The sequence below is a fragment of the Streptomyces sp. NPDC028991 genome, from assembly GCF_055564775.1.
In genome coordinates this window covers 169,761-282,205 of sequence record NZ_JBVHVP010000001.1, presented here as the reverse complement: position 1 = coordinate 282,205, position 112,445 = coordinate 169,761, and the positions used below count along the sequence as shown (strand labels likewise).

Annotated in this window: 102 protein-coding genes, 4 tRNA genes and 1 pseudogene (1 of these 107 only partly in view); 59 read left to right on the top strand and 48 right to left on the bottom strand. The window is 71.8% G+C overall.

All coding sequences use genetic code 11. From position 1 onward, the window contains the following. Together ACZ4V1_RS01255 and ACZ4V1_RS01250 are read right to left on the bottom strand one after the other, a co-directional pair. On the bottom strand, positions 1-2,286 hold the 5' portion of the coding sequence (locus ACZ4V1_RS01255) for an ABC transporter ATP-binding protein (RefSeq protein WP_468327871.1). Its footprint begins 1,455 nt before the window's first position; the window shows 2,286 of its 3,741 coding nt (coding positions 1-2,286); its start codon is at positions 2,284-2,286; its stop codon lies off the left edge, out of view. Between the two features lie 89 nt (positions 2,287-2,375). Further along, the gene (locus ACZ4V1_RS01250; RefSeq protein ID WP_468327869.1) at positions 2,376-3,365 is read right to left on the bottom strand and encodes an esterase-like activity of phytase family protein; all 990 of its coding nucleotides are present in this window, start codon (positions 3,363-3,365) and stop codon (positions 2,376-2,378) included. Between the two features lie 90 nt (positions 3,366-3,455). Between ACZ4V1_RS01250 and ACZ4V1_RS01245 the strand changes: the two genes are divergently transcribed. After that, positions 3,456-3,827 (top strand): hypothetical protein, encoded by a 372-nt coding sequence (locus ACZ4V1_RS01245; RefSeq protein WP_468327867.1) that lies wholly within the window; start codon positions 3,456-3,458, stop codon positions 3,825-3,827. A 12-nt stretch (positions 3,828-3,839) separates the two neighbouring features. Here the strand turns inward: ACZ4V1_RS01245 and ACZ4V1_RS01240 are convergent, their stop codons facing one another. Together ACZ4V1_RS01240 and ACZ4V1_RS01235 are read right to left on the bottom strand one after the other, a co-directional pair. After that, the gene (locus ACZ4V1_RS01240) at positions 3,840-4,109 is read right to left on the bottom strand and encodes a hypothetical protein (RefSeq protein ID WP_468328897.1); all 270 of its coding nucleotides are present in this window, start codon (positions 4,107-4,109) and stop codon (positions 3,840-3,842) included. An 8-nt stretch (positions 4,110-4,117) separates the two neighbouring features. Then, positions 4,118-4,459, bottom strand: a complete 342-nt coding sequence (locus ACZ4V1_RS01235; protein WP_468327865.1) for a hypothetical protein — start codon at positions 4,457-4,459, stop codon at positions 4,118-4,120. Positions 4,460-4,621: 162 nt separating this feature from the next. Here ACZ4V1_RS01235 and ACZ4V1_RS01230 point away from each other — a divergent pair, with 162 nt between their 5' ends. The 5 genes from ACZ4V1_RS01230 to ACZ4V1_RS01210 all read left to right on the top strand — a co-directional run bounded on the left by ACZ4V1_RS01230 (position 4,622) and on the right by ACZ4V1_RS01210 (position 9,337). Beyond that, positions 4,622-5,416: a helix-turn-helix domain-containing protein gene (locus ACZ4V1_RS01230; RefSeq protein WP_468327863.1), complete on the top strand. Its 795-nt coding sequence runs from the start codon at positions 4,622-4,624 to the stop codon at positions 5,414-5,416. After that, positions 5,409-5,636 (top strand): DUF397 domain-containing protein, encoded by a 228-nt coding sequence (locus ACZ4V1_RS01225; protein ID WP_468327861.1) that lies wholly within the window; start codon positions 5,409-5,411, stop codon positions 5,634-5,636. The genes ACZ4V1_RS01230 and ACZ4V1_RS01225 overlap by 8 nt, the downstream gene beginning before the upstream one ends. A gap of 159 nt (positions 5,637-5,795) precedes the next feature. Next, a complete protein-coding gene (locus tag ACZ4V1_RS01220) occupies positions 5,796-6,017 on the top strand; it encodes a hypothetical protein (RefSeq protein WP_468327859.1) in 222 nt (73 codons plus the stop codon). Between the two features lie 78 nt (positions 6,018-6,095). Beyond that, positions 6,096-8,366, top strand: coding sequence for an ArnT family glycosyltransferase (locus ACZ4V1_RS01215; RefSeq protein WP_468327857.1), 2,271 nt, complete (start codon positions 6,096-6,098; stop codon positions 8,364-8,366). Positions 8,367-8,515: 149 nt separating this feature from the next. Continuing rightward, positions 8,516-9,337 (top strand): endonuclease I family protein, encoded by an 822-nt coding sequence (locus ACZ4V1_RS01210; RefSeq protein ID WP_468327855.1) that lies wholly within the window; start codon positions 8,516-8,518, stop codon positions 9,335-9,337. A gap of 4 nt (positions 9,338-9,341) precedes the next feature. Here ACZ4V1_RS01210 and ACZ4V1_RS01205 read toward each other — a convergent pair whose 3' ends face one another. From ACZ4V1_RS01205 to ACZ4V1_RS01195, 3 genes are read right to left on the bottom strand one after another with little or no spacing between them, the layout of a single operon-like run. Next, positions 9,342-11,027 (bottom strand): thiamine pyrophosphate-binding protein, encoded by a 1,686-nt coding sequence (locus ACZ4V1_RS01205; RefSeq protein ID WP_468327853.1) that lies wholly within the window; start codon positions 11,025-11,027, stop codon positions 9,342-9,344. Beyond that, positions 11,024-12,013, bottom strand: a complete 990-nt coding sequence (gene speB, locus ACZ4V1_RS01200; RefSeq protein WP_468327851.1) for an agmatinase — start codon at positions 12,011-12,013, stop codon at positions 11,024-11,026. Before speB ends, ACZ4V1_RS01205 begins: the two co-directional genes overlap by 4 nt. A gap of 52 nt (positions 12,014-12,065) precedes the next feature. Further along, positions 12,066-13,553 carry a sodium:solute symporter family protein gene (locus tag ACZ4V1_RS01195; RefSeq protein WP_468327849.1) on the bottom strand — a complete coding sequence of 496 codons (1,488 nt, stop codon included), beginning with the start codon at positions 13,551-13,553 and terminating at the stop codon, positions 12,066-12,068. A gap of 192 nt (positions 13,554-13,745) precedes the next feature. Here ACZ4V1_RS01195 and ACZ4V1_RS01190 point away from each other — a divergent pair, with 192 nt between their 5' ends. Further along, positions 13,746-15,314: a PucR family transcriptional regulator gene (locus ACZ4V1_RS01190; RefSeq protein ID WP_468327847.1), complete on the top strand. Its 1,569-nt coding sequence runs from the start codon at positions 13,746-13,748 to the stop codon at positions 15,312-15,314. Between the two features lie 61 nt (positions 15,315-15,375). After that, a complete protein-coding gene (locus ACZ4V1_RS01185) occupies positions 15,376-16,164 on the top strand; it encodes a phosphatase (RefSeq protein ID WP_468327845.1) in 789 nt (262 codons plus the stop codon). Positions 16,165-16,200: 36 nt separating this feature from the next. On the opposite strand, the gene ACZ4V1_RS01180 is transcribed toward ACZ4V1_RS01185, so the two are convergent. The 4 genes from ACZ4V1_RS01180 to ACZ4V1_RS01165 form a co-directional block, all read right to left on the bottom strand. Continuing rightward, positions 16,201-17,184, bottom strand: coding sequence for a cation diffusion facilitator family transporter (locus ACZ4V1_RS01180; RefSeq protein WP_468327843.1), 984 nt, complete (start codon positions 17,182-17,184; stop codon positions 16,201-16,203). A gap of 5 nt (positions 17,185-17,189) precedes the next feature. Continuing rightward, on the bottom strand, positions 17,190-18,062 hold the full coding sequence (locus ACZ4V1_RS01175; RefSeq protein ID WP_468327841.1) for an acyl-CoA thioesterase: 873 nt from the start codon (positions 18,060-18,062) through the stop codon (positions 17,190-17,192). Positions 18,063-18,102: 40 nt separating this feature from the next. Next, positions 18,103-19,260: an acyl-CoA dehydrogenase family protein gene (locus ACZ4V1_RS01170; protein WP_468327839.1), complete on the bottom strand. Its 1,158-nt coding sequence runs from the start codon at positions 19,258-19,260 to the stop codon at positions 18,103-18,105. 124 nt (positions 19,261-19,384) lie between these two features. Continuing rightward, entirely contained in the window at positions 19,385-19,984 is a 600-nt protein-coding gene (locus ACZ4V1_RS01165; protein WP_468327837.1) for an SACE_7040 family transcriptional regulator, read from the bottom strand. 96 nt (positions 19,985-20,080) lie between these two features. Between ACZ4V1_RS01165 and ACZ4V1_RS01160 the strand changes: the two genes are divergently transcribed. Genes ACZ4V1_RS01160 through ACZ4V1_RS01145 form a run of 4 tightly spaced genes read left to right on the top strand, consistent with a single transcriptional unit; the run spans position 20,081 to position 25,827 of the window. Beyond that, the gene (locus tag ACZ4V1_RS01160) at positions 20,081-21,697 is read left to right on the top strand and encodes a carboxyl transferase domain-containing protein (protein WP_468327835.1); all 1,617 of its coding nucleotides are present in this window, start codon (positions 20,081-20,083) and stop codon (positions 21,695-21,697) included. Between the two features lie 37 nt (positions 21,698-21,734). Next, the gene (locus tag ACZ4V1_RS01155) at positions 21,735-23,681 is read left to right on the top strand and encodes an acetyl/propionyl/methylcrotonyl-CoA carboxylase subunit alpha (RefSeq protein ID WP_468328894.1); all 1,947 of its coding nucleotides are present in this window, start codon (positions 21,735-21,737) and stop codon (positions 23,679-23,681) included. Next, positions 23,678-24,661, top strand: a complete 984-nt coding sequence (locus tag ACZ4V1_RS01150) for a hydroxymethylglutaryl-CoA lyase (RefSeq protein WP_468327833.1) — start codon at positions 23,678-23,680, stop codon at positions 24,659-24,661. Before ACZ4V1_RS01155 ends, ACZ4V1_RS01150 begins: the two co-directional genes overlap by 4 nt. Before the next feature lie 5 nt (positions 24,662-24,666). Beyond that, entirely contained in the window at positions 24,667-25,827 is a 1,161-nt protein-coding gene (locus ACZ4V1_RS01145; RefSeq protein WP_468327831.1) for an acyl-CoA dehydrogenase family protein, read from the top strand. Positions 25,828-25,892: 65 nt separating this feature from the next. Here the strand turns inward: ACZ4V1_RS01145 and ACZ4V1_RS01140 are convergent, their stop codons facing one another. After that, the gene (locus tag ACZ4V1_RS01140) at positions 25,893-26,288 is read right to left on the bottom strand and encodes an ATP-binding cassette domain-containing protein (protein WP_468327829.1); all 396 of its coding nucleotides are present in this window, start codon (positions 26,286-26,288) and stop codon (positions 25,893-25,895) included. 438 nt (positions 26,289-26,726) lie between these two features. Between ACZ4V1_RS01140 and ACZ4V1_RS01135 the strand changes: the two genes are divergently transcribed. The 6 genes from ACZ4V1_RS01135 (at position 26,727) to ACZ4V1_RS01110 (ending at position 33,901) form a co-directional block, all read left to right on the top strand. Then, a complete protein-coding gene (locus ACZ4V1_RS01135) occupies positions 26,727-27,773 on the top strand; it encodes an ABC transporter substrate-binding protein (RefSeq protein ID WP_468327827.1) in 1,047 nt (348 codons plus the stop codon). 34 nt (positions 27,774-27,807) lie between these two features. Continuing rightward, positions 27,808-28,668: a siderophore-interacting protein gene (locus ACZ4V1_RS01130; RefSeq protein WP_468327825.1), complete on the top strand. Its 861-nt coding sequence runs from the start codon at positions 27,808-27,810 to the stop codon at positions 28,666-28,668. Between the two features lie 179 nt (positions 28,669-28,847). Continuing rightward, a complete protein-coding gene (desA, locus tag ACZ4V1_RS01125; RefSeq protein ID WP_468327823.1) occupies positions 28,848-30,290 on the top strand; it encodes a lysine decarboxylase DesA in 1,443 nt (480 codons plus the stop codon). Further along, positions 30,274-31,578 carry a lysine N(6)-hydroxylase/L-ornithine N(5)-oxygenase family protein gene (locus ACZ4V1_RS01120; protein WP_468327821.1) on the top strand — a complete coding sequence of 435 codons (1,305 nt, stop codon included), beginning with the start codon at positions 30,274-30,276 and terminating at the stop codon, positions 31,576-31,578. Before desA ends, ACZ4V1_RS01120 begins: the two co-directional genes overlap by 17 nt. Continuing rightward, positions 31,575-32,132, top strand: coding sequence for a GNAT family N-acetyltransferase (locus tag ACZ4V1_RS01115; RefSeq protein WP_468327819.1), 558 nt, complete (start codon positions 31,575-31,577; stop codon positions 32,130-32,132). The genes ACZ4V1_RS01120 and ACZ4V1_RS01115 overlap by 4 nt, the downstream gene beginning before the upstream one ends. Beyond that, entirely contained in the window at positions 32,129-33,901 is a 1,773-nt protein-coding gene (locus tag ACZ4V1_RS01110) for an IucA/IucC family protein (protein ID WP_468327817.1), read from the top strand. Before ACZ4V1_RS01115 ends, ACZ4V1_RS01110 begins: the two co-directional genes overlap by 4 nt. A gap of 102 nt (positions 33,902-34,003) precedes the next feature. On the opposite strand, the gene ACZ4V1_RS01105 is transcribed toward ACZ4V1_RS01110, so the two are convergent. Then, the gene (locus tag ACZ4V1_RS01105) at positions 34,004-35,614 is read right to left on the bottom strand and encodes a beta-N-acetylhexosaminidase (RefSeq protein WP_468327815.1); all 1,611 of its coding nucleotides are present in this window, start codon (positions 35,612-35,614) and stop codon (positions 34,004-34,006) included. A gap of 88 nt (positions 35,615-35,702) precedes the next feature. Here ACZ4V1_RS01105 and ACZ4V1_RS01100 point away from each other — a divergent pair, with 88 nt between their 5' ends. From ACZ4V1_RS01100 to glmS, 3 genes are all read left to right on the top strand, one after another. Continuing rightward, positions 35,703-36,593 carry a DUF4429 domain-containing protein gene (locus ACZ4V1_RS01100; protein ID WP_468327813.1) on the top strand — a complete coding sequence of 297 codons (891 nt, stop codon included), beginning with the start codon at positions 35,703-35,705 and terminating at the stop codon, positions 36,591-36,593. Between the two features lie 89 nt (positions 36,594-36,682). Continuing rightward, the gene (locus ACZ4V1_RS01095) at positions 36,683-36,940 is read left to right on the top strand and encodes a hypothetical protein (RefSeq protein ID WP_055417062.1); all 258 of its coding nucleotides are present in this window, start codon (positions 36,683-36,685) and stop codon (positions 36,938-36,940) included. 33 nt (positions 36,941-36,973) lie between these two features. Continuing rightward, the gene (gene glmS / locus ACZ4V1_RS01090) at positions 36,974-38,791 is read left to right on the top strand and encodes a glutamine--fructose-6-phosphate transaminase (isomerizing) (RefSeq protein WP_468327811.1); all 1,818 of its coding nucleotides are present in this window, start codon (positions 36,974-36,976) and stop codon (positions 38,789-38,791) included. 171 nt (positions 38,792-38,962) lie between these two features. On the opposite strand, the gene ACZ4V1_RS01085 is transcribed toward glmS, so the two are convergent. Together ACZ4V1_RS01085 and ACZ4V1_RS01080 are read right to left on the bottom strand one after the other, a co-directional pair. Next, on the bottom strand, positions 38,963-39,535 hold the full coding sequence (locus tag ACZ4V1_RS01085; protein WP_468327809.1) for a GPR1/FUN34/YaaH family transporter: 573 nt from the start codon (positions 39,533-39,535) through the stop codon (positions 38,963-38,965). Between the two features lie 141 nt (positions 39,536-39,676). Beyond that, the gene (locus ACZ4V1_RS01080) at positions 39,677-40,204 is read right to left on the bottom strand and encodes a universal stress protein (protein ID WP_468327807.1); all 528 of its coding nucleotides are present in this window, start codon (positions 40,202-40,204) and stop codon (positions 39,677-39,679) included. Positions 40,205-40,498: 294 nt separating this feature from the next. On the opposite strand from ACZ4V1_RS01080, the gene ACZ4V1_RS01075 reads away from it, so the two are divergent. The 4 genes from ACZ4V1_RS01075 (at position 40,499) to ACZ4V1_RS01060 (ending at position 43,423) form a co-directional block, all read left to right on the top strand. Beyond that, on the top strand, positions 40,499-40,888 hold the full coding sequence (locus ACZ4V1_RS01075) for a hypothetical protein (protein WP_468327805.1): 390 nt from the start codon (positions 40,499-40,501) through the stop codon (positions 40,886-40,888). A 387-nt stretch (positions 40,889-41,275) separates the two neighbouring features. Continuing rightward, complete coding sequence (locus ACZ4V1_RS01070; RefSeq protein ID WP_468327803.1) at positions 41,276-42,463, top strand: helix-turn-helix domain-containing protein; 1,188 nt, start codon at positions 41,276-41,278, stop codon at positions 42,461-42,463. 197 nt (positions 42,464-42,660) lie between these two features. Beyond that, on the top strand, positions 42,661-43,263 hold the full coding sequence (gene orn, locus ACZ4V1_RS01065; RefSeq protein ID WP_468327801.1) for an oligoribonuclease: 603 nt from the start codon (positions 42,661-42,663) through the stop codon (positions 43,261-43,263). Between the two features lie 87 nt (positions 43,264-43,350). Beyond that, positions 43,351-43,423, top strand: a tRNA-His gene (locus ACZ4V1_RS01060). Positions 43,424-43,810: 387 nt separating this feature from the next. Here ACZ4V1_RS01060 and ACZ4V1_RS01055 read toward each other — a convergent pair. Then, complete coding sequence (locus tag ACZ4V1_RS01055) at positions 43,811-44,866, bottom strand: LacI family DNA-binding transcriptional regulator (RefSeq protein ID WP_468327799.1); 1,056 nt, start codon at positions 44,864-44,866, stop codon at positions 43,811-43,813. 364 nt (positions 44,867-45,230) lie between these two features. Here ACZ4V1_RS01055 and ACZ4V1_RS01050 point away from each other — a divergent pair, with 364 nt between their 5' ends. The 4 genes from ACZ4V1_RS01050 (at position 45,231) to ACZ4V1_RS01035 (ending at position 50,047) form a co-directional block, all read left to right on the top strand. Next, positions 45,231-46,556 carry an ABC transporter substrate-binding protein gene (locus tag ACZ4V1_RS01050; protein ID WP_468327797.1) on the top strand — a complete coding sequence of 442 codons (1,326 nt, stop codon included), beginning with the start codon at positions 45,231-45,233 and terminating at the stop codon, positions 46,554-46,556. A 5-nt stretch (positions 46,557-46,561) separates the two neighbouring features. Next, positions 46,562-47,572, top strand: coding sequence for a carbohydrate ABC transporter permease (locus tag ACZ4V1_RS01045; protein ID WP_468328891.1), 1,011 nt, complete (start codon positions 46,562-46,564; stop codon positions 47,570-47,572). 12 nt (positions 47,573-47,584) lie between these two features. Continuing rightward, positions 47,585-48,493 (top strand): carbohydrate ABC transporter permease, encoded by a 909-nt coding sequence (locus tag ACZ4V1_RS01040; RefSeq protein ID WP_468327795.1) that lies wholly within the window; start codon positions 47,585-47,587, stop codon positions 48,491-48,493. Positions 48,494-48,604: 111 nt separating this feature from the next. Further along, positions 48,605-50,047: a GH1 family beta-glucosidase gene (locus ACZ4V1_RS01035; protein WP_468327793.1), complete on the top strand. Its 1,443-nt coding sequence runs from the start codon at positions 48,605-48,607 to the stop codon at positions 50,045-50,047. A 349-nt stretch (positions 50,048-50,396) separates the two neighbouring features. Here ACZ4V1_RS01035 and ACZ4V1_RS01030 read toward each other — a convergent pair whose 3' ends face one another. Both ACZ4V1_RS01030 and ACZ4V1_RS01025 read right to left on the bottom strand, forming a co-directional pair. Then, on the bottom strand, positions 50,397-51,806 hold the full coding sequence (locus ACZ4V1_RS01030; protein WP_468327791.1) for a sensor histidine kinase: 1,410 nt from the start codon (positions 51,804-51,806) through the stop codon (positions 50,397-50,399). Then, a complete protein-coding gene (locus tag ACZ4V1_RS01025; RefSeq protein WP_468327789.1) occupies positions 51,803-52,567 on the bottom strand; it encodes a response regulator transcription factor in 765 nt (254 codons plus the stop codon). Before ACZ4V1_RS01025 ends, ACZ4V1_RS01030 begins: the two co-directional genes overlap by 4 nt. Before the next feature lie 163 nt (positions 52,568-52,730). Here ACZ4V1_RS01025 and ACZ4V1_RS01020 point away from each other — a divergent pair, with 163 nt between their 5' ends. Then, on the top strand, positions 52,731-53,291 hold the full coding sequence (locus tag ACZ4V1_RS01020) for a hypothetical protein (protein WP_468327787.1): 561 nt from the start codon (positions 52,731-52,733) through the stop codon (positions 53,289-53,291). A 1-nt stretch (position 53,292) separates the two neighbouring features. Here ACZ4V1_RS01020 and ACZ4V1_RS01015 read toward each other — a convergent pair whose 3' ends face one another. Together ACZ4V1_RS01015 and ACZ4V1_RS01010 are read right to left on the bottom strand one after the other, a co-directional pair. Then, positions 53,293-54,162 (bottom strand): spermidine synthase, encoded by an 870-nt coding sequence (locus tag ACZ4V1_RS01015; protein ID WP_468327785.1) that lies wholly within the window; start codon positions 54,160-54,162, stop codon positions 53,293-53,295. A gap of 161 nt (positions 54,163-54,323) precedes the next feature. Then, complete coding sequence (locus ACZ4V1_RS01010) at positions 54,324-54,707, bottom strand: hypothetical protein (RefSeq protein ID WP_468327783.1); 384 nt, start codon at positions 54,705-54,707, stop codon at positions 54,324-54,326. 298 nt (positions 54,708-55,005) lie between these two features. Between ACZ4V1_RS01010 and ACZ4V1_RS01005 the strand changes: the two genes are divergently transcribed. Next, positions 55,006-56,436: a hypothetical protein gene (locus ACZ4V1_RS01005; protein ID WP_468327781.1), complete on the top strand. Its 1,431-nt coding sequence runs from the start codon at positions 55,006-55,008 to the stop codon at positions 56,434-56,436. A gap of 199 nt (positions 56,437-56,635) precedes the next feature. Here ACZ4V1_RS01005 and ACZ4V1_RS01000 read toward each other — a convergent pair whose 3' ends face one another. Continuing rightward, the gene (locus ACZ4V1_RS01000; protein ID WP_468327779.1) at positions 56,636-57,232 is read right to left on the bottom strand and encodes a histidine phosphatase family protein; all 597 of its coding nucleotides are present in this window, start codon (positions 57,230-57,232) and stop codon (positions 56,636-56,638) included. A 196-nt stretch (positions 57,233-57,428) separates the two neighbouring features. Between ACZ4V1_RS01000 and ACZ4V1_RS00995 the strand changes: the two genes are divergently transcribed. The 9 genes and pseudogenes from ACZ4V1_RS00995 to ACZ4V1_RS00955 all read left to right on the top strand — a co-directional run bounded on the left by ACZ4V1_RS00995 (position 57,429) and on the right by ACZ4V1_RS00955 (position 65,488). Next, positions 57,429-58,382: a phosphatase PAP2 family protein gene (locus tag ACZ4V1_RS00995; RefSeq protein ID WP_468327777.1), complete on the top strand. Its 954-nt coding sequence runs from the start codon at positions 57,429-57,431 to the stop codon at positions 58,380-58,382. Next, a complete protein-coding gene (locus ACZ4V1_RS00990; RefSeq protein ID WP_468327775.1) occupies positions 58,279-59,487 on the top strand; it encodes a hypothetical protein in 1,209 nt (402 codons plus the stop codon). Before ACZ4V1_RS00995 ends, ACZ4V1_RS00990 begins: the two co-directional genes overlap by 104 nt. Beyond that, on the top strand, positions 59,478-61,082 hold the full coding sequence (locus ACZ4V1_RS00985) for a hypothetical protein (protein WP_468327773.1): 1,605 nt from the start codon (positions 59,478-59,480) through the stop codon (positions 61,080-61,082). Before ACZ4V1_RS00990 ends, ACZ4V1_RS00985 begins: the two co-directional genes overlap by 10 nt. Further along, the gene (locus ACZ4V1_RS00980; RefSeq protein ID WP_468327771.1) at positions 61,079-62,440 is read left to right on the top strand and encodes an AAA domain-containing protein; all 1,362 of its coding nucleotides are present in this window, start codon (positions 61,079-61,081) and stop codon (positions 62,438-62,440) included. Before ACZ4V1_RS00985 ends, ACZ4V1_RS00980 begins: the two co-directional genes overlap by 4 nt. Before the next feature lie 156 nt (positions 62,441-62,596). Beyond that, the gene (locus tag ACZ4V1_RS00975; protein ID WP_468327769.1) at positions 62,597-62,806 is read left to right on the top strand and encodes a hypothetical protein; all 210 of its coding nucleotides are present in this window, start codon (positions 62,597-62,599) and stop codon (positions 62,804-62,806) included. Next, positions 62,790-63,311 carry a DUF6879 family protein gene (locus ACZ4V1_RS00970; protein ID WP_468327767.1) on the top strand — a complete coding sequence of 174 codons (522 nt, stop codon included), beginning with the start codon at positions 62,790-62,792 and terminating at the stop codon, positions 63,309-63,311. The genes ACZ4V1_RS00975 and ACZ4V1_RS00970 overlap by 17 nt, the downstream gene beginning before the upstream one ends. Next, positions 63,308-64,138 (top strand): helix-turn-helix domain-containing protein, encoded by an 831-nt coding sequence (locus tag ACZ4V1_RS00965; RefSeq protein WP_468327765.1) that lies wholly within the window; start codon positions 63,308-63,310, stop codon positions 64,136-64,138. Before ACZ4V1_RS00970 ends, ACZ4V1_RS00965 begins: the two co-directional genes overlap by 4 nt. A gap of 556 nt (positions 64,139-64,694) precedes the next feature. Then, positions 64,695-64,919, top strand: coding sequence for a DUF397 domain-containing protein (locus ACZ4V1_RS00960; protein WP_468327763.1), 225 nt, complete (start codon positions 64,695-64,697; stop codon positions 64,917-64,919). A gap of 83 nt (positions 64,920-65,002) precedes the next feature. After that, positions 65,003-65,488: pseudogene (locus tag ACZ4V1_RS00955) on the top strand (hypothetical protein). Positions 65,489-65,835: 347 nt separating this feature from the next. Here the strand turns inward: ACZ4V1_RS00955 and ACZ4V1_RS00950 are convergent. Further along, positions 65,836-66,267, bottom strand: a complete 432-nt coding sequence (locus tag ACZ4V1_RS00950) for an ATP-binding protein (RefSeq protein WP_468327761.1) — start codon at positions 66,265-66,267, stop codon at positions 65,836-65,838. Between the two features lie 219 nt (positions 66,268-66,486). Between ACZ4V1_RS00950 and ACZ4V1_RS00945 the strand changes: the two genes are divergently transcribed. The 3 genes from ACZ4V1_RS00945 (at position 66,487) to ACZ4V1_RS00935 (ending at position 68,711) form a co-directional block, all read left to right on the top strand. After that, positions 66,487-67,338 carry a helix-turn-helix domain-containing protein gene (locus tag ACZ4V1_RS00945; RefSeq protein ID WP_468328888.1) on the top strand — a complete coding sequence of 284 codons (852 nt, stop codon included), beginning with the start codon at positions 66,487-66,489 and terminating at the stop codon, positions 67,336-67,338. 8 nt (positions 67,339-67,346) lie between these two features. Continuing rightward, the gene (locus ACZ4V1_RS00940) at positions 67,347-67,541 is read left to right on the top strand and encodes a DUF397 domain-containing protein (protein ID WP_468327759.1); all 195 of its coding nucleotides are present in this window, start codon (positions 67,347-67,349) and stop codon (positions 67,539-67,541) included. Positions 67,542-67,610: 69 nt separating this feature from the next. After that, positions 67,611-68,711: an LLM class flavin-dependent oxidoreductase gene (locus ACZ4V1_RS00935; protein ID WP_468327757.1), complete on the top strand. Its 1,101-nt coding sequence runs from the start codon at positions 67,611-67,613 to the stop codon at positions 68,709-68,711. Here ACZ4V1_RS00935 and ACZ4V1_RS00930 read toward each other — a convergent pair. Beyond that, entirely contained in the window at positions 68,687-70,582 is a 1,896-nt protein-coding gene (locus ACZ4V1_RS00930) for a putative bifunctional diguanylate cyclase/phosphodiesterase (protein WP_468327755.1), read from the bottom strand. The two genes, ACZ4V1_RS00935 and ACZ4V1_RS00930, sit on opposite strands and share 25 nt — an antisense overlap. 302 nt (positions 70,583-70,884) lie before the next feature. Here ACZ4V1_RS00930 and ACZ4V1_RS00925 point away from each other — a divergent pair, with 302 nt between their 5' ends. Then, complete coding sequence (locus ACZ4V1_RS00925) at positions 70,885-72,243, top strand: M6 family metalloprotease domain-containing protein (protein WP_468327753.1); 1,359 nt, start codon at positions 70,885-70,887, stop codon at positions 72,241-72,243. A gap of 74 nt (positions 72,244-72,317) precedes the next feature. Here ACZ4V1_RS00925 and ACZ4V1_RS00920 read toward each other — a convergent pair. The 6 genes from ACZ4V1_RS00920 to ACZ4V1_RS00895 all read right to left on the bottom strand — a co-directional run bounded on the left by ACZ4V1_RS00920 (position 72,318) and on the right by ACZ4V1_RS00895 (position 77,382). Continuing rightward, positions 72,318-72,391: transfer RNA gene (locus ACZ4V1_RS00920), tRNA-Lys, on the bottom strand. Beyond that, positions 72,382-72,990 (bottom strand): bifunctional DNA primase/polymerase, encoded by a 609-nt coding sequence (locus ACZ4V1_RS00915; protein WP_468327751.1) that lies wholly within the window; start codon positions 72,988-72,990, stop codon positions 72,382-72,384. The genes ACZ4V1_RS00920 and ACZ4V1_RS00915 overlap by 10 nt, the downstream gene beginning before the upstream one ends. 112 nt (positions 72,991-73,102) lie before the next feature. Beyond that, positions 73,103-73,462: a hypothetical protein gene (locus ACZ4V1_RS00910; RefSeq protein WP_468327749.1), complete on the bottom strand. Its 360-nt coding sequence runs from the start codon at positions 73,460-73,462 to the stop codon at positions 73,103-73,105. Between the two features lie 166 nt (positions 73,463-73,628). Next, entirely contained in the window at positions 73,629-75,197 is a 1,569-nt protein-coding gene (locus ACZ4V1_RS00905) for a pectate lyase family protein (RefSeq protein ID WP_468327747.1), read from the bottom strand. Positions 75,198-75,787: 590 nt separating this feature from the next. Next, positions 75,788-76,519, bottom strand: a complete 732-nt coding sequence (locus ACZ4V1_RS00900) for a maleate cis-trans isomerase family protein (protein ID WP_468327745.1) — start codon at positions 76,517-76,519, stop codon at positions 75,788-75,790. Beyond that, the gene (locus ACZ4V1_RS00895; protein WP_468327743.1) at positions 76,516-77,382 is read right to left on the bottom strand and encodes a maleate cis-trans isomerase family protein; all 867 of its coding nucleotides are present in this window, start codon (positions 77,380-77,382) and stop codon (positions 76,516-76,518) included. The genes ACZ4V1_RS00900 and ACZ4V1_RS00895 overlap by 4 nt, the downstream gene beginning before the upstream one ends. A 188-nt stretch (positions 77,383-77,570) precedes the next feature. Between ACZ4V1_RS00895 and ACZ4V1_RS00890 the strand changes: the two genes are divergently transcribed. Both ACZ4V1_RS00890 and ACZ4V1_RS00885 read left to right on the top strand, forming a co-directional pair. Then, on the top strand, positions 77,571-78,518 hold the full coding sequence (locus ACZ4V1_RS00890) for a D-2-hydroxyacid dehydrogenase (protein WP_468327741.1): 948 nt from the start codon (positions 77,571-77,573) through the stop codon (positions 78,516-78,518). Positions 78,519-78,545: 27 nt separating this feature from the next. Next, entirely contained in the window at positions 78,546-79,940 is a 1,395-nt protein-coding gene (locus ACZ4V1_RS00885) for an amidase (protein WP_468327739.1), read from the top strand. A gap of 165 nt (positions 79,941-80,105) precedes the next feature. Here the strand turns inward: ACZ4V1_RS00885 and ACZ4V1_RS00880 are convergent, their stop codons facing one another. Beyond that, entirely contained in the window at positions 80,106-80,600 is a 495-nt protein-coding gene (locus ACZ4V1_RS00880) for a DUF3830 family protein (RefSeq protein WP_468327737.1), read from the bottom strand. 107 nt (positions 80,601-80,707) lie between these two features. Here ACZ4V1_RS00880 and ehuB point away from each other — a divergent pair, with 107 nt between their 5' ends. The 6 genes from ehuB (at position 80,708) to ACZ4V1_RS00850 (ending at position 84,963) form a co-directional block, all read left to right on the top strand. Next, positions 80,708-81,637 (top strand): ectoine/hydroxyectoine ABC transporter substrate-binding protein EhuB, encoded by a 930-nt coding sequence (ehuB, locus tag ACZ4V1_RS00875; RefSeq protein ID WP_468327735.1) that lies wholly within the window; start codon positions 80,708-80,710, stop codon positions 81,635-81,637. Then, positions 81,634-82,347: an ectoine/hydroxyectoine ABC transporter permease subunit EhuC gene (ehuC, locus tag ACZ4V1_RS00870; RefSeq protein WP_468327733.1), complete on the top strand. Its 714-nt coding sequence runs from the start codon at positions 81,634-81,636 to the stop codon at positions 82,345-82,347. Before ehuB ends, ehuC begins: the two co-directional genes overlap by 4 nt. Beyond that, entirely contained in the window at positions 82,347-82,997 is a 651-nt protein-coding gene (gene ehuD, locus ACZ4V1_RS00865; RefSeq protein ID WP_468327731.1) for an ectoine/hydroxyectoine ABC transporter permease subunit EhuD, read from the top strand. Before ehuC ends, ehuD begins: the two co-directional genes overlap by 1 nt. Next, positions 82,987-83,772: an ectoine/hydroxyectoine ABC transporter ATP-binding protein EhuA gene (gene ehuA, locus ACZ4V1_RS00860; protein WP_468327729.1), complete on the top strand. Its 786-nt coding sequence runs from the start codon at positions 82,987-82,989 to the stop codon at positions 83,770-83,772. The genes ehuD and ehuA overlap by 11 nt, the downstream gene beginning before the upstream one ends. Before the next feature lie 262 nt (positions 83,773-84,034). Continuing rightward, positions 84,035-84,793 carry an IclR family transcriptional regulator gene (locus tag ACZ4V1_RS00855; protein ID WP_468327727.1) on the top strand — a complete coding sequence of 253 codons (759 nt, stop codon included), beginning with the start codon at positions 84,035-84,037 and terminating at the stop codon, positions 84,791-84,793. A gap of 96 nt (positions 84,794-84,889) precedes the next feature. Then, positions 84,890-84,963, top strand: a tRNA-Lys gene (locus tag ACZ4V1_RS00850). A gap of 61 nt (positions 84,964-85,024) precedes the next feature. Here ACZ4V1_RS00850 and ACZ4V1_RS00845 read toward each other — a convergent pair. The 3 genes from ACZ4V1_RS00845 to ACZ4V1_RS00835 form a co-directional block, all read right to left on the bottom strand. Then, positions 85,025-85,630, bottom strand: a complete 606-nt coding sequence (locus ACZ4V1_RS00845; protein WP_468327726.1) for a lytic polysaccharide monooxygenase auxiliary activity family 9 protein — start codon at positions 85,628-85,630, stop codon at positions 85,025-85,027. Positions 85,631-85,746: 116 nt separating this feature from the next. Then, entirely contained in the window at positions 85,747-86,901 is a 1,155-nt protein-coding gene (locus ACZ4V1_RS00840; protein ID WP_468327724.1) for an SPFH domain-containing protein, read from the bottom strand. 72 nt (positions 86,902-86,973) lie between these two features. Then, entirely contained in the window at positions 86,974-88,284 is a 1,311-nt protein-coding gene (locus ACZ4V1_RS00835; protein WP_468327722.1) for a peptidoglycan-binding protein, read from the bottom strand. 208 nt (positions 88,285-88,492) lie between these two features. Between ACZ4V1_RS00835 and ACZ4V1_RS00830 the strand changes: the two genes are divergently transcribed. From ACZ4V1_RS00830 to glxA, 3 genes are all read left to right on the top strand, one after another. After that, positions 88,493-88,566: transfer RNA gene (locus tag ACZ4V1_RS00830), tRNA-Lys, on the top strand. 282 nt (positions 88,567-88,848) lie between these two features. Next, positions 88,849-90,855 (top strand): glycosyltransferase family 2 protein, encoded by a 2,007-nt coding sequence (locus ACZ4V1_RS00825; protein WP_468327720.1) that lies wholly within the window; start codon positions 88,849-88,851, stop codon positions 90,853-90,855. Further along, positions 90,852-92,789: a radical copper oxidase GlxA gene (gene glxA / locus ACZ4V1_RS00820; protein ID WP_468327719.1), complete on the top strand. Its 1,938-nt coding sequence runs from the start codon at positions 90,852-90,854 to the stop codon at positions 92,787-92,789. Before ACZ4V1_RS00825 ends, glxA begins: the two co-directional genes overlap by 4 nt. A 100-nt stretch (positions 92,790-92,889) precedes the next feature. Here the strand turns inward: glxA and ACZ4V1_RS00815 are convergent, their stop codons facing one another. The 12 genes from ACZ4V1_RS00815 to ACZ4V1_RS00760 form a co-directional block, all read right to left on the bottom strand. After that, a complete protein-coding gene (locus tag ACZ4V1_RS00815; protein WP_468327718.1) occupies positions 92,890-93,921 on the bottom strand; it encodes a glycoside hydrolase family 6 protein in 1,032 nt (343 codons plus the stop codon). An 89-nt stretch (positions 93,922-94,010) separates the two neighbouring features. Further along, on the bottom strand, positions 94,011-94,682 hold the full coding sequence (locus ACZ4V1_RS00810; protein WP_468327717.1) for a class F sortase: 672 nt from the start codon (positions 94,680-94,682) through the stop codon (positions 94,011-94,013). Between the two features lie 6 nt (positions 94,683-94,688). After that, a complete protein-coding gene (locus ACZ4V1_RS00805; protein WP_468327716.1) occupies positions 94,689-95,261 on the bottom strand; it encodes a hypothetical protein in 573 nt (190 codons plus the stop codon). 121 nt (positions 95,262-95,382) lie between these two features. Next, positions 95,383-96,162 (bottom strand): HAD-IIA family hydrolase, encoded by a 780-nt coding sequence (locus ACZ4V1_RS00800; RefSeq protein WP_468327715.1) that lies wholly within the window; start codon positions 96,160-96,162, stop codon positions 95,383-95,385. A 277-nt stretch (positions 96,163-96,439) separates the two neighbouring features. Further along, positions 96,440-97,492 (bottom strand): 2-aminoethylphosphonate ABC transporter substrate-binding protein, encoded by a 1,053-nt coding sequence (locus tag ACZ4V1_RS00795; RefSeq protein WP_468327713.1) that lies wholly within the window; start codon positions 97,490-97,492, stop codon positions 96,440-96,442. Between the two features lie 52 nt (positions 97,493-97,544). After that, positions 97,545-98,342 carry an ABC transporter permease gene (locus ACZ4V1_RS00790; protein ID WP_468327711.1) on the bottom strand — a complete coding sequence of 266 codons (798 nt, stop codon included), beginning with the start codon at positions 98,340-98,342 and terminating at the stop codon, positions 97,545-97,547. After that, a complete protein-coding gene (locus ACZ4V1_RS00785) occupies positions 98,329-99,198 on the bottom strand; it encodes a 2-aminoethylphosphonate ABC transporter permease subunit (RefSeq protein WP_468327709.1) in 870 nt (289 codons plus the stop codon). Before ACZ4V1_RS00785 ends, ACZ4V1_RS00790 begins: the two co-directional genes overlap by 14 nt. After that, positions 99,191-100,309, bottom strand: coding sequence for an ABC transporter ATP-binding protein (locus ACZ4V1_RS00780; protein WP_468327707.1), 1,119 nt, complete (start codon positions 100,307-100,309; stop codon positions 99,191-99,193). Before ACZ4V1_RS00780 ends, ACZ4V1_RS00785 begins: the two co-directional genes overlap by 8 nt. Then, a complete protein-coding gene (locus ACZ4V1_RS00775) occupies positions 100,309-101,061 on the bottom strand; it encodes a phosphonatase-like hydrolase (RefSeq protein WP_468327705.1) in 753 nt (250 codons plus the stop codon). The genes ACZ4V1_RS00780 and ACZ4V1_RS00775 overlap by 1 nt, the downstream gene beginning before the upstream one ends. Positions 101,062-101,066: 5 nt before the next feature. Further along, positions 101,067-102,191 (bottom strand): TIGR03364 family FAD-dependent oxidoreductase, encoded by a 1,125-nt coding sequence (locus ACZ4V1_RS00770; RefSeq protein ID WP_468327703.1) that lies wholly within the window; start codon positions 102,189-102,191, stop codon positions 101,067-101,069. A gap of 142 nt (positions 102,192-102,333) precedes the next feature. Next, the gene (locus ACZ4V1_RS00765; RefSeq protein WP_468327701.1) at positions 102,334-103,089 is read right to left on the bottom strand and encodes a GntR family transcriptional regulator; all 756 of its coding nucleotides are present in this window, start codon (positions 103,087-103,089) and stop codon (positions 102,334-102,336) included. A gap of 341 nt (positions 103,090-103,430) precedes the next feature. Next, on the bottom strand, positions 103,431-104,255 hold the full coding sequence (locus ACZ4V1_RS00760; RefSeq protein WP_468327699.1) for a hypothetical protein: 825 nt from the start codon (positions 104,253-104,255) through the stop codon (positions 103,431-103,433). Positions 104,256-104,539: 284 nt separating this feature from the next. Here ACZ4V1_RS00760 and ACZ4V1_RS00755 point away from each other — a divergent pair, with 284 nt between their 5' ends. Beyond that, on the top strand, positions 104,540-106,099 hold the full coding sequence (locus tag ACZ4V1_RS00755; protein WP_468327697.1) for a PQQ-dependent sugar dehydrogenase: 1,560 nt from the start codon (positions 104,540-104,542) through the stop codon (positions 106,097-106,099). Between the two features lie 169 nt (positions 106,100-106,268). On the opposite strand, the gene ACZ4V1_RS00750 is transcribed toward ACZ4V1_RS00755, so the two are convergent. Beyond that, complete coding sequence (locus ACZ4V1_RS00750) at positions 106,269-107,624, bottom strand: ROK family transcriptional regulator (RefSeq protein WP_468328885.1); 1,356 nt, start codon at positions 107,622-107,624, stop codon at positions 106,269-106,271. Positions 107,625-107,734: 110 nt separating this feature from the next. Here ACZ4V1_RS00750 and ACZ4V1_RS00745 point away from each other — a divergent pair, with 110 nt between their 5' ends. The 3 genes from ACZ4V1_RS00745 to ACZ4V1_RS00735 all read left to right on the top strand — a co-directional run bounded on the left by ACZ4V1_RS00745 (position 107,735) and on the right by ACZ4V1_RS00735 (position 110,337). Beyond that, positions 107,735-108,838, top strand: a complete 1,104-nt coding sequence (locus tag ACZ4V1_RS00745; protein WP_468327695.1) for a Gfo/Idh/MocA family oxidoreductase — start codon at positions 107,735-107,737, stop codon at positions 108,836-108,838. Continuing rightward, the gene (locus ACZ4V1_RS00740) at positions 108,835-109,317 is read left to right on the top strand and encodes a heme-degrading domain-containing protein (protein ID WP_468327693.1); all 483 of its coding nucleotides are present in this window, start codon (positions 108,835-108,837) and stop codon (positions 109,315-109,317) included. The genes ACZ4V1_RS00745 and ACZ4V1_RS00740 overlap by 4 nt, the downstream gene beginning before the upstream one ends. Before the next feature lie 144 nt (positions 109,318-109,461). Beyond that, entirely contained in the window at positions 109,462-110,337 is an 876-nt protein-coding gene (locus tag ACZ4V1_RS00735) for an LLM class F420-dependent oxidoreductase (protein ID WP_468327691.1), read from the top strand. Between the two features lie 249 nt (positions 110,338-110,586). On the opposite strand, the gene ACZ4V1_RS00730 is transcribed toward ACZ4V1_RS00735, so the two are convergent. Both ACZ4V1_RS00730 and ACZ4V1_RS00725 read right to left on the bottom strand, forming a co-directional pair. Beyond that, positions 110,587-111,444 carry a fumarylacetoacetate hydrolase family protein gene (locus ACZ4V1_RS00730; RefSeq protein WP_468327689.1) on the bottom strand — a complete coding sequence of 286 codons (858 nt, stop codon included), beginning with the start codon at positions 111,442-111,444 and terminating at the stop codon, positions 110,587-110,589. A gap of 172 nt (positions 111,445-111,616) precedes the next feature. Continuing rightward, positions 111,617-112,387, bottom strand: coding sequence for a YidC/Oxa1 family membrane protein insertase (locus ACZ4V1_RS00725; RefSeq protein ID WP_468327687.1), 771 nt, complete (start codon positions 112,385-112,387; stop codon positions 111,617-111,619). Positions 112,388-112,445 lie beyond the last annotated feature (58 nt).

Here is a 112,445-nt window from a genome sequence, read left to right as displayed (position 1 = left end):
GCCGAGCCGCTGGAGCTGGGCGAATATCTTCAGCCGGAGCGAGTACAGGATCCGCTCCCCAGTCCGGCCGGTCATGCGGATCTCGCCGGTCTGCGCCGTCCACTGGGCGAGCACCGCGAGCAGCCCCAGCAGCGAGGCCGCCCAGACGGCGCCGAGGGCGGTCTGGGTGACGCCCTCGTCGATGCCGTGCCGGATCAGCACCGGCAGCAGCAGGCCCATGCCGGCGTCCACGGCGACCAGGGCGAGGCTGATCAGCAACGGTGTCCGGAAGCCGCGCAGCAGGCGGCGCAGGCCGTACGACTCCTCCGGCTGCACGGCCCGCGCCTCGTCGACGTCCGGGGTCCCGTCGGCCGGGGGCAGCGCGTCGACCTGGGCGAGCAGCTCCGGGGTGGCCGGGGTGCCGGCGAGGGCGGTGTCCTTGGGCGCGCGGTCACCGGTCCACAGCCGTGGCGTGACCCCGCGCTCGGCGTCGAACTCGGCGTCCAGCTCGTCCCGTACGGAGGTGTCCTCGGCGGGCGCGGCGGGCCGGGCGTGTCCCGGTGACACCCCGCCCAGCTCGTCGGGGTCGGTCAGCAGGCGCCGGTAGAGGGCGGAGCGTTCCTGGAGCTCCTCGTGGGTGCCGAGGTCGGCGAGGCGGCCGCGGTCGAGGACGGCGATGCGGTCGGCGAGGCCGAGGGTGGAGCGGCGGTGCGCGATGAGGAGTGTGGTCCGGCCCCGCATGACCTGCTTCAGCGCCTCGTGGATCTCGTGCTCGACGCGGGCGTCCACGGCGGACGTGGCGTCGTCGAGGACCAGCAGCCGGGGGTCGGTGAGGATCGCGCGGGCGAGTGCCACGCGCTGGCGCTGCCCGCCGGAGAGGGTCAGGCCGTGCTCGCCGACGGTGGTGTCGTAGCCGTCGGGCAGCTCGGTGATGAACCGGTGCGCCTGTGCGGCCCGGGCCGCGGCCTCGATCTCCTCGTCGGTGGCGTCCGGACGGCCGTACGCGATGTTGGCGCGCACGGTGTCCGAGAAGAGGAAGGAGTCCTCGGGCACGAGCCCGATGGCGGCCCGCAGTGAGTCGAGGGTCAGCTCCCGCACGTCGTGGCCGCCGATGAGGACGGCCCCGCGCGTCACGTCGTAGAAGCGCGGCAGGAGCAGGGAGACCGTGGACTTGCCGGAACCGGAGGAGCCGACCACGGCGAGGGTCTCGCCCGCGCGGATCTCGAAGGAGAGCCCGTCGAGGACGGGCCGGCTCGTCCCGGACTCCGAGGCGTAGCCGAAGGCGACGTCGTCGAACTCGACGGTCGCGGGCGCGTCGGTGGGCAGCTGCCTGGTGCCGTCCTCGATGCCGGGCTCGGTGTCGATCAGCTCCAGGACGCGCTCGGTGCCGGCGCGGGCCTGCTGGCCGACGGTGAGGACCATGGCGAGCATCCGGACCGGGCCGACGAGCTGGGCGAGGTAGGTGGAGAAGGCGACGAAGGTGCCGAGCGTGATGTTCCCGCGTACGGCCAGCCAGCCGCCGAGGGCGAGCATCGCGACCTGGCCGAGCGCGGGGACGGCCTGGAGGGCGGGCGTGTAGGTGGCGTTGAGCCTGATCGTCCGCAGCCGCCCGGCGAAGAGCCTGCGCCCGACTTCCCTGAGCTTGCCGGTCTCCTGGTCCTCCTGTCCGAAGCCCTTCACCACGCGTACGCCGCTCACCGAGCCGTCGACCACTCCGGCGACGGCGGCGGCCTGGGCCTGGGCGTACCAGGTGGCGGGGTGCAGGCGGGTGCGGCTGCGGCGGGCGATGAACCACAGCGCGGGCGCCACGGCGAGTGCGACCAGAGTGAGCGGCGGGGACAGCCACGCCATGATCACCAGGGAGATCAGGAAGAGCAGGACGTTCCCGATGGTCATCGGGAGCATGAACAGCAGGCTCTGGATCAGCTGGAGGTCGCTGGTCGCCCGACCGACGACCTGCCCCGTGGACAGCTCGTCCTGCCGCTGCCCGTCGAGCCGGGTGATCGTTCCGAACATGTCGGTGCGCAGGTCGTGCTGGACGTCGAGGGCGAGCCGGCCGCCGTAGTAGCGGCGGATGTAGGTGAGGACGTAGACGATGACCGCGGCGCCGATCAGGAGGCCGGCCCAGACGGCCATGTCCCTGGTCTTGTCGCCGATCACGTCGTCGATGATCACCTTGGTGATCAACGGGACCAGGGCCATGACGGCCATGCCGCCCAGCGAGGCACCGAGGGCGAGGACGACGTCCTTGGGATAGCGCCAGGCGTAAGCCGCCAGTCGTCGTGCCCATCCCCGTTGCGCGTCCACGCCGTGCCCTCCGGTCGGTCGTCCTGCTCACCTGATCTACCGCAAGGCACCAACACGGGCGAGCGGGGATTTCATCCCGCCGCGCTGATTCAGGCGCGGACCCTCAGCCGCAGGAATCGGGTCGTCTGCACGTCGTTCTGGTTGTCGTCGCTGACGAGGAGGACGTTCAGGCGGCCCCCGGTACGGCCGGTGACGGTCATGCCCTCGAAGTTGTCGAGGAGCGGGTTGGGCTGGGGCTGCCTGGCGGTGGCGCCGCGGGAGGGGCAGTCGGCGAGGTCGGCGAGGAGGGTCTTGCCGAGCGTCCCGCCGCGCCGGTCGGCCAGGTGGAGGCGGACGGTGTTGCCGACGCCGGAGGTGAAGCCGCGCTCCAGGACCAGGAGGCGTCCGTCCGGGGTCGCGGCGACCTCGGAGACGCCCAGCCCGGTGTCGGTCCGGTACGTGTACTGGGCGCCGAGCCGGAAGCCGCCGTGGCCTGTCCGCCGCCAGGTCTGGAAGCGGACCAGGTCGGCGGGGTCACCGGCGAGCGGGTACTCCATGGAGGCGATCAGGGTCCGGCCGCCGGGCAGGAGCGTGAGCCCCTCGAAGCTGCCGTTCACCCGGGCGCGGCCCGCGGGGGCGGTGCGGAGGGCGTCCGGTACGGGGAGGCGGTCGAGGATCTCGCCCGTGCGGGAGTAGCGGCGGATGGAGGGCTCGGTCTCGGAGGAGACGAGGTACGTGCCGTCGCGGTCGACGACCAGCCCTTCGGCGTCGAGGGGCGCGCCGCTCTCGTCGGCGAGCGGGATCACGCCTCGCGGCTTCAGGGTCCGCGCGTCCAGCCGGAACAGGGCGGACCGGTCGGAGAGAGCGGCGACGGACTTGCGCCGGTCGCGGGCGAGGGCGGAGAGGTTGCCGACATAGGTGCCGTCGTACGTCGTCTTGTCGAGGGCGTCGGAGAAACCGGTGAGGGAGACGGCGGGCGAGCAGTCGTTCCCCGGTGGCCTCTCGTGTGCGGTGGCCGGTCCGGCGGCGGTCAGGCAGCCGGCCGCCGCGAGACCCGCGGTGAGGGTGGCGAGGGCGGTACGGAGGGTTCTCGGGCGCATGCGCGTCACCCTAGGGCGCGGGGGTGGCCGGAAGTTGGCCGCTTTCCGAAGGGTGGGATGCGGGGACGTTCCGATGGCAAGTAATGATCCATGCCAGAGCAGAAGGAAAGCGGCCAGCGGCTGGCCGGGCGCCTGTACGCGACGCTGCGGGTACTGAGGTTCCTCGCGGTTCCCGGCAGCCCCAAGCCGACCGTCCAGGACGAGTTCAAGGACAAGGACAGTCCCGGCCAACGGATTCACGCCCTGAGACTGGACCCCTTCGGAGTTCTGGTGACCGCTGTCCAGAAGGGCCGGCACACCACGGCGATCGGCGAGGTGTTCCGCGCGATACCGGCCGTGGTGCCGGCGAAGGAGGGCGCCCTCTCGGACAACTTGGGCACGTGGGGACTGGCGGAGTTCAACGCGGGGCACCGCGCGCAGGTCGCCGCGCTCAGAGAGGATCTGCCCGACCTGCTGGGGTGACGGCGACCGGGTTCACCGCGGTCGCGTGCCCCGGCTTTCCGCGATGCGGTGGACATCGGTGAGCGCTTCGCGCATCCGGGTCAGGAGGAAGCGGAGCTGCTCAGGCGTCGCCCGTCCGTCGGCGAGCAGGTCGGCGGCATGGTCCAGCAGGTCCTCCGCCATGTCCAGTTGGGTGGTCTCGACGACATCGGCGATCCGGGACACCGGTCCGCGGCCGTCGGTCAGCAGGTAGCAGGGCTTGCCCTCGGAACCCGTCCAGGGCAGCAGCCGGGCCCGGCGCATGCCGTCGTTCACCGGGCCACCTCGACGCCGTGGATCGCACGCGGACCGAGGTCGATGCCGTGCACCGCGAACCGGAGCGCCCTGCGGCGGGCCTGTTGCCGCCCGGCCTCCGCACCTCGCTCGTGGGCCCGCAGGCAGGGGCGTACGAGCGCGTTGTCCTCGCCGCGCAGGGCGGGCATGCCGGTGCGGCGTGTGGTGACCTCCGCGGTGGGCGGGGGTGCGGCGGGCGAGGGTGCGGCGGGCGCCGTTGCCGGGGGGCGTCGTCGGCGCCGGCGGCCCGGGCCCGGCAACAGCAGGTCGAGCAGCGGAAGCAGGGGCAGCGCGGCGAGGCGGGCGATACGGTGACGCATGTCGTCGACTCCGTTGTGGTCGGTGGCCATGCCCCCGGACCGGTGCGACGGTCGCGGGGGTCTCGCTTTGTGTAGCGATACGCGTACAGAGTGAGACGGCCGGAGCTAGGCTCGCCAGGGGTGCGGATGTGACAGCGCCTTTGTCACACGGGAGTCGAACGAATGAGCAGCATCTACGGGGACTGGCTCAGGCAACAGCGTGAGGGCGCCGACCTGACGCAGCAGCAGCTGGCCGACATGGCCATCATGACGCGGTCGCACATCGCCCATATCGAGGCGGGACGGCGGGTGCCGTCGAAGGAGGACGCGCGGCGGTTGGACACGGCCCTGAACACGGGGAACGTGCTGAGCAGCTTCCTTCCGGAGGAGGAGGCCGCGGTCGCGGACTACTTCGAGGCGGCGCGGCTGCTGGAGCAACAGGCTGTGATGATCAGGGAGTTCGCGCTGTCGTTCGTCCCGGGCATCCTCCAGACGGAGGGGTACGCGCGTGCGGTTCTGAGCACCCCGTTCCCTCGCGTGGACGATGAGGAGCGTGACAGACGCCTTGTCACACGGCTTGAGCGCGCGAAGGTCCTCGACGACCCCGTCACGCCCGTAGTGTGGGCGCTACTCGACGAAGCAGTGCTTCGTCGGCGGATCGGTGGGCCGGGCGTCATGGCAGGACAGCTCGGCCACCTCGTGCACCTCGCGGAAATCGGCCGGATCCAGGTGCATGTGCTGCCGTTCGCGCTGGGCACCCACCCGCTGTTGAGCAACATGCTCACACTGATGTGGTTCGAGGACCAGCCGCCCGTGGCGTACGCCGAAGGTCTGCACATGGGCATGCTGCACGACACCCCGTCCGTGGTTCAGGAGCTGCAGCATCGCTACGATCTCGCCTTGGGCAACGCCCTGCCACTCAAGGAAACGCTGGCTCTACTCAAGGCAACGGCAAGGGACTGCGAACGCCATGACTGACCGCACCATACGCAACGCTGCGGCGCTGGGGGGCTGGCGCAGGTCCTCTCACAGCAATGATCAGGGTGGCAGTTGCCTGGAAGTGGTGGACGACTACCCCGTTGGCATACCCGTGCGGGATTCGAAGGTGCCGGACGGGCCGGCGGTGGTCTTCTCGGCGGTCGGCTGGACGTCGTTCATCACCGCCCTCCAGAAAGCCCCCTCTACCTCAAAAGCGTGAACACCCCACCCCGATCTGTCATCCACTCGCTCATCCGAGCGCCCAAAGGGAGTCGTCCGCGTCGTCCGACGCCACCCGACGACGGCGGCCGTCGCCCGCACCTCCCCCACGGCGATCCCCCGCGCGCACACAGCGACCGACGGGCCCCTGGTGCGGGTGGTGACGGAACACGTCAGCGATCTGCTGCATCCCCTCGTACCGCACGGCGGAGTGTGGCGAGACGCCGCGCTGCACTCCAGGCCCTGGAAAATCCTGTGGATCGCCCGCCCGGCCGCCCTCTGCCCCGAGGCCGTCGGCGACCAGGAGCGGGAGGACACCCTGGACGGGGCCTTCGCCGAGTTGCTGCGAGACCTGCTCGCCCCGTGGGCCGCCCCTGAGTGATCCTCTCCGCACGGGATTCACCGCCTGTCCCCAGTCGGAGCACAGCCGGCGCACATCGGCCGTGGACACGGTGGCGTGGTGACATCTGCCACCGCTCAACTGCACGCGGCCACCGAGCCGCCCCTACCGTCCCCCACACCCAGCGCGCCCCGATGGTCGCTGCCCGTCCTGCCGGCGATCCTCGCCCTGGCGGCGGGCCTGTACTCCTGGAACCTGTCCGGGGCGGGCCTGAACAGCTTCTACAGCGCCGCCGTGCTCAGCGGCACCGAGAGCTGGAAGGCGTGGTTCTTCGGCTCGCTGGACGCGGGGAACTTCCTGACCGTCGACAAGCCGCCCTTCGCCCTGATGGTCATGGGCCTGTCGTGCCGCCTGTTCGGATACGGGACCTGGCAGATGATGCTGCCGCTGATCGTGGCCGCACTGGCGACGGTCTGGATCCTGCACGCCTCCGTGAAGCGGGTCTGGGGGCACGGCGCGGCGGCGGTCGCCGCGCTGGTGCTGGCACTGACCCCGATCACGGTGGCCATCAACCGGGACAACAACCCCGACACGCTGCTGGTGTTCCTCATGGTGGGCGGGGCCGCCCTGGGCCTGCGCGCGGTCCGGGACGGGCGGCTGCCGCCCCTGCTGGGCGCGGCGGCCTGCTTCGGACTGGCGTTCAACACGAAGATGCTCCAGGGCTACATCGCGCTGCCCGCCGTCTTCGTCGTGTACGTGTACGCCACGGACCTCGGCTGGGCGAAGCGGATCAGGAACCTGGTGCTCGCCGCCGTCGCCCTGGCCGTCGCCAGCTTCTGGTGGGCGGCGGCGGTGTCCCTGGTGCCGTCCTCCGAGCGGCCGTACATCGGCGGTTCGACGGACGGCACCGCCTGGGACCTGATCACGGGCTACAACGGCCTCGGCCGCATCTTCGGCGGCGACGGCAGCATGGGCGGGGGCGGGGGCGGGGGCGGTGGAGGCGGCGGGGGCTTCTCGGGCGCCGCGGGCATCGGGCGGATGTTCAACGACGTCCTCGGTGGCCAGATCTCCTGGCTGCTCCCCTTCGCGGGCATCGCGCTCGTCGGCGGCCTGTCGCTGTGCGGCCGGGCGCCCCGCACCGACCTCACGCGCGCGGCACTGGTGCTGTGGGGCGGCTGGACGGCCCTGCACTACGTGACCTTCAGCATGGCCGAGGGCACCATGCACCCGTACTACACGACCGCGCTCGCACCGGGCATCGCGGCGTTGTGCGGAGGCGGCGGTGCCATGCTGCTGCGCGCCTTCCGGACCGACCGGCGGTGGGCGTGGGTGCTGCCCCTCGCCCTCGGTGTCACCGGGGTCTGGGCGATCGTGCTCCTGCGTCGCGCTTCCGGCTGGAACACCTGGCTGTGGCCGACGGTCGCGGTGATCATGTCGCTGGCCATCGCGGGACTGCTCGTCTTCCGTTCGGGGCGCCGGGTACGGCTGCTGGCGGTGTCCGTTGCGGCGGCCGTCGCCGCCGGGGTCGCGGGTCCGGCGGCGTACGCCTGGTCGGTGCCGTCCGGTTCGGGCGGCGGCATGGGCGGCACCAACCCGACCGCCGGACCGTCGACGGGCGGCGGCATGGGCGGCCCCGGCGAAGGAGGCGGGGGCGCTGAGGGCAGCGCGGGCCAGGGGCCCGGCGGTCAGCCGCCGGGCGGCCGGAACGGCCCGGCCGACGGCGCCATCCCCGGCGGAAGCGACGAGGCCCCCGACGGCACCGGGGCAGCGGACGGCGCACCCCCGGACGGCGGCACGGACGACGGCAACACGGACGCCAACGGCACCAACGGCACCAACGGCACCAACGGCGGCGGCAACAGCGCCATCGGTGACTCGGAGACGGACGGCGGCACGAGCGGCGGCGAGCAGCCGGGCGGTGCCGGCGGCTTCGGCGCGGCCGGCGGAGGCATGGGCGGCGGCGGCATGGGCGGCGCGAACAGTGAACTGGTCGCCTACCTCAAGAAGCATCAGGACGGAGCCAGGTGGCTCCTCGCGGTGCCGAGTTCGCAGAGCGCCGCACAGATCATCCTCGGCAGCGGCGAACCGGTCATCTCCATGTGGGGCTGGTCCGGCAGCGACAACGCCATGACCCTGACCCGGCTCAAGGAGCTGGTGAAGAACGGTGAGTTGCACTACGTCCAGGTCGGCGGCGGAGGCATGGGCGGCGGCAGGGACGGCGGCTCCGGGGTCAGCTCCGAAGTGACCGAGTGGGTCCGGGAGCACGGCACGGCCGTCGAGGAGAGCGCGTACTCCGACGCGTCCTCGTCCGACGCCTCCGACGCCGATTCCGACGCGCAGACGGAGAGCACGTCGACTGTCTACCGGATGGATCCCTCCGACGTGGACTGACCCCCACCCACCCGGCACGGCGGCCCTCGACCATCGCGGTCGGGGGCCGCCGTCACGCAATCGCCACCCTCCGTACACCCCAGCTACAACATGTCCATGTCACGCTCGTCGCACCGCTCCACTCCACCCGCGTAGATCGGACACCCCTCATGCTCGCGATACGCATACGGCGCCGGAAAGCGGTGGCCCTCGCCACGGCCGCCGTCCTCGCCGGGCTCGCCGCCCCCTCGCTGACCGCGACCACGGCCACGGCGACCACCACGCCCACCACGCCGGCCTCGAACTACGACGAGACGTACTACAGGGACGCGATCGGCAAGACCGGTACCAGCCTCAAGTCGTCCCTCCACACGATCATCAGCGACCAGACCAAGCTCTCGTACTCGGCGGTCTGGGACGCGCTGAAGAACACCGACCAGGACCCGGCCGACAGCGGCAACGTGATCCTGCTCTACTCGGGCCTCTCCCGCAGCAAGTCGTTGAACGGCGGCGACACCGGCGACTGGAACCGCGAGCACGTGTGGGCCAAGTCCCACGGCGACTTCGGCACCTCGACCGGGCCCGGCACGGACATTCACCACCTGCGTCCCGAGGACGTCCGGGTCAACGGCGTCCGGGGCAACAAGGACTTCGACAACGGCGGCAGCGGCTTCACCGACAGCGGCGGCAGCCTCACCGACTCCGACTCCTTCGAGCCCCGCGACGCCGTCAAGGGCGACGTGGCCCGCATGATCTTCTACATGGCGGTCCGCTACGAGGGCGGCGACGGCTGGGCCGACCTGGAGGTCAACGGCAGCGTCGACAACGGCAGCAGCCCGTACATCGGCAAGCTCTCCGTACTGAAGGCGTGGAACGACGAGGACCCGCCGGACGCCTTCGAGGAGCGCCGCAACCAGGTCGTCTACGACTCCTACCAGCACAACCGCAACCCGTTCGTCGACCACCCGGAGTGGGTCGAGGCGATCTGGTAGGCCGTCAGCCCAGGTGCGTCGGCGCGAACATCCGCAGTACGGCGGGGAGGACGACCACCGACGGCCCCGGCGCCGCGAGCGCCTTCGCCAGGTCCGCCTCCAGGGTCTCCGGAGAGGTACGCACTCCGGGGACCCCGAACGACTCGGCCAGGGCCACGTAGTCGGGGCGGGTCAGTTCCGTCGCCGTCGGCTGCCCGAAGGCGTCCGTCATGTACTCGCGCAGGATGCCGTAGCCGCCGTCGTCGACGATCAGCCAGGTGACGTTCAGGTCGTACTGGCGGGCGGTGGCCAGTTCGGCGATGGAGTACAGGGCGCCGCCGTCGCCGGACACCGCCAGCACCGGGTGGGTGGGGTCGGCCGCAGCGGCTCCCAGGGCCGCCGGGAAGCCGTAGCCGAGGCCGCCCGCGCCCTGGGCCGAGTGCATGGTGTTGGGGGCCTTGGCGTCGAAGGCCGACCACGCCCAGTAGGCCAGGATGGTCATGTCCCAGAAGGACGGGGCGCCGGCCGGGAGGGCCTTGCGGACGGCCGCCAGCACGTCCTGCTCCAGGGTGAGCTCCTGGGCCGCGATGCGTTCGCGGACCTTGTCCAGGACCGCGCGTACGCGTTCCGGTGCGGCGGGGTCGGTGCGCTCGTCCACCGTCTCCAGCAGGGCCTGGAGCGCGAGGCGGGCGTCGGCGTGGATGCCGAGGGCGGGGTGGTTGGACTCCAGTTTGCCGATGTCGGCCTCGATCTGGATCACCCGGCCGCGCGGCTTGAACGTGTGGTAGTTCGAGGAGAGTTCACCGAGGCCCGAGCCGACGACCAGCAGTACGTCGGCGTCCTGAAGGAAGTCCGTCGTGTGACGGTCCTCCAGCCAGGACTGGAGGGAGAGGGGGTGCGTCCACGGGAACGCGCCCTTGCCGCCGAAGGTCGTGACGACGGGGGCCTGGAGCCGCTCCGCCAGCTGCCGCAGCTTCTTCGACGCGTCCGCCCGTACGACTCCGCCGCCCGCGATGACCGCGGGGCGTTCCGCGCGCGAGAGCAGGTCGGCCGCCACCGCCGTCAGCTCGGGGCGCGGGGGCAGCTCCTCGGGAAAGGCGTCACCGCCCGTCACCACCGGGATCGACGTCTCGGCCAGGAGGACGTCCTGGGGGATCTCCACCCACACCGGTCCGTGCGGAGCGGTCAGTGCCGACGTCCACGCCTCCGCGATGGCGGACGGGATCTGGGACTGGGTGCGGACCGTGTGGACGGACTTCACCACGCCCCGGAAGGACGCCGCCTGGTCCGGGAGTTCGTGCAGATAGCCGTGGCGGCCACCGCCCAGGCCCGCCGTCGGGACCTGGCTGCTGATCGCCAGTACCGGGGCGGAGGCGGCCCGTGCCTCCTGGAGGGCGGCCAGAGAGGTGAGGGCCCCCGGGCCGGTGGACAGGAGCAGCGGGGCCGCCTCGCCGGTGATCCGGCCGTACGCGTCCGCCGCGAAACCGGCGTTGTTCTCCACCCGCAGGCCGATGTAGCGCAGGTCCGAGCGGCGCAGCGCGTCGAACATGCCGAGGGCGTGCTGGCCGGGCAGGCCGAAGACGGTGGTCGCGCCGAGCCCGGCCAGGGTCTCCACGACCAGGTCTCCGCCGTTGCGGCCGGGGGGAGGGTTCAGCGCGGCCTCCGTCTGGGCGGCGGTCGGACGGAGTACCAGGTCGTGGTCGTGGGTCACTTGTTCTCGGTCTCCTGGTCCGTCGCGCGCGCCTGGGCGATCTGGCGGCTCATGATGGTGGTCAGTTCGTAGGCGGTGTGGGACGCCGCCACCGACGTGATCTCCGCGTGGTCGTACGCGGGAGCCACCTCGACGACGTCGGCCGACACCAGGTTGCAGGATGCCAGGCCGCGCAGGATCTCCAGCAGCTCGCGGGAGGTCATGCCACCGGCCTCGGGAGTGCCCGTGCCGGGGGCGTGGGCGGGGTCCAGGCAGTCGATGTCGATGGAGATGTAGAGGGGCCGGTCGCCGATGCGCCGGCGGAGCTGGTCGGCGACCTCGTCGGCACCGCGGCGGTAGACGTCGGCGGAGGTGACGATGCCGAAGCCCATCTTCTCGTCGTCGGTGAGGTCCTGCTTGCCGTACAGGGGTCCGCGGGTGCCCACGTGGGACAGCGCCGACGTGTCGAGGATGCCCTCCTCCACCGCCCGCCGGAACGGGGTGCCGTGCGTGTACTCGGCGCCGAAGTAGGTGTCCCAGGTGTCGAGGTGGGCGTCGAAGTGGAGCAGGGCGACCGGGCCGTGCTTCTTGGCGACCGAACGCAGCAGCGGGAGGGCGATGGTGTGGTCGCCGCCCAGGGTCATCAGGCGGGCGCCGGTGCCGAGGAGGTCGTCGGCGGCGGCCTCGACGGTCTCGACGGCCTCGTTGATGTTGAAGGGGTTGACCGCTATGTCGCCGCCGTCCGCGACCTGGGCGAGGGCGAAGGGGGAGGCGTCCTGGGCCGGGTTGTAGGGGCGCAGCAGGCGGGAGGCCTCGCGGATGGCGTTGCCGCCGAAGCGGGCTCCCGGCCGGTAGGAGACGCCCGAGTCGAACGGCACGCCGACCACGGCGACGTCGGCGGTACCGACCTCGTCGAGGCGGGGCAGCCGGGCGAAGGTCGCGGGGCCCGCGTACCGGGGGACGCGGGAGGAGTCGACGGGGCCGCGGGGCGTCTCGTTGCTGCTCATGTACTGCCTTCCTTCTTACGCTTCGTCGCGTATGTACTACTGCGGTCCGACTCTACTGGTGAGCCGGGACCGCCGGTTCGGGCTGGGGTTCGGGGGCCCGGCCGGCGAGGCGTTCGCGCCAGGCGGTGAGGATCGCCTCGTCGGTGGGGCGGGTCGCCAGGGAGACGGCGACGTAGACGGCGAGGGAGGCGAGCAGGCCGTAGTAGACGGGCTGGTTGGCGAGGATGCCGTAGGCCGCCATCAGGCCGACGACCGCGAGGCCGCCGACGGCGACGGCGGCGAGGGCGCCCTGTGCGGTACCGCGCTTCCACAGCAGCCCGCCGAGGATGGGGACGAGGAGGCCGCCGACGAGGAGGTTGTAGGCCACGGTGAGGGCCTCGACGACGTCGTTGAGGGCGATGGCGGTGCCGATCACGGCGAGGCCCATGACGAGGATGAAGAGGCGGTTGCCCTTCACCTCGTCGTGCGCACCGCCGTGTACCCCGCCGTCCTCGCCCTCCGTCTTGCGCAGCACGCCGCGCAGCCGGGACCAGATGTCGTTGTTGGCGACGGTGGCGCAGGCGATGAGGGCGCCGGAGGACGTGGACATCACGGCGGCCAGGGCGGCGGCCAGCACCAGTCCGCGTACACCCATGGGCAGCTCGTCCTTGACGATGGTGGCGAAGGCGTCGTCGGGGCTGCCGAGGTTCGGGTAGAGCACCTTGGCCGCCGTGCCGATGACCGCGCCGGCGACGGCGTAGACGAGGCAGTAGGTGCCGGCGATGGTCCCGCCCCACTTCGCGGTGCGGTCGCTGCCCGCGGTGAAGACGCGCTGCCAGATGTCCTGACCGATGAGCATGCCGAAGGTGTAGATCAGCACGTAGGTGAAGATGGTCTCGCCGCCGACGCCCAGCGGATCGAAGTACGAGGTCGGCAGCTGCGCCTTCATCTCGCCGAAGCCGCCGGCCTTGACGACCGCGATGGGCAGCAGCAGGAGCAGCACGCCGATGGTCTTCACCACGAACTGCACCATGTCGGTGAGCGTGATGGACCACATGCCGCCGAGCGTCGAGTAGGCGACGACGATCGTGCCGCCGAGGATGATCGCGAGGGTGCGGTTCACGTCGAAGAGGACGTCGAAGATCGTGGCGTAGGCGATGGTGGAGGTGACGGCCAGCATCAGGGTGTACGCCCACATGACGACGCCGGAGATGACGCCCGCCCTGCCGCCGTAGCGCAGGTCGAGCATCTCGGAGACGGTGTAGACCTTCAGGCGGGCGATGCGCGCGGAGAAGAAGACGGAGAGGGCGAGCAGGCCGAGGCCGATGGTGACGACCATCCAGGCGCCGGAGAGTCCGTATTGGTAGCCGAGGCCGACGCCGCCGATGGTGGACGCGCCGCCGAGGACGATCGCCGCCATGGTGCCGGAGTACATCGCGGGCCCGAGCCGGCGTCCGGCGACGAGGAACTCGCTCTTGGACCTGGCGCGGCGCATGCCCCACCAGCCCATGGCCAGCATGCCGGCGAGATAGACGACGATCACTATGTAGTCGACGGCCATAAGGGGCCCTCCTTCGCGCACTCTCGGTGGCGTGTCGTGCGATGGGTTCGTCCGGTGGGATTTCTCCGGTGGCGCCTCGCGGGGACATCCGCCCGTACCCGCGGCCGCCGGTCTGGATTCCGGTCCGGGTTGACACTAGGTGGCTGAAAAGCGGCTGCGAAGTGTACGTTTCATCCATTCCGGAACGCTTCGATGGAGGAAACGTCCACCATGCAGGAATCGGCCGTTCCGCCCATGCCTCCGACACCCCCGGTGTCCCTCGCGGCCCTGCTGTCCCGTGAGGACCTGGCCCTGCGGCAGCTCGCCGGGCCCCCGGCCGCGGAGGTGACGGTCCACTGGGCGCACACCTCGGAGATGTCCGACCCCTTTCCGTACCTGCTGGGTGGCGAGCTGCTGCTGACGGCGGGCGTGCACATCCCCGCCGACGCTGCGGGCTCGCGGCCGTACTTCGAGGACTACGTGTCCCGGATCGTGGCGGCGGGCGGCGCCGCGCTCGGCTTCGGGGTGGCGCCGGTGCACGACACCGTGCCGGGGGCGCTGGTCGCGGCCTGCGAGGCGTACCGGCTGCCGCTGGTGGAGGTGCCGCCGAGGACGACGTTCTCGGGCGTGGCCCGCGCGGTGTGGCAGTTGATGGCGCAGGCACGGCTGGCCGAACTGCGCCGGGTCTCCGAGGCCCAGCAGGGTCTGGCCGCCGCGGCCTCACGTCCGGATCCGGTGCCCTCCGTGCTGCGTCGGCTGGCCACCCGGCTCGACGGGCGGGCGGTGCTGTACGGGCCGGAGGGCGCGGAGATCGCGGCGGCGGGGCGGGAGCCCGCGAGCGAGGTGCGGCGGGCGCTGGCGGAGCTGGCCCGGTTCGTCACCGGCCACGCCTCCGCCACCGCGACGGACACGGTCGCCGGCACCCGTCTCGCCGCGTACGCCCTCGGCACCGGGCAGGGCTTCGTCCTCGGGGTCGCCGCCCCGCACCGGGAAGCCGGGGACCACACCATCGCGTCGGTCGCCGCCGTGCTGCTCTCCCTCCTCACCGGCGAGCACCAGAGCGGCACGGGCGCGGCCCGCTCCTCGGCACTCGTACGGCTGCTGCTGGGCGCCCGCCCGGAGGAGGCCGCGCCCCTGCTCGGCGGCGGGGACGGCGAGGGCGCCGCCCGCTGGCACGTCGTCCACGCCCACCCGGACGCGGGCACCCCCGACCCGGTCTCCGCCTCGGCCCTGGGCGCGGTCCTCGGCTCCCCGCTGGTCGACTCGGCCGGGGACGTCGTACGGGTACTCGTCCCGGCCTCCCCCAAGCCGCCGCCCGACGCCCGGGAAACGGGGGGCGCGCCGGCGCCCTCACCCGGCCCGGGGACCGGGGCGGGTCCGGGACCGCAGGCCGGGTGGACGCTCGGGGTCAGCGCTCCCGCCGGCCCCGCCGAGTGGCCGGCCGCCGATGCCCAGGCGGCCCGCGCGCTGGCCCGGGCCAGGGCCACCCGGGTGCCGCTGGTCCGGCACGGCGCGCGGCTCGCGCTGGCCGACCTCGTGCCGGACGGCGAGGCCGAGGCGCACGCGCGTGCGCTGCTCGCGCCGGTCGCGGCCGTCCCGGCGCTCACCGAGACGCTGCGCACCTGGCTCTCCCTGCACGGCAGTTGGGACCGCACCGCCGTCGCCCTGTCCGTGCACCGCAACACCGTCCGGCAGCGCATCGCCCGCTGCGCGGCCCTGCTGGACACCGACCTCGACGACCCCGACGTACGGATGGAGTTGTGGTTCGCGCTGCGAAGGTGACCCACGTCCCAGCGTGCGATATGGCGGCGACGCCGACTGGCGGCTGCCTCACAATGGAGCCATGCCGATACCCGGGACACCCAGCCGCGCCGAACTCGCCGAACACCTCGTCAGAACGCGTATCGCGGGCGACGTCGCCACGCCCCGCGAGAACAACCTCTCCCACTACCGGAAACTGGCCAACGGTGACCGGGGCTTCTGGCTCGGCCTCGAGCTGGGCGACCGCTGGAGTGACGAGCAGGACGTGCTCGCGGTGATGGCGGAGCGGGTCGGCGTCAACGACGACCCGGAATACCGGTACGGCCAGGACACCATCGACCCCGAGCTGACCGTGGCCGCGCTGGAACGCATGGCCGGGCGGCTGCGCAAGGCCGCCGACGGCGGGCAGCGGGTGCTGTTCGCGACCGGCCACCCGGGCGGCCTGCTCGACGTGCACCGCGCCACGGCCGACGCGCTGCGCACCGCCGGATGCGAGATCGTCGTGATCCCGGAAGGGCTGACGACGGAGGAGGGATACGTCCAGCAGTTCGCGGACGTGGCGGTGCTGGAGCACGGTGCCTCGCTGTGGCACACCCATTCCGGTGAACCGATGAAGGCGATCCTCACCGGTCTGGAGCGCGCGGGCCGCCCGCTGCCCGACCTGGTCGTCGCCGACCACGGCTGGGCCGGTTACGCCGGTCAGCACGGCGTCGACTCCGTCGGCTACGCGGACTGCAACGACCCGGCGCTCTTCCTCGCCGAGTCCGAGGGCACCCTCCAGGTCGCGGTGCCGCTGGACGACCACGTGGTCAGCCCCCGCTACTACGACCCGATGACGGCGTACCTGCTGACGGAGGCGGGGCTGAGGTAGTCCTCTCCCACCGGTCCCGTTTGCCCCGCCGGGCCGTCACGGCCACGGGTTCAGTCCCTCCGAGCGGCGCTGCGCGAACCCGGGCGTCGGGTCCAGGTAGACCCGGCGCACCACCGGGAACTCCTCCCGCAGCCGCTGCTCGGCCCGCTCGCACGCCCACTCGATCTGCGCCGCCGTCGCCACGTCCCGGAAGTCGACCTTGGCGGCGACCAGCACCTCCCGCGGGCCCTGCACGAGGGTGACCAGCTCCAGTACGGCCTCGATGTGCTCGACGGCCACCAGTTCCGCCCGGATCCGGTCCCGCACGGTGCGGGGCAGCGGGCGGCCGATGAGGAACTCGGCGTTGGAGCGGCCCAGCACCCAGGCGACGTACAGCAGCAGGGCGCCGATGCAGAGCGAGGCGACGCCGTCCCAGACGCCGGAGCCGGTGAGCTGTCCGCCGAGCAGTCCGCCCGCGGCCAGCAGCAGGCCGGCGAGGGCGGCGGAGTCCTCCATGACGACGGCCTTCACCGCGGTGTCGGGGGTGCGGCGCAGATAGCGGCCGAAGGGCACCCTGTAGTGGCGGGCCTCGCCGCGCGCCTGCTTCAGGCCGGTGCGCAGGGAGTAGCCCTCCAGGAGGAAGGCGACGGCCAGGACGACGTACGCCACCAGCGGGTCGCCGGGTTCCTCCGCGTGGGTGAGGGCGTGGACGCCGTCGTAGAGGGCGAAGACCGCGCCGCCGACGAAGGTGGCGACGGCGGCGAGCAGGGCCCAGATGTAGCGTTCGGGGCCGTGGCCGAGGGGGTGGTCCTCGTCGGCGGGGCGGGTGCTGCGTCTGAGTGAGGTCAGCAGCAGGACCTCGGTGACGGTGTCGGCGACCGAGTGCGCGGCCTCCGACAGCATCGCGCTGGACCCGCTGAGCACGCCGGCCACCGCCTTGGCGACGGCGATGCCCAGATTGGCGAGGGCGGCGACGATCACCGTGAAGGTGCTGTCGCCGCCGCCCGTCGTGTCCCGTGCTTCCCGTGCAGGTTCCGCCATGCCCCTCAGTGTTCCCGAGGGACGCGGACCACGCCTTCCTGGATGACCGAGATGGCGAGCCGCCCGTCCTCGGTGTGGATGCGGGCCTGGCCGAGTCCCCGGCCGCCGGACGCGGACGGCGACTGCTGGTCGTACAGGAGCCACTCGTCGGCACGGAAGGGCCGGTGGAACCACATCGCGTGGTCCAGCGAGGCCCCGACGACGTCACCGACGGCCCAGCCGCCGCGGCCGTGCGCGAGCAGGACCGAGTCGAGGAGGGTCATGTCGGAGACGTAGGTGGCGAGGACGACGTGCAGGAGGGGGTCGTCCGCGAGCTTGCCGTTGGTGCGGAACCACACCTGGGAGTGCGGCTCGCGCGGGGTGCCGAAGTCGCCGAAGGGCGGGTCGTCGACGTAGCGCAGGTCGACGGCGGCGCGGGCCTCGAGGAAGCGTTCGACGGTGTCGGCGGGCAGGTGCGGGTAGCTCCGGAGCCGCTCCTCACCGGTGGGGAGCGTCGCCGGGTCCGGCGCGGCCGGCATGGGGGCCTGGTGGTCGAGGCCCTCCTCGTACGTCTGGAAGGACGCCGACAGGGTGAAGATCGGCTTGCCGTGCTGGACGGCGACCACGCGGCGGGTGGTGAAGGAGCGGCCGTCGCGCAGCCGGTCGACGTTGTAGACGATGGGGGCGCCGGGGTCGCCGGGACGCAGGAAGTACGCGTGCAGGGAGTGCGCGTGCCGCTCCTCGGGGACCGTGCGGCCGGCCGCGACCAGCGCCTGGGCGGCCACCTGCCCGCCGAAGACCCGGGGGACGACGGCGGAGCGGGAGCGGCCGCGGTAGATGTCCTCCTCGATCCGCTCGAGGTCGAGCAGGTCGAGGAGGGACTGGAGTGCTTCGCTCATGTCCTGGAGACTCTGGAGACTCTGTGGTCCACAGGCCGGTCTACAGGCCCATGTTCTTCGCGATGATCATCTTCATGACCTCGCTGGTGCCGCCGTAGATGCGGTTGACGCGGTTGTCCGCGTACAGGCGGGCGATCGGGTACTCGTTCATGTAGCCGTAGCCGCCGTGCAGCTGGAGGCAGCGGTCGATGACGCGGTGGGCGACCTCGGTGCAGAACAGCTTGGCGCTGGCGGCCTCGGCGGGGGTGAGCTCGCCGGCGTCCAGGGCCTCGGTGGCGCGGTCGGCGACGGCCTCGGCGGCGTCCACCTCGGCCTGGCAGGCGGCCAGCTCGAACTTGGTGTTCTGGAAGTGGGCGACCGGCTTGCCGAAGACGGTGCGGTCCTGCACGTACTGCTTGGCGAACCGGACCGCGGCCTTGGCCTGGGCGTAGGCGCCGAAGGCGATGCCCCAGCGCTCGGAGGCCAGGTTGTGCCCGAGGTAGGAGAAGCCCTTGTTCTCCTCGCCGAGCAGGTCCTCGACGGGCACCTTGACGTCGACGAAGGCCAGCTCGGCGGTGTCGGAGGTACGCAGGCCCAGCTTGTCCAGCTTGCGGCCCACCGAGTAGCCCTCGGACTTGGTGTCCACGGCGAACAGGGAGATGCCGTGGCGGCGGTCCTCGGCCGTGGGCGCGGCGGTGCGGGCGCAGACGATCACCTTGTCGGCGTGCACGCCGCCGGTGATGAAGGTCTTGGCGCCGTTGAGGACGTAGTGGGTGCCGTCCTCGGAGAGCTTGGCGGTGGACTTCATGCCCGCGAGGTCGGAACCGGTGCCCGGCTCCGTCATCGCGATCGCCCACATCTCCTCGCCGCTGACGAACTTCGGCAGGAAGCGCTTCTTCTGCTCGTCGGTGGCCAGCATCTTGATGTACGGCAGGGCGAGCAGCACGTGCACGCCGGAGCCGCCGAACTGCACGCCCGCGCGGGCGGTCTCCTCGTACAGGACGGCCTCGAACTTGTGGCTGTCCATGCCCGCGCCGCCGAACTCCTCCGGCACGTTGATGCCGAAGATGCCCAGCTCGCCGAGCTTGTGGTAGAACTCGCGCGGCGCCTGGCCCGCGGCGAACCACTCGTCGTAGACGGGGACGACCTCGGCCTCGATGAAGGCGCGGATGGTCTCCCGGAACGCCTCGTGGTCCTCGTTGAACACCGTACGGCGCACCGCGCCACCTCCAGGGTACGTATCTAAGCGCTTGCTCAGACTTCACCGTACCGGCGGGTAGGGAGAGGCGTCCAGAGTGGGACGCGGGTAACCCTCGTCACTCCCCCGCCCACGCCGCCCCCCTTCAGCCGGCGGCCACCGCCGCGAACGCCCCGCGCGCCATCCGGTGCAGCAGCGACGCCGTCACCGCGCGGCCCGGCAGGGAGCCGGGGCGGCCCAGGTGCGGCGTGGAGTTCAGCAGGCCGAAGACCGAGTGGACCGCCGAGCGGGCGCTCGGTTCGGGCACCGCCGGGTAGACCTCGCGCACCACCCCGACCCACAGCTCGACGTACTGCCGCTGCAACTGCCGCACCATCTTGCGGTCCGCGTCCCGGAGGCGGTCCAGCTCGCGGTCGTGCAGGGTGATGAGCGGGCGGTCGTCGAGCGCGAAGTCGATGTGCCCCTCGATGAACGAGTCGAGGACCGCCTCGGGGCCGGTCACCCCGTCGGCCTCCGCCAGCCGCCGCTTCGCCCCGGTCAGCAGCGAGTCGCTGATCCCGACCAGCAGTTCGGCGAGCATCGCGTCCTTGCCGGCGAAGTGCCGGTAGAGGCCGGGGCCGCTGATACCGACCGCGGCCCCTATCTCGTCGACGCCGACACCGTGGAAGCCGCGCTCGGCGAAGAGCCGGGCGGCCTCCTTGAGGATCTGCTCGCGGCGGGTGGGGGCGTCGGTTCTCGTGGCCATGGAGTCAATTCTAGACAGGGAGGTTAGCGGTCGTTAACCTGGAGGAAATGCGTTAACGCTCATTAACTGATCGACCATCGGTGAGGGGACCGCAGGATGCACGAGGCACCGGAGCTGACGACGGCGGCAGATCCCGCCTCCGAGGCCTTTCGGGCCAACGAGGAGGCGCACCGCGTCCTCGTTCAGGAGCTGCGCGCCAAGCTCGCGGCGGCCCGGCTCGGCGGCGGGGAGCGGGCGCGGGCCCGGCACACCGCGCGCGGCAAGCTGCTGCCGCGCGACCGCGTGGACACGCTGCTCGATCCGGGTTCGCCGTTCCTGGAGCTGGCGCCGCTCGCGGCCGACGGGCTCTACGACGGACAGGCCCCGGCCGCCGGCGTCATCGCCGGGATCGGGCGGGTCAGCGGCCGGGAGTGTGTGATCGTCGCCAACGACGCCACCGTCAAGGGCGGCACGTACTACCCGATGACGGTGAAGAAGCACCTGCGGGCGCAGGAGGTGGCGCTGGAGAACCGGCTGCCGTGCCTGTACCTCGTCGACTCGGGCGGCGCCTTCCTGCCGATGCAGGACGAGGTCTTCCCGGACCGGGAGCACTTCGGGCGGATCTTCTACAACCAGGCCCGGATGTCCGGCGCCGGCATCCCGCAGATCGCCGCCGTCCTCGGCTCCTGCACGGCGGGCGGCGCGTACGTCCCGGCGATGAGCGACGAGGCGGTGATCGTCCGAGAGCAGGGGACGATCTTCCTCGGCGGCCCGCCGCTGGTGAAGGCGGCCACCGGCGAGGTGGTCACGGCGGAGGAGCTGGGCGGCGGCGAGGTCCACGCGCGGGTGTCCGGCGTCACCGACCACCTGGCCGAGGACGACGCGCACGCGCTGCGCATCGTGCGGCAGATCGTCTCCACGCTGCCCGCGCGCGGGCCGCTCCCCTGGGGCGTGGAACCCGCCGTCGAGCCCAAGGTCGACCCGGAGGGGATGTCCGGTGCGGTGCCGGTCGACTCCCGCACGCCCTACGACGTCCGCGAGATCATCGCGCGCGTGGTGGACGGCTCCCGGTTCGCCGAGTTCAAGTCCGAGTACGGGCAGACCCTCGTCACCGGCTTCGCCCGCATCCACGGCCACCCGGTCGGGATCGTCGCCAACAACGGCATCCTGTTCTCCGAGTCGGCCCAGAAGGGCGCCCACTTCATCGAGCTGTGCGACCAGCGCGGCATCCCGCTGGTGTTCCTGCAGAACATCTCCGGGTTCATGGTCGGCAGGGACTACGAGGCCGGGGGCATCGCCAAGCACGGCGCCAAGATGGTGACGGCGGTGGCGTGCACGCGCGTGCCGAAGCTGACGGTGGTCGTCGGCGGGTCGTACGGCGCGGGGAACTACTCGATGTGCGGGCGGGCGTACTCGCCCCGCTTCCTGTGGATGTGGCCGGGCGCCAAGATCTCCGTCATGGGCGGCGAGCAGGCCGCGTCCGTGCTGGCCACGGTCAAGCGGGACCAGTTGGAGGCCCGCGGGGAGGACTGGCCGGCCGAGGAGGAGGAGTCCTTCAAGGCGCCGATCCGTGCGCAGTACGAGCATCAGGGGAACGCCTACTACGCGACCGCCCGCCTGTGGGACGACGGGGTGATCGAGCCCGCCGACACCCGGCAGGTGCTGGGTCTGGCCCTGACCGCGTGTGCCAACGCGCCACTGGGCGAACCCCGGTTCGGCGTCTTCCGGATGTGAGGAGGGGACTTCGATGGGAAGCGCGATGGGGAGCTTGATGTTCGACACGGTATTGGTGGCCAACCGCGGTGAGATCGCGGTGCGTGTCATCCGGACCCTGCGCTCGATGGGCGTGCGCTCGGTGGCGGTCTTCTCCGACGCCGACGCGGACGCCCGGCACGTGCGGGAGGCCGACGAGGCGGTACGGATCGGCCCGGCGCCGGCGGCGGAGAGCTATCTGTCCGTCGAACGGCTGCTTAAGGCGGCGGCCCGGACGGGCGCGCAGGCCGTCCATCCCGGGTACGGCTTCCTCGCCGAGAACGCCGGTTTCGCGCGGGCCTGCGAGGAGGCGGGGCTGGTCTTCATCGGGCCGTCCGCCGACGCCATCGCCCTGATGGGCGACAAGATCCGCGCCAAGGAGACGGTGCAGGCGGCCGGGGTGCCGGTGGTGCCCGGCTCCAGCGGCAGCGGGCTGACGGACGCGCAGCTCGCCGACGCCGCCCGCGAGATCGGCACGCCGGTGCTGCTGAAACCGTCGGCCGGTGGTGGCGGCAAGGGCATGCGGCTGGTGCGGGACGCCGCCGTGCTCGCCGACGAGATCGCCGCCGCCCGCCGTGAGGCCCGCGCCTCCTTCGGCGACGACACGCTGCTGGTGGAGCGGTGGATCGACCGGCCCCGGCACATCGAGATCCAGGTCCTGGCCGACGGCCACGGCGGCGTCGTGCACCTGGGCGAGCGCGAGTGCTCGCTGCAACGCCGGCACCAGAAGATCATCGAGGAGGCGCCCAGCGTGCTCCTCGACGAGGCGACCCGTGCCGCGATGGGCGAGGCGGCCGTGCAGGCGGCGCGCTCCTGCGGCTACCGGGGCGCGGGCACGGTGGAGTTCATCGTGCCGGGCGAGGACCCCTCCCAGTACTACTTCATGGAGATGAACACCCGGCTCCAGGTCGAGCACCCGGTGACCGAGCTGGTCACGGGAGTGGACCTGGTGGAGTGGCAGCTGCGGGTGGCGGCGGGCGAGCGGCTCGGTCTCGCGCAGGAGGACGTCCGGCTGACCGGCCACGCCGTCGAGGCCCGCCTCTGCGCCGAAGACCCCGCGCGCGGCTTCCTGCCCTCCGGCGGCACGGTGCTGCGGCTGCACGAGCCCGAGGGCGACGGTGTGCGCACCGACTCCGGGCTCAGCGAGGGCGGCGAGGTCGGCAGCCTCTACGACCCGATGCTGTCCAAGGTGATCGCGTACGGCCCCGACCGCGCCACCGCCCTGCGCAGGCTCCGGGCGGCCCTGGCCCGGACGGTGACGCTGGGCGTGCAGACCAACGCCGGGTTCCTGCGCCGGCTGCTCGCCCACCCGGCGGTGGTGGCGGGCGAGCTGGACACCGGGCTGGTGGAGCGCGAGGTCGACGGCCTGGTCTCCACCGGCGTACCGGAGGAGGTGTACGAGGCCGCGGCGGCCGTACGGCTGGACGCGCTGCGTCCGCGCGGGGAGGGCTGGACGGATCCTTTCTCGGTGCCGAGCGGCTGGCGCATGGGCGGCGAGCCGAAGCCGGTCGCCTTCCCGTTCCGGACGACGGGACTTGAACCCGTCACTCACACCCCGCGCGGCACCCACACCGTCACCGAGGACCGGGTGTCGGTGACGTTGGACGGCGTCCGGCACAGCTTCCACCGCGCCGCCGACTGGCTCGGCCGCGACGGCGACGCCTGGCACGTGCGCGACCACGACCCGGTCGCCGCCTCCCTCACGGGCGCCGCCCACGCGGGCGCCGACTCGCTGACCGCGCCCATGCCGGGCACGGTGACGGTGGTGAAGGTCGCCGTCGGCGACGAGGTGGCCGCCGGGCAGAGTCTGCTGGTCGTGGAGGCGATGAAGATGGAGCACGTCATCTCCGCCCCGCACGCGGGCACGGTCGCCGAGCTGGACGTGGCGCCGGGCACGACGGTCGCCATGGACCAGGTGCTGGCGGTCATCGCACCGGTCGAGGACGCGAAGGAGGAGACGCCGTGAACGCCCCTGAGCCGGGCCTGCCGATGGCCGTACCGGCCGAGGGCCTGCCCGCCCGCGTCCGCATCCACGAGGTCGGCGCCCGCGACGGCCTCCAGAACGAGAAGGCGACCGTCCCGGCCCCGGTGAAGGCGGAGTTCATCCGCCGCCTGGCCGCCACGGGCCTGACCACGATCGAGGCGACGAGCTTCGTGCACCCCAAGTGGGTGCCGCAACTGGCGGACGCGGAGGAGCTGTTCCCGGCGATCGCCAACCTGCCGGTCGAGCTGCCCGTCCTGGTGCCGAACGAACGCGGCCTCGACCGCGCGCTCACGCTCGGCGCCCGCCGCGTCGCGGTCTTCGCCAGCGCCACGGAGTCCTTCGCCAAGGCCAATCTCAACCGCACGCTCGACGAGGCGCTGGCCATGTTCGAGCCGGTGGTGGCGCGGGCGAAGGACGCGGACGTCCACGTCCGCGGCTACCTCTCGATGTGCTTCGGCGACCCCTGGGAGGGCCCGGTCCCGGTCCCGCAGGTGGTGAAGGTCTGCCGGGCCCTGCTGGACATGGGCTGCGACGAGCTGAGCCTGGGCGACACGATCGGGGTGGCGACCCCGGGCCACGTGAGCGCCCTGCTCACCGCGCTGACCGAGGCCGGTGTGCCCGTGAGCGCCCTGGGCGTCCACTTCCACGACACCTACGGCCAGGCCCTGTCGAACACCTACGCCGCCCTTCGGCACGGCGTGACGACCGTCGACGCCTCCGCCGGCGGCCTGGGCGGCTGCCCCTACGCGAAGTCGGCCACCGGCAACCTCGCCACCGAAGACCTCGTGTGGATGCTGCGCGGGCTCGGCATCGACACCGGGGTCGACCTCGGCTCTCTCGTCGCCACCAGCGTCTGGATGGCCGCCCACCTGGGCCGGCCCAGCCCGTCCCGCACCGTACGAGCCCTGGCACACCAGGACTCGGCCGCCGACTCCCGCGCCGACTCCCACAAGGAGCAGTGACAGCCATGGACCACAAGCTCTCCCCCGAACTCGAGGACCTCCGTCGCACGGTGGAGGCGTTCGCCCACGACGTCGTGGCTCCCAAGATCGGCGACTTCTACGAGCGGCACGAGTTCCCGTACGAGATCGTCCGGGAGATGGGCCGCATGGGCCTGTTCGGCCTGCCCTTCCCGGAGGAGTACGGCGGCATGGGCGGCGACTACCTCGCCCTCGGCATCGCCCTGGAGGAGCTGGCCCGCGTCGACTCGTCGGTGGCCATCACGCTGGAGGCGGGCGTCTCGCTGGGGGCCATGCCGATCCACCTGTTCGGCACCGAGGAGCAGAAGCGGACGTGGCTGCCCCGCCTGTGCTCGGGCGAGATCCTCGGCGCCTTCGGCCTGACCGAGCCGGACGGCGGCTCGGACGCGGGCGCGACGCGGACGACGGCACGCCTGGACGAGGCGACGAACGAGTGGGTCGTCAACGGCACCAAGTGCTTCATCACCAACTCCGGCACCGACATCACGGGCCTGGTGACGGTCACGGCGGTCACCGGTCGCAAGCCGGACGGCCGGCCCCTGATCTCGGCGATCATCGTCCCGTCCGGCACCCCGGGCTTCACGGTGGCCGCCCCGTACTCGAAGGTCGGCTGGAACGCGTCGGACACGCGTGAGCTGTCCTTCTCCGACGTCCGGGTCCCGGCGGCGAACCTGCTGGGCGAACGGGGCCGCGGCTACGCCCAGTTCCTGCGCATCCTCGACGAGGGGCGCGTCGCCATCGCCGCGCTGGGCACGGGGCTCGCCCAGGGCTGCGTGGACGAGTCGGTCAGGTACGCGAAGGAACGTCACGCCTTCGGCAAGCCGATCGGCGCCAACCAGGCCATTCAGTTCAAGATCGCGGACATGGAGATGAAGGCGCACACGTCCCGGCTGGCGTGGCGGGACGCGGCCTCCCGGCTGGTGACGGGTGAGCCGTTCAAGAAGGAGGCGGCGCTGGCGAAGCTGTACTCGTCGACGGTGGCCGTGGACAACGCCCGCGAGGCCACCCAGATCCACGGCGGCTACGGCTTCATGAACGAGTATCCGGTGGCCCGCATGTGGCGGGACGCGAAGATCCTGGAGATCGGCGAGGGCACCAGCGAGGTCCAGCGGATGCTGATCGCGCGGGAACTGGGCCTCGCCGGCTGATTCCTCCCGGCGCCGCGGGCCGGACACAGCGCACGGCTCACGGCTCACGGCTCACGGCTCACGGCTCACGGCTCACGGCGCGAGAAGGCCTCACCGCCGACGAAGACGGCGGGATGGTTCTCCAGCGTGGTGATGCCGAGCCGCGCGGCCACGCCTTCGCCGATGTGCGCCGTGCGGTGCGGCAGGAGGTGGAAGGACTGGAAGACGAAGCCGATGCGGCGCCCCCGCACCGCGGTCCGGTCCGCGTCGCAGAGGCCGCCGACGTCGATCCCGTCGAGCAGGTACCGCCCGTCGGTCGGGGTGTCCAGCAGCCCGGCGATGTCGAGGAACGTCGACTTGCCCGACCCGGAGGGCCCGGCGACGGTGACGAAGTCCCCGCGGCCGACCGTCAGGTCCGCGGGACGCAGGGCCGCGACGGGCGGCGGCCCCGGGTAGGTCCGGCCGACACCCCGGAACTCCAAGCAGGAGGCGGCCGCCTAGGGCCCGTCCGGCGGATCGGGTCGCGGGAAAGCGACGCCACGTCAGGGCGGGTAAGCGGAGGCCGGCGCGTCCCAGTCGCACGGCGGAGGAGGGCGTCGACGCGGAGCGTCGGCAACCGACGACGATGCCGCGGACGGACGGGCCGGCCCCGCGTCCGCGGCGTGATCCGCCGGGCAGGCCCTGACCGCGACGCGGACAACGCCGCCGCGTGGTGCGGGGCCCATCGACCGTCGGCCGGGGCCCATCGACCGTCGGCCGCGGCGGAGTCGGGCCCCGCATCGCGTCACCGCCGGGACCCCGTGGGCGACTCACGGGCTGCGCTCGGGGAGGACCCCCGTACCTGGACAATCGCTGAGGTTAGGCTAACCTACCTTCGAATTGTCCAACGGTGATCCACCCCGTTCGAAAGCAGCGAACCCATGTCCAAAGCCAGAGCCACCCACCTCACCCGACGCGGCGTTCTCGCCGCGGGCGGCGCGCTCGGCCTCGGTGCCGTGCTCGCGGCGTGCGGTGACGACGACACGAACAGCGGTGGAGCAGGCGCAGACACGGGAGCCGCCAAGTCCGGCCCCTGGTCCTTCAAGGACGACCGCGGCACGACCGTGAAGCTGGACAAGGTCCCGACGAAGATCGTCGCCTTCACCGGTGTCGCCGCCGCCCTCCACGACTACGGCATCGAGGTCAAGGGCGTCTTCGGCCCGACCAAGACGCCGGACGGCAAGGCCGACGTCCAGGCCGGCGACATGGACGTCAGCAAGCTGACGGTCTTCGGCAACAAGTTCGACAGCTTCAACGTCGAGCAGTACGCGGCCTTCCAGCCCGAGGTCCTCCTCACCACGACGTTCGACGACGCCGGCACCCTCTGGTACGTCCCGGAGGCCTCCAAGGACAAGATCGCCAAGCTCGCCCCGAGCGTGGCGATCTCGGTCTACGACCGCCAGCTGCCGAAGCCGCTCCAGCGGATGGCCGAGCTGGCCGAGTCGCTGGGCGCCGACATGAAGGCGACGAAGGTCGTCGAGGCGAAGAAGAGGTTCGAGACCGCCGCCGAGCGGCTGCGCAAGGCCGCCAAGGCCCGCCCGGAGATCAGGGTGCTGGCCGGCTCCGCCGCGCCGGACCTCTTCTACGTCTCCGGCTCGAACTACTCCGTCGACCTGGAGTACTTCAAGGCGCTCGGCGTGAACATCGTGGAGCCCCCGGAGGACGCCAAGAAGGCGACCGGTGGCTGGTTCGAGAGCCTGAGCTGGGAGAACGTCGACAAGTACCCGGCCGACGTCATCATCATGGACGACCGCGCCTCCACCATCCAGCCCGCGGACATCACCGAGGGCACCTGGAAGGCGCTCCCCGCCGTCAAGGCCGGCCAGGTCATCTCCCGCTCCCCCGAGCCGATCCTGTCCTACGACAAGTGCACGCCGCTGCTCGACAACCTGGCCGAGGCGATCGAGAACGCCAAGAAGGTCGGCTGACCTCTCGCCCTCTCCCCTCCTCCCGGAGCTCTTCATGACGACGGCCGTAGCCGCCCCGTTCCGTTTCTTCTCCCTCCAGGTCGTACGGACGAGGCGGCTCGGGCCGTCTCTGACCCGGGTGACCTTCGCCGGACCCGACCTGCGCGCCTTCCACTCCGAAGGGCAGGACCAGTCCCTGTCGCTGTTCCTGCCGCATCCGGGCCAGCCGGAGCCCGCGGTGCCGGTCGAACTAGGCGACGGCTGGTGGCAGGCGTGGCGTGAACTGCCGGACGACGTCCGGGCGGTGATGCGCTCGTACACGCTGCGCGCCCTGCGCCGGGACGCCCTCGGGGACACCGCCGAGATCGACATCGACTTCGTGCTGCACGGCGTCGAATCCGGCGCCGCCCTTCAGGCCGGCCCCGCCTCCCGCTGGGCCGCCGACGCCGCCCCCGGCGACCGGGTCGTCCTGCTCGGCCCGGCGGTGGCCGACAACCGGGCGATCCGCTTCCGGCCGCCGCAGGACACCGACCTGGTGGTGATCTGGGGCGACGAGACCGCCGTACCGGCCGCCTGCGCCATCGTCGAGTCGCTGCCGGCCGGCACCCGCGCACGGGTCTGGCTGGAGGTGCCGCACGCCGATGACGTGCAGGAGCTGGAGACGGCGGCGGACGCCGAGGTCACCTGGCTGGTCAGGGACTCGGCCGGCGGGCCCGAGGCAGCCCTCGCCGCCCTCCGCGCGGCCGGGCTCCCGCCCGCCGAGCGCCCGTACGTGTGGATCGCCGGCGAGTCCGGCTGCGTCAAGCGGCTGCGCCGGCACTTCGTCGGCGAACGCGGCATCGACCGCCGCCGCGTCACCTTCGTCGGCTACTGGCGCCAGGGCCTGACGGAGGAACAACTCCGCGAGCGGGGCTGACGCTCGGCACCCCCTGACCTCAACTGGCCGTCCACGCCGCACCGATGATGCGCGAGTGACGGCAGTCACGCAGAGGCACGGGTTTGACCAGAGGTACTTAGGTTAGGCTAACCTAAGTCGAAGCAAGGGCTCCGCCCTCTCCCGTCCCTCTCGGACCGTCCCCACCGGAGGACCCCCACATGCGCTCGCACCTGCTCAACGACGCCACCGCGGAGCAGTACCGCCGCTCCGTGACCGAAGGAGTCGAGCGGGTGGCCGCCAAAATCGCCACCACCGACCGTCCGTTCACCGGTGTCACGGTCGACGCCCTCTCCCCCCGCATCGACGGGATCGACCTCGACAAGCCGCTGCACGACACGGCCGCGGTCCTCGACGAGCTGGAGGACGTCTACCTGCGCGACGCCGTCTACTTCCACCACCCCCGCTACCTCGCCCACCTCAACTGCCCGGTGGTCATCCCGGCGGTGCTCGGCGAGGCCGTCCTGTCCGCCGTCAACTCCTCTCTGGACACCTGGGACCAGTCGGCCGGCGGCACACTCATCGAGCGGAAACTGATCGACTGGACGACCGCCCGCATCGGCCTCGGCCCGGCGGCCGACGGCGTGTTCACCTCCGGCGGCACGCAGTCCAACCTCCAGGCGCTGCTGCTGGCCCGCGAGGAGGCGAAGACCGAGGACTTCGCCGACCTGCGCGTCTTCGCCTCCGAGGTCAGCCACTTCAGCGTCAAGAAGTCGGCGAAACTGCTCGGCCTCGGCCCCGACGCCGTCGTGTCGATCCCCGTGGACCACGACAAGCGCATGCAGACCGTCGCCCTCGCCCGGGAACTGGAGCGCTGCGCCGAGGACGGCCTCGTCCCCATGGCCGTCGTCGCCACCGGCGGCACCACCGACTTCGGCTCCATCGACCCGCTCCCCGAGATCGCCGCACTGTGCGAGCAGTACGGCGTGTGGATGCACGTGGACGCCGCGTACGGCTGCGGACTGCTCGCCTCCCTGAAGTACCGGGACCGGCTGACCGGGATCGAGCGGGCCGACTCGGTCACCGTGGACTACCACAAGTCCTTCTTCCAGCCGGTGAGTTCGTCGGCCGTGCTGGTCCGGGACGCGGCCACCCTGCGCCACGCCACCTACCACGCGGAGTACCTCAACCCGCGCCGCATGGTGCAGGAACGTATCCCCAACCAGGTGGACAAGTCCCTCCAGACCACCCGCCGCTTCGACGCGCTCAAGCTGTGGATGACGCTGCGCGTGATGGGAGCCGACGGCATCGGCGAGCTCTTCGACGAGGTGTGCGACCTGGCCGCCGAGGGCTGGAAACTGCTCGCCGCCGACCCGCGCTTCGACGTGGTGGTCGAACCGTCGCTGTCCACCCTGGTCTTCCGCTGCATACCGGCGGCCGTCACCGACCCCGCCGAGATCGACCGCGCCAACCTCTACGCCCGCAAGGCCCTGTTCGCCTCCGGCGACGCCGTGGTCGCGGGCACCAAGGTGGCCGGACGCCACTACCTGAAGTTCACCCTGCTCAACCCCGAGACGACCACGGCCGACATCGCCGCCGTCCTCGACCTGATCGCCGGCCACGCCGAGCAGTACCTGGGAGAGTCCCTTGACCGCGCTTCCTGAGACCGCCCCGACGTCCACCACGACGTCCACCACGACGTACGACTTCGTGGGGATCGGCCTCGGCCCCTTCAACCTCGGCCTGGCCTGCCTGACCGAGCCCATCGCCGAGCTGAACGGCGTCTTCCTGGAGTCCAAGCCGGACTTCGAGTGGCACGCCGGCATGTTCCTGGACGGTGCCCACCTCCAGACCCCGTTCATGTCGGACCTGGTCACGCTCGCCGACCCGACGTCCCCGTACTCCTTCCTCAACTACCTGAAGGAGAAGGGCCGGCTGTACTCGTTCTACATCCGGGAGAACTTCTACCCGCTGCGCGTCGAGTACGACGACTACTGCCGCTGGGCCGCGAACAAACTGAGCGGCGTCCGCTTCGGCACGACGGTCACCGAGGTGACGTACGACGAGCGGGACGAGCTGTACGCCGTCGCGACCACGGGCGGCGACACGTACCGCGCCCGCCGCCTGGTCCTCGGCACCGGCACCCCGCCGCACATCCCGGACGCCTGCCGGGGCCTGGCCGGCGACTTCATCCACAACTCCCGCTACGTGCAGCACCGGGCGGAGCTGGTGAAGAAGAAGTCGATCACCCTGGTCGGCAGCGGCCAGTCCGCCGCCGAGATCTACCACGACCTGCTCGGCGAGATCGACGTCCACGGCTACCAGCTCAACTGGGTGACCCGCTCCCCGCGCTTCTTCCCCCTCGAATACACCAAGCTCACGCTGGAGATGACCTCACCGGAGTACGTGGACTACTACCACGCGCTTCCGGAGCCGACCCGCTACCGCCTCACCAGCGAGCAGAAGGGCCTGTTCAAGGGCATCGACGGCGACCTGATCAACGAGATCTTCGACCTGCTCTACCAGAAGAAGCTGGGCGGTCCCGTCCCCACCCGCCTGCTCACCAACTCGGCGCTGACCGACGCCCGGTACGCGGACGGCACGTACACGCTCGGCTTCCGCCAGGAGGAGCAGGGCAAGGACTTCGAGATCGACACCCAGGGCCTGATCCTGGCCACCGGCTACCGGTACGCCGAGCCGGAGTTCCTCAAGCCCGTCCGGGACCGGCTCCGCTACGACTCCCGGGGCAACTTCGACGTCGCCCGCAACTACGCCGTCGATGTCACGGGCGGCGGCGTCTTCCTCCAGAACGCGGGTGTCCACACGCACAGCATCACCAGCCCCGATCTGGGCATGGGTGCCTATCGCAACAGCTACATCGTCCGAGAGCTGCTCGGCACCGAGTACTACCCGGTCGAGAAGTCGATCGCGTTCCAGGAGTTCAGCGCATGAGCACCACCACCCCCACGGCCGCCGGCATCGGCGCGCTCACCCTCCGCCCCCTCGACCCGCTGAAGGACGCCGAGCTGCTGCACGGCTGGGTCACGCACCCCAAGTCCGCGTTCTGGATGATGCAGGACGCGAAGCTGGTGGACGTCGAGCGCGCCTACATGGAGATAGCCGCCGACGAGCACCACCACGCCTACGTCGGCCTGCACGACGGCGTCCCCGCCTTCCTGATGGAGAGGTACGACCCCGCCCACCGCGAGCTGGTCGGCCTCTACGAGCCCGAGCCGGGCGACGTCGGCATGCACTTCCTGGTCGCCCCCACCGACCGGCCCGTGCACGGCTTCACCCGCGCCGTCATCACCGCCGTCATGGCCGAGCTGTTCGCCGACCCGGCGACCGCCCGTGTCGTCGTCGAACCGGACCTCGGCAACAAGGCCGTCCACGCCCTGAACGCGGCCGTCGGATTCGTGCCCGAGCGCGAGATCCAGAAGCCGGAGAAGAAGGCGTTGCTGAGCTTCTGCACCCGCGAGCAGTTCGAGAGGGCGGTGTCCGCATGAGCCTCGCCGACGCCGTCGCCCACCTCTCCCCCGAACGCTGGGACCAGGCCAACCGCCTCCTGATCCGCAAGGCCCTCGCCGAGTTCACGCACGAACGGCTGATCATGCCGGAGCACTCCGCGGGCGACGCGTACGTCGTCCGCGGCGACGACGGCAAGACCGAGTACCGCTTCACCGCCACCGTCCGCGCCCTGGACCACTGGCAGGTGGACGCCGACTCGATCACCCGCCACCGCGACGGCACCGAGCTCCCGCTCGCCGCCCTGGACTTCTTCATCGAGCTGAAGGAGACGCTGGGCCTGAGCGACGAGATCCTCCCCGTCTACCTGGAGGAGATCTCCTCCACGCTCTCCGGCACCTGCTACAAGCTCACCAAGCCGGAGGTGACCTCCGCCGAGCTGGCGAGCAGCGGCTTCCAGGCCGTCGAGACCGGCATGACCGAGGGCCACCCCTGCTTCGTCGCCAACAACGGACGGCTCGGCTTCGGCATCCACGAGTACCTGTCGTACGCCCCCGAGACCGCGAGCCCCGTCCGGCTGGTGTGGCTCGCCGCGCACCGCTCGCGTGCGGCGTTCACGGCCGGTGCCGGGATCGAGTACGAGTCCTTCGTACGCGACGAGCTGGGCGAGGCGACCGTGGACCGCTTCCACGGCGTGCTGCGCGAGCGGGACCTGGACCCGGCCGACTACCTGTTCATCCCGGTCCACCCCTGGCAGTGGTGGAACAAGCTCACCGTCACCTTCGCCGCCGAGGTGGCCCGGGGGCACCTGGTCTGCCTCGGCGAGGGCGACGACGAGTATCTGGCCCAGCAGTCCATCCGCACCTTCTTCAACTCCTCGCATCCCGAGAAGCACTACGTGAAGACGGCCCTGTCCGTCCTCAACATGGGCTTCATGCGCGGCCTGTCGGCGGCGTACATGGAGGCGACCCCGGCCATCAACGACTGGCTCGCCCGGCTCGTCGAGGGCGACCCGGTGCTGAAGTCGACGGGTCTGTCCGTCATCCGGGAGCGGGCGGCCGTCGGCTACCGGCACCTGGAGTACGAGCAGGCCACCGACCGCTACTCGCCGTACCGCAAGATGCTGGCGGCGCTGTGGCGCGAGAGCCCGGTGCCGTCCCTCCAGGACGGCGAGTCCCTGGCGACCATGGCCTCCCTCGTCCACGTCGACCACGAGGGCGCCTCCTTCGCGGGCGCGCTGATCGAGCGGTCGGGGCTCGCGCCCACCGAGTGGCTGCGGCACTACCTGCGGGCCTACTTCGTTCCGCTGCTGCACAGCTTCTACGCCTACGACCTGGTCTACATGCCGCACGGCGAGAACGTCATCCTGGTCCTGAAGGACGGGGTGGTGCAGCGCGCGATCTACAAGGACATCGCCGAGGAGATCGCGGTGATGGACCCGGACGCGGTGCTGCCGCCGGAGGTCTCGCGGATCGCGGTCGAGGTGCCGGAGGACAAGAAGCTCCTGTCGATCTTCACGGACGTCTTCGACTGCTTCTTCCGTTTCCTCGCCGCCAACCTCGCCGGCGAGGGGATCGTCGAGGAGGACGCCTTCTGGCGGACGGTCGCGGAGGTCACGCGCGAGTACCAGGAGTCGGTGCCGGAACTGGCCGAGAAGTTCGACCGGTACGACATGTTCGCGCCCGAGTTCGCGCTGTCCTGCCTCAACCGGCTCCAGCTGCGCAACAACAAGCAGATGGTGGACCTCGCGGACCCCTCCGGCGCGCTCCAGCTCATCGGAACCCTGAAGAACCCCATCGCGGGCCGGTAGCGACGGGCTCGCACAGACGGGCTCGCACAGACGGGTCCTCACAGACGGGCGGGCACCCCGGAGACGGTCCTCCGGGGTGCCCGTCGGGCGTTGCGTCGCGGGTCAGTCGGCCGTCCAGGGCACCTGCGGGGACCGGTAGTAGTCGATCCCCAGGGCCTCCCAGCGCGGCGCCTGCTCGGCGAGCCGCACCTTGTACGTGTCCCAGTCGTGCGTCTTCGCCGGCGACCAGCCCAGCTCGGCGACGCCCGGCAGCCTCGGGAAGGCCATGAAGTCGAGCTGCTCCGGTGTCTCCAGGGTCTCCGTCCACAGCGGCGCCTCGACGCCCCGGATCGCGGAGGCGGGGGCGCCCGGCAGATAGGCGGCCGGGTCCCAGTCGTAGGACCGCCGCACCTCCACGTAACCGGCCCAGGACAGGCCCAGCGGAGTGTCCTTGTTGTACTTCATATCCAGGTACGTCCGGTCGGCCGGGGACAGGATCAGCCCGGTGCCGTTCCGCGCGGCCTCGGCGACCTGGGCCTTCTCCGCGTCGCTGGTGCGGTCCAGGCCCCAGTACTGGACGAGCGCGCCCTCGGCCGGCCGCGCGCCGGCCAGCTGGTGCCAGCCGACGACCGTCTTGCCGTACTCGGCGACGACGGGCTGCACGCGGTCCATGAACTTCACGAAGTCCTCGTGCGGGGTGGAGTGCGCCTCGTCGCCGCCGATGTGGAGGTAGCGGCCCGGGGTGAGGGCGGCGAGTTCACGCACGACGTCGTCCACGAAGTCGTACGTGACCTCCTTGCCCACGCACAGCGAGCTGAAGCCGACCTCGGTGCCGGTGTACAGCGGGGGCGCGACGCCGTCGCAGTTCAGCTCGGCGTAGGAGGCGAGGGCCGCGTTGGTGTGGCCCGGCATGTCGATCTCGGGCACGACCTCGAGGTGGCGGGAGGCGGCATAGCGGACGATCTCCTTGTAGTCGGCCTTGGTGTAGTAGCCGCCGGGGCCGCCGCCGACCTCCGTGGAGCCGCCGTAGGTCGCCAGGCGCGGCCAGGAGTCGATGGCGATGCGCCAGCCCTGGTCGTCGCTGAGGTGCAGGTGGAGCTTGTTGTACTTGTAGAGGGCGACCCGGTCGATGTAGCGCTTGACCTCGTCGACGGTGAAGAAGTGCCGGGAGACGTCCAGCATGGTGCCGCGCCAGCCGTAGCGCGGGGTGTCCTCGATGGTGCCGCCCGCGACCAGCCAGGGGCCGGGCTGCGCGGAGTCCTTCTCGACGGCGGCGGGCAGGAGCTGACGGAGGGTCTGGACGCCGTGGAAAAGGCCGGCTGCCTTGCCGGCGGTGATGGTGACGCCGCCGCGGCCGCTGTCCAGGCGGTAGCCCTCGTCGCCGTACGGGCCTTCGGCCAGGCGGAGCCGTATGCCGCCGTGGCCGTGGGAGGTGACGGGGAGCCGGTACCCGGTGGAGGGCCGCAGGAGCTCCGCGAGGTAGTCGCCGACGCGGCGGGCCTCGCGCGAGTCCTCGACGCGGATGCGGGTGGAGTGGGTGATGCGGTACGGGGAGCCGCCCGGGTCGACCGACGCGGGGGCCGGAATCACCCGGTCCAGCGGGGTCGTTGCGGGCGCCCGCCGGTCCGGCGACGCGCCGGTGGTCATGGCGCCGACCGCCGCCACCAGCAACAGCGAGCCCAGGATCCGGGTCAGTCGGGGAGTCGTTCTGTGGTGCCGTCGATGAGGTCTCACGTGCGCTCCCTTCACGATGGTGCAGAGATGGGTGTAGACCACTCTCTCTCACAACCACCGTACGCAGAAGCGGTGAAACAATCCGCGCATGGCGGAAATCATCCAGAAGGACGGAACGTGGGTCTTCGACGGCGACACCCTGCGGCTGACTCCCGGACGGGACAAGAACGTCAGCCTGCTCCGCAGGGAACTGGGTGAACTACTCGTCCCGCTGACGGCGTTGGCGGGCATATCGTTCGAGCAGGGCAAGAAGTCCGGGCGGCTGCGGCTGCGCCTGCGGGACGGCGCCGACCCGTTGCTGCACGCCTCCGGCGGCCGGCTGACCGAGCCGCACGACCCCTACCAGCTCACCGTGGAGTCCGACCGGTACGGCGTCGCCGAGTACTTCGTGGACGAGGTGCGCAACGCCCTGCTCCTGGACCAGGTTCCGGCCGGCCCGGTGGACGCCTACCTGCTGCCCGGTCCCCCGGTCCCGTTGTCGGTGTCCGCCGGTGACGGCATCGCGAGCTTCGACGGCGAGCGCGTACGCCTGGAGTGGAAGTGGCAGGCCGAGGACGCCAAGTCGGCCGCCGGCACCCGCACCCTCCCCTTGGCCGACATCGTCGCGGTCGAGTGGCAGCCGACGGTCGGCCTGGAGAACGGCCACCTCCGCTTCACCGTGCGAGGCGCGCCGACCAAGGCACCGCCCAAGTACGACCCCAACGCCGTGGAGCTGTGGGGCTTCAAGAGGGACCCGCTGATGGCCCTGGTGGCCGCGGCCGTGCAGGCCCGCCTGCCGCACCCGGCCGCGCCCGCCGCCCCGGAGGACGCCCGGCCGGGCGAGGACGCACCCGCCCCGGCCCCGGCTCCCGCCGTCGCCGAGGACGACCACGACGCGCTGCTGCGGCGGCTGCGGGAGCTGGGTGAACTGCACCGCTCTGGGGTGCTGACGGACGAGGAGTTCGCCCTGGCGAAGCAGGCGGTGCTGAAGCGCATGTAGGTGCCCTCATGGACACCTGTCGGCGTGAGCCTGCCCGAAATCGGGCAGGTTTCTTGCGAAACCCTCACTCGTACCCCAGGATCTACCGGGTGCACGACGAACTCGTTGATCATCTGACGCGGTCCACCCCCCTGAGCCGGGGCGAGGCGCTGCGCGTGATCCAGGACGTGCTCGCCTACTTCGACGAGACGACCGAGGAGTACGTCCGTCGCCGCCACCGCGAGCTCCAGGCCCAGGGCCTGGTGAACGCGACGATCTTCGAACGGATCGAGGCGGACCTGAAATACCGGGCGGTGGCACCGCCGGAGCTGTCGCTCCGGCAGCTGCGCCGCATCGTCTACGGCTGAGAAGCCGAAGAGGGACACGAGGTTTACGTATACATGTGCGGAATCGTCGGATACATCGGCAAGCGTGACGTCGCGCCCCTGCTGCTGGAGGGCCTCCAGCGCCTGGAGTACCGCGGCTACGACTCGGCGGGCATCGTCGTCACGTCCCCGAAGGCCGCCGGCCTGAAGATGGTCAAGGCCAAGGGCCGGGTCCGCGACCTGGAGGCCAAGGTCCCGGCACGCTTCAAGGGCACCACCGGCATCGCCCACACCCGCTGGGCCACCCACGGCGCCCCCTCCGACCTGAACGCCCACCCGCACATGTCGGCCGACAACAAGGTCGCCGTCGTGCACAACGGCATCATCGACAACGCCGCCGACCTGCGCCGCAAACTGGAGGCGGACGGCGTCGAGTTCCTCTCCGAGACCGACACCGAGGTCCTCGTCCACCTCATCGCCCGCTCCGAGGCTGAGAAGCTGGAGGACAAGGTCCGCGAGACCCTCCGGGTGATCGAGGGCACGTACGGCATCGCCGTGATGCACGCCGACTTCCCCGAGCGCATCGTCGTCGCCCGCAACGGCTCCCCGGTCGTCCTCGGCATCGGCGAGAAGGAGATGTTCGTCGCCTCGGACATCGCCGCGCTGGTCGCCCACACCCGCCAGATAGTCACCCTCGACGACGGCGAGATGGCCACCCTCAAGGCCGACGACTTCCGCACCTACACCACCGAGGGCACCCGCACCACAGCCGAGCCCACCACCGTGGAGTGGGAGGCCGCCTCCTACGACATGGGCGGCCACGACACCTACATGCACAAGGAGATCCACGAGCAGGCCGAGGCCGTGGACCGCGTGCTGCGCGGCCGGATCGACGACCGCTTCTCCACCGTGCACCTCGGCGGCCTCAACCTGGACGCCCGCGACGCGCGCGCCGTGCGCCGCGTGAAGATCCTCGGCTGCGGCACCTCGTACCACGCGGGCCAGATCGGCGCCCAGATGATCGAGGAGCTGGCCCGCATCCCCGCGGACGCCGAGCCCGCCTCCGAGTTCCGCTACCGCAACGCCGTCGTCGACCCCGACACCCTGTACATCGCCGTCTCCCAGTCCGGTGAGACGTACGACGTGCTGGCCGCCGTGCAGGAGCTGAAGCGCAAGGGCGCCCGCGTCCTCGGCATCGTCAACGTGGTCGGCTCGGCGATCGCCCGGGAGGCCGACGGCGGCATGTACGTGCACGCCGGGCCCGAGGTCTGCGTCGTCTCCACCAAGTGCTTCACCAACACCTGCGTCGCCTTCGCGCTGCTCGCCCTGCACCTGGGCCGCACCCGCGACCTGTCCGTGCGCGACGGCAAGCGGATCATCGAGGGCCTGCGCAAGCTGCCGCAGCAGATCTCCGAGATGCTGGAGCGGGAGGAGGACGTCAAGAAGCTGGCCGCGCAGTACGCCGACGCCCGCTCGATGCTCTTCATCGGCCGCGTGCGGGGCTACCCGGTCGCCCGCGAGGCCTCCCTGAAGCTCAAGGAGGTCTCCTACATCCACGCCGAGGCCTATCCGGCCTCCGAGCTCAAGCACGGCCCGCTCGCCCTGATCGAGCCCGCCCTGCCGACGGTCGCGATCGTGCCGGACGACGACCTGCTGGAGAAGAACCGCGCGGCCATGGAGGAGATCAAGGCCCGCAGCGGCCAGATCCTCGCCGTCGCCCACCGGGAGCAGGAGAAGGCCGACCACACCATCGTCGTCCCGAAGAACGAGGACGAGCTGGACCCCATCCTCATGGGCATCCCCCTCCAACTCCTCGCCTACCACACGGCCCTGGCGCTGGGCCGCGACATCGACAAGCCGCGCAACCTCGCCAAGTCGGTGACGGTGGAGTAGAACGCCCCAACGGGGCGCAGGGCCGTGTCGACGCGCGGCCTGGCCGCGTGGGCGCGAGCGACCCGACGCGCCCGCACGGGCAAAACCGGCCGGACGGCCCCCCGCGTGTGCCACCACCACGCGGAGGGCCGTCCATGTCGCCGGGGGCCGCCCGCCCCCGGCCGGCGGCAGCTAACCGGTGGCCGTCACACCCCGGCCCGCAGCGCGCCCGCGCAGTGCCGTGGGCCAGTGCGCCAGAACCGCGGTCGCCGCGTACCAGGCGACCACTCCGGCCGCGACGGCGAACCATCCGCCCGCCTTCGCCAGCGCCTCACCGTCCGCGAAGGCGGCGATCGCGAGGAGCAGCAGGGACACGCAGAGCAGCCCGTACATCCCCTGCCCGAGCAGGTCGCCGCCGGCGAACGTGAGGGAGAGGGCGACGAGGGCGAACAGGAGCAGGAAGAGTCCCGCCGCGTTGGCGGAGACCTGGCCGCCGGCCGAGACGGCCCAGGTGAACCACAGCGCGCCGAGCACGGTGAAGGCCGTACCCGAGGCGGTGTCCCGGTCCCGGAGGGCCAGCAGTCCGGCGACGAAGAGCGCGACGCCGCCGACGTACCGGGCGACGGTCACGGCGTCGGCGGCCGTCACGCCGTCGACCACGCCGGCGTGGCCGACGCCGAAGGCCAGCAGGGTGACGCCGAGGGCGAGCCGGCCGACGATGGTGAGGGTGCTGGTGGTGCTTCCCGCGGAGACGTCGTTGTCCACGGCGGGCTCCCTTCATGCATGTGCGATTGTGCGGTGACCCGTATATGCCCTTCACAAGGGCACAAACACCTCTACGCGTCGGTAGCTTCACGCTGCATGACCGGGAGGGGCTCCGGGGCGGCCGGACCGCCGCCCGGGCTGCTACGGGATGACCACCACGGGCCGCTTCGCCCGCTTGGCGAGCCGGCCGGCGACGGAGCCGAAGAGGCGGCCCACCAGGCCGTGACTGGAGCCGACGACGATGGCGTCCGCCTCGTACTCCCGGCCCACTTCCTCGAGTTCGTGGCAGATGTCGCCGCCGCGCTCGACCAGGATCCAGGGCACCTCGGCGAGGTAGTCCGCACACGCCAGCTCCAGACCGAGCACCTCGGTGCGGTGGTCCGGTACGTCGACGAAGACGGGGGGCTCGCAGCCGGCCCACACGGTGGTGGGCAGCCGGTTGGCGACGTGCACGATGACCAGGCCCGAGCCGAGCCGGCGCGCCATGCCGATGGCGTACGCGAGGGCACGCTCACTGGACGTGGAGCCGTCGAAGCCGACGACGACACCGTGCTTGAAGGCTGGGTCGCACGACTGGCGTGGCTCTTCGGCCGCCAGGGGCTCGGCCGCCGCAGGTTCGGCGACGGGCCGCTTGCGGTCCGAGGGTTCGAAGAATGAGTGACCGGCCATGGCTGTCTCGGCGTTTTTATCCTCTATGGGGGACAACAGTGTGCGGCGGAGCCGTGTGTCCGGGAATGGTCTTCCCAACCCCATACCCCAAAGGGTACGGCGCCACGCCTCCTTCGCCAGATCCCGCGTACGGTCCGCCGCGGGTTCCCCGGAGCATGCCCGAGGGGGCGCCCGTAACGCAATGGTTGCTGCGCTGTACAGGCGGTTTGCACGGGATTCAACTGTGCGTGATCGGTCGTGACCGGCCCGCCGCCCGGGCGTTGATCTCCATGCCGCCAGTCCCAGGGAGCCCGCATGTCCGGACCGCACCAGCCCGCCGAACCGCCGTCCGGCACCCCTGACGCCACCGACGGCCCCGACGTGCCCGGCGCGCCCGGCGCCCGCGAACCGACCGCGCCGCCCAGGGACGGCGTCACCGATCTCGTCCGCTGGGCGGCCTTCAGCTGCTTCCTCGTCCCGGTCGTGCTCCTCTGGTACGGCACCTCCTTCGCCGGCACCGCCGGCACGGCCCTCGGCCTGGCCGCCGTCACCGGCGCCTGCCGCCTGCTGCTGCGCCGTTCCGAGCGCGTCGCGGCCCGGCCGACCGGCGGGGATCACGCGGCGCGGACCGGGCGCCGGCACCGGGCCGGACCGCCGGGACGCAGGGGCGGACGGCACGCGGGGGAAAACACACCGGTCGGCTGACCGGTTTCCGCGCACACGTCCGCTTCTTTTCAGCCAACTTCTGAGGGTGGCTCATCACCGGCCCCCACCACCCCCCAACCCCCGTTCCACCTGCACGGAAAGGGTCTCCGGGACCCTGCGCACCCTACGGGGATTGGCCACTGCGACAAGGCGCACTTCCCTGTGGCGCCCCAGAGTGCAACGCTTCGTGATCGACTGCTTCACGCCAAGTTGCCATGTCGACAATGTCCCAAGTGCCGAACCGGCCATCTCGGCGCGACGGGACACAGTAGATTCGATCTTGACTGTCTACGGCGGGGGACTCGTGCAGGACCGAGGGGAAACGTGTTGGAGCGACAGACCCGAAAGGATCAGGGCGCCGCGACCACCGAGGGGGGCTTAGCGGTTATGAGCCACGACTCCACCGCCGCGCCGGAAGCCGCGGCCCGGAAGCTCACCGGGCGACGCCGCAAGGAGATCGTCGCCGTGCTGCTGTTCAGCGGCGGCCCCATCTTCGAGAGTTCCATACCGCTGTCGGTGTTCGGGATCGACCGCCAGGACGCCGGCGTGCCGCGCTACCGGCTTCTGGTGTGCGCCGGCGAGGACGGCCCGCTGCGGACCACGGGAGGTCTGGAACTCACCGCGCCGCAGGGCCTGGAGGCGATCGCCCGGGCCGGCACGGTGGTGGTGCCCGCCTGGCGGTCGATCACCTCGCCGCCTCCGGAGGATGCGCTCGACGCGCTGCGCCGGGCGCACGAGGAGGGCGCCCGCATAGTCGGGCTGTGCACCGGCGCCTTCGTACTCGCGGCGGCGGGCCTGCTCGACGGCCGCCCCGCGACCACCCACTGGATGTACGCGCCGACGCTGGCCAAGCGCTACCCGTCGGTGCACGTCGATCCGCGCGAGCTGTTCGTGGACGACGGCGACGTGCTGACGTCGGCGGGGACCGCGGCCGGTATCGATCTGTGCCTGCACATAGTGCGCACGGACCACGGCAACGAGGCGGCCGGCGCGCTGGCCCGCCGGCTGGTGGTCCCGCCGCGCCGCTCGGGCGGCCAGGAGCGCTACCTCGACAGGTCTTTACCGGAGGAGATCGGTGCCGACCCGCTCGCCGAGGTCGTCGCCTGGGCGCTGGAGCACCTGCACGAGCAGTTCGACGTGGAGACGCTGGCGGCCCGCGCGTACATGAGCCGCCGCACCTTCGACCGCCGCTTCCGGTCGCTGACCGGCAGTGCCCCGCTGCAGTGGCTGATCACCCAGCGGGTGCTCCAGGCACAGCGCCTGCTGGAGACGTCCGACTACTCGGTGGACGAGGTCGCGGGCCGCTGCGGCTTCCGCTCGCCGGTGGCGCTGCGCGGCCACTTCCGCCGACAGCTCGGTTCGTCCCCGGCCGCCTACCGGGCCGCCTACCGGGCACGCCGCCCGCAGGGCGACCGGCCCACGGCACCGGAGCAGGGCGCCGAGGGACCCTCCCGCGCCCCCGCCCCGCCCGAGGCCGCGCTGCCGCCGGAAAGCGCGGTCCCGTACCAGACCCGCCGCACGGCACCACCGATGCCGGCGGCGGCGAGCCTGCCGGGGCAGCGCAGCGCGCCGTGAACCTGTGAACGCCGGACGGGCGATTCCGTCCGTCCGGCCGCACCCTCCGACGCCGGTCGGGCCGACCCACTCAGCCCGTCCGGCGTTTGAGGACGAGGCCGTCCAGGCCGAAGCGGGGGCCCGGGGGCGGCAGCCCCCGCGACGCCCGCACCGACGCCGGGGGACCACACGACGGAGGTCGGCCGTAGGGTGTCCGCATGAACGATCGCATGGTGTGGATCGACTGCGAGATGACCGGTCTCTCGCTGTCCGACGACGCGCTCATCGAGGTGGCCGCCCTCGTCACCGACTCCGAGCTGAACATCCTCGGTGAGGGGGTCGACATCGTCATCCGCCCGCCGGAGCGGGCCCTGGAGACGATGCCGGAGGTGGTGCGTCAGATGCACACCGCGTCCGGCCTGCTCGCCGAGCTCGACGGCGGCACGACGCCGGCGGACGCCGAGGCGCAGGTCCTGGCGTATGTGCGGGAGCACGTGAAGGAGCCCGGCAAGGCCCCGCTGTGCGGCAACTCGGTCGGCACCGACCGCGGCTTCCTGCTGAGGGACATGCCGACCCTGGAGAACTACCTCCACTACCGGATCGTCGACGTCTCCTCGATCAAGGAGCTGGCGCGCCGCTGGTACCCGCGGGCGTACTTCAACAGCCCCGAGAAGAACGGCAACCACCGCGCGCTCGCCGACATCCGCGAGTCCATCGCCGAGCTGCGCTACTACCGGGAAGCCGTCTTCGTCCCGCAGCCGGGCCCCGACTCCGACACCGCCAAGGCGATCGCCGCGAAGCACGTCCTGCCTGCCCGTTAAAGGCGTGCGCGAGCACCCCTTCGGACCCTGTACACTTTTTCTCAGCCGGTCGGGAACCCGCCTCGCGGGATTCCAGCACCGGCCTTGGTGGGTGTAGCTCAGTTGGTAGAGCACCTGGTTGTGGTCCAGGTGGCCGCGGGTTCAAGTCCCGTCACTCACCCTCTTCGAAGAGGCCGATGATCTGCAGGAATGCAGCCATCGGCCTCTTTCGTCCGCCTGGGTGGCCGCACCTGCTGTTGCCTGGGTGGCCGCCGCCCGTGGTTCCGAGTGGCGGCGGGGCCCGCCGACTCGGCCGCCTTCTTCCCCACGACCCGCGCCCTGCCCCTTCACCGGGTCTTCCCGCGGAGCCGCCTCCCCTTCCTTCTCCTCCGCGGGCTCCGCCTCCTGCCGGCGTTGCCCGTCATCGACGGCTGGGAGACCCGGCCGGGGCAGCCGGGCCGGGACGAATGCCCGCAGCCGGGCCGGGGCGGATGTCCGCAGCCGGACCTTCACGGCCCGGCCCGCCCTTCACCGCCCGGCCCGCCCTTCACCGCCCGGCCCGCCCCGTTCACGACGACGCGCGTTCCACCAGCTCCGTCGCCAGCACCACCTGGTGGCGCTCCAGCCCCCGCGAGGCCGCCGGGCGGCGGTCCGCGATCTCGGTGAGCAGGAGGTCTATCATCGCGCGGCCCATCTCCTCGATGGGCTGCCGCACGCTGGTCAGCGGCGGCTCCATGTGGCGGGCGATGGCCGAGTCGTCGTAGCCGACCAGCGCCACGTCGTCCGGGATGCGCCGGCCCGCCTCGCGCAGGGCCTGGCGGGCGCCCGCCGCGGTGACGTCCGAGCCGGCGAAGACCGCGTCCAGGCCGGGGCGGCGGCGCAGCAGCTCCACCATGGCGCGGAACCCGCCCTCCTCCGTGAAGTCCCCCGCCTCGATGAGCTGTTCGTCCGCTTCGTGTCCCGCGTCGCGCAGCGCCTCGCGGTAGCCGTCGACGCGCCGCTGGGCGCCGTAGACGTCGAGGCGCCCGGTGATGTGCGCGATGTGCCGGCGGCCGCGGGACAGCAGGTGCTCGACGGCCGAGCGGGCGCCGCCGTAGTTGTCCGAGTCCACCGACGCCAGCGACTCCCGGGCCGAGCGGGGGCCGCTGATCACCGCGGGGATCTCCAGCTGGGACAGCAGGTCGGGCAGCGGGTCGTCGGCGTGCACCGAGACCAGCAGGACGCCGTCCACCCGGTGCGCGGCCAGGTACTGGGCGAGCCGCTGCCGCTCCCGGTCGCTGCCCGCGAAGATCAGCAGCAGCTGCATCTCGGTGTCGGACAGTTCCGAGCCGACCCCCTTCACCATGTCCGAGAAGTACGGTTCCGCGAAGAAGCGGGTCTCCGGCTCGGGCACCACCAGCGCGATGGCGTCCGTGCGGTTGGCGGCCAGGGCGCGGGCCGCCGTGTTCGGGACGTAGCCGAGTTCCGCGACCGCGGCCTCCACCGCCGCCCGGGTCGCGTCGCTGACCCGGGGCGAGCCGTTGATCACCCGGGAGACCGTGCCTCTGCCGACGCCCGCCCGTGCCGCCACCTCTTCGAGGGTGGGCCGGCCACCGCTCCGCCCACGCGCTCCGTGGCTTGCCATCGGCTCCGCCTCCCGTCGAGACCCCGCACTCTGCGGCTGGCCTGGAATTTAACAGGCCGGTCGGGTGTAATGACCGGCTCAGGGCCCGCCGCCCGCCGCCCGGAGGTCTCCTCGCGCCGCCCGCGGCGTCCAGTTAACAGGCAGATAACTGAACGCACTTCCTCGTGTCCGGTCCCTTGACACCCCCGCTCGGACCGACGACTCTTCAACACATCACATGTGGGAGCGCTCCCACACTACCTGGCACATACACATCCCGCACGTTCCCCGCCCGAGCCGCAGCGTCGAACGAACCACATGAAGCAGCGGGCCCAGCCATGCAGTTGGCCGGGGGGTCGGCACGTCAGGGCAACAGGAGGACGCAATGCGAGCAGCACGTACACGATCCGCCCGCAAGGCGGTGGTCATCGCGGCCATCGCGTCGCTGGGCGCCGGGCTGCTGGCCGGCTGCGCCGACGACGGCAACGACGAGGACGGTTCGTCGTCGGGCGACAGCAGCGGCAAGACCACCATCACCCTCGGCCTGTTCGGCACCATGGGCTTCAAGGAGGCCGGCCTCTACGAGGAGTACGAGAAGCTCAACCCCGACATCAACGTCGAAGAGACCGTCACCGAGCGGAACGAGAACTACTACCCCGCTCTGGTCAACCACCTCACCACCGAGAGCGGCCTGCAGGACGTCCAGGCCATCGAGGTCGGCAACATCGCCGAGGTCGTCGAGACCCAGGCGGACAAGTTCGTGGACATGGCCAAGGTCGAGGGCGTCCAGCCGAGCAGCTGGCTGGACTGGAAGTGGAAGCAGGGCGTCACCAAGGACGGCCAGGCGGTCGGCCTCGGCACCGACATCGGCCCGATGGCCATCTGCTACCGCAAGGACCTCTTCGAGAAGGCGGGCCTGCCGACCGACCGCGACGAGGTCGGCGCGCTGTGGGCCGGTGACTGGAAGAAGTTCGTCGAGGCCGGCGAGAAGTACAAGAAGGGCGCCGGCAAGGACACCTACTTCATGGACTCTCCCGGCGGCCTGATCAACGCCATCCTCAGCAGTGAGGAGGAGAAGTTCTACGACTCCTCCGGCGAGGTCGTCTACAAGACCAACCCCGCCGTCAAGGAGGCCTTCGACCTCACCGCGGAGGCCGCGGAGAAGGGCCTGGTCCAGGCGCAGACCCAGTTCCAGCCGGCCTGGGAGCAGACCATATCCAACAACCTGTTCGCCACCGTCGCCTGCCCGCCGTGGATGATCGGCACCATCAAGGGCAAGTCGCAGCCCGAGGCGGCCGGCAAGTGGGACGTGGCCGTGGCCCCGAAGTCCGGCAACTGGGGCGGTTCCTTCCTGGGCGTGCCCAAGAGCGGCAAGAACGTGAAGGAGGCGCAGAAGCTGGTGGCCTGGCTGACCGCGCCGGAGCAGCAGGCGAAGCTGTTCGCCGTGCAGGGCAGCTTCCCGAGCGCCCCGGCCGCCTACGAGCTGCCCCAGGTGACCGGCGCGAAGAACGAGATGACCGGAGCCGCGCCGATCGGTGACATCTTCGCCAAGGCCGCCGAGGCCATCCCGGCCCAGGTGATCGGCCCGAAGGACCAGATCATCCAGCAGGGTCTGACCGACAACGGCGTCATCCTCGTCACCCAGGGCAAGTCGCCCGAGGAGGCCTGGGAGAACGCCACCAAGACCATCGACAACAACCTGGAGAAGTGACCGGAATGACCACCCGGCACGACACCGCCGCGCCCCCCGCGAAGGGGGGCGCGGCCCCGGGCCGACCGCCCGGTGACGCGGTCTCCCCCGAGGCGGCCAGGAAACGGGCCCGGCTCTCCCGCCGCTGGCAGCGGGACATGCGCTGGAGCCCGTACGCGTTCGTCGCCCCGTTCTTCGTGTTCTTCGCGGCGTTCGGCCTGTTCCCGCTGATCTACACCGGCTGGGCCTCGCTGCACACGGTGGAGCTGACCGCGCCCACCGACATGGCGTGGACGGGGCTGGACAACTACACCAGGATCTTCGACGACGACTTCTTCTGGAACGCCGCGAAGAACACGCTGACCATCGGCATCATCTCCACGGTGCCGCAGCTGATGATGGCGATGGGCCTGGCGCACATCCTCAACTACAAGCTGCGCGGCTCCACCTTCTACCGGGTCATCATGCTCGCGCCGTACGCCACGTCGATCGCCGCCGCCGCGCTGGTCTTCGTGCTGCTCTTCGGCCGCGACTACGGCATGATCAACTGGGTTCTCGACTCGGTGGGCCTGGGCAAGGTCGACTGGCAGAACGACAAGTGGGCGTCCCAGTTCGCCGTCTCGTCGATCGTCATCTGGCGCTGGACCGGCTACAACGCGCTGATCTACCTGGCGGCGATGCAGGCGATCCCGCAGGACCTGTACGAGTCGGCGGCGCTGGACGGTGCCAGCCGGTGGCGGCAGTTCCTCCACGTCACGCTGCCCGCGCTGCGGCCGACGATCCTGTTCACGGTCGTCGTGTCCACCATCGGCGCCTCGCAGCTCTTCGGTGAGCCGTTGCTGTTCGACGCCAACAAGGGCGCCTCGGGCGGCGGCCAGCACCAGTTCCAGACGCTCGGCCTGTACCTGTACGAGCAGGGCTGGGTCAACCAGCACCTGGGCCGCGCCTCCGCGATCGCCTGGACGATGTTCCTGATCCTCATCGTGATCGGGCTCGTCAACTACGTCATCTCGCGCCGGCTGCGCGCCAGTAGTTAAGGAGAACCGGCCGTGACGACGACCCTGACGAAACCCCCGGCCGAGCCGGTGCCCGAGCCCGACCGGCGGCGCCGCAGGTCCAAGGCGTCCCGGGCCGGCGGGCAGCTGCACGCCGGCCCGATCGCTTACATCATCCTCGCCGTGTTCACCCTCGGCTCGCTGTTCCCGCTGGTGTGGACGGCGATCGCCGCCTCCCGCGACAACCAGCGCCTGGCCCAGACCCCGCCGCCGCTCTGGTTCGGCTCCAACCTCTTCGACAAGCTCGAGATCGCCTGGACCGACGCCAACATGGGCGAGGCGATCCTCAACACCACGATCGTCGCGGGCATCTCCTCGGCCACCGTCGTCTTCATGGCGACGATCGCCGGCTTCGCCTTCGCCAAGCTGAGGTTCCGGGGCCGCAACGCGCTGATGCTGATCGTGGTCGGCACGATGATGGTGCCGCCACAGCTCAGCGTCATCCCGCTGTACATGATGGTCGCCGAGCTGGACTGGTCCGACCAGCTCCAGGCAGTGATCTTCCCGTCCCTGGTCAGCGCGTTCGGCGTGTTCTTCATGCGGCAGTACCTGCTCCAGGCGCTGCCCGACGAGATCATCGAGGCCGCCCGCGTGGACGGCGCCGGCAGCTGGCGGGTGATCTGGCACGTGGTGTTCCCGACGGCCCGGCCCGCGATGGCCGTGCTGGGCATGCTGACGTTCGTGCAGGTGTGGAACGACTTCCTGTGGCCGTTCCTGGTGCTGACGCAGAACGGCAACCCGACCGTGCAGGTCGCGGTGGCGGGCCTGGGCCGCGGCTTCACCCCCGACCAGGCCCTGATCATGGCCGGCGCGCTGCTCGGCACGCTGCCCCTGCTGCTGGTCTTCGCGATCTTCGGCAAGCAGATCGTGGGCGGCATCATGCAGGGCGCCGTCAAGGGCTGACCTCACCGCGGGGGCCGGGCCACCGCCGCCCCGGCCCCGCCCCTCCCCCCTCGTATCTTCCTACCCGTCGGTCGTTCACGACCCGTCATGACCCGCTATGGGAGCGCTTCCATGCTTGAGTCCGCAACGCCGGTGACCCCGGTGACCTTCCCCCCTGCCTTCCTCTGGGGCGCCGCCACCTCGGCGTACCAGATCGAGGGCGCGGCGCGGGAGGACGGCCGTACCCCCTCGATCTGGGACACCTTCAGCCATACACCGGGGAAGACGGCCGGTGGCGAGACCGGGGACATCGCTGTCGACCACTACCACCGCTACCGCGACGACGTGGCGCTGATGTCGGAACTGGGTCTGGGCGCCTACCGCTTCTCCATTTCCTGGCCCCGGGTGCAGCCGACCGGCCGCGGCCCCGCCGTCCAGCGCGGCCTGGACTTCTACCGCCGTCTGGTGGACGAGCTGCTGGCCGCCGGGATCAAGCCGGCCGTCACCCTCTACCACTGGGACCTGCCGCAGGAACTGGAGGACGCGGGCGGCTGGCCCGAGCGGGACACGGCGTACCGGTTCGCCGAGTACGCGCAGATCGTCGGCGAGGCGCTCGGCGACCGGGTCGAGCAGTGGATCACACTGAACGAGCCGTGGTGCGCCGCCTTCCTGGGCTACGCCTCCGGGGTGCACGCCCCCGGCCGCACCGACCCGGCGGCCTCGCTGCGCGCCGCGCACCACCTGAACCTGGCGCACGGTCTGGGCACGGTGGCACTGCGTTCGGTGATGCCGGCCCGCAACTCGGTGGCGATCAGCCTCAACACCTCCGTCGTCCGGCCGCTGTCGCAGCAGCCCGCGGACCTGGCGGCGGCGCGGAAGATCGACGACCTGTCCGGCGGGATCTTCCACGGGCCGATCCTGCACGGCGCCTATCCCCGGACGCTGCTGGAGGCGACGTCCCCGGTCACCGACTGGTCGCACGTCGAGGACGGTGACCTGGGCCTGATCCGCCAGCCGCTGGACGCGATCTGCCTCAACTACTACACGCCCACCGTGGTGTCGGCGGCGGACGCGAGCTCGCGTGTCCCGCGCGCCGACGGCCACGGCGCGAGCGACCACTCGCCGTGGCCGGCCGCGGACGACGTGGCGTTCCACCAGCCGCCGGGCGAGCGTACGGAGATGGGCTGGAGCGTCGACCCGACCGGCCTGCACGAACTGATCATGCGCTACCACCGTGAGGCTCCCGGTCTGCCGCTGTACATCAGCGAGAACGGTGCCGCCTACGACGACAAGCCCGGCGCGGACGGCACGGTGCACGATCCGGAGCGGGTCGCCTACCTGGACGGCCACCTCAGGGCGGTCCGCCGGGCCATCGCCGACGGCGCCGACGTCCGCGGCTACTACCTGTGGTCCCTGCTGGACAACTTCGAGTGGGCCTACGGCTACGAGAAGCGGTTCGGGGCGGTGTACGTCGACTACGTCTCGCAGCAGCGCACCCCGAAGTCGAGCGCCCTCTGGTACGGGCGCGCCGCCCGCACGGGGACGCTGCCGCCGGTGGAGTCGGCCGCCGAGTAGCCCCCTGTCCCCGAGGGCGGGGGCAGGGACGGGGGCGGGGTCGGGGCGCGGCATTCCACGGGGGGTGCCGCGCCCCCGATCGCGGGTGTGCGCCGGGTCGGTCGTAGGCGGCGAAGGCCTTCGCGAAGGCGTCCTTCTCCTGGTCGACGGAGCCGGGTCCGTAGTCCGTCGCCATGATGCCGACGTTGCCGATCTCCACGCCGGCGTGCCTGCCTTCGCTGTTCACGGGCCCCGCCGGCAGGGGTGCGTGGGGGCGGGGTGCGTGGGGGCGGGGTGCGGCAGCGCGCCGGCTGGGCCGGAACGGGCGAAGAGCCTGATCCGGGGCGGTATCGACGATCTCAGGGTGCGCTCAAGGGAGGGATCGGGACCGGTTGGAGGTCCCGGCCGTCCGGGACTGTCTGCGGCGCCGTACGGTCCCCCGGTGTCCGCGCCGTACCGGCGCCGCCCGTCCGTCCAGCTGGATCCAGATCCGCACCTCGGTGCCGCCGAGCACCGAGGAGCCGATCCGGACGTCCCCGCCCGTCGACTCCGCCAGCCGGCGCACGATGTCCAGGCCGAGCCCGGTCGACCCGTCGTTGCCCGAGCCCCGGCCGCGGGCCATCGCCGCGTCGGGGTCGGGTATGCCGGGGCCCGCGTCGGAGACGAGCACGATCACCGCGTCCTCGCCGTTGTGCAGGTCGACCGCGAAGGCCGTGCCCTCGGCGGTGTGCCGGAAGACGTTGCCGAGCAGGGCGTCGAGGGAGGCGGCCAGGTCTGCGCGGGCCACGGGTATGCGCACCGGCCGGTCGGCGCCGGCCACCCGCCACTTGCGGCCCTCGTCCTCGGCGAGCGCGGACCAGAACCCCATCCGCTCACGCACCACCTCGGCCGCGTCGCACCCGGCGCCGGGACCGGCCGCGGCCGTCTGCGGTTTGGCGTCCCGGGCGGTACGGATGATCGTGTCGACCTCGCGCTCCAACTGCTCGACGGCGGACCGGGTCTGGTCGGCGGCCGGCCCGTCGCCGAGCGAGGCCGCGTTGAGCCGGAGCACGGTCAGCGGGGTACGCAGCCGGTGGGACAGGTCGGCGGCCAGCTCCCGTTCGTTGGCCAGGAGCTGGACGACCTGGTCGGCCATGGAGTTGAACGCGACCGCCGCGAGGCGCAGTTCGTTCGGACCCTCCTCCGGCACCCGCGCGCCCAGCTTCCCCTCTCCCAGTTCGTGCGCGCCCTCGACCAGGCGTTGCGCGGGCTGCACCATCCGTACGCCCAGCCGGTCGGCGACGGCGACCGAGCCGACGATCAGGGCGGCGCCGACCGCGGCGAGCACCGCCCAGGCCGTGCCGACGCCGTTGGTGACCTCGGACTCGGGGACGTAGACCTCGACGACGGCGATCTCGCCGGAACTGAGCGCGACCGGCTGAAGCAGCGTGGAGCCGCCGGTCACCTCGGTGGTGGAGGCGCGGCCCATCTCGCGTACGGCGGTGATGTCCTCGTCGGTGGCGCGCTGCCGGCCGATGTCGGCGCCACCGCTCTCCTGGCCGGTCCCCGGTATGTGCACGGCCATCCCGGCGTCCGAGCCGGCGGAGGCCACGACGCGCTCCAACTGCTCCCGGTCGGTGGTGATGGACAGCGCCGGGGCGACGGCGGCGGCCTCCCGCTCCGCGTTGGAGAAGGCACGGTCCCGGGCCATCTCCCGGATGACGAGTCCGAGCGGGACGGCGAAGGCGACCACGACCATGGCGGTGACCGCGAGCGACACCTTGACCAGGGCCCATCTCATCGTGGCGGCTCCGCTCCGGGAAGCCCCGAGGCCTGCCCGGTGGACGGGTCCGCGGGCGGCTCCGCGGGCGGCTCCGCGGGCGGCTCCAGCTTCACGCCGACGCCGCGCAGGGTGTGCAGATAGCGCGGCCGGGCCGCGGTCTCGCCGAGCTTGCGCCGCAGCCAGGACAGATGGACGTCGATGGTCTGGTCGTCGCCGTAGGACTGCTGCCAGACCTCGGCGAGCAGTTCCCTGCGGGGGACGACGACTCCCGGCCGGCCGGCCAGGAAGGCGAGCAGGTCGAACTCGCGGCGGGTCAGATCGAGCCGGGCCCCGTCCAGTTCGGCCTGGCGGCGCAGCGGGTCGACGGTGAGGCCGCCGACCCGGATGACGGTCGACGGCACCGCCTGAGCGGGGCCGGACCGGGCGCGGCGCAGCACGGCCGCCATCCGGGCCGACAGGTGCTCGACGGAGAACGGCTTGGTGAGGTAGTCGTCCGCGCCCGCGTTCAACAGCCGCACGACCTCCGCCTCGTCGTCCCGGGCGGTGGCCACGATCACTGGTACATCGGTGATGCCGCGCAGCATCTTCAGCGCCTCGGAGCCGTCCAGATCGGGCAATCCGAGGTCGAGGATCACCACGTCGAAACGGAAATGGGCGACCTCGCGCAGCGCCTCCAGCGCCGTACCGACGCTGCGCACGGTGTGCGAGGCGTCGGTCAGATGCCGGATGAGCGCCGAGCGTACGAACTGGTCGTCCTCGACCACGAGCACACTTGCCATGGGCGGCACCGTACGCCATGCGGGCGAGCCCGGTGCGGGCCTGTGGACAACTCCGGCCCGGCGCCGGCCGGCCCTCGCTCCGCCCTCCTCCGACCTCGTTCCTGACGCCGTTCCGGCTCCGTTCGGGCGACACGTGTGTGACCCGTGCGGCAGTATGGCCGCGATGCGCAGAGGACTCGTACACGTACTCGCCTGGCTGCTCGCCACCGGCGCGGCGGTCACGCTGTCGTGGTGGGGTGTCCACACGGTGATGGCGGGCACGGCTTACGACCGCCCCCGCGCCCTGCCCATCACGGCGGCCGACGAGGCCGTTCGGGAGACTCGGGAGTCGCAGGACGCCGCGGGTCCGGGGTCGTTGGCCTCGTCCACCAGGCGGCCGTCCCCGTCGGGCAGTCCCTCGCCGGCGCCGAGCGGGACCCCCGACAAGCCGTCCCCCACCCCGTCGCGAACCGCGCCGTCCGCCTCCCCCGGGGCTCCGACGAGCCCCTCCCCCACCACGTCCGGCCGGGTCAGGAGTTACGACACCGACGGCGGCCGCGCGGTCTTCGACCTCGGTACGTCGTCCGCGTCCCTGGTGTCGGCGACGCCGGGTGCGGGCTGGTCGATGCAGGTGTGGAAGACGGAGTCGTGGATCCGGGTGGAGTTCACCTCGGGCGCGGACCGGGTGTCGGTGTTCTGCACCTGGCACGACGGGCCGCCGCGGGTGGAGATCGGCAGCTACTGAGTCACCGGAAGACGGACGGGGGCGGCGCCGGGGAGGCCACCGCCGCCGCGTCCGTCACGGGTACGGCGCCCCCGGTGAAGTCGGTCAGCGCGCGGCCGTGTTCCACGCGCGCGGGGTGCGGGTCGGAGGCGGCGCGCCGGGTGAGTTCGGCGACCGGCAGCGGGTGGTCGGAGGCGACGAGGACCGCGTTGCCGAACCGTTTGCCGCGCAGTACGGCCGGGTCGGCGACGAGGGCGAGTTCCGGGAAGCGGCCGGCGGCGGTGGCTATCTGCCCGCGCAGGTGGGCGAGCGGCGGACCGTCGGCGAGGTTGGCGGCGAAGACCCCGCCGGGCGCGAGCGCGCGCCGGACCTCGTCGAGGAACTCGGTGGACGTCAGGTGGGCCGGGGTACGCGCCCCGCTGAAGACGTCCGCGACGACCAGTCGCGCCCAGCCGTCGGGCACCTTGGCCAGTCCGGCGCGGGCGTCGGCGGAGCGCACCCGGATGCGGGCGCCGGGGTCCAGGGGAAGCTCCCGGCGGACCAGCCGGACGAGGCCCGCGTCCTTCTCGACGACCTGCTGGGTGGAGCGGGGCCGGGTGGCGGCGATGTAACGGGCGAGGGTGAAGGCGCCACCGCCGAGGTGCACGGCCTGCACGGGCTTGCCCGGCGGGGCGGCCAGGTCGATGACGTGCCCGAGACGGCGCTGGTACTCGAAGGACAGGTGCGCCGGGTCGTCGAGGTCGACGTGCGACTGCGGGGCACCGTCGATCAGCAGCGTCCAGGCCCGGCCGCGCTCGCGGTCGGGGATCAGCTCGGCGCGCCCGCCGTCGACGTTCTCGGCGACGGCTTCGGCGGCAGCGCGCCCGCGGCGGGCGTTCCTGGACTTTCCCATCGGCCCATTATCGGCGCCCCTGGAGAACACCGTACGGGTGGACCGGCGTGCGCGGCCGACGTGCGCGGCCGACGTGCGCGGCCGGCGTGGCTCAGGCGGCGTGACTCGGACGACGTGGCTCAGGCGGCGTGACTCAGGCTCCGTGACTCGGCCGGCGTGGCTCAGCTACAGCTGTCGGCGGCCTCGATCAGCCGGGCCGCCTCACCCAGCGCGGCCCGCAGTACCGCGGGGTCGGTCGCCAGGTCCGCCTCGCCGGGCGGCAGCAGCCAGTCCGAGCCCTCCACGGGCGGCTCGGGGGGCAGGTCGAGGCTCAGTCCACGGCCGTCCGTCTCCGTGCAGGTGCTTCCCGGCACGTCCCAGGCGGCGGCCGTGCCCGGGGGCACCAGGAAGCCCAGAGTGTCGCAGCAGTCGTCGTGGATCACCGGCCCCACCCCCTCACCGGCGCCCCTTCTGAGGATGTCGACCGCCTCCAGGCCCTGCCGGGTCGGCACGGTGACGACGTCGCAGGCTTCGCAGGGGGGATCGCTGATCCGTCTGGTGTCCATCCCGGCCTCCACCACGAAACTCCTCCTTGGACGAGCGGGTCGGGAGTCGGGGGCCTCCCGGTCCATCCGGTTCAACGCGCCGGACCGTCAACGGCTACGGCACAAGTCAGCCGCAAAGGATGGCACTTCATGGCAGATCGGGGATGAGATATCCGGTTTGTAGCCAAACACCGCGTGGTCGCTCTGTCACAGACGGTACGTTCTTGCTCGCCGGAAACAGGGATGACAAACGGAGAAGTCCCCATTGACTCGCCCCTGGTCCGGCATGGTTCGACGGTTCGCACGAGAGGACCCGGCCATGGCGTCGTCAACGGTGACCTCCGCCCAGCCCGACCGGCCGACGCGGCCGAACCCCGCCTTCCGGCAGTTGCGCGGCAGGCGCTCGCCCGCCGAGTTCGCGGCGGCGGTGCGGCGGGCCGCGCGCGAGATCGGCGAGCGGGTCAGCTGTGACGCGCGCTACATCGGACGGGTGGAGGCGGGGGAGATCCGCTGCCCCAACTACGCGTACGAGCGGGTGTTCCTCCACATGTTCCCCGGCCGCACGCTCACCGACCTGGGCTTCGCGCCCCGCTCGTCGGTACGCGGGCGCCGGGCGCATACCGCGGAGGACGCGCCCCGGGCGCACATCGGGGGGTCCCCGCGCACCACGAGTGAGACCCGTGGGGCGCGCGAACCGTATGAGACGCCAGACACGCACGACAACAACGAGGAGAGCGACGTGCTGCGTCGCGCATTCATGACGAGCGGTGCCACGGTGGCCGCCGCCTCGCTGGGCCCCCTGGGGCTCGCCCTCGACGCCGCGGCGGCCCAGCGCCCCGTGCGCAGGGCCGGGGCGGGCGACGCGGGCGCCCTCGAGGAAGCCGTCCGCCGGATCCGGCTGCTCGACGACCGGCACGGCGCCGACGGTCTCTACCGGCGCGCGGCGGCCCCGCTGCGTACCGCGTACGCACTGCTGGACGCCGGCGCGACCCGGCAGGTGACGGCGGACCGGCTCTACTCGGGCGCCGGTGAGCTGGCGATCTCCGTGGGCTGGCTGGCGCACGACTCCGGGCGCTTCGACGACGCGCGTTCGCACTACGCCGAGGCCCTCGCCACGTCCCGGATGACCGGTGACCCCGGTCTGGAGGCGCACGCCTTCTGCAACATGGCGTTCCTGGCCCGCGACGCCGGGCGTCCGCGCGAGGCGGTGCGGGCGGCCCAGGCCGCGCAGCGCGCCGCCCGCCCGCTGGGCTCGGCCCGGCTGATGTCGCTGCTCGCGCTGCGCGAGGCGGGCGGCTGGGCGGGGCTGGCCGACCGCGTCGGCTGCGAGCAGGCGCTGGCCCGCGCGCAGGCCTTCTTCGGGCGCGGCCCCTCGGACGCCGACCCGGAGTGGATGAGCTTCTACGGCGAGGCGGAACTGGAAGGCCTGGAGGCCCAGTGCTGGTCCACCCTGGGCGACTGGCCCCGGGCGGCACGGCACGCGCGCCGGGCGGCCGAGCGGCAGGACCCGCACTTCACCCGGAACCTCGCGCTGTACTCGGCGGAACTGGCGGACGACCTGGCGCGCGGCGGCCGGCCCGACGAGGCGGCGGGGGCTGGCATGCGGGTCCTGGACCTGCTGGGCGAGGTCCAGTCGTCACGCGTCCACACGATGCTGTCCGCGACGGCACGGGTACTCCTCCCGCACCGGCGGGCATCGGACGTCTCCGCCTTCCTGGACCGCCACGCGGCCCTGCCGCGAACGGCATGAGCCCCATCGGCACTCCCCCGCGACAGCCACCCGTGCCGCCCGCGAGCCGCGGCCGTGCCGCCCCGGCCGCGGGAGTCGTGCCTCCCCTCTCCGTCCGTGCCTGAACCGCCCCCTGGGCGGGCAGCCCCGCAGCCCCGCGGCGCCGGACGGCGCACCCGGCCACATGCGCGCCGTCCGGCGCTCGCAGCCCGCGGCCACGTCAGCCCGCCAGGTGTCCCAGGTCGTTCCAGCTCTCCAGCGCCGGCTCCCCGTACGCCCACCCCAGCACCGACAGCGACGTCGGATTCAGCCGTATCCGCCCCGCGAAGTCGAGCGGCAGCCCCAGCCACCGCGCACCGATCGACCGGAGAATGTGCCCGTGCGCGAAGACGAGCACGTCGCGGTCGGCCTCCCGCGCCCACGCCACGACCTCGTCCGCGCGCGCGGTGACGTCCGCCAGGGTCTCCCCCTCGGGCACCCCGTCCCGCCAGATCAGCCAGCCGGGCCGGACCGCCTGGATCTCGTCCGGAGTCATGCCCTCGTACGCCCCGTAGTCCCACTCCATCAGCGTGTCCCAGTTCCGGGCGCGCTCGCCGAAACCGGCGAGCTCGCAGGTCTCGCGCGCGCGGGACAGCGGGCTGGTGCGCACCTCGACGCCGGGCAGTCCCTCCAGCGGCGCCCGGTGCAGCCGCTCGCCGAGCAGCTTGGCGCCGCGCCTGCCCTCCTCCAGGAGCGGCACGTCGGTCCTGCCGGTGTGTCTGCCGGACAGCGACCACTCCGTCTGTCCGTGCCGGGCCAGCAGGATGCGCGGTGCCATGAAGACGCCTTTCCGGGAGAAATGTCTGAGGGGACCACTCCATCATCGCGCACGCCGCGCGCGGGCAACCCGGCGGGCGATCCCGGCGTCTATCAGGGCCGAGGGCGCCCGGCCGGCCGGGCGCACGGAGGCCGTAGAGTGGCATGCCCGTGTCCGTCCGAGGCGCGCGCGAGAACGAAGGGGGAGGGCGATCGGATTGCCGCAAACCGAGACACCGGGCACCGAGGCGGCCCCCAGAACTCGGCTGCGCTGGTGGACCGAGCTGCCGCTCATCGTCCTCGTGTACGCCTGCTACTCCGCGGGCCGCCTCCTCGTCCGGGGTGACGTCTCCGACGCGGTCGATCACGGCCTGACCATCCTGCGGGTGGAGAAGGCGCTCTTCCTCAACGCGGAGCACCCGCTCAACCGCCTCTTCACCCGCGAGCCGTGGATCGGCATACCGGCCGACTTCTGGTACGCGTCGCTGCACTACGTGGTCACCCCCGCGCTCCTGATCTGGATCTTCCGCTCGCGCGCCGTGCGCTACCGGGCCGCCCGTACCTGGCTGATGACGTCCACGTTCATCGGCCTCATCGGCTTCACCCTGCTGCCGACCTGCCCGCCCCGGCTGCTGGACGCGAGCCACGGCTTCGTCGACACGATGGCCCACTACAGCTCGTACGGCTGGTGGGGCGGCGAGGCGAGCGCGCCGCGCGGCCTGGGCGGGATGACCAACCAGTACGCGGCCATGCCGAGCCTGCACGTGGGCTGGGCGCTGTGGTGCGGGGTGATGCTGTGGCGCTACGGCGGCACGCGCACGACGAAGGTGGCCGGCGTCGTCTACCCGCTGGTGACCACGGTCGTGGTGATGGGCACCGCCAACCACTACTTCCTCGACGCGGTCGCGGGCGCCGCCGTGATGGGCGCGGGACTGCTGCTGACGCCGTACGTGCTGCGGACGGCGGACCGGGTACGGACCCGGGTCGCGGCCCGTTTCACACCGGCCGCACAGGCCCCGGCGGGCGCGGGTTCCACGATTGTCAGTGGTGGATGCCAGACTTCCGCGGGTGAGCGATTTCCACGGCAGCGCGAGCAGCGGTTCGGACCGGGAGCCGAGCCGGACCCCTCCCCCGCGGACGCGGGGGACGAGACTCCGGCACCGGCTCGCTGAGCTGCGCGGTCCCGACGTACCCGCCAAGGCGCTGGACGCTCGAGCCCTGGCCGCCCTCGCCGCCAACCCCGGCTGCCGCCGGCGCGCGATCCTCGACGGTGCCGGGGTGGACAAGGCGTCGCTCGCGAGCGCGCTGGGCTCGCCGGCGGTCTTCGGGCAGTCGCAGTTCGCGTTCACGCGGGGCAACGCCTTCGAGGCGCGGGTCAAGGCGGACGGCGGAGCCGAGCTGCTGCGGCTCGTGCACGAGAAACTGGACCGGGGCGCGGAACCGCCCGCCGGCGCCCACGTGCCCGACCTGTCCGCGACCGGTCCCGAAGGCCGCGCGGCCCGGACGTCGCTGGCCCTGCGCGAGGCCACCGGCACACCCGGGACCTGGACGCTCCTCGACCACCCGATGCTCGCCCTCGAGGTCGCCGGTTCCCCCGCGTTCCTGGAGCCGGACGCCGTGGTGGTCCACCCGGACGGCAGCTGGACGGTTGTCGAGATCAAGTCCTTCCCCATGCTGGACGGCTCCGCCGACCCGGCGAAGGTCGGTGCCGCCGCGCGGCAGGCCGCGGTGTACGTGCTGGCCCTGGAGCGGGTCGCCGCCCGGCTGGACCCCGCCCCGCGCGTACGCCACCGCGTGCTCCTCGTCTGCCCCAAGGACTTCTCCAACCTGCCCACCGCCTCCGCCGTCGACGTGCGCAAGCAGCGCGCGGTCACCGAACGCCAGCTGGCCCGCCTGACCCGCGTCGAGGAGATCGCCGACACGCTGCCCGAGGGCGTCTGCTTCTCCCCCGGGCTGCCGCCCGAGGAGCTGACGGCCGCGGTCGAGGCGGTCCCCGCGACGTACGCGCCCGAGTGCCTGTCCGCCTGTGAGCTGGCCTTCCACTGCCGCGCCCGGTCCCGGGAGTCCGGCGCGGTGACCTCGCTGGGCCGGCCGGTCCGGGCCGAGCTCGGCGGACTGTCGACGGTCGAGGACGTGCTGGCCGCGGCCCGCGGGGAGGCGGGCGATCCCGCCGACCCGGCGGTCGCCGCCCTGCGCAGGGCGGCGCGGCTGCGTGCGGAGGCGCTCGCGACGGCCGGCACCGGAGCCGGCGGGAGCGGGGTGGCCGGGTGTCACTGATCACCACACTCGCCCGCCTGGAGGCCGTGCGCACCGGCCGCGCCCAGCCCGCCGCCACCGTCCGGCACCGGCACCTGTCCGACCGTCCACTGGTCTTCGTACCGCTGATCACCGCCGGTGAGGCCGGTGCCCCGCTCGGGGCCCTGGCCGGCACCGACCGGGACGCGCCGCACCTGCTGGTCGTCCCGCAGCCCCGCGACCGCGACCTGCGCTTCGCCTTCCTGGCCGAGCTGGCCGGCATCGTGCTGCCGCACGTCGAGGCGTACGCCGACGACGTCGAGGCCGCGGAGCGCACCGAGACCGACCCGGAGACGGGCAAGCGGGTCAAGGTCGAGGTCGACCTGTGCGCGGACGCCGCGCAGCTGGTCGTGCCGAGCCGGGCCGGCATCGACTTCGTACGGCTGCTGGGCCGGTCGATGCGGTTCCGGCGTACGGCGGAGCAGGACCCGGAGACACCGCACCCCGCGCCGCCGAGGGTGCCGCTGCTCGGCCGGTGGCTGACCCACTACGGAGAGCGGGCCCGGGTCCCCGGCTCCTCCCTCCTCCTCGCCATGACCGACCTGCTGGGCCGGCACTGGGCGACCGGCCAGTCCACGCTGGAGGACCAGCACCTCGGGGCGCTGCTGGCCTGGATCGCGCCGGAGGCCGGCGGCGAGGGTCTGACCGGCGCGCAGGCCGCGCGGCGTGCCGAACTCGCACGCGACGCGGGCGGCCAGCTGCTGTGCCCGCCCGCGGGCCCGGCGACCGACCCGGCCTTCGACAACAAGCTGCTCGCCCCCGCCATCGAGCGCTTCGACCGTGCCCGCACCGCGCTCGCCGCCGCCGAGGACGGCCTGGAGGCCGACGAACGGCTCGGCGCGCTCACCGCGGCCGAGCGGGAGATCCGCACCCTGGTCGAGAGCCGTACGCGGCCCACCTGGGACGCGGTGTGGCGGGGCCTGGACCTGTTGCGGGAGCTGCCCGTCGGCGCGCATGTCGAGGACCGCTGGACCCGCGACCGCTGGTCGTTCACGTCCCACCGCGACCGTGTCCTGTCCGGCGAGCCCCCGCAGCCGCGCCGCGACGACGCGGTGACGGCGGCGAACAAGCTCGCCACGCGCGAGCGCGAGCAGGCCCGGCTGGAGGCCCAGGAGGCGCTGGACGATCCGCTGGTGATGGCCGGGCGGCGGTTGTCCGGCGAGGCGTTCGCCGGGGAGGTCACCGACGTGGTCATGGCGTACAGCGAGAGCAAGCGGCCCAGTCCGCGCCCGCTGGTCACGGTCCGCACCGACGACCGCCCGCATCTCGGCGAGCGGGTGAAGGTCTACCGGTCACTGGGCGGCAAGCCGCAGGCGGCCGAGTTCGTCGATCCGCAGGACGAGGGTGTCCTCGTCCTGCGGATCGTCGACAAGATGGGCCGCGGCAAGGAGCCCGAGGCCGGGTCGGTGCCCGAGAAGGGCGACCTGGTCTGCTTCACCCTCTTCGAACACGAGCAGCGGGGCGGGGCGAAGCTGCCCGACCCGGACCAGACCCCGTGGACGCACGGCGGACCGCCCGGCGAGACGGCCGCCGTACCGGAGGCCGCCGACGCCCGGACGGAGGAGGACATCCTGTGACCGCCGAGGCCACCACCGCCCCCGTCGAGGCCGGATTCGACCCGGGCGCCGAAGCCGCCCGCGCCACCGCCGCGATCCTCCACGACACCCTGCACGGCACCGAACGCGGTGTCGTCGTCGACTCCCCGCCCGGCGCGGGCAAGTCCACGCTCGTCGTACGGGCGGCGCTGGAGCTGGCCGAGGCCGGCCGGACCCTGATGGTCGTGGCGCAGACCAACGCCCAGGTCGACGACCTGGTCCTGCGCCTGGCGGAGAAGAACCCCGACCTGCCGGTGGGCCGCCTGCACAGCAGCGACGCCGATCCGTACGACAAGGCGCTCGACGACCTGGCGAACGTGCGCAAGTCGGCGAAGGCCGCCGATCTCGCCGGACAGGCCGTCGTCCTGTCGACCGCCGCGAAGTGGGCGCACGTCAAGGTGGACGAGCCGTGGCGGCACGCGATCGTCGACGAGGCGTACCAGATGCGCTCCGACTCGCTGCTGGCGGTCGCCGGGCTCTTCGAGCGGGCGCTGTTCGTGGGCGACCCGGGTCAGCTGGACCCGTTCGCGACCGTGGGCAGCGAGCAGTGGGCGGGCCTGTCGTACGACCCGTCGGCCTCCGCGGTGACCACACTCCTCGCGCACAATCCCGCCCTCCCCCAGCACCGGCTGCCGGTGTCGTGGCGGCTCCCGGCGTCGGCGGCACGGCTGGTCTCCGACGCGTTCTACCCGTTCACGCCGTTCCGCAGCGGCACGGACCACGGCGACCGGGCCCTGTCCTTCACCGTGGCGTCGGACGGATCGGGCCCCGACCAGGTGATCGACGAGGCCGCCCGCTCGGGCTGGGGCCTGCTGGAGCTGCCCGCCGGTCACACGCCGCGCACCGATCCGGAGGCCGTACGGGCGGTGGCGGCGGTGGTCCGGCGGCTCCTGGACCGGGACGGCAGGGCGACGTCCGAACGCTTCCCCGACCCCGTCCCCCTGACCGCCGGCCGCATCGCCGTCGGCACGGCGCACCGCGACCAGGCGGCGGCGGTACGGGCCGCGCTGGCCGGCCTCGGGGTGACCGAGGTGACCGTGGACACGGCCAACCGGCTCCAGGGCCGCGAGTACGACGTCACCGTCGTCCTGCACCCGCTCTCCGGCCGCCCCGACGCCACCGCCTTCCACCTGGAGACGGGCCGCCTGTGCGTGCTGACCTCCCGGCACCGGCACGCGTGCATCGTGGTCTGCCGGGAGGGCGTGAGCGGGTTGCTGGACGACTATCCGTCCACGGAGCCGGTCCAGTTGGGCACGCTGGTGAAGTTCCCGGACGGCTGGGAGGCGAACCACGCGGTGCTGGCGCACCTGGCGGAGCACCGGGTGGGGTGGCGTCCCTGACCTGGCTCAACTCTCCACCCATGCACGACCGTTCCCCGTAGCCAAGATCGTTTATGCCGGATCGGGAATATTTCAGAGTCGGCATAGACGAGGGGTGATGGGCTCCGTAGCGTCGTCGGGCAGGGGCCCAACCGGGGCCGGACGAGAGGGGGCACCATGGCGCGCAGCGACCTGACGCGGCTGACGGGCAGCTTCAACGGGCCCAACTGTGACGACGACGACTGCCCGAACGTCTACCGCACGGTCAGTGGCTCCATCGTGGTTCAGGGGAACCTGTCCGGTGCCTTCCAGCCGCCGGAGGGTGAGGCCCTGGTGGAGATCCCGGAGGCGGTACTCAGGGAGGCCGTACGTGCTCTTGGATGGTGACGAGTGGCGGAGGACGTTCGACGCGTACGAGCGTGCGGCGTGGCGCTTCGAGGCCCAACCCACCTACGCCATGCCCAAGGAGGCTGAGAACGTCGCTCGCTTCCTTCGAGGGGAGCCTAAGCCTGTCGACCACAATGCACGGTGGCATGAGCGTGTACGGGGTTTCGTGACGTCGGGGCGTGCCATCGGTCGAGTGCGGATCGTCCGTCAGCCGTTGACGGACTACCAGCGATACCAGTTCGCTTGGGGAATTCCTGGCAACATCAACGCCGGTGAAGACATCCGCATCCTGGACGTGACCCAGAATGACTACGGACTCCCTCTGTCGAATACTGACTGGTGGATGTTCGACGAATCAAGAATCGTCCACCTGAAGTTCCGGCCGGACGGCACACAGATCAATCGAGAGTTGCTCAAGGGCGATATCACTCCTTACCTGGAGTGGAAGCGCATTGCCGTTGCTCACTCCGTACCGTTTGCCGAGTACGTGAGAGAATGCGGGTGACATTCGAGCCTGAACAGCTAGGTCAGTCCAGGACCGACCTGGCGGAAAAGCTCCGCGAGCTACGGAAGCGGGCCGGTCTCACAGGAGACCGGCTCGCTCGGCGTTGCAACATGTCTCAGAGTCAAATTAGTAAGTTCGAGACGGGAAAGAAGACGCCGAGGCTCACGGACGTTGAGCGCATCCTTCAGGCAATTGACGCCCCTCCGGAAATAGTGGCAGAGATTACGGCTCTCGCGCGCATTGCGAACACGGAGTGGCAGGACAAACGCTCTTCCTGGCGGCGCGGCATGGAAAAGCGACAGACGGAGTTGGCTTCGCTGGAGGCCGAGGCCACGGAGCTGCGCTACTTCCTCCCAGCAATGATTACGGGCCTGCTGGCCACTCCCGAGCTTATTCGCGCCAGCCTGAGCCACACCCCGGGCGATCCCTCCAAGACAGTGGCACGCAAGCTTGAGCGTCAGACGGTTCTCTACGACACATCGAAGTCGTTCACCTTCCTGCTCACCGAACAAGCGGCAAGATGGGCGATACTTCCGCCCCCTGCTATGGCAATGCAGATCGACCGTCTCATATCACTGTCTCGCCTGCCGAATCTTTGTATCGGCGTCATCCCAACAGGGGCCGATATACCCCGCGGTCCTATGAACACGTTCACGGTCTACGACGGCCGGCTTGCCACGGTAGAGAACTTCACAGGCCGAATGGTGTTTCGGGATGCTCGTGACGTCTCCGAGTACCTCGCCGTGTTTGCACTCTTCGAACGCCATGCCCACTTCGGCGAAGAGGCAAGGATTCTGCTTCAGCGATGGGCAGATGCTTACCGCTGATCTTTAGTCCAGAACGGGAATATTGCTCGGTGAATCCCTCCACCTGGTAGATCATGGATAGACCATAAGGCCGGGGAGGATCGATGACGGGTACGCAGAAACCCCAGGGGTACGTACTGGCGGAACTGCCCTCGGAACCGAGAGCAGTACCAGGGTGCAGCACATGTCTCAGCTTTTGCGTGAGTCGGGATGATGCTCGGTCCACGAGCGACTACAGCGCAGTGTCTGACGCAAATGTGGAACTGCGCCAGCACCAAGCGCAGGCGCACAGCTCTTGAGCAAGGAAACATACGCTCAGATGTTCACCAAACGCCCTCTGATGACGATTCGGATCTCTCGTGATTCCGGGCAGAACTGGGAACGCGAGCGGGCCGTGTTCTCGACGGACAATCTTCCGCCCCTGGCTACGTCTGAATGGCCACCGTGCCAGTGCTTCCGGTGCTCGGGGTCCGGCAAGCGCTCCGACCGCTGAAGCGTGGCCATTCCCTTGAACTCCCGCTCAAATGGGCGGCGGCGGTCAGCCATGACCGCGATTAGTTAGCAGGAAGGTGCAGTGATGCAGAACGGAACCGACCTGTACGCGCTCGACATCAGCAGGGCCTCGTTCGTGAAGGCGTGCGGCGGCCCCTGTACGGAGGGGTGCGTGACCTTGGCCCGGACCGGTGAAGACACCTGGGCCCTGGGGGACAGCAAGCGGCCGGACGCGCAGCCGCTGCGGTTCACCACGGAGGAGCTGGACGCGGCCGGTATCGACCCGGCGCGCTTCGGTCTGAACGTCTGATCCTCCTCTCCCGTCAGTCGGGCCGGGTTCATCCCCCGTCCCTGGGTGCGGCCCGGCTGGCGCCAATCGAACGGGAACGACCGGTGCACCACCACGGCTACCTATGGACCGGCCCAAAAGAGCGCTTCGACAATGAAGCCCTACGGCGCCCCCCGCACCCTGAGCCTCCACCGGCGCCAGTGTCCAATGAGGACGTGAAGGCAGAGCAGCTACTCAAGCGCTACCGGGAGGTGGTGACCGAGTTCCCGACGTGCGACCTGCCACCGATCGAAACGGCGTACTGGCTCATCAAGCCCCGTTCTTTAGTTCGTGGCACCTGAGACGAGGCCAAGGAAGCGGCAGCGTGGATCGGTGAACGGCTGGCCGAGTACGCGCCCCGGTTCGCCTCCGAGCGTGACCAGGACACCACCCGCCTGACCCAACTCGTCAATGCTTCTGCCGAACGACTGCAGACGGGCGGTGATGTGCCGTTCGGCTTCTACCTTGAGCGTCCCTCGTATCTGTCCCTGACGGTGGTGACGTGCTCCCCGAACCACTCAATGCCTGAACTGCCCTGCCCCACGGCGTAGTCGAAGCAACAAAGTAGCCCCGGCCAGACAGGCCGGGGCTTCTCCGGTTCGCTAGAGCAGTGCAAGGAAAGGGTTGGTACCCCCGAGCGATTCCGGCCGCTTTGCTTCAGGCCCAGGGTCGGGGCGCTGCTGCGGGACCGGACGGTAAGCGTCCAGGCTCACCACCGTGGCGCGGTTCTGCTCACACTCCGCACTCGTCGGCCGCACCTCTGCGTGACGGGAAGCGTCCCCGTTCTGATCACCCTCTGCGCTGGCCGACTGCGGCACAGAGTCACCAGAACTGTCACCGCGGAGTGTGAAAACGGTGGCCGGTCGGCCGGTCTTCCCGGTGGCGTGGCGTCCCTGACTCAGGCCGTACGTCTCCCCGGCGTCGGCGCGCTACCCAGTTCGCACCAGACGTACTTGCCCCGGTTGCCCTCCCTCGCCAGCGGCTGCCACCCCCACACGTCGGCGCAGGCCCGCACCAGCGCCAGGCCCCGCCCGTCCTCCCGGTCCACGGCCCGGTCGAACGGCCGCGGCGGCTCGGGCGGTGACGGGTCCGCGTCCCAGGCCCCGATCCGCAGCACGCCCGCCGCCCAGCGCACCCGCAGGGCGGCGGGCCCTTTGGTGTGCCGCACGGCGTTGGAGACCAACTCCGTCGCCAGCAGCTCCGCGACGTCGACCAGCCGGATCAGCCCGTGCATCGTCAGGATCAGCCGGAGGGTGCGGCGGCACACGGTGACGGCGCGGGGGTCGTTCGGGATGTAGAGGGAGTACTCCCACGGATCGTTTTCGGGCACGCGGACTCCTTCGGAGACGTGGAGGGGGTGTGGGATGCGGTGGCATTGCCGCAGCCGTCATGGCAGGACGAAGCGGTGCGCTTCCGAACATCCCGCGACTTCACAGGGTGTGCGTTGCGTCACCGACAGTAGGTCATAAATTTATTACTCAGCAAGCGAGTCGCGTAACCTTGCCCCGAACGAGCCGCCCGAGAGCGTCCGTTGAGCGAGGAGGAAGTCGTGCCGCCGAGACGCACGCCCACAGCACGTCAGGGGCGCCTGGGGGCTGAACTGAGAAAGATGCGGGAAGCCGCGGGACTCAAGGCAACCGAGGCGGCAGCCCTTCTCGGCGTGAACTCCGTCCAGATCAGCCAGATCGAGTCCGGAATCGTCGGAGTGAGCGAGGAGCGACTGCGCCGCCTCGCAGCCAACTACGCCTGTTCCGAAGGCGACTTGATCGATGCACTGGCAGCCATGGCGACGGTCCGGGTCCGGGGCTGGTGGGACGACTATCGCGGCGTGCTGCCCGCCGCCTATCAGGATCTCGCCGAGCTGGACCATCACGCGACATTCCGCCGCGATGTGGCGGTCATCCACGTGCCAGGTCTGCTCCAGACGGAGGACTACGCCCGCTCCCTCTTCACCTACATGAACCCGGAATTCCCCGACCGCGAGGTGGAGCACCGGGTGCGCCACAGGATGAAGCGGAAGGTCATCGTCGAGGGCCCTGATCCAGTTCCCTACGAGACGTTGATCCACGAAGCGGCGCTCCGGATCAAGGTGGCCGGACGTGCTGCGACCCGGAGACAGCTTGCGCGCATCGTGGAGATGTCCGAGGCCGAGCACGTCACAGTTCGCGTCATTCCGTTCGCACTGGACGACTTCGCGGGAGCCGGCAGCGCGATGGTGCACGTGGGCGGAGCCGTGCCCCGCCTGGACACCGTGGTACGCGACGCACCGCATGGCACGGTCTTCCTCGATTCCGAAGCCCAACTGGGCCACTTCCGAAAGCTCTTTCGTAGGGTGAGGGACGAATCGCTCTCCCCGGAGCGGTCGCGCGAGCTCATTCACGATCTGACGAAGGAGCTGTGAGGGAAACGATGACCACCCCCACGCAGTGGCAGAAGTCGTCCTACTCCGGCGGCGGCGAAGGCAACGACTGCGTCGAGGTCGCCCACCGCGGCCCCCACATAGCCGTCCGCGACTCCAAGGCCCCCGCCGGGGCCACGCTCACCTTCCCCGCCCCCGCCTTCGCCGCCTTCCTCACCGCCCTCAGGACCCCCACCGGGGAATAACCGGAGGCACCCTCCTGTTACGCCGCGCAGCGACCCGCGCGAATGTCACGACACAGGAGGCACCCCACCATGCCCGCAGACGCCGCAGAGGAGATCCGGGGCACGGCCCACGGCACCGCTCCCGTCCCCCTCTCCGTACTGGACCTGGTGACCGTCGGCGCCGGCCGCACCGCCACCGACGCCCTGCGGACCAGCGTGGACATCGCACGCCTCGCGGAGAACCGCGGCTTCCACCGGTACTGGGTCGCCGAGCACCACTCGATGCCCGGCGTCGCCTCCTCCTCCCCCGCGGTGATCCTCGCCCACCTGGCCGCCCACACCGACCGCATCCGGCTCGGCTCGGGCGGCGTCATGCTCCCGAACCACGCCCCGCTGGTGATCGCGGAGCAGTTCGGGACACTGGAGGCCATGGCCCCCGGCCGCGTCGACCTCGGCCTCGGCCGCGCCCCCGGCACCGACGGGGCCACGGCCGCCGCCCTGCGCCGCACCGACCGCCTCAACGAAGGCGCCGACGACTTCCCGCAGCAGCTCGCCGAGCTGATCCGGTTCCTGGACGACGACTTCCCCGACGGGCACCCGTACCGCCGTATCCACGCCGTGCCCGGCCCCGTGCAGGCGACCTCGCCCGGTGGCGTGCAGTCGGCCCACCGGCCGCCGGTGTGGCTGCTCGGCTCCTCCGGTTTCAGCGCCCGGCTGGCCGGCACCCTCGGGCTGCCGTTCGCCTTCGCGCACCACTTCTCGGCGCAGAACACCGTCCCGGCGCTGGACCTGTACCGGGAGTCCTTCCGGCCGTCCGCCGTCCTGGACGCCCCCTACGCCCTCATCGGCGTCTCCGCGCTCGCGACCGACGACGAGAAGGAGGCCCGCCGGCAGGTGCTGGCCGCCGCGCTGAACATGGTCCGGCTGCGCACCGGGCGCCCCGGGCTCGTGCCGACGCCGGAAGAGGCCGAGGCGTACGACTTCAGCCCGATGGAGGAGGAGTTCGTGGCGTCCTGGAACTCCAACGTCGTCCACGGCACCCCGGACGAGGTCCGCTCCGGCCTCGACGATCTCCGCAAGCGCACCGGTGCCGACGAGCTGATGCTCACCGCAAACGCCCACGGCGGCGACGTACGGCTGCGCTCCTACGAGCTGATCGCCGACGCCTACGGGTTGCCGACGCCGGCCTGAACCCCGGCCGCTCCGGGCCCGGCGGGGCCCAGCAGCGCGGAGATGCGATCCGGCGCCACCGGTCGGGAGTACAGCCAGCCCTGACCGGTGTCGCAGCCGATGCGGCGCAGGCGGGTCGCCTGGTCGGACGTCTCCACGCATTCGGCGGTGACGGTCAGGCCGAGCCGGTGGGCGAGCTGGACCATCGCCTCGACGATGACCTCGTCGGCCGGGTTCGCGGCGGCGGCGTCGGCGGACGGGTCCACCCCGGCGCCCGTGTCGACCTTGTCGTACTGGAAGCCCCGCACGAAGGCGCCGTCCAGCTTCAGGACCGAGACCGGCAGCCGGCTCAGGTAGGCGAGGTTCGAGTAGCCGGTGCCGAAGTCGTCGATGGCGATGTGGACGCCCATGTCACTGAGCGCCTTGAGGGCCTGGAGCGGGCGGCCGGCGGAGCCCATCACCGCCGACTCCGTCAGCTCCAGCTGGAGCAGGTGCGGGGCGAGGCCGGTCTCCTCCAGGGTCGCCGCCACGTCCGCCACCAGGTCGGAGTCCCAGACCTGGCGGACCGCGACGTTGACGCTGACGAAGATCGGCGGGTCGTCCGGGTGGTCCAGCTGCCAGCGACGGGCCTGGTGACAGGCCGTGCGCAGGATCCAGCGGCCGAGGGGAACGATCGAACCGTCCTCCTCCGCCAGTGCGATGAACCGATTCGGCGCCAGTACGCCGAACTGAGGATGATTCCAGCGGATGAGCGCCTCGACGCCCCGCACCCGGCCGTCCTCCATCCCGACCAGCGGCTGGTACTCGAGGGCGAACTCGCCGCGTTCGATGGCGGGCCGGAGCGTGGCGGCGAGCGCCTGGCGGGTCATGCGGTTCGCGTTGCGCTCGGGGTCGAAGAGCGTCCAGCGGGCCCTGCCGTCGGCCTTGGCCCAGTACAGGGTCGTGTCGGCGGCCTGCATCAGGGCGGTGGGGGTGGTGCCGGCGGTGTGGCGTTCGACGACGCCGACCGACGCGGTGACCGAGAGGCGGCGGTCGCAGAGCTCGAACGGCGCCTGGAGGGCCGTGAGGACCGATTCGGCCAGGTCGGCGAGCTGGTCGGTGCCCGTGGAGTCCTCCACCAGGAGGGCGAACTCGTCGCCGCCGAGCCGGGCCACCAGCGGGGCGCCGGACCGCACGTGGGCGGCCTCCTCGGCACAGCGGGTGAGGCGTTCGGCGACGGCGGCCAGCAGCCGGTCGCCGACGCGGTGGCCGAGGGTGTCGTTGACGGCTTTGAAGCCGTCCAGGTCCAGATAGCACACGCCGATCCGGCCGGTGCCGCCGTGCTCGTACGACTCCGCCTCCAGCGCGGCCGTCAGGCGCTCGAAGAACAGCGCGCGGTTGGGCAGCCGGGTCACCGGGTCGTGCATCTGGAGGTGGCGCAGCCGGGCCTGGAGCTCGCGCCGGGCGCTGATGTCGGCGACCGACAGCAGCAGGCCGCCCCGTACCTCCCCGGACTCGGCCAGGGGCGCGACCGTCACCTGGACCCACAGGGAGTGCCCGTCGGGCCCCTTCAGCCGCCGGGTGCAGCGCAGCCGGGGCTGCCGGCCCAGCAGCACCTCGCGGTACGCGTGCCAGGTCCCGGCGTCGGAGCCCAGGTCGACCAGGTCGGCGGCAGCGCTGCCGGCCAGCGCGGCCGGGTCGGTGCCGAGCAGGGTGCCCAGCGTGTCGTTGGCGCTGACGACCATGCCGTCGGCGTCGACGACGGCCATGGCGAGGGGGGCGGCCGCGAACGCCGAATGGTAGGTCGGGGGCTCCGTACACGGCGTACGAGGAGCCAGATGGTTGTCACTCTCTGTGACGGCTGACCGGTCGAGGTCTGCCGCGGGCGCCGGCCCTTCGGAGGTTCCGTTCACCGCTCGCTCCCGCAGTGCCTCGATCTCTGTTCGTGCTCTGTTCGTGCAGGAAAGTGTGCCGATCATAGAGGCTGCCACCGGGCCCTTCCAGCCGCCGTTCCATGCTCCGGACCGAGTGATCTCCCTGGCAGATCGTTTCTGCCCACACCTGGACGGGTTCTACATGCCCCCGACCAGTTGTGACGTTCCGTAAGTGTCCCCGGGGTGTCGCCCGGGAGGCCCTCCGCGAAATTCCGGACGGCTCACCCATCCGGTGCAGACAAACAGGGCGCAGTACGACAATCATGCACAAGCTGGGTGCGGTGTCCCGTCGACCGCACCCGGAGGTTCATGTGCCGCGCCAGCTCCCCCTGAGGCGACTTCCCCGGGAGGCACTCGAGGGACTCGGCGCCGGTCGCCGGGCGGCGGGGGCGCCCCGGTCCCGGCTGCGCAGTACGGCGGCGGTCTGCACCACGATGTCGGCGCTCGCCGCGACCTCCCTGATCACCGCTCCCTCGGTCGCCGAGCCCTTCTCCCCGGAGCCCTGCGCCCTCCAGCGCACCGACGTGCACCACTCCGAGGGGCTGGACACCTGGAACGCCGCCTATCCGCGGCCCGCCCGCACCCTGGACGCGGTGATGGTGTTCCTGTCCTTCCCCGACTCCCAGCCGCTGACCGCGCCGGCCGAACTCGCCGCGGACCACTTCCCGGCCACCACCCGCTTCTTCCAGCGCGCCTCCTACGGCACGTTCACGCTCCGCCCGCACCCGCTGCCGAGCTGGATCCCCATGCCACGGCCGTCGACTGCGTACGACATACAGCGTGACTGGAGCCCCCGGCACCGGGCCGCCTACCTGCGCGACGCGCTGGACGCCGCCGACCGGCACGTCGACTTCTCCCGTTACGACATCGTCTACTTCGTCGCCGACCCGGACGCGCCCGGCGTGGACTCCGACGCGACGAAGGTCGTCAACCTGGACACCCCGATGCGGGCCGACGGCACCGACATCCGGCGGGTCGTCACGGTCTTCGAGAACCATCCGCCGGACCGGCTGGTCCTGGCCCACGAGACCGGGCACGTCTTCGACCTGCCCGACCTGTACCAGCGGCCCGTCGACGGCAAGGGCGACTGGGACACCCACGTCGGCGACTGGGACCTGATGGGCAGCCAGTTCGGACTGGCTCCGGATCTCTTCGGCTGGCACAAGTGGAAGCTGGGGTGGCTGGAGCCCCGGCAGGTGGCGTGCGTGCGGGGCGGCGGGCCCACGCGGCTGACACTGGAGCCGCTGGGGGCCGGGCCGGGGGTGGCGGTGACGGGCGCCGCCGGAACGCCGGCCTTCGGCCTCGGGCGCGGTACGAAGCTGGTCGTGGTGCGCACGGGCGCGGACAGCGTGCTCGCCTTCGAGGCGCGGGGGCCGGTCGGCAACGACGTCGCCGCCTGCCGGGCGGGGGTGCTGGTGTACCGGGTGCGCAGCGGGGCGGAGTCCGGGGGCGGGCCGATCGAGGTGATCGACGCCCACCCGGACACCGAGGCCTGCTGGGAGGACTCGGTCTACCCCCCGCTCGCCGACGCCCCGGTGAGCCTCGGCGAGAGCTTCACGGTGCCGGAGGAGGGCGTACGGGTGGAGGTGGCGGGGCGCACGGCGTCGGGGGCGTGGACGGTGCAGGTCACGCCGGGGTGAGACCGGCGCCTTCCGGGCGCTCCCGGGCGCGCGAAAAGGCCCCCCGCCTGAGCGAGGGGCCCTTTCGTTGTCTGTGCGCCGCCAGGGACTCGAACCCCGGACCCGCTGATTAAGAGTCAGCTGCTCTAACCAACTGAGCTAGCGGCGCCTGCTGACGTCGTAGACCTTAGCACCCTGGTCGGCGGGAGGAAAAATCGAAATCCGCACGGCGGCGCGGGCCGCCCGTACGGCCGCCCAGAGCAGGATCTCCGGGCCCGGCAGCCAGGGCAGGCGGGTGTCCGGCGCCACCAGCCAGCGGGAACCGGAAGGCGTGGGCCCGCCCACCGGAGCCGGCACGGTCACCGCGTCCCCGGCACCGTGGCACAGCAGCGGCGGCACCGCGCCCGTACGGCCGCCCTCCCGGCCGCGCGCGCTCCACTCCTCCCAGTCGAGCAGCGACGGCAGCCGCTGGGCCGTGCCCGGCGCGGCGAACAGCAGCATCCGGCCCCGGAACTCGGCCACCGGACCGGACCCCGGCCCCTCGTCCCACATCCGGTCCAGCATCCGGCGCCCGAAAATCGCGGGGGCGCTCACCACGTCGAAGGCGGAACCGCAGGGCAGGACGACCGGGGCCTCGGGCCGCTCCTCCCAGAACGCGAGCGTGCTGCGCGGGTACGGGGCCGCCGAGGCCAGCCAGGCGGCTCCGTCGGAGGTGACGTCCGAGACGTGGGGGGAAGCGTGGAGGGCGACATCGCGTGTACTGCTCATGCCGCATACATCTACCGTGCGTGAGGTAGACACTCCGCTGAGTTGCGGGAAACCGGGACAGGAGGGTGGGGAGGGGAGTATCTTGCCCACCCGCCTGGCATATGCGGCCGAGCTAGTCGGCGTGCACGCCGCCCTCGCCGCCGCGCATCAGGTCGCGCCCGAACTCGACCATCTTCTTGGCGTAGTCCTCGGTCCATTCGGCCCGCTCGGCGATGTCCGCGGGCGTCAGCCGGTCGAAGCGCCGCGGATCGGCCAGCTGGGCCGCCGCCACCGCCTGGAACTCCATCGCCCGGTCCGCCGCCGCCCGGAAGGCGTGCGTCAGCTCCGTCGCCCGGTCCAGCAGCGCCCGGGGATCGTCGATCGACTCGAGGTCGAAGAAGTGCTCGGGATCGGCGGACGCCTCCGCCGGCTCGAAGAGCAGGGGCGCGGGGCGTAGCCGCGGCTGGTTCCGACGCGGCGTGGGCTCCGCCATGTCTTCTCCTCCTCATACGTACGGGGGCCCTCCCCGAGGACCGGGGCACTCCCCGTGGAGGAGTGGGCCACCGTCCATTGTCCCGCGCCCATGCAAGAGGGCGGGGCCGTGCCGGTACGCGCGTACCGGGCACTCCCCGCCCACTCCCGCGGGACCAGGCCGCTCGCTAGCCGGCGTAGGTCTCGAACTCGGCGACCTTCGGCGTGCCGCCGGCGCCGGTTGCCTCGAAGGTGATCTTCTTCAGCGTGGTCCGGTCGAAGCCGATGACGCCCGCTCCGCTGCCGGAGGCCAGGACGGAGCCCGTGTCGTGGTTGACGACCCGCCAGGATCCGATGGTGCCCTCGGAGCCCGGCGCCTCCCGGATGTTGATCTTGGAGACCGTGGTGGCCGAGCCCCACTTCACGGAGACGGAACCGGTCGAGCCGGACGGGGACCAGTAGGTGCTCATGTCACCGTCACGGACGTTGCCGTAGCTCGTCCCGTCGGCCTTGGAGGAGCCGTCGGAGCCCGCCCCGATGCTGAGGTTGGTGCCGGTGGGCGGGTCGGTGGGACCGGGGTCGGTCGGGTCCGGGTCCGGGTCGGTGGGGCCCGGGTCCGTGGGTCCGGGGTCGGTCGGGTCCGGGTTCTGCGGCGTGCAGCTGCCGTCCGAGACCTTCAGCCCCTTGCCCGCGCCCGCCGTCTGGCTCACGACGCCCGGCACGCAGCCGGCCGCGTCGAGGCTGTAGGAGTACGGGATGCCGACGCTGGTGTTGGACTGCGGGTCGGGCCCGGCGGGGTTGTTGTCGCCCTCTCGGTCGGACCAGGTCACGTTGTCGAAGATGTTCCCGCTGACCTGCCAGTAGCCGGCCTGGTCCGTGTAGAAGGTGCCGAGGACGTCCTTGGAGTCCTGGAAGTAGTTGTTGTCGACCTTGGCGCGGGCGCCGGCCCGGGAGTTGATGCCGGACTCGTTCAGGTCCACGTAGTGGTTGTTGTAGATGTGCGCGATGCCGCCGCGCAGCAGGGGGGCACGGGAGTCGATGTTCTCGTACAGGTTGTGGTGGAAGGTGACGTAGCCGTTGGAGCGGTCGCTCTCGCTGGAGCCGATGAGGCCGCCGCGGCCGGAGTTGCGCAGGGTGCTGTAGGACAGGGTGACGTACTTGGTGTCGTCCTTCATGTCGAAGAGGCCGTCGTAGCCCTCCGACTCCCCGCCCGACGCCTCCAGGGTGGCGTGGTCGACCCAGACGTTGCGGACGCCGCTCTCCATCCCGATGGCGTCGCCGCCGTTGGACGTGGGCGAGCCCGACTTCTTGACGTTCCGGACGGTCACGTTCTGGATGATGATGTTGCTGGACTCCCGGATGTGGATGCCCAGTTGGTCGAAGACGGCGCCGCCGCCGACCCCGACGATCGTGACGTTGCTGATCTGCTTGAGCTCGATCTTGTCCTCGGCGGTGTTGCAGCTGGCGCCCGACACCTTGCTGGTGTTGCCGTGGTTGATCGTCCCCTCGACCTGGATGGTGATCGGGGTGCTGCTGCTGGCGCGACCGCACAGGGCCTGATGGATCGCGGTTCCGGTGGTGGCGCGGACCGTCTGTCCGCCCGCACCGCCGGTCGTGCCGCCGTTCTGGGTGGCATAGCCGGTGGCGCCACTGGCCGCTGCCGCCGCCTCGGGCATCGACAGCACCACACCGGTGGCCGCGGCAACGGCCAAGGTGGCCAGCGCCGCGTTGAGTCGCAGCGCGACTGGTCGTCTCATCCTCGGTCTCCCCATTCGCCTTCACATGCCGGAACGAACACTCTGTCGTGATCACGTCAATACCGCAGACGGGAAAGCGCTTTCTCGGCGTGAGAATAGGGGGCCCTCCAGGGGCTGACAAGGGTTGTGACGCGTTCATGATGCGGAACGATGTGCATGTGAGTGACCGTGCGGATGACGGCGCTCCCCCTCGACCGGAGCGTCGACGTGCGCCCCGGGCAGAGCTGCGGTACGATAATCCTGCCTGCTCGCGGGGGTCAACCCTCAGCGGACGGCAATGCGTTGGTGGTCCAAGGAAAGACGCCCCACTTCCCGTGGGGAAATGCAGGTGCAAGGCCTGCCCAGCGCTCGACGAGAACCCCGGTCCCGCTCCAGCGGGACCGGGGTTCTTCCGTGTCGGCCGGCTCGGTGCCGGCCGAGCTTGGCCGCCAGGGCGAGGGCGACCGCGGAAGCGGTCAGGGCGGGCCGGGCCGTTGAGGCGCGCGGGTGGCCCCGGGCCGGCCGGCGCCCACGGCTCGGCGCCCCGGGCCAGGGCGTACCCCGGGCCGGCACCGGCCCGGCGGCACCGGCCCGCTCGGCCCGCCCCCGTGTCAGGCCTGCACCACCGGCTCCCGTGTGAACAGCGCACCCAGCTCCGGTGCGTTGACCCGGCGGTCGGCCAGGCGCAGGCACTCCCAGATGGTGACCTGGTTGGCGGTGAGGACCGGCTTGGCCAGTTCCTTCTCCAGGGCCGGGATGTGGGCCGCCGTGTGCAGGGCGGTGTCCGGGAGGAGGACCGCCTCCGCGTCCGGGCGGTCGGCGGCGCGGGCCAGGGCCAGCACCTCCGCCTCGGTCCAGGTGCCGACCTCCGCCGCCGTGATGATGCCCGAGCTGACGACGTCCACCGCCTCGATGCCGGCGGCGCGGAGGAAGTCCGCGAAGAGCCGTGCCACGTCGTCGGGGTAGGTCGCCCCGATCGCGACCCGCCGCATCCCGAGCTCCTGCACGGCGTGCACGAAGGCGAAGGAGGTGGAGGAGGCCGGCAGGCCCGCCGCCTGGGCGAGGGCGCGCACCTGCTCCTGGGCGCCCTCCCAGCCGTGCACGAAGCTTCCGCTGGTGCAGGCCCACACCACGGCGTCGGCGCCGGCCAGCCGCAGCTCCGCCACGCCCGCCGCGAGCCGCTGCGGTGAGCCCATCTCGCGCAGCGCGTCGACCCGGTGCGCGTCCTCGCCGATGTCCGTGTGCACCAGGTCCACCCGGATGTCGCTGCCCAGGAGCTGCTCGATGCGTGGATAGTCGTCCTCGCCGGAGTGGCCCGGGTACAGGAATCCCAGTGCTGTCATGTCCACCCTTCCTGCTGTTCCGTGTCCGGAGCGTCACCGACGCCCGGCATGTCCGCGACCGCGGGACCGACCGGGCCCGCCACCGCGGGATCGACCGGACCCTGCGCCGCGGGACCGATGCGCGCGGACGGATCGGTCAGCGCCTGATACGGCCCCACCGCAGGGGTACCCAGTCGGCGCAGTGCCGCCCACATCGTCACTTGGTTGGCCGAGATCACCGGGATCCGCAGTTCGGCCTCCAGCTGCGGGATGACGTCGTAGGTGGGGAGGTTGGTGCAGGAGATGAACAGGGCGTCCGCCGACCCCGGGCTCGGTACCGCCTGGCGCGCCATGTCGGCCACGTCGCGGTACGGGACCCGCCAGATGTGCCGGGTCAGCCCCATGAAGGCGCAGCCGGTGACGGTGACGCCGGCCTCGGCGACGTACGCCTCCAGCGCCCGGGTCACGGAGACGGTGTACGGCGTCACCAGCGCGACCCGGCGTACGCCCAGCTCGGCCAGTGCGTCCAGCAGCGCGCCGGAGGTGGTCACGGACGGGACCGCGCCCGCCCAGGTCATCGCCTCGCACATCGCGCGTTCGCCGGCGATGCCGCCGACGAAACTGCCCGAGGTGCAGGCGTAGGCGATGACCTCGGGCGTGATGGCGTTGAGGGTGCGCACCGCCTCGCCGAGCGTTTCGTGTTCACTGACCAGCCGGGCGAGGTCCAGACTGACCTCGACGGGCACAAAAGGGGTTCGCGTCATGTGCAGCGACACGTCGTCGGGCACCCATCGCCACAGCTCCCGATCGAGCGCGAAGTCGAAGGGGGCGACCACGCCGACCCCGCGTTGCGGACCTGGTCCGCCGAGAAAGGAGATATCCATGGCACGCACCGACCTCACACTGAGAGAGGGGAGGACAACGCACCGTTACGCACGGCCGTGTTGACGAAGGTAGGTTCCGGTGCGAGCGTGGTCAATCCGCCCGCGTCACTCCCAGGTCAACAGCCGGTTAACTTCCCCGTCAACTCCTGAACCGCCCCTGCTTTCACCGACCGGAGACAGGCCTGCCGATGACCACGCCCACGCTCCTCGTCCTGGACGCCGAGCCGCTCCCCCGGCTGGGCCGGCTGACCGGCCGGACCCGGATCGAGCACGCCGACGAGACCACCCTCGCCGAGCGGTTGCCGCACGCCGACGTGCTGCTCGTATGGGACTTCGCCTCGCACGCCGTACGGAAGGCGTGGCCCGGTGACGGTCCGCGGCCGCGCTGGGTGCACACGGCGAGCGCCGGCGTGGACCATCTGATGTGTCCTGAGCTGGCCGAGTCGGACACGGTGGTGACCAACGCGCGCGGTGTCTTCGACCAGCCGATCGCCGAGTACGTCGCCGCGCTCGTCCTGGCGATGGCGAAGGATCTGCCCACGACGCTGCGGTTGCAGGGTGAGCGGACCTGGCGGCACCGCGAGTCGCTGCGGGTGGCCGGAACTCGCGCCTGTGTGGTCGGCTCCGGGCCGATCGGGCGGGCGATCGCGCAGACGCTGAAGGCGCTCGGCATCACCACCGCGCTGGTCGGCCGGACCGCCCGTACCGGCGTCCACGGGCCCGGCGACCTGGACCGGCTGCTGGCCCGCGCCGACTGGGTGGTGGCGGCGGCGCCGCTCACCGACGACACGCGCGGCATGTTCGACGCCCGGCGGTTCGGGATGATGCAGCCCTCCGCGCGGTTCGTGAACGTGGGGCGGGGGCAGCTGGTCGTCGAGAGCGATCTCGCCGAGGCGCTGACCAGGCGCTGGATCGCGGGCGCCGCCCTCGACGTGTTCAGCCACGAGCCCCTCGCGGCCGACAGCCCGCTGTGGCGGGTCCCCGATCTGATCGTGTCGCCGCACATGAGCGGCGACACGATCGGCTGGCGGGACGAACTGGGCGCGCAGTTCGTGGAGTTGTTCGAGAGCTGGGCGACCGGTGGGCCGCTGGCGAACGTGGTCGACAAGAAGCGCGGATACGTGCCCGGACACTGACATCCGAAGAACGCGGGAGAGTGCTGCATGACCGACCTCACCGAGCTGACCGCTCTACAGCTCGTCGACGGTTACCGCAAGGGCGACTTCAGCCCCGTGGAGGCGACCCGGGCCACCCTCGAGCGGGCCGAGCGGATCCAGCCGGAGGTGAACGCGTTCGTCCGGCTGACCGGCGAGGAGGCGCTCGAGGAGGCCCGGCACTCCGAGGAACGGTGGCGGCGCGGGGAGCCGGGCGGCCGGCTGGACGGCGTGCCGGTCACGGTGAAGGACATCCTGCTGATGCGCGGTCACCCGACGCTGCGCGGCTCCCGCGCCGTCTCGCCGGACGGGCCCTGGGACGAGGACGCGCCGTCCGTGGCCCGGCTGCGCGAGCACGGCGCCGTGTTCGTCGGCAAGACGACGACGCCCGAGTACGGCTGGAAGGGCGTGACCGACTCGCCGCTGTCCGGCGTCACTCGCAACCCGCACGATCCGGCCCGCACCGCGGGCGGCTCCAGCGGGGGCGCGGCGGCGGCCGTCGCGCTCGGGGCCGGGCCGCTGGCGCTCGGCACGGACGGCGGCGGCAGTGTGCGCATCCCGGCGTCCTTCTGCGGCGTCTTCGGCCTGAAACCGACGTACGGCCGGGTCCCGCTCTACCCGGCGAGCGCCTTCGGCACGCTCGCGCACGTCGGCCCGATGACCCGGGACGCGGCGGACGCGGCGCTGATGCTGGACGTGGTCGGCGCGCCGGACGCCCGGGACTGGTCGGCGCTGGGCCCGGCGCCCGGGTCGTACACCGAGGCGCTGTCCGGCGGGGTGCGGGGGCTGCGGGTGGCGTACTCGCCCTCGCTCGGCGGGCAGGTGGCGGTGCGCCCGGCGGTGGCGTCGGCGGTCCGGCGAGCGGTGGAGCGGCTGGCGGAGCTCGGCGCGTACGTGACGGAGGCCGACCCGGACTTCGCGGACCCGGTGGACGCCTTCCACGCGCTGTGGTTCAGCGGGGCGGCGCGGGTCGTGCAGCATCTGCGGGCGGGGCAGCGGGAGCTCCTGGACCCGGGGCTGCGGGAGGTCGTCGGGGCCGGGGCGCGGTACTCGGCGCTGGAGTACCTGGCCGCGGTGGACGTGCGGATGGAGCTGGGCCGGCGGATGGGCCGCTTCCACGAGGCGTACGACCTGCTCGTGACGCCGACGCTGCCGATCACGGCGTTCGAGGCGGGCGCCGAGGTGCCGAAGGGATCGGGTCACCGGCGGTGGACGGGGTGGACGCCCTTCACCTACCCGTTCAACCTCACCCAGCAGCCGGCGGCGACCGTGCCGGTCGGCGCCGACGGGGACGGTCTGCCCGTCGGCCTCCAGTTGGTGGCGGCCCGTCACCGGGACGACCTGGTCCTGCGGGCCGCGCACGCGCTCTACGAGACGGGCGCGGTACCGGCCCCGGGCAAGTAGGCGGTGAGGGGAGCGTTCGTCCCGGCGGGACACCGTGAGCACCGGCGGTCCGCCGGGACGGACGCTCCCCTCTCCCCGGGCGGGGCTAGGGGTGTCGTTTGGATCTTGCCGAGGTCGGCCACAAGGCACCGTCTCCTGGAGCCGGCCTGATCCAAACGACACCCCCTAAGCCCGCCGGAAGTCGAGCGTCTCTCCCTCCGCTCCGGTCCGCCACAGATCGTTGCAGGCCTCGGCCATCTCGCCGAGGCCCTCGACGATCTGGCCCCAGACGGTGCCGGGCACCCAGCCGACGTCGCCGTTGAGCAGCAGGTTGTTGCGCTCGTAGAAGAGGGCCAGGTCGACGAGTGTGGTGCCCGGTCGGACCTCGCGGTCGTAGCCGTACGCCTTGGTGCCCAACTCGGCACCCGCGAAGGCGAAATAGCACAGGTCGCCCGGAATCGGCGTTACGGTCGGATTCTCCAGCGGTGGTTCGGATGCCGCGAAGGGCGGGAAGAGGGCGTAGATCTCGTTGCGCGCGTATTTGGCGTGATACACGTCGCCGCCGAGAGGGAGCGCGTCCCAGACCGCCGCGCAGGTGATCGGGGCCCGGTCGTCCAGCAGTTGGGCCGTGCAGGTGATTCCGCGCTTGACCAGCGAGACTTCGATGAAGCGATCAGCCATACCCTCCATGGCAGTGCCCGGCGGCCCCGCGGTCAAGGGCGCGGGGCCGAGGTATCGGACTGAAAAAGATCGGCATAACCCGCCCTTCATCGGGTAGCTGCGCGCCCATGGCTCCACCACACAGAACCCCTCCATGGGGCATATCCGACCAAAGGTCCAGAACAGCCGGGCCCACCCGCCGGTCGCTGCTCGCGGGGGTCGCGGCGCTCGGCGCGCTGGGGGCCGCCGGCTGCTCGCGCGTGGCCGCCGGATCCGACGTGGAAGGCGGCGATCTCCTCGACCGGCTCAAGGCACAGGGCGTGGCCCGGCTCGGCATCGCGGGCGAGATCCCCTTCGGTTACATCGACAAGAACGGTGAGCTGACCGGCGAGGCGCCGGAGCTGGCGAAGGTCATCTTCAAGCGGCTCGGAGTGGACCGGGTGCAGCCGGTGCCGACGGAGTTCGGCTCCCTCATCCCGGGTCTGGCGTCGCAGCAGTTCGACATCGTGGCGGCCGGGATGTACATCAACCCCGAGCGCTGCCAGCAGGTCATCTTCTCCGACCCCGACTACCAGATGCTCGACGCGTACATCGTGCGCAAGGGCAACCCGCTCGGACTGCACAACTACGAGGACGTCGTCGAGAAGAAGGCCAAGTTCGCGACCGGCACCGGCTACGCCGAGATCGCCTACGCGGTGGAGCACGGGTACAAGGAGGACGACATCCTGATCGTCCCCGACCAGGTGGCCGGACTCAACGCCGTCGAGTCCGGGCGCGTGGACGTCTTCGCGGGTACGGCGCTGACCGTCCGCGAGGTGGTGAAGAAGTCCACCAAGGCGGAGGCGACCAAGCCCTTCTCGCCCATCATCGACGGCAAGCCGCACGTCGACGGCGGCGGCTTCGCCTTCCGGCCCACCGAGACCAACCTGCGGGACGCCTTCAACGTCGAGCTGCACAAGCTCAAGAAGAGCGGCGAACTGCTGCGCATCCTCAAGCCCTTCGGTTTCACCGAGAACGAGATGACCGATCTCACCGCGAAGGAGCTCTGCGGCGGATGACCTCGGGACTGTGGGAACTCGTACTCCAGGGTGTCTGGGTCACCATCCAGCTGCTCTTCTTCAGCTCGCTGCTGGCGGCGGCCGTCTCCTTCGTGATCGGCGTCGCGCGCACCCACCGGCTGTGGTTCGTCCGCTTCCTCGCGGGCCTCTACACCGAGGTGTTCCGCGGGACCTCGGCGCTGGTGATGATCTTCTGGGTGTTCTTCGTGCTGCCACCGGCCTTCGGCTGGCAGCTGGTGCCGATGTGGGCGGGCACGCTGGCGCTGGGCCTGACCTACGGGGCGTACGGCTCCGAGATCGTGCGCGGCGCGCTCGGCGCGGTCGACCCGGCGCAGAAGGAGGGCGGCATCGCGCTCAGCTTCACGCCCTGGCAGCGGATGAGGCTGATCCTGCTGCCGCAGGCGGTGCCGGAGATGATCCCGCCGTTCTCCAACCTGCTGATCGAGCTGCTCAAGGGCACCGCGCTGGTGTCGATCATGGGCATGGGCGATCTGGCGTTCAGCGGCAACCTGGTGCGCCTGGCGCTGCAGGAGAGCGCGGAGATCTACACGTACATCCTGCTGATCTACTTCGTGATCGCGTTCCTGCTCACGCGGGTGATGCGCGGTCTGGAGAAGAAGCTGAAGGCAGGTGTCGGGAAGGCGCCGGCGCGCAAGCCCGAGGTGGACCTGAAGCGCCCTGAGGCGACCAACGTGGGGGGTGCTGTCTGATGAACTGGGACTGGAGCGCGGTCTCCGACTTCATGCCGCACTTCTGGGACGGTCTGCTGGTCACCCTGCAGATCCTGGTCCTGGGGTCGCTGGTCTCCTTCGCCCTCGGTCTGGTGTGGGCGCTGCTGATGCGGGTGCCGTCCCGCTGGGTGACCTGGCCCGTCGGTGTGGTCACCGAGTTCGTCCGCAACACCCCGCTGCTGGTGCAGCTGTTCTTCCTGTTCTACGTGCTGCCCGAATGGGGTTTCACCGCCTCGGCGCTCACCACTGGTGTGCTCGCCATCGGACTGCACTACTCGACGTACACGATGCAGGTCTACCGGGCCGGCATCGAGGCGGTGCCGGTCGGCCAGTGGGAGGCCGCGACGGCGCTGAACCTGCCGCTGGGACGGACCTGGACGTCCGTGATCCTGCCGCAGGCGATCCGCCGTGTGGTACCCGCCCTCGGCAACTACGTGATCTCCATGCTGAAGGACACGCCGCTGCTGATGGCGATCACGGTGCTGGAGATGCTCGGCGAGGCACGGCTGTTCTCGCAGCAGAACTTCCAGTTCACCGAGCCCCTGACGGTGATCGGCGTGGCCTTCATCGTCATCTCCTACCTGGCCTCCCTTGCCCTGCGAGCCCTGGAGCGACGCCTTGCCCACTGACACTCTCCCCAATCCCGAGAAGAGCCCCGAGCGCAGCTCCGGCGAGCTGATCCGCCTGGAGCAGGTCACCAAGCGGTTCGGGGACAACACCGTCCTCGACCACCTCGACTTCTCCGTCGACGCCGGCAAGCACGTCACCCTGATCGGCCCGTCCGGGTCGGGCAAGACGACGATCCTGCGGCTGCTGATGACGCTGCTCAAGCCCGACGAGGGCACGATCACCGTGGACGGGCAGAAGCTCTTCCCGGCGACCGAGAAGGAGCGGCGCGAGGTCCGCAAGCAGATCGGGATGGTGTTCCAGCAGTTCAACCTGTTCCCGAACATGAGCGTGCTGCGCAACATCACCGAGGCACCGGTCACCGTGCTCGGCATGTCCAAGGACGAGGCGGCGGAGCGGGCCAAGGGGCTGCTCGACATGGTCGGCCTGGCCGACAAGTGCGACGCCCGCCCGGCCCAGCTCTCCGGCGGCCAGCAGCAGCGCGTGGCGATCGCCCGGGCGCTGGCGATGCGGCCGAAGGTGCTCCTCCTCGACGAGGTGACCTCGGCGCTGGACCCGGAGCTGGTCGCGGGCGTCCTCGACCTGCTGCGGGACATCGCCCGCAGCACGGACATCACCATGCTCTGCGTGACCCACGAGATGAACTTCGCCCGGGACATCTCGGACCAGGTCCTGATGTTCGACTCGGGCCGGGTCATCGAGACCGGTGCGCCGGAGAAGATCTTCAGCGAGCCGGAGCACGACCGGACCCGGGAATTCCTCAGCGCGGTGCTGTGAGAACGCGATGCGCTGACGCCGTGATGGCGTGATGCCGCGACTACGCGGCGTCGCCGCCCCAACGCCCGAGGTCGGGGCGTTGGGGCACGCCTCTGGCATATGCCAGAGGGTCGGCGTCGCAGTTGGGGGCCCTGAAATCTCGCGAACACCCCCTCGCGCCGGGCCGCCCGGCGGCTATCGTGAAGGGGATCCGCTGTCCGGATCGGGGGCACAGGCAGGGACAGGGGCAGGGGCCTACCAGCGAGCGCAGGGGGAGACCACCGTGGCGCTGCAGCACAAGCCGACCGCGCCGCACCACTCGGCCCAGGACGCCCTGCGCGTCCTGGAGACGATGACGCGGCACACCACCGGAGTCACCGAAACCGAACTGTCCCGGCTGACCGGCCTCGACCGGGAGCGGCTGACCACGCTGCTGCGCATGCTGCGCCGCGAGGGCTACGTCGAGCAGACCGCCGACGGCGCGTACGTCACCGGCGAGGCCCTGGCCAGGCTGGGCTCGTCGCACGGCCGCGAGCAGGCCCTGCGCGAGAAGCTCCAGCGCACCCTGGACCGGCTGCGCGACTCGGTGGGCGCCGCCGTCTACATCAGCCGGTACGTCGACGGTGAGGTCAGCGTCACCCAGTACGCCGACAGCCCGGCCACGCCCAAGGTCAACGAGTGGGTGGACTTCCGCGTCTCGGCGCACGCCACCGCGGTCGGCAAGAGCCTGCTGACCCAGCTGGACCACGCGGGCCGCCGCGACCACCTGGCCCGGCACAAGATGGCCCGCCTGACCTCGCGCACCATCACCAGCGACAAGCTGCTGCTGTCCCGGCTGGAGTCCCAGCCGCCCACCGTGCCCGTCCTCGACCTCCAGGAGTACGCGGTGGGCACCGTCTGCGCGGCCGTCCCGATCACGGCCGGCTCCGCCGCGGGCTGCCTGGCCCTGTCCCTGCCGGTCGAGCACGCCCACCGGCTGCGCCGGGCCGCGGACGAGCTGAACCGGAACGCGGCGCCGGTGCTGCTGTCGCTGGCGATCTAGGCCACCGGTCACACGGCCGCGTGGTCGGGAGCACTGCCCGGGACCAGGTAGTATTTTCGTCGTCGCCGGCCGCGGGAAGCGGACGGCGGGAGTCATGCGCCGCTAGCTCAGTTGGTTAGAGCAGCTGACTCTTAATCAGCGGGTCCGGGGTTCGAGTCCCTGGCGGCGCACAGCAGAAGGGCCCCCTCGCCCAGGCGAGGGGGCCCTTCGCGTGTTCGGCCGGCCGGCCGTTCAGAAGGTCACGTCCGAGCACGCGTAGAACGCGTTGCCCGTGTCGGCGACCGTCCACACCGCGAGGATGACGTGGTGCCCGCTCAGCCCGGACGGCAGCGTGCCGCTGTGGGAGAGGGTGGCCGGCGGCTGCTTGCCGCCGTAGGGCACCGTGAAGAACGGCGTGAGGTTGAGGTCGGACCGGGCCAGGTTGTGGTTCTGGTTCCAGCCCGGCTTGGTGACGTAGTACCGGAAGTCGGTCGTGGCGTGCCGGGCGGTGAACTGCCAGCGGAAGGTGTAGTTCTGCCCGCCGTTCACCCTGGTGGTCGGCCACGCCTGGCCGTTCGGGGCCTTCGGGCTGTCGAGCGAGGCGAACCGCGTGTTGTTCGCGGAACATATCCGCCCGTCGGCCGGTCCGCCCGCCGGGAAGCCCTTGGGGCCCTCGACACTCTGCGGCTCCCACTGGATGGCGCCGCAGCCGCTGACGGTGCCGTTCTGGCAGACCTTCTGCCGGCTGACCGGCAGGTCGGTGTAGCCGTGGCCGCTGGCACCGCCGGACGAGAGCACGAGGGCTCCGGTGGTCGCCATGCCCACCGCGGCGGCGTACAACTTGGTCCTGGTACGCATACTGCTGCTCCTGTGACGTGGGGGAAGTTCAGTGAGCCGTGCAGGTCTAGACCAAGTCTCAGATTATTGCCGTTGGTTGAACATGTCCATACCAATCGACGAACCCGGGGAACGGGTCAGTGCCCCGTGTCCCCCCGCCCCGCGCAGAACGCCACCGTCAGGTCCTTCACCAGCACCTTGCGCTCGTAGTCGTCGAGTTCGACCAGCCCGCGCATGGTCAGCCGGGTCACCGTGTCCTCCACCGAGTCCACGACCGAGGTGAGCACGCTCGCCCGCTGCGCCGCGTCCAGCGCGGCGATCCGGCGCCGGTGCATCGCGGCGGCGACCTCGGGGGCGTACTCCACCCGGACCGGTCGCACCGAGAACACCTCCAGGCCGACCGGCGCCGCGTCGGCCGCCACCAGCCGGGTCAGCGTGTCGCCGGCCACGTCCGCCGAACTGCGGACCGTGCCGAGCGGCTCCACCGGGACCCGGGCCAGCGCCGCCTCGACGCACTCGCGCAGATACGTCTCGTGGTCCTCGACGCCGAGCGTGGCCTTCGCGGTGTCCCGCACCCGCCACACCACCAGCGTCACCGCCCGCAGCGCGACCCCGTTGCCGTCGGCCGCGGGCATCGGCTCGCTGCGCCAGTGCCGCAGCCGTACGTCGACCCGGCGGCGCAGCGGCAGCGGGTTGACCCACATCAGGCCGGTGCGCCGGACGGTCCCCCGGTAGCGGCCGAACAGCCCGAGCACCCAGGCCTGCCCGGTCCGGCCCCGGGCCAGCCCGCCGAACCCGAACAGCCCCAGCGCCCCGGCGACCGCGTACGCCGCCCACTGCGCGGGCCCGGTCCCCGCCCCCGCGTACGCCGGCAGCCCCAGAGCCTCGGCCGCGAGCGGCGGCAGGGCCCCGGCCCACCAGGAGGTGAGCGCGCAGCCCGCCGCCCCGCAGAACCCGGCGGCCACTCCCGCCGCTCCGGGCAGCACCCGGGCCGGACGCTCCGTCAGCTCCGGGTCGACGCTCGGCACCGGACGCGGGCGCGCGGCGACGGGGCGCCGCGTCCGGGGCTGCTCCCCCGTGCCCTGCCGGCGGCCGACGACCGCGGGCCGCAGCGGTACCGGCGCCGGATCGAGGTCGTCGCGGAACAGCAGGTGGACGGGGATCTCGGTGGTGGCCTCGTTCTGGATGAGCCGGGCGGGCCGGTGGCCTGCCTCCGCCGCCCCTTCGGGGGCCGCGGGTCCCGCCGGGGCCGGCGGCTTGGTGTCCGGGTTCGTGGATGAGGTCGTACTCATGGTGCTCCAGCCTCCGCGCCAGATGCGTCATGAACGGGTGGTCACCGCCGGGCGGGCGGTCTGGGCGGGCGGTCAGGAGAAGAGACGCCGCCAGGTCTCCGGGCCCGGGTAGCCGTCCGCCGCGCCGCCGCGCCAGCCCTGGGCGCGCTGGAAGGCCTCGACGCCCCGCCGGTCCGCCTCGCCCCAGCGCGGGCCCGGCCCGGTCGTGTAGTACGTGCCGAATCCCCTCTCCACCAACCGCCTGCCGAGCCTGGTGACGTAGGGGTTGTTCGCGCCCGGCCGGAACATCGCCCGTCCGGGGTATCCGGCGACCCCGTGCGAGGCGGGGGGCGCGGCGGGACCGGGCGCGGGGGCCGCGACGTTCTGCCCCTTGCCCGTCTTCAGCAGCCGCCAGGTGCCGGGGCCGGGCAGCCCGTCGGCGTCCTCGCCCCGCCAGCCCTGGGCCCGCTGGAACGCCTCGGTGGCCCTGCGGTCCGCGTCCGACCAGCGGGGGCCGGGTCCGGAGGCGTAGAAGCGCCCGGCGCCGCGGGCGACGAGCATCCGGCCCAGCTCGGTCACGTTCTCGTTGTCGGCGCCGGGGCCGAAGGAGGACGCCCCCGGATAGGCCGTGCCGGCGGGCGCCCCGCCGGCCGTGGTCGTGGTGACGCCCTTGTAGCGGTAGGGCAGGTACTTGGCGGAGTTGCTCCAGTAGGCGTAGGGCGTGGCGAGCTTGCGGGTGTGCGGCGGGGTCTGTTCGTAGGCCGTGTAGGCGGTGCGGGTGTGGTCCGTCCAGCCGCCGAAGATCACCACGTGGGAGCCTTTCTGGGGGTCGGCCGCATTGTGGAACAGCAGAATGTCGCCGGGCTGGAGTTCCTCCTTGGTGATGGGGTCGGCGAACGCGCCGAGGCTGCCCGTCCATTCGTTCGTGGGCAGCTTCCAGGCCATCGACACATAACCCGAGCAGTCCTGCCGGTAGCCGTCGGACCAGTAGGCGGTCATGCTGTAGGGCACTTTCGCGGTGACCCAGGTCTTGGCCCGGTTGATGATCTCCGTACGGGTGATCGCGGCCAGTTCCGCACCGGCGGGGGGCGCCGCCGGCCGGCCGGGCGGGCCGTGCAGCGGGGCCCTCGGCCCCTGCGGGGTGTCGGGCGTCTCACCTGCGGGAACACCCGGCCGGTGCGGTGCGTGGGCGGCGGCCGGTACCGCTGCCGCCGGACTCGCGCCGAGCGCGGAGGCGGCGGCGGTGGCAGCGGCCGCGGTGGCCAAGACCAGCGCGCGGTGGGCGGCCGGATGGGCGGGGGCGCGGCCGGCCGGGGAATGCGGCAGGACGCGCCGCCAGTGACGGCAACCAGGGCAGTCGCAGTCGCTCGCGGGGTCGATTTCCTCGAATACGGGAGCCTCCATGCGATTCCTCTCACACTCCCGCTGAAAACGTCCGCGGCGGCATACTTCGGTACATGTCGGTCAGTTTCTCAACTGTCTTCTTCGCGCGCATGTTGACGGTCCGAATGATGTACACGGCCGTCGGCGCACCCCTGCGCGAGCTGCCGGAGACTCCCGGGGGCGGTCCGGAGCACCGCCCGGCATCCGGTAGAGTCGTGCAGGTCAGCAGGCGCCGCTAGCTCAGTTGGTTAGAGCAGCTGACTCTTAATCAGCGGGTCCGGGGTTCGAGTCCCTGGCGGCGCACAGACGGTCGAAGGCCCCCCGTAGCACACGGGGGGCCTTCGGCGTACCCGGCCTCCGGACATCTTGCGATCATGACGAACACCGTAGAACCCTGGTCCGGTTGGGGGGCCGGATGCCGAGGGGGGCATCATGCAACCGGGGGTCGCCATTCCATGTCTATATAAGGTGTGGATGCCGTGGTGACAGCAACCCACCACTGTTACGTCCGTGAAGGTCGAGGGGGACCCGAGCGGACGATGGAAGCGACGAAACACGCGTGATGCGCGTGTGGGGGGATGACTCATGACGTCGACGCCGACGGGCGCCGGGCAGGACCACGACCCGTCCCAGACCACCCAGCTCAGGGTGCCCGCGCATCGGACCTGGAACACCGGCTCGTTCCGCCGGATACAGAAGACCCTGCCGAGGTACGACTACGAGCACTACAGCCGGCTCGCGGGCCCCCTCACCCAGCCCGACCCGCACAAGCCGTACAAGGTGCAGTACCGCTCCCTGATCTCGCAGGAGCCGCACCGCATCCGGGTCGCCCTGATGCTGGCCGCCGCCCCGCTGCTGTCGGTGGTGCTACTGGTCTGGCTGCTGCAGCCCACGCACTGGACCGAGCGCGACTACGCGGCCTTCGACTGGCTGCCCGCGCTGGACATCGTGATGCTCGTCTCGATCGGCCTGATCGAGCTGTTCCGCTGCCTGAACGTGCTGTCGAACGCGCACGCGACGCTGGTCGCCCGGGACCCGATCCCGGTGGTGCCCGAGACCGGCACCCGGGTCGCCTTCCTCACCTCCTTCGTGCCCGGCAAGGAGCCGCTGGAGATGGTGACGAAGACCCTGGAGGCGGCCGTGAGGATCCGCCACCGCGGCCTGATGCACGTCTGGCTCCTCGACGAGGGCGACGACCCCGAGGTGAAGGCGGTCTGCGAGCGCCTCGGCGTGCACCACTTCTCCCGCAAGGGTGTCGCGAAGTGGAACATGCCCAAGGGCCCGCACCGCGCCAAGACCAAGCACGGCAACTACAACGCCTGGCTCGACGCGCACGGCGACGACTACGACTTCTTCGCCTCCGTCGACACCGACCACGTGCCGCTGCCCAACTACCTGGAGCGGATGCTCGGCTTCTTCCGCGACCCGGACGTCGGCTTCGTCATCGGCCCGCAGGTCTACGGCAACTACGACAATCCGATCACCAAGGCCGCCGAGTCGCAGCAGTTCCTCTTCCACGCCCTGATCCAGCGTGCCGGCAACCGCTACGGCTCCCCCATGTTCGTGGGCACCTCGAACGCGGTGCGCATCAGCGCGCTCAAGCAGATCGGCGGTCTGTACGACTCGATCACCGAGGACATGGCCACCGGCTTCGAGATCCACCGCCACAAGAACCCGGCCACGGGACGCAAGTGGCGCTCGGTCTACACCCCGGACGTGCTCGCGGTCGGCGAGGGCCCGAACGCCTGGACGGACTTCTTCACCCAGCAGATGCGCTGGTCCCGGGGGACGTACGAGACGATCCTCAAGCAGTACTGGAAGGGCTGGTACTCGCTCCCGCCGAGCAAGCTCTTCAACTACACGATGATGATCATCTTCTACCCGATGTCGGCCCTGAACTGGATCCTGGCGGCGCTGAGCTGCTGCCTGTTCCTGGGCCTGGGCGCCTCGGGTGTGAACATCGACCCGGCCGTCTGGCTGATGCTCTACGGCAACGCCTCCGCCCTCCAGATCGGCCTGTACGTCTGGAACCGCCGCCACAACGTCTCGCCGCACGAGCCGGAGGGCTCCGGCGGGGTGGCCGGCATGGTGATGTCCGCGCTGTCGGCGCCGCTGTACGCGAAGGCCCTCATCGACTCGGTGCTGCGCCGCAAGAGCAAGTTCGTGGTGACGCCGAAGGGCGACTCGGCCAGCCCGGACACCCTCTTCGGGACCTTCCGGTACCACTGGTACTTCATCCTGATCTTCGGCGGCTCGATCGCCGCGGGCTTCGCCTTCGGCCACTCGCACCCCGCGATGATCATCTGGGCGACGTTCGCGCTGCTGATCACCGCGTCGCCGATGTTCGCCTGGCGCCACGAACTGCGCAAGGCGAAGAAGCAACCGCCGGCCGTGGCGTCGGAGCCCGAGTCGCGGGTCCCGTCGCAGCAGCAGCCCGCACCCGCGGACGCGGCACCCGCGCAGGCGTACGCGCCGTACACGCAGCACGCGCCGCACGCGCCGCAGCAGAAGCCCAGCTGGGCGGCCTCCGACGGAGGCAACGACCAGACCATGCAGATCGCCCTTGGTGGACTTGGGGGACGTAAGGAATGAAGGACCGTGCCGGCCGCCGTCGCGCCCGTCGCTTTGCGATAGGTACGGCGGTGGTAGTCGCGCTGGCCGGGATGAACGGACCGTGGCTCTACCGCTTCGGAACCGAGAAATACCACCAGTACAAGATCAACAAGCCGGAGTACAAAGCCGACAACGGCAAGTGGGAGATCGTCGAGTTTCCCGAGAAGTACCGGCAGAACACCATCCACGCGGCGCTGCTGCGCACCGGCAAGGTGCTGCTCGTCGCCGGGTCGGGCAACAACCAGGACAACTTCGACGCGAAGCAGTTCGACACCCGGATCTGGGACCCGGTCAAGGGGTCCATCAAGAAGGTGCCGACGCCCACCGACCTGTTCTGCACCGGCCACACCCAGCTCGCCAACGGCAACCTGCTGATCGCGGGCGGCACCAAGCGGTACGAGAAGCTCAAGGGCGACGTCACCAAGGCCGGCGGCCTGATGATCGTCCACAACGAGAACCCGGACGAGCCGATCACACTGCCGGCGGGCACCAAGTTCACCGGCAAGGAGAACGGCAAGACCTTCGTCTCCAAGGACCCGGTGCTGGTGCCCCGCGCCAAGAAGGTCTTCGACAAGGCGACCGGCGAGTTCCTGCGCAACGACCCCGGCCTCGGCCGGATCTACGTCGAGGCGCAGAAGAGCGGCCGCCAGTACGAGACGGGTACCCAGGACAACTACCGCGTCGAGGGACTGTCGGGCGACGACGCCCGCAACACCTACGGCATCGCGCAGAAGCTCGCCCTCGACAAGAAGGACTTCCAGGGCATCCGGGACGCCTTCGAGTTCGACCCGGTCGCCGAGAAGTACATCAAGGTCGACCCGATGCACGAGGCCCGCTGGTACCCGACGCTCACCACCCTGAGCGACGGCAAGATCCTCAGCGTCTCCGGCCTCGACGACATCGGCCAGCTGGTCCCGGGCAAGAACGAGATCTACGACCCGAAGACCAAGGAGTGGACCTACACCGAGAAGGTCCGCCAGTTCCCCACGTACCCGGCGCTGTTCCTGATGCAGAACGGCAAGATCTTCTACTCGGGTGCGAACGCCGGCTACGGCCCCGACGACGTGGGCCGCGACCCGGGCATCTGGGACGTGGAGACCAACAAGTTCACCAAGGTCCCCGGCCTGAGCGACGCCGACATGCTGGAGACCGCCAACTCGGTGCTGCTGCCGCCCGCGCAGGACGAGAAGTACATGGTGATCGGCGGCGGCGGGGTCGGCGAGTCCAAGCTGTCCAGCGAGAAGACCCGGATCGTCGACCTCAAGGCGGACGCCCCGGAGTTCGTGGACGGGCCGTCACTGGACAAGGGCACGCGCTATCCGCAGGCCTCGATCCTGCCCGACGACAGCGTGCTGGTCTCCGGCGGTTCGGAGGACTACCGGGGCCGCAGCGACTCCAACATCCTCCAGGCCCGGCTGTACCACCCGGACACCAACGAGTTCGAGCGGGTCGCCGATCCGCTGGTCGGCAGGAACTACCACTCCGGTTCGATCCTGCTGCCCGACGGACGCATGATGTTCTTCGGGTCGGACTCGCTCTACGCCGACAAGGCGAACACCAAGCCGGGCAAGTTCGAACAGCGCATCGAGATCTACACGCCGCCGTATCTGTACCGGGATTCCCGGCCGGATCTCTCCGGGGGGCCGCAGACCATCGAGCGTGGTGAGTCGGGGACGTTCACGTCCCGGGCGGCGGAGTCGGTCAAGAAGGTGCGGCTGATCCGGCCGAGCGCGTCGACGCATGTCACCGACGTGGATCAGCGGTCGATCGCGCTGGACTTCGAGGCGGACGGGGACAAGCTGACGGTGACGGTGCCTGAGAACAAGAACCTGGTTCAGTCGGGGTGGTACATGATGTTCGTGACCGACGGGGAGGGGACGCCTTCCAAGGCGGAGTGGGTGCACGTTCCGTAGAGCGCTCCCGCAGCTGGGTCTTCGGGTGCGGGAGCGCTGTGGCTTGTCGCGCCCCCGCGGCGGTAGCCGCAAATGTCACAGCCCCGCGCCCCTGGGTTCCCTACCCTTGCGCCAGTTTCAAGGCGTACTCGGGCCACCACTCGCCGGCCTTCGGGCCGCCCTTGCACTCGCCGTCCGACTCCCCGGGGCGCTTGACCCACAGGTAGGCGTCCACGAGGGGGTCGGCGGTCTTGGTCGTCGGGGTCTCGCCGAGGGCGCGGCCCGGCGGGTTGCACCAGCGTTCGCCCGGGTCGCCCTCGGTGTAGGGGCCGTTGCCGTTGCGGCTGGTGTCGATGACGAAGTGCTTGCCGCCGACCTTGGCGGAGAGCTGCTTGCCGTAGGCGATGGAGTCCTCGGTGGTGTAGAAGTTCGAGACGTTGACCGAGAAGCCGTCGGCCTGGTCGATGCCCGCCCACTTCAGCGGCTCGAAGATCTGGTCGGGGTGGCCCCAGCCGGCGTTGCCCGCGTCCAGGTAGACCTTGGTGTTCTTCAGCGCCGTGAGCTTGGCGATGGCGCCCTTGAGGAGGTCGTAGCGCTCCTCGTGGAACTGCTCCGGGGTGCAGCCGTCCACCAGGTGGAGCACCGCGTCGGGTTCCAGGATGACCGTGGCGGAGCGGTCGCCGATGCCCTTGGCCACGCCGTCGACGAAGTCGCGGTAGGCGTTGCCGTCGGCGGCGCCGCCGCCCGAGTACTGGCCGCAGTCGCGGTGCGGGATGTTGTAGAGGACGAGCAGGGCGGTGCGCCCGGCCTCGTCGGCGGCCTCGGTGAAGCCGCGGGCCTGCTCCTCGGGGTTCTCCGGGCTGATCCACTCGCCGGTCGGCTGCTGGGCGATCTTGCGGATCTGCTCGGCCTGCTCCTTCTTGTCGGACTTCTGCAAGGCCGCCAGCTGCTGGGCCGCGTTGCCGTCCGGATTGACCCAGAACGGGTCGGCCTCCCTGGGCTGCTGCGTTATCCCGGCGCCCGCGTTCTTGTCGTTGTCCTTGTCCCCGCCGTCACCGGACGAGGAGCAGCCCGCGAGCAGCAGTGCCGCCCCCAGCACCGCTGCGGACGCTCGCCTCGCGGACAAGCTTCCGGCCCCCCTGCTGCCGTACATCCAACCCCCCTGGGTGCACTGTTCCAAGGCTCAATCCTGACATACGCCCGTGGACCCCAGGAGGTTCCCGGGTACCGGCCCGGAGGTTCTCAGCGGCCGGTACCCGTGAGGTAGGCCGATACGACCACGTTGGCCGTGTAGCTGTTGGTGGCTCGGTCGAAGGCGCCGCCGCAGGTGATCAGGCGGAGCTCGGCGCGGCCCGTGCTGTGCGGCCCGTAGGCCTGCCGGGCGTCGAAGCCGTCGCGGGTGAGGACCTGGACGTCGTCGACGGTGAACTCGGCGACCTCCGCGTCGTCGCGGACCACCCGGATCGTCTCGCCGGGCTCCAGGGTGCTGATCTCGTAGAAGACGGCGGGCCGGGTCTCGGTGTCGACGTGGCCCACCATCAGCGCGGTCCCGGCCTCTCCCGGGGTCACGCCGTCCGCGTACCAGCCGACGGAGCCGGGCCGGTCGAAGGGCGGTGGTTCGATGGCGCCCTTGGCGTCGAGGCCGCGGGCGACGACCGGGGCCCGGATGTCGAGCCCGGGGACGTCGAGCCGCTGCGGCAGGGCGTTGCCGAGGGGTGCGTGGGCGGGGGGCAGCGGTGTGTCCGGGGGCCGGCCGGCCGCCGCCATGTCGCCGGTGGCCGGCCGGGATATGCCCTCGCGCACGTCGGTGGCCTCGCGGCCCCACAGCCACAGCCCGAGGAGCAGCACCACCCAGGCGATGCCGGTCACCAGGCGGCCGGGGCCGACGGCGGACTGCCGGTCCTGTTCGGACATGATCGCTCAGTCCGTCCCGCGGCTCCGGCTGCGGACACTGCGCAGCGCGACGGCGACGGCGGCGATGCCGGCGAGGACCAGACCGGTCACGGTGTGCGCCGTGCCGGGGGGTTCGGGGCGGGCCTCGTCCCGGGTTTCGGCGGCGGCCAGTCGCGCGGTGCCGCCGCCGCCCGCGTCGACGGGGGCGACGGGCGAGGCGGGCGCGGCGGGCGCGGCCCGGTGCCGCTTCCCGGCGACGGTGATGGTGCCCTCACGGGCGTCCTGGCCGCACTCGACCCGCACGGCGTACGCGTCGGCCTCCATGGTGGAGCGGACCGTGCCGGCCCCGACGAGGACGCCGTCCTTCGCGGCGAGGGTGAGCTTCACGTCCGAGACGAACGCGGCCGAGACGGCGACGGCCGTCTTCTCGGTGCAGTCCGCCACCCGCAGCTCGACGTCGCTGCCGGGGGCGGGCGTGGACGGCGACACCGAGACGCCTGAGCCGTCCACCGCGTACGCGGCCGGTGTGAGGGCCGCGACCGGTGCGAGCGCCGCGGCCAGCGCGACTCCGGCACAGAAAGTGACTTTCAGTGAGCCCATCGTGTACCTCCAGTTACCTGGAGACTCCCCCGCTGGACCGGCCCCCGCATCCTGCGCGGGGGCCGGCTGCTCCGAACGGGTCATACCGGGGGGCTGTGGGTTTGCCGTGGAAGTACGGGTTTCAGACTCGTTCGACCAGGTCGGCGATGGAGTCGACCACCTTGGACGGGCGGTACGGAAAGTTCTCGACCTGCTCGGGGCGGGTCAGGCCGGTGAGGACGAGGTAGGTCTGCATCCCGGCCTCTATGCCGGCCAGCACGTCGGTGTCCATGCGGTCGCCGATCATCGCGCTGGTCTCGGAGTGGGCACCGATCGCGTTGAGCCCGGTGCGCATCATCAGCGGGTTCGGCTTGCCCGCGAAGTACGGCTGCTTGCCGGTCGCCTTGGTGATCAGGGCGGCCACCGCGCCGGTCGCCGGGAGCGGCCCCTCGGTGGAGGGGCCGGTCTCGTCGGGGTTGGTGCAGATGAACCGGGCACCGGCGTTGATCAGCCGTACCGCCTTCGTCATGGCCTCGAAGGAGTAGGTGCGGGTCTCGCCGAGGACCACGTAGTCGGGCTCGTGGTCGGTGAGGATGTAGCCGATGTCGTGCAGCGCCGTGGTCAGGCCGGCCTCGCCGATGACGTACGCCGATCCGCCGGGCCGCTGGTCGTCCAGGAACTTGGCGGTGGCCAGCGCCGAGGTCCAGATGGACTCGATCGGCACCTCCAGACCCATGCGGCGCAGCCGGGCGTGCAGGTCGCGCGGGGTGTAGATCGAGTTGTTGGTGAGGACCAGGAAGGGCTTGCCGGACTCACGGAGCCTCTTGAGGAAGGCGTCGGCGCCGGGGATCGGCACGCCCTCGTGGATGAGGACGCCGTCCATGTCGGTGAGCCACGACTCGATGGGCTTGCGGTCTGCCATGTGCAACGAACTCCCTGGCATTGCGGTGGGACGAGGGCGGGGGCGCCGGAACCGCGGCGTACCGACGCCCCACAGCCTAATCAGGACCGCGCCGGACGGACCCCGTCGATCCCCCGGTGCCGGACTCGTCATGCCATTCGTCGCCGGGGAAGGACAAAGGACCAGCCCTGCCGTTCGCCGTTCGGCGACCCCGCCCGTGACCGTTCCCCCGCCCGTGACCGTTCCCCCGCCCGTGACCGTTCCCGTGGTGCGGCGGGGCGGGGCCGGATCCGGCCGGTCAGTTGCCGGTGGCCGACTTCCAGGCGTCGATGTAGGACGTGAGGTTGTTCTCGATGTCCTCCCAGTCGGGCTCGAAGACCTCGACGCCGTCCATCAGCCTGGTGAGCGCGATGGCGTTGGCGTCGGTGGCCTCGACGTCCTCGCGGGCCGCGAAGCCGCCGCCGATCTCGCTGACCTGGGTCTGCGCCTTCCGGCTCAGCATGTGATCGAGGAGCTTCCTGCCGTTCTCGCTGTGCGGGCCGTCGGTGACCAGGCCGGCCGCGTACGGCAGGGCGAAGGTGGTGGGGCTGCCGCCCTCGCGGGCCGGGAACCAGATCCCGAGGCTGGGCATGGACTTGGACTGGGCGAAGTTCATCTGGACGTCGCCGTTGGCGACGAGCAGTTCGCCCTTGTCGACCTTGGGGGCGAGCTTGCCGGTGGAGGCGGACGGGCCGACGTTGTTGGCCTGGAGCTTCTCCAGGTACTCCATGGCGGGCTTCTCGCCGCCGAAGTCGTGCATGGCCTTGATGAGGACGGCGGTGCCGTCGCCGGCGACGCCGGGGGTGGAGTACTGGAGCTTGTTCTCGTACTTGCCGTCGAGCAGTTCCTCCCAGGTGGTGGGCGCCTGCTTCAGCTCCTTCTTGTTGTGGACGAACCCGAAGTAGTTGTTGACGACGGCGGTCCAGGTGCCGTTCGCGGCCTTGTCGGCGCCGCTGACCTGGTCGACGCCCTTCGGGGCGTACTTCCGGAGCAGGCCCTTGGTGTCGGCCTGCTGGATGAACGGCGGGAGGGTGACGAGCACGTCGGCCTGCGGGTTGTGCTTCTCGCGGGCGGTGCGCTGCACCATCTCGCCGGAGCCGCCCTCCACGTACTCGACCTTGATGCCGGTCTCCTTCTCGAAGTCCTCGAAGACCTGGTCGTACCAGCCGTCGCCGTTCTCGCCCTTGAGGCCGTCGGCGCTGTAGACGGTGACGACGTTCTCGTCGGAGGCGGCGGAGGTCCCGGAGCAGGCCGTCAGGGGGACGGCGAGGGCGGCGAGGGCGGCGAGCGGCTTGCGGGCGTTCCTGGGCATGGCGAGGTGAACTCCTTGCGTGTCGGGGAGAACCCGGGTGGAGGGCGGTGCTTTACCGGTACGAGGCTCTGGTGCGGATCCTGGAGACGGCGAGCAGCACCAGCAGGGTCGCCGCCATCAGGACGACGGCGAGGGCGGAGCCGGTGAACAGTGCGCCGCGGTCGGTGGACGCGTAGATCAGGACCGGCAACGGGGTCCAGTCGGGCGGGTAGAGCATCATCGTGGCGCTCAGCTCGCCCATGGACAGGGCGAGGCAGAGGCCGGCGGCGGCGGTCAGGGAGGGCAGCAACAGCGGCAGCCGCACCCGCCACAGCACGTACGCCGGGGAGGCGCCCAGGGAGGCGGCGGCCTGCTCGTAGGCCGGGTCGAGGCGCGTGATCGCCGCGGCAACCGACTGGTAGGCGAAGGCGGTGACCAGGACGGAGTGGGCGATGATCACGATCCAGCGGGTGCCGTTGAGCAGCATCGGCGGCTGCGAGAAGGCGACGAGTGTCGCGAGGCCGACGACGACGGACGGCACGGCGACCGGCAGCACGAACAGGGCGTCGAGCACCTTGCGGTGCCGCTTGCGCAGCGCCGCCGCGGCGAGGGCGGCCCAGGTGCCGGTGGCGAGGGCGAGGAGGCCGGCGGTGACCGCGGTGACCAGGCTGGTGGTCAGCGCCTGGAGGGCCTCGCCGCGGGTGGCCGCCCGGTAGTTGGCGGTGGTGAAGCCGGAGGGCAGGACGCTGGACCAGTTGGTGGCGAAGGAGGCACCGAGGACCACGAGGAGTGGCAGGGCGAACAGGGGCAGGAAGAGGAGGAGGAAGACCGTCCACACGGCCCGCCTCGCCCCGCGGCTATGCACCAGCACGGCGGCTCACCACCCGGTAGAGGCTGTAGAGGCCCACGGAGATCAGGACGTTGACGACGGCGACCACGCAGGCGCCCGGATAGTCGGACTCCAGGATCGCCTTGCCGTAGACGAGCGTCGGCAGGGTCGTGACGCCCTTGGCGCCGGTGAAGAGCACGATGCCGAACTCGTTCAGGCACAGGACGAGGACGAGGCTGCCGCCGGCCGCGAGGGCGGGCAGCGCCTCGGGCAGGATGATCTGCCGGATGATGCGCGGCGCGCGGGCGCCCAGCGAACCGGCGGCCTCCAGCTGGCCGGTGTCCAGCTGTGAGAAGGCGGCGAGCAGCGGACGCATCACGAACGGCGTGAAGTACGTGATCTCCGCGAGCAGCACGCCCCAGGGCGTGGTCAGGAACCGGAACGGTCCCTCGGCGGCCCCCGTGACGTCGGTCCACGCGCCGTTGGCCAGGCCGGCCGTGCCGTAGACGAAGAGCAGGGCGAGCGTGATCAGGAAGGACGGGAAGGACAGGAAGACGTCGATGAAGCGGGCCACCGCCTTGGCCCCCGGGAACGGCACGAAGGCGATGACCAGCGCGAGCACGAACCCGAGGACCAGGCATCCGACGGTGGCGGCCACGGCCAGCCACACGGTGGTCCACAGCGCCTCGCGGAAGGCGGCCGAGGCGAAGACGTCGGCGTAGGGCTCCACCGAGGTGCCGCCGGTGTCGGGCCGGAAGGACTGCTGGACGACGAGGGCGAGCGGATAGAGGAAGACGAGGGCGAGGAGGGCGACCGGGGGCAGCGCCCACATCACGGCCGGGGCTTTGGCCCGGGTCCGGCGCGTCCCGGCCGGTGTGCCGATCGTCGCGCTAGCCATGTCCGCCCACCCCGGCCGTGAGCAGCACCGCGTCCTCGGGGGCGAAGTGCAGGGTGACGGGGTCGCCGTGGGCGGGTGGGTCCCGCAGCTCGCGCAGGTCGGCCATGACCCGGTGTCCGTCCACGTCGACGTACAGCCGGTGCGTCGCTCCCCGCCACTGGATCTCGCCGACCGTACCGGTGAGCCGGTTGGTGCCCTCGCCCCCGGCCTCTCCCTCGCCCTCGCCCCCGAGCTGGCCCTCACCCGCGCCTGCGCCCGCGCCGAGTCCGACGAGGTGTGGCCGTACGCACAGGGTGGCCGAGGCGCCCGGCGCGGCGCCGTTCGTGTCGACCTTAAGCTCGGCCTCCCCGAGGAAGACCCCGCCCGGCCGCACCGTCACCGGCAGCAGGTTGGCGTTGCCCACGAAGGACGCCGTGAACTCGTTGGCCGGCGCCCGGTACAGCTCCCGCGGGGTGCCGCAGGCCTGGAGGCGGGCCCTGTCCATCACGGCGATCCGGTCGGCGAGGGTCAGCGCCTCCACCTGGTCGTGGGTGACGTAGAGGATCGACACGTCGGGCAGCTCGCGGTGCAGGCGGGCCAGTTCGGCGAGCATGCCGGAACGGAGCTGGGCGTCGAGCGCGGACAGCGGTTCGTCGAGGAGCAGGACGCCGGGCCGGATGGCGAGCGCGCGGGCGATGGCGACGCGCTGCTGCTGGCCGCCGGACAGCTCGCGGGGGTAACGGCGGGCGTAGGCGCCCATGCCGGCCATGTCCAGCGCCTCGGCGACCCGCTCCCGTATCTCGCCGCGGGGGACCTTGCGGGCGCGGAGCCCGAAGGCGACGTTGTCCTCCACCCGCATGTGCGGGAACAGGGCGTACTGCTGGACGACCATGCCGATGCCGCGCCGGTGCGGGGGCAGGTCCGTGACGTCGCGGTCGCCGAGCAGGACCCGCCCCGAGGCGGGCCGTACGAACCCGGCGACCGCCCGCAGGGCGGTGGTCTTGCCGGATCCGGACGGCCCGAGGAGCGCCATGACCTCGCCCGGTTCGACGGTGAGGTCCAGGGCGTCGAGCACGACGCTGCCGTCGTAGGCGACGGTGACGTGGTCGAAGCGAATGCCGCCGGCGCCCATCAGCCGGTTCCCCGCAGGAGGGCGGGCAGGTCGGCGACGGAGTCGATGACGTGGCCCGCGCCCGCCTCGCGGAGGGCGTCGTCGCCATGGGCCCCGGTGCGCACCCCGGCGACCAGGCCCGCGCCGGCCCGTACGCCGCTGAGCACGTCGTACGAGGTGTCGCCGACGACGGCGACCTGGCGTACGGCGTCGGCGGCCTTCGTACGCAGGAAAGCCGCCAGCACCATGTCCGGGTAGGGCCGTCCGCGCCCGCCGGCGTCGGCGGGGCACAGGGTGAGCGGGACGAGGCCGCGCCAGCCGAGCGCGTCGAGGATGGCGTCCTGGGTGACGCGGGCGAAACCGGTGGTCAGGACGACGGTGCGGCCGTCGGCCGCCAGTTCCTCGACAGCCTCGCGGGCGCCGGGCACGGGGGCGACCAGGCCGCCGTCGACGAGTTCGCCGTACGCCTTCTCGAAGGTGGCGTTGGCGTGCCGGGCGCGGTCCTCGTCGCCGAACAGGTGCCGGAAGACGGAGATCTTGGATTCGCCCATGGTGGCGCGGACGTGGTCGAGCTTTTCGGCGTGGTCCGCGGTGCCGGGCTCGACGCCCAGTTCGCGGGCGGCGGTGTCGAAGGCACGCTCGACGAGGCCGCCGTCGGCGACGGTGGTGCCGGCCATGTCGAGGACCACGAGGCGGATGCCGTCGGGGGTGGGGTCCGGTTCGGGGGTGGGGGGAGTTTCGGGGGTGGAGTGTGCTTCGGGGGTGTGGTTCATGTCGTTCACCAGCCCAGTTCGTTCGCGGTGGTCTCGGCTATCGCGGGCGAGCAGGTCATGCCGCGCCCGCCGGGCCCGGTGACCAGCCAGACGCCGTCGCGCACCCGCTGCCGGTACACGACCCGGCTCTTGTCGGTGCACTGCGCGTACACCCCGGCCCAGCGGCGGCGGATCCTGGGCAGCGGGCGGCCGAGGAGGGACTCGACGACACCGGTGAGGTGCTCGTAGGGGTCCTCGACGGTGTCGAAGGCGAAGGGGTGCTCGTACTCGTGGGTGTCGCCGATGGTCAGGCCGCCGTCGGCACGCTGCACCATCAGCAGTTGCATCTTGTGCTCCGCGGCCGTGGCCGGCTGCGGCCGGCGCGCGTTCAGCTCGTCCAGCGCGGGCGAGTCGTACGCGGGGTAGTAGCGGAAGCTGTCGGCGTCGGCGACCGAGGTGGTCAGCTGTTCGCCCAGCGGGTCGGTCTGCATCATCTGGAGACGGACCCGGCGCACGGGCAGGTCGGGCCCGGCCAGTTCACGGACGAGGCCGCCGAGCCAGGCGCCGGGGCACAGGACGACCGCGTCGCCGGTGTGCACGTCGCCGTGGTCGTCGCGGACGGCCCGCTCGCCGACGACGTCGCGGACCTCGCGGCCGGGCAGGAAGGTGTACTGCGAGGACTTGCGCAGCTCGGCGCGCAGGGCGAGCTGCGCGGTGCGCGGTTCGACCGCCGCGTCCCGCTCGCAGTACAGCGCGGCGTCGAACTCGCCGCGCAGGGCGGGGTTCAGGGCGCGGGCCTCACCGGGAGTGAGGAGCTTGTGGCCGCGGGCGGCGGCGTCCGGGCGGGCGACGGCCGCCTCGGCGACCGCGCGTTCCGGTTCGCCGCGGACCGGGGTCAGGGAGCCGTTGGGGCGGAAGCCCAGCGCCGGTACCCGGCCGCCGATCTCCTCCCACAGCTCCCGCGCCCGCAGCGCGGTCTCCAGTTCCTCTCCACCCGCGCGGCCACTGACCCAGATCTGGCCGAAATTGCGCAGTGAGGCACCGCGGGCCTCGGTCTCGCGCTCGATCTGTACGACCTCGTGGCCGCGGTTCACTGCGTGCCAGGCGTGCATGGTGCCCACCACGCCGGCTCCGACGACTATCACTCTCACAACCGTCACGCTCCTTGGCATCGGGGAACCGGAGGAATCCGGTCGACAACGAGAGCGTGAACTGGTCGTCACGTTTGGGCTAGACCCGTTATGTTTCCGTTATGGACGGGGAGAAGGTGGCAGCCCTCGGCAGGGGCGCTTTTCAGCCGCGCAAGTGGGCCGTGAAGGAGAAGCGGTCGCCCCGGTACAGCGTCCGGACGCGTTCCAGCGGGCGGCCCTCCGTGTCCCGGGAGACGCGGTGGATGAGCAGCATCGGGAGCGCCGGCGGGGTGCCGATCAGCAGGGCCTCGCGCGGCGTGGCGAGCACGGTCTCGATGCGTTCGTCGGCGTCACCGAAGGCGATGCCCTGCTCGGCGAGATGAGCGTAGAAGGACGAGTCCGGGTCGAAGGCGGTGTCCAGGGCGGGGATGCGGGCCACGGCGACGTACGTACTCTCCAGGCCGACCCGCTCGTCGTCGGCGAGCAGCACCCGCTCCAGGTGCCAGACCGGCTCCCCGCGCGTGAGGCCGGTCTCGGCGGCGAGCGCGTCGGGGCAGGGGAAGCGGTCCAGGGTGACGAGTGCGCGGCCGGGGGTACGGCCCTGGCGCCGGACGCCCTCGGTGTAGCTGGCCAGGGACAGCGGCTGCGCCAGCTTGGGGCCCGCGACCACGGTGCCGCGCCCCTGCCGGCGCAGCTTGCCCTCCAGTACCAGCTCGCGCAGGGCCTGCCGGACGGTCTCGCGGGCGACCTCGTACCGCTCGGAGAGGTCCCGCTCGGTGGGGATGGCGCTGCCCTCCCCCAGTTCGCCGACCAGACGGTCGATCCGCGCCTTGACGGCGTAGTACTTCGGCACGCGGCCGTGCTCCGGGATCCCGGAGCGGACGGGGGCGCCCGGGGCCTGGTCGTTCGGATAGTCCACGCAGGGATGGTCGCAGACGGGGGTGGCGGGGGCGCCTCGGGCTGCGGGGCAGGGACGAAGGGCGGGGGCCTCGGACTGCGGGACGGTGGGCGGGGCCCGGGTTCCGGGCGGTGGGCGGGGCCGAGGGGCGGGGGCCTCGCACTGCGGGACGATGGGCGGGGCCCGGGTTCCGGGCGGTGGGCGGTGGGCGGTGCCTCGGTCTGCGGGCAGTGAGCGACGGGCGGGCGCCCCGGACTCCGGAGCAGCGGCCGACGGGCACACGCCCCAGGCTCCGGGCTGCGGTCCCTGGGCGGGGCGCGGATCAACCGCGCCCGTCGGCCGGGTCCCTGCGGCCGGCCGGGTCAGCGGCGCCTGCGGGCCAGCAGTACGGCCGCGCCGCCTGCGGCGATGAGCAGAGCGGTGGCGCCCAGGGCCGCGTCCACCCGGCCCAGTCCGGTGCCGGCGAGCTCGTCGGCGAACGGGATGCCGGTGCCCCGGTCGTCCGGGGTGGCGGCGACGGACGGCGTGGCGGGGCCGGTGCTCGTCCCGGCGGCCGGCTCACCGGTCCGGACGCGGAAGCGGTAGTCGTTCGACTGGCCGATCCACTCGCCGTCGCCGCCGCGCCGCTGGACCACGGCCGCGTTGGCGGTGACCTCGTTGGGGGCGGTGTCCGACGTGAGCGCGAGGCGCACCTTGACGGTGAGGGTCTTGCCGGGGCCGACGGTGAAGCCCGGGAAGGCGCCACCGCCTTCCCCTCCACCTCCGCCTCCGCCTTCACCTTCGCCGAACGCGCCGATCAGTTCGTCCCGGTCGGTCGCCTCGAAGGCGACAGGGCGCGGCTGGGAGCCGTCGTAGAACTCCAGACGGGGCTGCGAGGGTTCCAGGGCCCGCCGCTCGTCGACGAGTACGACGACCGGGTGGATGCCCTCGCAGGTGCGGGAGGTGGTGTTGGTGAGATCCAGGTACCAGGTTCCGTAGCCACCGCCCGCCTCGTAGCCGGCGGGGCCGCCGTGGATGCGGGTGGTGAGCGGAAAGGTGTGGTCGTCCGGGGCCGTACAGGCGGGCAGCGGGGCTTGGGGGTCCGCGTGCGCGGGGACGGCGGACGCGGGGACGGCGGACGCGGTGGCGGCGGCGAGGAGGGCGGCTGCCGCCACCAGGCAGGGGGACGCGGGCGTGAACAGTCGCATAAACACATGAGCGTGCCGATGGATCGCGGATGCGGGCACCGCCATTCGAGCCATGACACCCGGAGGGAGGACCACCGGCAGCACTCTTTGCCGCACTGCTTTGCCGCCCTGTTCGCGCCAGACGGCGAGAAAGTGGCGCAATCACGCGTTGCCGCTCCGCTTCGCGAGACGCAGCCTGGGTGCGGGAGCGCTCCCACGCCCAGCCCGCACCACGGCCCCGCACCACAGCCCCCACAGCACACCCCACACCACCGACGCCCACGGAAAGTAGGACCGAAGGACTCATGGCTTGTCATATACATGTCCACCACACTTGGCGCCGCCTGCCGCTCGCCCTGAGCACCCTCGCCACGGCGCTGCTGTCGGCCCTCCTGCTGGCCACCCTGACGCCCGCGCCCGTCGCAGCTGCTGCGGCAGAACCGGTGAAGGCGTCCCCCGTCCCCCTCCCGTCACTCAACGCCACCACCACCCAGGTCGCCTCCGGACTGAGACGGCCCACCGCCCTCGCCGCCCCCGACGACGGCACGGACCGGCTGTTCATCACCGAGAAGTCCGGCACCGTCCGCGTCTATCACCCGGACACCGGCCTGGCCGGGACCCCGCTGATCGACGTCACCTCGGCCGTGGACGAGTCGGGCAACGAGCGCGGCCTGCTCGGCATCGCCCTCCCGCCCGACTTCGCCGACAGCCAGGACCTGTACCTGGCGTACACGGCACTCCCCGACGGCGCGGTCACCCTCGCCCGCTACCGGCTCGACGAGTCCCGGCTGGAGCCCCTGCTCTCCCAGGAGCACGCCGAGTACAGCAACCACAACGGCGGCCAGCTCGCGTTCGGCCCCGACGGCCACCTGTACTGGAGCATCGGCGACGGCGGCGGCTCCGGCGACCCCTTCGACGCCGGGCAGCGGCTGGACACCCTGCTGGGCAAGATCATGCGCATCGACGTGAGCCGCGCCTGCGCCCCGCTCGCCTACTGCGTCCCCGCGGACAACCCCTTCGCCGGCACCCCCGGCGCCCGCGAGGAGATCTGGCTGTACGGGCTGCGCAACCCCTGGCGGTTCTCCTTCGACCGCGCCGACGGCTCGCTGTGGATCGGCGACGTCGGCCAGGGCCGCTGGGAGGAGGTCGACCACATCGCCCCCGGGCGGGGCGGGCTGAACCTGGGCTGGTCCTGCTACGAGGGGCTGGAGAAGTTCGCCGGCGGAGACTGCGTGCCCGGCGAGGAGTACACCGAGCCGGTCTTCACCTACTCCCCCTACACCGGCGGCTGCTCGGTGATCGGCGGCCACGTCTACCGGGGCCGGGAGTACGCCGACCTGGTCGGCGGCACGTACATCGCCACCGACTACTGCTCGTCCACCGTATGGGCGCTGCGTCCCGACGGCCGGGGCGGCTACGAGCAGGCCGAGATCGGTGAGATGCCCACCCAGGTGACGTCCATCGGCACGACCGTCGACGGGGAGTTCTACGTGGTGAACGACCTGCCCGGCGGCCTGCACCGCGTGTCGTTCACGCGCGAGGAACCCACCTGCCGGGTGGACCGCACGGTCACGGCCTGGGGCACCGGTACGACGGTCGACCTCACCGTCACCAACACCGGTGACGCTCCGGTGAACGGCTGGACACTCGAGTTCCCCCTCGCCCTCGGGCAGACCGTCGTCTCCGACTGGAACACGGAACTGACGCAGGGGAGCAACACGGTCTCGGCGGGCAGCGCCCCGCACAACGCCACGCTCGCGCCGGGCGCGAGCGTGACGCTGGGCTACCTCGCCGACCACACCGGAGACGCGTCGCCACCGCCGCGGTTCATGCTCAACGGGGACGCGTGCGCGGTGGGCCGCTGAGCGGCGGCGCGGACAGGCGTACGCCACAGGGCTCGATCGGAGCGAATGTCCCGGCGGAGCCACCCGGAGCCACCCGGAGGCACGCGGGGCGGCGGGTCACCGGGACACTCGCTCCGATCCTCGTCCGGTCGTCGTCCGGCAGCGGGGCGCCGACACCGACCGCGCCCCGTCAGGTGTCGCCCCGGCCGAACAGCGGCGCGAGCAGCAACTGGGCCGCCCCCTCCGCGACCGCGCGCGTCCCTCCGGGCGCGATCCGCACCGGTACGGCGCCGTCGTGGCCGCCCTCGCGCCGGGCGCGGGCGTCGAGGACGGCGCCGACCCCGTGCACGAAGGCCTCGGGGGCGGCGGCGACGGTACGGCCGCCCAGCAGGACCAGGTCGATGTCGAGCAGCCCGACGAGGTTCGCGGCGCCCGCGCCCAGCACCCTGGCCGCCTCCGCGAGATCGCCGCGGGCGACGGCACCGAGACACAGGGCCTCTACGCAGCCGCGGGCGCCGCAGGTGCAGGGCGGCCCGTCCAACTGGACGACCTGGTGCCCGAACTCCCCGGCGCCCGTCCGGGCGCCTCGGTGCACGCCGCCGCCGAAGACGAGGCCCGCGCCGAGCCCCGTACCGAGGTGCAGATAGGCGAAGGAGCCTCCCGCACGGCGGGCCTCACCGCTCCCCGCGCCGCCGCCTTCACCGCACCCTGGGCCGCCGCCCGCACCACCGCCTCCACCGCGCCCTGGGCCACCCCCCGCCCCACCGGCCCCGCCACGTCCCGCGCCGCTCCCCGAGCCGCCCTCGCCACGTCCCGCGCCGTCCCCCGAGCCGCCCTCGCCGCCGCCCGCGAGACCGACCGCGAGACCGAGCGCCGCCGCGTTGGTGTCCTTGTCGACGACGACCGGCAGCCCGAGCCGCTCCGCCAGCGCGTCCCGCAAGGGAAAGCCGTCCCACTCCGGGAAGCCGGTGACGCGGTGCAGCACGCCCCGGACGTGGTCCAGTGGGCCGGGCAGGGCGACGCCCAGGCCCAGGAGGCCGGGCGCGGCGTCGAGAGCTCCCCCCGGCGGGGTGACGGTGAGCGCGTCGGCGACCAGCTCCCGGGCCACCCGGGCCACCGCCTCCACCACGTCCGCCGCGCCCGCGCCCAGGTCCAGCGGGGAACGCCGCTCCCCCACCACGGCGCCGTCGAGCTCGACCAGCACCGCCCGCAGCTCGTCCCGGTCCAGGTGGACGCCGAGCGCGTGGCCCGCGTCCGGCACCAGGCGCAGCACCGTGCGCGGCTTGCCGCCCGTGGACGCGCGGCGTCCGGCCTCGGAGGCGAGGCCGTCCTCCCGGAGCCGGGCGGTGATCTTGCTGACCGCCTGCGGGGTGAGCCCGGTCCGCTCGGCGAGTTCGAGCCGGCTGATGCCCTCGGCGCCAGCGGTGCGCAGCAGGTCGAGCACGAGGGCGGTGTTGTGGCTGCGCAGGGCGAGCAGGTTGGCGCCGCCCGCCGCAAGGCCCGTACCCGTGCCCGTACCAGCACCCGCACCCGCACCCGCACCCATGCCCGTGCCCGTGCCCGTGCCCGTGCTGCCGTCCCCGCCGTTCGCCCTGTTCACGCCTCCATTGTCTCCGGCGCTTGCACTTTGGCAACAGCGTTGCGAAAGTGGGAGGCATGACTGGTACTCCCTCCGGTAATCCCCCGGGCAACGCGCCGGGCGCCCCGCTGCGTGTCGGCCTCGTCGGTTACGGACTCGCGGGCTCCGTGTTCCACGCCCCGCTGATCGCCGCCACCGAGGGCCTGACCCTGGACACGGTGGTCACCTCGAACCCCGACCGGCAGCAGCAGGCCCGCGCCGAGTTCCCGGACGTGCGGACCGTCGCCGGACCGGACGAGCTGTTCGACCGGGCCGCCGAGCTGGACCTGATCGTCATCGCGTCCCCGAACAAGACGCACGTGCCGCTCGCGACGACGGCCCTGAGGGCAGGTCTGCCGGTCGTGGTGGACAAGCCGGTCGCGGGCACGGCGGCCGAGGCGCGGGAGCTGGCGGCGCTGGCGGAGGAGCGCGGTCTGCTGCTCTCCGTCTTCCAGAACCGCCGTTGGGACAACGACTTCCTGACCCTCCGCCGGCTGCTCGCCGAGGACGCGCTGGGCGACGTATGGCGCTTCGAGTCCCGCTTCGAGCGCTGGCGGCCGAAGCCGAAGGGCGGCTGGCGCGAGTCCGGCGACCCGGCAGAGATCGGAGGTCTCCTGTACGACCTCGGCAGTCACGTCGTCGACCAGGCACTCGTCCTCTTCGGCCCGGCCACGCAGGTGTACGCCGAGTCGGTCGTCCGGCGCGCGGGCGCGGAGGCGGACGACGACACGTTCATCGCGATCACGCACGCGAACGGCGTCCGCTCCCACCTCCACGTCTCCTCCACCGCCGCGCAACTCGGCCCCCGTTTCCGGGTGCTGGGCTCGAAGGCCGGCTACGTCAAGCACGGCCTCGACCCGCAGGAGGCGGCCTTGCGCGAGGGGAAGCGGCCCGGCCCCGGCTGGGGCGAAGAGGACGAGTCGCTGTGGGGCCGCGTGGGCTCCGGGGAGTCCCCGCTGACCGGCGGCGGACGCGTGGCGGCGACCGTTCCCGGCGACTACCCCGCCTACTACGCGGCGGTGGCGAAGGCCCTCCTGGAGGACGGCCCGAACCCGGTCGGCGCCCGGGAGGCGGCCGCCGCACTGGACGTACTGGAGGCGGCCCGCCGGTCCGCCCGCGACGGAGCGGTGGTGACCCTGTGAGCCCCGCACCCGACGCGGCGGTCCCGACCGTGGAGGACCTGGAGGCGCAGGAACGCCGCCTGGTCTTCCGCCGGTTCACGAACGACGACGCGTGGGCGCTCGGCTCCCTCCTGGTCGAGCTGGCCCGGGAGCGTCGGGCGCCGGTGGCCATCGACATCCACCGCGCCGGCCAGCAGCTCTTCCACGCCGCCCTGCCCGGCTCGACCCCCGACAACGACGCCTGGATCGCCCGCAAGCGCCGGGTGGTGGAGCGGTACGGCTCGGCGTCGTACCTGGTCGGGTCCCGTTTCCGCGCCAAGGGCACGACGTTCGAGGAGTCCTCGCGGCTCGACGCGGACACGTACGCGGCGCACGGCGGCTCCTTCCCGATCACCGTCGCGGACGTCGGGGTGATCGGCGCGGTGACGGTGTCCGGTCTCCCGCAGGTGGAGGACCACCGGCTCGTGGTGGAGGCACTGGAGCGGTTCCTGGGCGAGTAGCCCGTACGGCGGCGGCACCCGGGGTCCGTACGGCGGCACTCCGGGGTCCGTACGGCGGACCCCGGGAATCACTTCCCGGCCCCTCTGGTTGGCACGCGATGTACGAAGGACGATCACAACGCCCCACCGGAGGGATCGCGGCCGATGAACGACACGACGGCTAGTTTGAGGGAATCGGTCGGACGGTACGGCGTCTGGAGCGTGCAACTGCGCTCGGAGGACCCGGCGGGCGGCGCCGAACGTGCCGAGGCCGCCGCAGAGCTGGAGCAGCTCGGCTACGGCGCCCTGTGGCTGGGCGGCAACAGCGCCGCCCGGCACGCCGCCCCGCTGATCGAGGCGACCTCGCGCGTCGTCGTCGGCACCAGCATCCAGAGCATCTGGCAGCACGAGGCGTCCGAGGCGGCGGCGAGCTTCGCCGAGCTGGAGGTGTCCCACCCCGGCCGCTTCGTGCTCGGTCTCGGTGTGAGCCACGCCCCGATGGTGGGCGGATACAAGCGCCCGTACTCGACGATGGTCGGCTACCTCGACGACCTGGACAGGGCGGGCATGCGGGCCGGCCACCGGGTGCTGGCCGCGCTCGGCCCCAGGATGCTGGAGCTGTCCCGGGACCGTGCGGCGGGCGCGATCCCGTACCTGGGCACCCCCGAGCACACCGCGCGGGCCCGCGAGACCCTCGGCGAGGGCCCGCTGCTGGCACCGGAGTTCAAGGTCGTACTCGACTCCGACCCGGCCCGCGCCCGCGCGACGGCCCGCGCCTACCTCGCCCGGTACCTGGAACTCCCGAACTACACCAAGAACTTCCTCAGCCTCGGCTTCACCGACGCCGACGTCACCGGCGGCGGCAGCGACCGCCTCATCGACGCCGTCTTCGCCTGGGGCGACGAGGACACGATCCGCGCCCGCGTCGACGCCTTCCACGACGCGGGCGCGGACCATGTGGCACTCCAGGTGGTGCAGGACGGCCCGGCGGACGCGCTGCCACGGGAAGGCTGGCGCCGCCTCGCGTCACTGCTGGCGTGAGGCAAGGCGCTCCGCGCTCCGCGCTCCGCGGGGCGCGGGGCGCGGGGCGCGGGGCGCGGGGCGCGGGGCGCGGGGCGCGGGGCGCGGGGCGCGGGGCTCTGACACGGGCGGCTCCGCCGTGGGGGCGCGACCGGCCGCAACCGGCCCGCGGCCGACGACGCAGCCGCGCCGCGATCCCCGGCCCCGCCCCCGGCCTCAGCCCCAGCCCCAGCCCCAGCCCCAGCCCCAGCCCCAGCCCCAGCGGAGCGCCTACGCGTCCTTGAGTTCCTGCCGCTGCCGCCCGAGCCCCTCGATCTCCAGCTCGACGACGTCACCCGCCCGCAGATACGGCTTCGGCTCGGGCTGTCCCATCGCCACCCCCGCCGGCGTCCCGGTGTTGATGACATCGCCGGGACGCAGCACCATGAACCGGCTGACGTACCGCACGACCTCTCCCACGGGGAAGATCTGGTCCGCGGTCGTACCGTCCTGCTTCAGCTCCCCGTTCACCCACAGCCGCAGCGACAGCCGCTGGGGGTCGGGTACCTCGTCGGCGGTGACGAGCCACGGCCCCAGCGGGTTGAACGTCTCGCAGTTCTTGCCCTTGTCCCAGGTCCCGCCCCGCTCGATCTGGAACTCCCGCTCGGACACGTCGTGCGCGACCGCGTACCCGGCGACGCACGCGAGTCCCTCCTCCGCCGACTCCAGATAGCGGGCCGTGCGCCCGATGACGACCGCCAGCTCCACCTCCCAGTCGGTCTTGGCGGAGCCGCGCGGCACGAGCACGGTGTCGTCCGGCCCGACGACCGTGTCCGGCGCCTTGAAGAAGACGACGGGCTCGGCGGGCGGCTCGGCCCCGGTCTCACGGGCGTGGTCGTGGTAGTTCAGCCCGATGCACACGATCTTCCCGATGCTTCCCACGGGCGGTCCGACGCGCAGCCCCGCGGCGTCCAGGGCGGGCAGCTCACCGGCTTCGGCGGCGGCCCGTACCCGACCGAGCGCGGCCTCGTCGCCGAGCAGCGCTCCGTCGATGTCCGTCACCACGCCCGTCAGGTCTCGCAGGGTCCCGTCGGCGTCGAGCAGCGCGGGTCGCTCCGACCCCGCCGTACCGACTCGCAACAGCTTCATGATCCCCAACTCCTCGATCGCGGGCAGCCCGCCCGATGAGGTGCGACCTGGGTGCGGCAGTGCGCAGCCATCGGAGGACTGGTCGATCGTCCAAGGTCGGGGTCCACTCCGCAATACCCCGTTCACGTACTGGACCGTAGGCAGACCGTGCGCCCCTGGTCGCGCCGTGCCCTCACCGGTACAGAACGGCCCGCTCGACGGCACTCCAGGTGGTGCTGGTCACGACGTACAGCGCGGCGGCCAGCGGCATCACGGCCACCGTGACGAGCGTGAAGAAGGACATGAACGGCATGACCTTGGTGATGGCCGCCAGCCCCGGCAGCTGCTCTCCGTGACCGGCACCGGCCCGACCACCGGCATCAGCCCCGCGACCACCGGCGCGGGCGCCGACGCCGGCCACCGGCATCGGCGTCTCGGCCATCGTCCGCTTGGTGAGCCGGTAGCTGAAGACGGCCACCCCGGCGACGAACGCGAACAGCACGACGTACACGAGCCCGGCACCCCCGGCCGGCCCGCCGTCGCCGAGCGCGTCGGCCCACCGCCCGCCGAGCGGGGCGGCGAGGAGCCGGTGCGAGAGCAGCTCGTTGGGCTGCCCGCCGATCGACGAGCTGGAGAACAGGTGGTAGAGGAGGAAGAAGGCGGGCACCTGGCAGAGGCTGGGCAGGCAGCCCGACAAGGGGGACACCTTCTCCTCGGCATGCAGGTCGAGGACGGCCCGCTGGAGCTTCTCGGGGTTCTTGACGTGCTTGCGGCGCAGTTCGGCGATCCTCGGCTGCAACCGGGTGCGCGCCTTCTGCCCGCGCGCCGCCGCCCGGGACAGGGGGTGGACGAGGAGCCGCACGAGGGCGGTGAACAGGACGATGGCGGCGGCCGCGGCGGAGGCGCCGAACAGCGGCTGGAGCAGGTCGGCGAGCTGCTCGACCAGGCTGGCGAAAACGGACATGAGTGGGTGAGCCCTCCGGGGGTCTCGTCGTGCCGGGTGAAGGTGCTGGCGGCATGAC

Coding starts and splice junctions, on each gene's coding strand:
- ACZ4V1_RS01005 (WP_468327781.1), top strand. CDS start 55,006: ATGGCGTCGTCAACGGTGACCTCCGCCCAGCCCGACCGGCCGACGCGG.
- ACZ4V1_RS00975 (WP_468327769.1), top strand. CDS start 62,597: ATGGCGCGCAGCGACCTGACGCGGCTGACGGGCAGCTTCAACGGGCCC.
- ACZ4V1_RS01175 (WP_468327841.1), bottom strand. CDS start 18,062: ATGAGCGAAGCACTCCAGTCCCTCCTCGACCTGCTCGACCTCGAGCGG.
- ACZ4V1_RS00835 (WP_468327722.1), bottom strand. CDS start 88,284: ATGGAGGCTCCCGTATTCGAGGAAATCGACCCCGCGAGCGACTGCGAC.
- ACZ4V1_RS01110 (WP_468327817.1), top strand. CDS start 32,129: ATGAGCCTCGCCGACGCCGTCGCCCACCTCTCCCCCGAACGCTGGGAC.
- ACZ4V1_RS01075 (WP_468327805.1), top strand. CDS start 40,499: ATGTCCGGACCGCACCAGCCCGCCGAACCGCCGTCCGGCACCCCTGAC.
- ACZ4V1_RS00880 (WP_468327737.1), bottom strand. CDS start 80,600: ATGGCTGATCGCTTCATCGAAGTCTCGCTGGTCAAGCGCGGAATCACC.
- ACZ4V1_RS01155 (WP_468328894.1), top strand. CDS start 21,735: ATGTTCGACACGGTATTGGTGGCCAACCGCGGTGAGATCGCGGTGCGT.
- glmS (WP_468327811.1), top strand. CDS start 36,974: ATGTGCGGAATCGTCGGATACATCGGCAAGCGTGACGTCGCGCCCCTG.
- ACZ4V1_RS01025 (WP_468327789.1), bottom strand. CDS start 52,567: ATGGCAAGTGTGCTCGTGGTCGAGGACGACCAGTTCGTACGCTCGGCG.
- ACZ4V1_RS01245 (WP_468327867.1), top strand. CDS start 3,456: ATGCCAGAGCAGAAGGAAAGCGGCCAGCGGCTGGCCGGGCGCCTGTAC.
- ACZ4V1_RS00730 (WP_468327689.1), bottom strand. CDS start 111,444: ATGAAGCTGTTGCGAGTCGGTACGGCGGGGTCGGAGCGACCCGCGCTG.
- ACZ4V1_RS01145 (WP_468327831.1), top strand. CDS start 24,667: ATGGACCACAAGCTCTCCCCCGAACTCGAGGACCTCCGTCGCACGGTG.
- ACZ4V1_RS00960 (WP_468327763.1), top strand. CDS start 64,695: ATGCAGAACGGAACCGACCTGTACGCGCTCGACATCAGCAGGGCCTCG.
- ACZ4V1_RS01020 (WP_468327787.1), top strand. CDS start 52,731: ATGCGCAGAGGACTCGTACACGTACTCGCCTGGCTGCTCGCCACCGGC.
- ACZ4V1_RS00735 (WP_468327691.1), top strand. CDS start 109,462: ATGAACGACACGACGGCTAGTTTGAGGGAATCGGTCGGACGGTACGGC.
- ACZ4V1_RS01115 (WP_468327819.1), top strand. CDS start 31,575: ATGAGCACCACCACCCCCACGGCCGCCGGCATCGGCGCGCTCACCCTC.
- orn (WP_468327801.1), top strand. CDS start 42,661: ATGAACGATCGCATGGTGTGGATCGACTGCGAGATGACCGGTCTCTCG.
- ACZ4V1_RS00910 (WP_468327749.1), bottom strand. CDS start 73,462: ATGGCGGAGCCCACGCCGCGTCGGAACCAGCCGCGGCTACGCCCCGCG.
- ACZ4V1_RS00890 (WP_468327741.1), top strand. CDS start 77,571: ATGACCACGCCCACGCTCCTCGTCCTGGACGCCGAGCCGCTCCCCCGG.
- ACZ4V1_RS01165 (WP_468327837.1), bottom strand. CDS start 19,984: ATGGCCACGAGAACCGACGCCCCCACCCGCCGCGAGCAGATCCTCAAG.
- ACZ4V1_RS01240 (WP_468328897.1), bottom strand. CDS start 4,109: ATGCGCCGGGCCCGGCTGCTGCCCTGGACGGGTTCCGAGGGCAAGCCC.
- ACZ4V1_RS00915 (WP_468327751.1), bottom strand. CDS start 72,990: ATGAGCAGTACACGCGATGTCGCCCTCCACGCTTCCCCCCACGTCTCG.
- ACZ4V1_RS01190 (WP_468327847.1), top strand. CDS start 13,746: ATGGAGGAAACGTCCACCATGCAGGAATCGGCCGTTCCGCCCATGCCT.
- ACZ4V1_RS01080 (WP_468327807.1), bottom strand. CDS start 40,204: ATGGCCGGTCACTCATTCTTCGAACCCTCGGACCGCAAGCGGCCCGTC.
- ACZ4V1_RS00785 (WP_468327709.1), bottom strand. CDS start 99,198: ATGGCTAGCGCGACGATCGGCACACCGGCCGGGACGCGCCGGACCCGG.
- ACZ4V1_RS01180 (WP_468327843.1), bottom strand. CDS start 17,184: ATGGCGGAACCTGCACGGGAAGCACGGGACACGACGGGCGGCGGCGAC.
- ACZ4V1_RS00750 (WP_468328885.1), bottom strand. CDS start 107,624: ATGGGTGCGGGTGCGGGTGCGGGTGCTGGTACGGGCACGGGTACGGGC.
- ACZ4V1_RS01160 (WP_468327835.1), top strand. CDS start 20,081: ATGCACGAGGCACCGGAGCTGACGACGGCGGCAGATCCCGCCTCCGAG.
- ACZ4V1_RS00935 (WP_468327757.1), top strand. CDS start 67,611: ATGCCCGCAGACGCCGCAGAGGAGATCCGGGGCACGGCCCACGGCACC.
- ACZ4V1_RS01250 (WP_468327869.1), bottom strand. CDS start 3,365: ATGCGCCCGAGAACCCTCCGTACCGCCCTCGCCACCCTCACCGCGGGT.
- ACZ4V1_RS01050 (WP_468327797.1), top strand. CDS start 45,231: ATGCGAGCAGCACGTACACGATCCGCCCGCAAGGCGGTGGTCATCGCG.
- ACZ4V1_RS01235 (WP_468327865.1), bottom strand. CDS start 4,459: ATGCGTCACCGTATCGCCCGCCTCGCCGCGCTGCCCCTGCTTCCGCTG.
- ACZ4V1_RS01210 (WP_468327855.1), top strand. CDS start 8,516: ATGCTCGCGATACGCATACGGCGCCGGAAAGCGGTGGCCCTCGCCACG.
- ACZ4V1_RS01030 (WP_468327791.1), bottom strand. CDS start 51,806: ATGAGATGGGCCCTGGTCAAGGTGTCGCTCGCGGTCACCGCCATGGTC.
- ACZ4V1_RS00940 (WP_468327759.1), top strand. CDS start 67,347: ATGACCACCCCCACGCAGTGGCAGAAGTCGTCCTACTCCGGCGGCGGC.
- ACZ4V1_RS01055 (WP_468327799.1), bottom strand. CDS start 44,866: ATGGCAAGCCACGGAGCGCGTGGGCGGAGCGGTGGCCGGCCCACCCTC.
- ACZ4V1_RS00805 (WP_468327716.1), bottom strand. CDS start 95,261: ATGGGCTCACTGAAAGTCACTTTCTGTGCCGGAGTCGCGCTGGCCGCG.
- ACZ4V1_RS00745 (WP_468327695.1), top strand. CDS start 107,735: ATGACTGGTACTCCCTCCGGTAATCCCCCGGGCAACGCGCCGGGCGCC.
- ACZ4V1_RS01000 (WP_468327779.1), bottom strand. CDS start 57,232: ATGGCACCGCGCATCCTGCTGGCCCGGCACGGACAGACGGAGTGGTCG.
- ACZ4V1_RS00845 (WP_468327726.1), bottom strand. CDS start 85,630: ATGCGTACCAGGACCAAGTTGTACGCCGCCGCGGTGGGCATGGCGACC.
- ACZ4V1_RS00815 (WP_468327718.1), bottom strand. CDS start 93,921: ATGTACGGCAGCAGGGGGGCCGGAAGCTTGTCCGCGAGGCGAGCGTCC.
- ACZ4V1_RS01045 (WP_468328891.1), top strand. CDS start 46,562: ATGACCACCCGGCACGACACCGCCGCGCCCCCCGCGAAGGGGGGCGCG.
- ACZ4V1_RS00760 (WP_468327699.1), bottom strand. CDS start 104,255: ATGCGACTGTTCACGCCCGCGTCCCCCTGCCTGGTGGCGGCAGCCGCC.
- ACZ4V1_RS01010 (WP_468327783.1), bottom strand. CDS start 54,707: ATGGACACCAGACGGATCAGCGATCCCCCCTGCGAAGCCTGCGACGTC.
- ACZ4V1_RS00755 (WP_468327697.1), top strand. CDS start 104,540: ATGGCTTGTCATATACATGTCCACCACACTTGGCGCCGCCTGCCGCTC.
- ACZ4V1_RS00840 (WP_468327724.1), bottom strand. CDS start 86,901: ATGAGTACGACCTCATCCACGAACCCGGACACCAAGCCGCCGGCCCCG.
- ACZ4V1_RS00780 (WP_468327707.1), bottom strand. CDS start 100,309: ATGGGCGCCGGCGGCATTCGCTTCGACCACGTCACCGTCGCCTACGAC.
- ACZ4V1_RS01130 (WP_468327825.1), top strand. CDS start 27,808: ATGACGACGGCCGTAGCCGCCCCGTTCCGTTTCTTCTCCCTCCAGGTC.
- ACZ4V1_RS01185 (WP_468327845.1), top strand. CDS start 15,376: ATGCCGATACCCGGGACACCCAGCCGCGCCGAACTCGCCGAACACCTC.
- ACZ4V1_RS00800 (WP_468327715.1), bottom strand. CDS start 96,162: ATGGCAGACCGCAAGCCCATCGAGTCGTGGCTCACCGACATGGACGGC.
- ACZ4V1_RS00795 (WP_468327713.1), bottom strand. CDS start 97,492: ATGCCCAGGAACGCCCGCAAGCCGCTCGCCGCCCTCGCCGCCCTCGCC.
- ACZ4V1_RS01135 (WP_468327827.1), top strand. CDS start 26,727: ATGTCCAAAGCCAGAGCCACCCACCTCACCCGACGCGGCGTTCTCGCC.
- ehuB (WP_468327735.1), top strand. CDS start 80,708: ATGGCTCCACCACACAGAACCCCTCCATGGGGCATATCCGACCAAAGG.
- ACZ4V1_RS00825 (WP_468327720.1), top strand. CDS start 88,849: ATGACGTCGACGCCGACGGGCGCCGGGCAGGACCACGACCCGTCCCAG.
- ACZ4V1_RS00775 (WP_468327705.1), bottom strand. CDS start 101,061: ATGAACCACACCCCCGAAGCACACTCCACCCCCGAAACTCCCCCCACC.
- ACZ4V1_RS00810 (WP_468327717.1), bottom strand. CDS start 94,682: ATGTCCGAACAGGACCGGCAGTCCGCCGTCGGCCCCGGCCGCCTGGTG.
- ACZ4V1_RS00900 (WP_468327745.1), bottom strand. CDS start 76,519: ATGACAGCACTGGGATTCCTGTACCCGGGCCACTCCGGCGAGGACGAC.
- ACZ4V1_RS01225 (WP_468327861.1), top strand. CDS start 5,409: ATGACTGACCGCACCATACGCAACGCTGCGGCGCTGGGGGGCTGGCGC.
- ACZ4V1_RS01070 (WP_468327803.1), top strand. CDS start 41,276: ATGAGCCACGACTCCACCGCCGCGCCGGAAGCCGCGGCCCGGAAGCTC.
- ACZ4V1_RS01195 (WP_468327849.1), bottom strand. CDS start 13,553: ATGGCCGTCGACTACATAGTGATCGTCGTCTATCTCGCCGGCATGCTG.
- speB (WP_468327851.1), bottom strand. CDS start 12,013: ATGAGCAGCAACGAGACGCCCCGCGGCCCCGTCGACTCCTCCCGCGTC.
- ACZ4V1_RS01035 (WP_468327793.1), top strand. CDS start 48,605: ATGCTTGAGTCCGCAACGCCGGTGACCCCGGTGACCTTCCCCCCTGCC.
- glxA (WP_468327719.1), top strand. CDS start 90,852: ATGAAGGACCGTGCCGGCCGCCGTCGCGCCCGTCGCTTTGCGATAGGT.
- ehuD (WP_468327731.1), top strand. CDS start 82,347: ATGAACTGGGACTGGAGCGCGGTCTCCGACTTCATGCCGCACTTCTGG.
- ACZ4V1_RS00885 (WP_468327739.1), top strand. CDS start 78,546: ATGACCGACCTCACCGAGCTGACCGCTCTACAGCTCGTCGACGGTTAC.
- ACZ4V1_RS00905 (WP_468327747.1), bottom strand. CDS start 75,197: ATGAGACGACCAGTCGCGCTGCGACTCAACGCGGCGCTGGCCACCTTG.
- ACZ4V1_RS00725 (WP_468327687.1), bottom strand. CDS start 112,387: ATGTCCGTTTTCGCCAGCCTGGTCGAGCAGCTCGCCGACCTGCTCCAG.
- desA (WP_468327823.1), top strand. CDS start 28,848: ATGCGCTCGCACCTGCTCAACGACGCCACCGCGGAGCAGTACCGCCGC.
- ACZ4V1_RS01100 (WP_468327813.1), top strand. CDS start 35,703: ATGGCGGAAATCATCCAGAAGGACGGAACGTGGGTCTTCGACGGCGAC.
- ACZ4V1_RS01230 (WP_468327863.1), top strand. CDS start 4,622: ATGAGCAGCATCTACGGGGACTGGCTCAGGCAACAGCGTGAGGGCGCC.
- ACZ4V1_RS00895 (WP_468327743.1), bottom strand. CDS start 77,382: ATGGATATCTCCTTTCTCGGCGGACCAGGTCCGCAACGCGGGGTCGGC.
- ACZ4V1_RS01015 (WP_468327785.1), bottom strand. CDS start 54,162: ATGGGAAAGTCCAGGAACGCCCGCCGCGGGCGCGCTGCCGCCGAAGCC.
- ehuC (WP_468327733.1), top strand. CDS start 81,634: ATGACCTCGGGACTGTGGGAACTCGTACTCCAGGGTGTCTGGGTCACC.